Below are 115,343 nucleotides of genomic sequence, written 5' to 3' on the forward strand. Positions count from 1 at the left end.
TAAAACAAGAAAAATATTGTTAAATATATAAATAAAAAACAAAAAAAGTCGGAAGATTATTCTTCCGACCATTACTAGAATTTATGTTCGCTTTTTTCCTTTTCATATAAAGTGTAAACATTACGCTTGGGACACTTTGACAAAATCATTCGTTAGACAATATTCTGCCATGACTGAATATGGCGGTTGGGGTTTAAGACTCGGACTATTTGGAAAAGGTACAGCGTTTAACGTTTCTGGAGACAAAGGACTTCAACTAGAGTTCACGAACAATAAGAAATTGCTTATTGGCACAAATAAACCGGAACAGCTTATAGAGACATTGAGTAAAATAGGACAATTAAAACAATGATAAAAGGTCGCAAGTTGCTTGTAGGCATTATCAAAACAAAAAAATATTTAAATTATTTAAAATGTATTTTTTACACTTATTTTATTTAACTTGCACCTTACAAAAAAATAATACGTTTTGTTACAACAAGAAATCTTTAGCTAATTACACTAAATTCAACCAATGACATTTTTTAATTTTAAAAAAAACCTGCTGTATCTGGTCGTTTTAGTTTCCTTTTCGGGGAATACAAACGCACAGAAAACGATTCCTAAAAAATCAGGTTATTCCATTACACCCGTCAATATTCAGAATGTAAAATTAACAGATGCTTTTTGGTTGCCAATAATAAAAAAAGTACAAGAAAAAACCATCGAATACGCCATTCATAAATGTGAGGAAGAAGGGCGTCTGGACAATTTCTTGATTGCGGGCGGGAAGATGAAAGGAACCGTAAAAGGACAAATGCCTTTTGATGATACCGATGTGTACAAAATTATAGAAGGAGCCTCGAATACCTTAATCAGCGAACCCAACCCAAAGCTAGAAAAACTATTGGATTCGCTTATTGGAATCATCAAAATAGGTCAGGAAAAAGATGGGTATTTAACCACTTGGAGAACCATTAATCCAGCCAAACCGCCAGCACCATGGGTTCCTGTTATCGAGGGAAAGCGTTGGGAGTCCTTGCAAATCAGTCATGAGCTGTACAACTCCGGCCACATGATCGAAGCAGCAGTGGTGCATTATGAAGCCACTGGTAAGCGGAACTTCCTAGATATTGCCATCAAAAATGCCGATATGTTAGTGCGTACTTTTGGCGACAAGCCCAATCAAGTTCACGGCGTTCCCGGACATCAAATTGTAGAAACGGGCTTGGTAAATCTCTACCGAATTACGAACAATAAAGCCTACTTGGATTTGGCCAAATACTACCTTGACAACAGAGGAAACCCCAAAAACCATAAACTTTATGGTGCGTATTCGCAAGACGAAATTCCCGTTATTCAACAAAAAGAAGCCGTGGGTCATGCCGTGCGAGCCGTATATATGTACTCCGGAATGACCGATATTGCTGCAATATACAACGACAAAGCATACCTCGATGCCGTAAATAAAGTATGGACTAACGTTGTTACTAAAAAAATGTACCTCACAGGAGGCATTGGTTCACGACCTGACGGAGAAGCCTTTGGTGAGAACTATGAATTACCCAATCTTACCGCTTACAACGAAACGTGTGCTGCCATTGGCGATGTGTATTGGAATCACAGACTGCACAATTTAACTGGAAATTCTAATTATTTTGATGTCATTGAACGCTCTTTATACAACGGATTAATTTCTGGATTGTCATTAGACGGAAAACAATTTTTCTATCCCAATGCACTAGAATCAGATGGGGTTTTCAAATCCAACAGAGGTTCTTGCACTCGCCAATCTTGGTTTGATTGTTCGTGTTGCCCTACAAATTTGATTCGGTTTATTCCTTCCATTCCCGGATTGATTTATTCAACAAACAGAGACGTGCTGTATGTAAATTTATACGCTTCCAATACCGCAAAAATAACATTGGACAAAACCGATGTAGTACTTTCGCAACAAACTAATTATCCATGGGACGGCAAAGTGACTCTTACCGTTTTACCAAAAAAAGAAAGTGAATTTACCATCAAATTAAGAGTTCCGGGTTGGGCTAGAAATCAAGTGTTGCCAGGCGATTTATACCATTATAAAAGTGCCGCTTCCGCAAAAGTTACGCTGACTATAAACGGAAAACCTTTCGAATACAAAGAAAATAACGGATACATCACCATCAGCCGAAAATGGAAAAAAGGAGAAATCATAGAAATGAAACTCCCAATGGAAGTAAAAGAAGTAGTGACCAATACCAAAGTAGAAAGCAACAAAGGAAAAGTAGCGCTAGAATACGGGCCAATTGTGTACGCTATTGAAGAAATTGACAATGCAACCAACTTTGATAAAATCACTGTGGATGCCAATGACACTTTCAAAGTAACCAAAGAAGCAGCCCTTTTAGAAGGTGTAAATACCATTCAAACCAATAAATTAAAAGCCATTCCGTATTATTCTTGGTCAAATAGAGGTGTTGGAAAAATGAAGGTTTGGATTGATTATAAGGAGTAAAAAAGAGAATGACAGTAAGGAGAAACAGGTGTTTTTGAATAGCCTCCAGCTTTAGGAGGAGGAATAAAAATAAATATCAAATTGGCATTAGCCAAAAGGCATATAATTTTGGCTAAAGCCAATGAATACAATTGCAAATTTCAAACCCTCCAGCTAAAGCAGGAGGCAATTAAAAAAATGAAACCTTAAACAAATAGGACAATGAAACCAAATATAATAACCAAAATTACCCTTTGTGGGCTTTTACTAAATGGTATTTATACCCAGGCACAAAAAACAAATCTCGAAGTAAATACCACCAAAACCATTACCAAAATTCAGCCTACCATGTATGGCGTATTTTTTGAAGACATCAACTTTGCTGCCGATGGTGGTTTATATGCTGAAATGGTCAAAAACCGTTCATTCGAATTTGAAACACCGCTTATGGGTTGGACACAACCCAACAGCGACACGCATTCGTTCAACAAACAATCCGGTATTGCCACGACCATCAAAGTATTGGAAAACAAAACCAATCCAAATTTTTGCCGCGTGCTTATCAATGATGACAAAGGATTTGAAATGATAAATGAAGGATTCCGTGGTATGGGAATCAAGAAAGATGCCCAATACAATCTTTCGCTAAAAGCCGCCAACCCAAGTGGAAGCATCAAAAAAATCATCATTCAGTTTATTGATAAAAACAAAAAAGTGTTAGGCGAAACCAGCATTACACCTACGGCAAAAGAGTGGCAAAACTATACCGCCGATTTTACAGCAACACAAACCGAAGCAAAAGCACAATTAAAAATTACTTTTCAAGGAACCGGGACGATTGATTTGGATATGATTTCTTTGTTTCCAGAAGACACTTGGAACCATCGAAAAAACGGTTTACGCAAAGACATCGTGCAATTATTGTATGACATGAAACCCGGATTCTTGCGTTTTCCTGGAGGCTGTATCGTTGAGGGAAGAACCTTGGCACAACGCTACCAATGGAAAAAAACAGTGGGTGATGTGGACAAAAGAGAAACATTAATCAACCGTTGGAATACCGAATTTGCACACAAACCTGCTCCCGATTATTTCCAAACCTTTGGATTAGGGTTTTATGAATATTTTCAACTTTCCGAAGATATTGGGGCAGCTCCGCTTCCTATCTTGAGTTGCGCTATGGCCTGTCAGTTCAACACAGGTGAATTGGTTCCGTTGGCCGAATTAGACCCTTATGTACAAGATGCTTTGGATTTAATTGAATTTGCAAACGGTAGCATCACTACTCCTTGGGGCAAAGTTCGTGCTGATATGGGACACCCAAAACCCTTTAATTTAAAACATATTGGAGTTGGAAACGAACAATGGGGTCCACAATACATTGAAAGATTCAAGGTTTTTGAAAAAGCTATAAAAGATAAATACCCAAATATGATCATTGTATCTGGCGCAGGACCATTCCCTGATGGCGATTATTTTGATTACGGAATGCAAGAACTCAAAAAACTAAATGCCGAAATTGTGGACGAACATTATTATAAAAATCCAAAATGGTTTAGAGATAATGTAACGCGTTATGATAATTACGATCGTAAAGGTCCTAAAGTATTTGCTGGAGAATATGCTGCCCAAAGTGTGGCAATTGCCAGTCCAGACAACAAAAATAATTGGGAATGTGCGTTCTCTGAAGCTGCTTTTATGACGGGTCTGGAACGCAATGCCGAAGTAGTTTATCTTACCTCCTACGCTCCTTTGATGGCGCATGCCGAAGCTTGGCAATGGACACCCGATATGATATGGTTCAACAACCTCGAAGCCTACGGATCGGCCAATTATCAGGTGCAAAAATTATTTTCTACCAACAAAGGAACCGATTTATTAGCCATTACCAAAGACGGAAAACCCGTAATTGGGCAAAACGATTTGTTTGCATCGGCGGTTAAAGAAGGTACTACCAAAGAAGTAATTGTAAAAATAGTCAACACTTCATCAAAAACGCAAGCCATTACAGTTGATTTAAAAGGAAGCAAATTACAATCAAAAGGAACTGTTATTACACTAACAAGCCCTAATCTGGAAGATGAAAATTCGTTTGCTGCACCTAAAAAAATTAGCCCAATAGAAAGCGAGTATCTGTTAAAAAATAACGTTGCAGCATTGCAACTTCCAGCTTATTCCGTAACGGTTTTGAAGTTGAAAATGAAATAATCGCAATAGAATAAGTTTGTTGCTAACATTTACTTTTGGTTTCGCTACCAAACAACTGTTTTTATGCTATTTTAATAAAAATTTTAAGGCTAAATTAAATTAAGTGTTTTTTATACACTTATAAAATAAATATACTATATTTGTACTTATATTAAAACGATTTCGGGATGAAAAATTATGTTATAGGATTAGATTACGGAACAGATTCTGTTCGAGCAATGCTAATAGACACAGAAAATGGACAAGAAATAGCATCGAACGTATGCCAATACAAGCGTTGGGCAACCAAGGAATATTGCAACGCCTCTATAAACCAGTTTCGTCAGCACCCACTCGATCATATCGAAGGTTTAGAAAGTACCATAAAATATGTGGTTGAAAACAGTAAAGTTTCACCTTCGCAAATAAAAGGGATTTGTGTAGATACAACCGGATCCTCTCCAGTTCCTGTTGCTCAAGACGGAACACCATTGGCATTGACCAAGGGTTTTGAACACAATCCAAACGCAATGATGATCCTCTGGAAAGACCATACTGCTATCAATGAAGCGAACGAAATTAACGAGCTTTCAGCCAATTGGGGTGGCGAAAATTTCACCAAATACGTGGGTGGAATCTATTCCTCCGAATGGTTTTGGGCAAAAATTCTACACATTGCCAGACAAGACGAAGCCGTAAAAAATGCCGCTTACACTTGGATGGAACATTGCGATTTGATGACCTATTTATTAATTGATTCCAAAGATTTAAAAACATTCAAAAGAAGTCGTTGCGCAGCGGGACACAAAGCCATGTGGCACGAAGACTGGAATGGTTTGCCTCCTGAAGAATTCCTAGGACAATTGCATCCTTACTTAGCTGCTCTTCGTGGTCGCTTGTATGACGAAACCTATACATCCGATCTTGTTGCAGGTACGTTGAACCAAGAATGGGCAACCCGTCTAGGACTTACGACCGATACGATAATTGCAGTAGGAACTTTCGATGCGCATTCTGGTGCTGTAGGTGCCAAAATTGAAGAAAATACTTTGGTTCGCGTAATGGGAACCTCAACCTGTGATATTATTGTTGACTCCAAGGAATCTATTGGTCCCAAAACAGTTCGTGGCATTTGCGGACAAGTTGATGGCTCCGTAATCCCTGATTTTATTGGTCTAGAGGCAGGACAATCTGCTTTTGGCGATTTATTGGCTTGGTACAAAGAGTTACTTTTATGGCCAACCGATCATTTATTAGCCACTTCTACCCTTTTGACAGACGAACAAAAAGCAGCATTAAAAGCCGAAATCAGTGATAATTTAATCATTGAATTAACCGCCGAAGCCGAAAAAATTCCATTGTCCGAAAGCGTACCAATCGCTTTAGACTGGATCAACGGAAGACGAACTCCAGATGCCAATCAAGGAATAAAAAGTGCCATTTCGAATTTATCATTAGGGACAAAAGCGCCACATTTATTCAAGTCATTGGTGAACGCCATTTGTTTTGGATCCAAAAAAATAGTGGATCGCTTTGAAGAAGAAGGCGTAAAAATCAATAGCGTTATCGGAATTGGTGGTGTGGCTAGAAAATCGCCTTACATCATGCAAACCCTTGCCAATGTGCTTAATAAGCCTATCAAAATTGCCGCTTCAGACCAAACACCCGCATTGGGAGCAGCCATTTATGCTGCTGTTGCCGCAGGAATTTATCCTACGGTAATCGAAGCTAGTCAAAAAATGGGAAGCGATTTTGATGGTGAATATTTCCCGCAATTAGACAAAGTAGCGGCATACAACAAGTTGCTTTTGGCCTACGACCAGTTAAGCACATTTGCCGATCCGTCACTAAAAAAACAACAGGAACAGTATGTATAAGGATTTAAAACAAGAATGCTACGAAGCCAATATGCAATTAAATGCGCTGAATTTGGTGGTTTATACTTTTGGAAACGTAAGTGCGGTTGACCGAGTAAATGGTGTTTTTGCCATCAAACCAAGCGGCGTTCCTTACGAAGATTTAAAACCAGAGGATATTGTCATCGTTGATTTTGACAACAACACTATCGAAGGCAGTATGCGTCCCTCATCAGATACCAAAACGCATGCTTACTTGTATAAAAATTGGCCAAACATTGGCGGTGTTGCGCATACGCACGCCACGTATTCCGTAGCATGGGCGCAATCGCAAAGAGATATTCCTATTTTTGGAACCACACATGCCGATCATTTAACGGCTGATATTCCGTGTGCTGCGCCAATGGCAGACGCCCTTATCGAAGGCAATTACGAACACAATACTGGAATTCAAATCTTGGATTGTTTCAAAGAAAAAAACCTTTCCTACGAAGAAGTAGAAATGATTTTGATAGGCAATCACGGGCCATTTGCTTGGGGAAAGAATGCTGCCAAAGCGGTTTATAACAGTAAAGTACTCGAAGTCGTAGCCGAAATGGCGTACTTGACTTTGCAAATAAACCCAAATGCACCCCGATTAAAAGATTCTTTAATCAAAAAACATTACCAGCGCAAGCACGGTAAGGATTCGTATTATGGGCAGTAACGATTTTAGATTGCAGATTTTAGAATAAAGAAAATAGAGTTAAAAAAATAGAATAAATAGACGGTTTGAAACAAACTCAAAATCAGGACAAATTGAATGTAAGAAAAATAATCTCTTTGCTAACACTGCTTTTTGTTTGGCAATTTCAAGCACAAGAAACTAATAAATTAAAAATAAAATCAATTGATTATGGTGCAATTGGAATTTATACAAATTTAGATAAAAATGGTGCTAGAGGTTACTGTTCCAATATTGAGTTGGTATCAAATTATCAAAGAAGCCTGTATTCGGTTAACTATACTTTAGGTTTTGGAATCACGGAAAAAGACAATAAAATACACGATTTACAGGGTTTCATGTCGGTAGATGCATTGTATGGCAGGATAATTAAAGTTTCTAGAACAATCGTTTTTGAACCTTATTTAGGATTAGGTTACATCATTCAAAGCAATACAGCTGATGCAGGAGGTAAAAGTGCTATTGGATTTCCAATAAGAGCAAAATTCTTATTTCAAGCAAGTAAAAAATTTGCTATTGGTTTAAACCCAAATGCTACTGTAAATAATGTTCATACGATATATTCAGCAAATGTTATTTTAAGATTTGGATTTTTAAATTAAATCTAAATCTTAAAATAAAATCAAAAAAATAGTTTACAAGAAAAATAACTAATGAGTAAAAGTTTCTAAAACATTTCTTATGAGAAAATTACTTTTTTTATTCGCAACAATTACGTTATTAATCTCTTGCAACAAAGACGATGACAAATCTACAAATCCAATAGATCAACTCCCACCAGCCACACAAACGGGTGCAAATACTGCGGGCTGTTTAGTAGACGGAAAAGCTTTTTTGCCTAAAGGAACAGGTTTAGGAGGACCTGTTTTAAGTTGTTTTTATTATCAAAGCCAAACTGGTTATCGTTTTGGATTAAGCATTAACTATAAAACATTTGATTTCATAAAATCTATTCAATTTAGTACCAATACAATTCAATTAATAGAAAACAAAACGTATAATTTAACAGCAGAATCTAAAGACATAAACAATAATTATTATATTTCAAACTTTGGAGAATATTATATCCTGACAAATACAGGAGCAGGAGATGTAAACTATTCAACAACAAATGTAGCAACAGGAGAACTTAAAATTACAAAGCTAGATATGCAACGATTCATCATATCGGGTACATTTTGGTATGATGCTGTAAATGCCAATAATGAGAAAGTACAAGTTAGGGAAGGTAGATTCGATGTGCATTATTCAAATTAATAATTATCAAATCCTATAAAATGGAACAAAATATATTTCGTGTCAAGGTCGTATTAGTAAATGTAATCTGTTTATTAACAACTCTTTTCGTTTCTTCCCAAACCACTCTGCCACCCACTTGGATCGGACCAACTCCTGGCGAAATAACAATTGACGGTCAAAATGATCAAATAAACACAGAATTTGCAACAAAAATAAATCTTGCTTTCCAGTTGCTTGAAAAAAATAGAGTCCCTAATGGATTACTCAAAGATTATGCTTTTGAGTTTGCAGAACTTTCGGCATATAACGGTGTAGTTACAGACACAAATTATGTAACACCTGTAGCCCTAAAAACAATATATAATACATTAATGATGTCTAGGATTCATGCAAACGCAAGCCAATTTATTACTCCACAAGATTATGAACAGCGTTGGTTAAATAACAGAACAGCTACTGTTATTACTTTAAGTGGCTTACTTTTTAATTATTCTCAATTCAAGACAAATGCTACAACAACTGGGAAATTAGATATTGTAAATAACCAATATAAAGATAAATACACTAATGGAATTTGGCAGAATCCATATGACAGTAAATTAGCATTTGCTATAGCACCTAGTGTACGAACATATAAAGGATACAATTTTTCTGTAAGATTCCCACAAAATTTGTGGATTACAAATACAACTCAAACCATACAATCATTACAAATAGATACCGATGATGGATTAGGATTTAGAAATATAACCTTTGGGCAAAATATTGCTGTGGCTTACACCAATACAGGAATTAAACATTGGCTTTATAGAATGATTTTAAGTGATGGAAAAATATTAAATAGCCATTCTAAAATATTTGTTGAAGAAGGAGTGCTTACATCAGGGCAACCTACCGCCACTAATCCTGTTTATGGGAGGGTTGACATTACTGCAACAACAGCATTTGAAGGCAGTTATGGTTCTGCTAAAGTGGAAATTGATTATGCTTCAGCTGACCATAAAATAAGAAAACCACTAATAGTTGCAGAAGGTTTTGATCCAGGGGTTATGATTGCTCCTGAGGAAGAATACGGTTTTACTAGTATTAAAGATTTTAAAAAATACAATTTTGGAATCTAATAGTGTACAACTAAAATCCATACTTACAGATATAAACACCAAACAATATGATATCATTTATGTAGATTGGAACAATGGGGTAGATTACATTCAAAAAAATGCTTATGTCTTACAGGAAGTCATAAAATGGGTAAATGAGCAAAAAATAATTAGTGGCAGTATCACTCCCAATGTCGTTTGGGGACAGAGTATGGGAGGACTTATTGCTCGCTATGCCTTAAAAAATATGGAGGATTCAGGTATTCCACATCAGACTAATCTCTATATAAGTCATGATGCTCCACAACAAGGAGCAAACATCCCTATGGGGTATCAATATTTTAGCCGTCATGCTTTACATCAATATGTACAAGCGCCATTAGCTTTTTTGGGAGGAGAAATTATTTTGCCATTATTTACTGATGGAGTTACTCCACTAGATTATTTAATGTTACAAAATACACCCGCAGCTCGACAAATGCTTATTAATTATATAGACGTAGACTATTCTATAAACAATACAAAACACAACTCTTGGCAAACTGAGCTAAAAACAAAAGGGTATCCTAGTATTCGAAAAATTGCTATAAGTAATGGAAATCATTGTGCAATTCCACAAAACGCAACTGCGGGTTCACAATTACTATCTTTTGATGGAAACTATAGTACTGGTTGGTTAACAGATATGGTTCTAACTATTTTCCCGGGTGTAAATGAAACAATATTTAAAACATTAGCTGTTTTTACAAATGAACCTGAATTTTTAATAGGTATTCTTCCTGGAGGTAATAAATTAAAGTTAGATTTTAAGGTAAATTCTTTGCCAAATTCTAGTATTAATCAGTTGTATAAGGGGAAAATTACTTACACTAAAAAACTATTATGGGTACTTCCTATTAATGTTACTATTACTGATAAGAGCATAAATTCACCTTCGAATACCTTGCCTTTTGATTATTATCCTGGTGGGGCGTTTGATACTGGTATACGAAATTCAAGTTCTGCAACCGGAACAAATTTTTGGCAACAAGCATTAGTAAAGTATAAAATGAGTATAGCAACAGAGCCAACTTTCTCGTTTGTTCCTTCTACAAGTGCATTAGACATCAGTAAAGGAAATATAATTCTGATTGATGGAGATTATTTAATGAAATATAATTCACAAACACCTCCTGTTACACCAAAAGATAGTCCTTTTCAGAATTTCACTACTTCATTTCAAAATTCATTCGTTGTAGCACAAGATAATTATTCTAGCACAAATGAACATCATATATATCTAAATAATAAAAATGCAGATTGGTTAGCAAAAGAAATAGACAACATGCCCAATAACAATCAAATTTTTAACTGTTCTTATTTCTGTTCTGGGAATACCCCTATTTCGATAACAGGAAACACAAGCATAAACAACTCTATATCTGGATGTGGCAGTAGTATCTATTCCATCCCAAATGTTGTCGATATTTATCGTTGGACAGTTACCGAAAATTCAAATTATGTAACACTCACTGGCGACACAACAAATACAGCTACCTTAACGGCAGTTTCAGGCTTTAGCGGAAACAGCACTTTATCTCTAACTTATGGTTCTGAAATCTGTGGGTATGCAACAATCACAAAAAGAATTTGGATAGGACAACCTACATTCAATGTTCAAAAAGTTATTGACAGCTGTGGTGCTTATCGTTTCACAACACTGACAATTACAAACACAGACACTTCACATACGTATGATTATTCATTTTTTGATTTACCAACAGGAGTAACTTATAGTAGCACATCCTATAATACTTTTCTGTTCAAAATAGCAAACACTTATACCCAAAATTATTTTACTTATGGTGTCAAAGCTATTTTAGGTTGCTCAAGTAGTTCTTATCATAATTACACTACACTTGGAAGTTGCCCAACAACTACGAGTACGTTACGAACTGCCACAACTACAGATACCACCACCATATATGATGTCTATCCAAATCCTACAAGTGATATTTTGAATATTTCATTAATAGATGAAAGCAATGCTCCTGTAACAACTTCAAAAATTACAGCAACATTATATGATTTGAATGGCAAAGAAAAACAAAGTGCTACAGTCAATAACAATATTGCATCTCTAAATGTTAACCATCTCAAAAAAGGAATATATGTATTAAAAATAAATATTGATGGGCAAATAGAAACTCATCAGGTAATTATAGAATAGAAAAATAATAGAAGTAAACAATAAAACAAAAAACAATGATAGATATCTCTCAAAAAGAAATTTGGTTTGTAGTAGGAAGCCAAGAATTGTACGGCGAAGAAACACTGCGTAAAGTAGCCGAGCATTCGCAAATAATAGCCAAAGGGTTAGACGCTTCATCACACATTCCTGTAAAATTAGTATACAAAGATGTCGTAAAATCGCCTGCGCAAATTACCAATGTGTGTTTAGAAGCCAATTCTAATAAAAACTGTATTGGTATCATCGCTTGGATGCATACGTTCTCTCCAGCCAAAATGTGGATTGGTGGTTTGAGTATTCTAAAAAAACCGTTGTGTCACTTACATACGCAGTTCAATGCCGAAATTCCATGGGCTTCTATGGATATGGATTTTATGAATTTGAATCAATCGGCGCACGGAGATAGAGAGTTTGGTTTTATCATGTCTAGAATGCGCAAAAAACGCAAAGTAGTAGTAGGGCATTGGGAGGACGAACGCGTACAAAAAAAATTAGGCATTTGGTCCAGAGTTGTTTTAGGTTGGAATGAGTTTCAAAACCTAAAAGTAGCCCGATTTGGAGACAACATGCGTGAAGTTGCTGTAACCGAAGGAGATAAAGTCGAAGCCCAAATCCGTTTTGGTTTTTCGGTAAATGGTTTCGACTCTTCGGATATCACTAAAAAAATTGATGCCGTTTCAGTTGCCGATACGAATGCTTTGGTAAGCGTTTATGAAGCCTCGTACACATTGGCTCCAGCCTTACAAGAAGGAGGCGAAAAGAGAGCGTCATTGCTAGAAGCTGCCCGAATAGAATTGGGTTTAAGAGCATTCCTTGAAGAAGGTGGTTTTGGTGCTTTTACGGATACTTTTGAAAATTTAGGATCTCTAAAACAATTGCCAGGAATTGCTGTACAACGCCTTATGGCCGATGGATACGGTTTTGGTGGTGAAGGCGACTGGAAAACAGCGGCTTTAGTCCGTGCGATGAAAGTCATGAATGTAGGACTCGAGAACCAAGGCGGAACTTCTTTCATGGAAGATTACACCTATCATTTCACGCCTCAAAAATCATACGTTTTGGGCTCTCACATGCTGGAAATTTGTTCTTCTATTGCCGATGCAAAACCGTCTTGCGAAGTACATCCGTTAGGCATTGGTGGAAAAGAAGATCCTGTTCGTTTGGTTTTTAATGTCGCGGCAGGAAATGCCATCAACGCATCATTAGTGGATATGGGGAACCGTTTTAGACTCATTGTAAACGAAGTAGAAGCCGTAAAACCAATGGCTGATTTGCCTAAACTTCCTGTAGCCCGTGTGTTATGGGATTGCAAACCAGACCTAGATATTGCTGCAACAACTTGGATATTAGCGGGTGGCGCACACCACACTGTTTACAGCCAAGTCATTACTACTGAATATATGGAAGATTTTGCCGATATTGCAGGTATCGAATTACTTGTTATTGATGAAAAAACAACCCTTAGAGATTTTAAAGACAAAATCAATGCTAACGAAGCGTATTTTCATTTGTTCCAAAACGGTTTATAAAAGAGTGAAGAGTGCGTAGTGAAAATCGTAAACAGAGTTCAGCTTATATATTTTTGCAATAACTTTTGACTTTATGACTTTAACAATAACTAAAAAAATAACTAAATTATGAATGTAATAAAACGTTGTATTTATGGGATTTCCATTATGAGTTTGACCAGTATGAATGTGCAATGCAAAAGCGATAAAAAAACAGAAACACCTGCTACAACTCTGGAAGCCAAGGCTACCGATTCGGTTTCTATTGCAAAAACTCCTTATGGCAAAACGGCCAAAGGCGAACAAGTGGATCGTTTTACCTTGAAAAATCACCACGGAATGGAGGTCAACATCCTTACTTACGGCGGTATTATTGCTTCGCTAAAAGTGCCTAACAAAGCCGGTGTTTCGGAGGAAGTGGTTATTGGTTTCAATTCGTTGGAACAATACACGAAGGCAAATCCCTATTTTGGAGCCCTTATTGGACGGTATGGTAACCGAATTGCAAAGGGCAAATTTACATTAGACGGAAAAGAATATTCATTAGCAATCAACAATGCTCCCAATGCGCTGCATGGCGGACCAGAAGGTTTTCACAGAGTAATTTGGACTGCCGAGGAAGCCAAAGGTGGCAATGCTGCTTCCTTAAAATTGAAATATGTGAGCAAAGACATGGAAGAAGGTTATCCCGGAAACCTAACCGTTTTTGTGACCTACACGCTCAACAAGAACAATACTTTGGACGTGCAATATGAAGCTACAACCGACAAAAAAACGGTGGTAAACTTAACACAACATTCGTATTTTAACTTGTCAGCTGATTTTACAAAGCCAATTTTGGATCATGAAGTTACTATTGATGCCGACAAATTAATTCCTGTAGATGCCACTTTGATTCCTACAGGTCAATTAACGGATGTAACCAATACGCCTTTTGATTTTAGAAAAGCCAAAAAAGTAGGAACTGCCATCGAGGCCAATGATGATCAGTTAAAAAAAGGATTGGGTTACGACCACTGCTGGGTTTTGAACAACCAAGGCAAAGGAGACCGTTTTGCTGCCTCGGCGTATGATGCGGGAAGCGGACGTTTACTAGAAGTGTATACGGATCAACCCGGAATTCAATTTTACACTGGAAATTTCCTTGACGGAACACTCCCAATGCGAACTGGCGGAACGTATGCACACCGAACCGGTTTTTGTTTAGAAACACAACATTACCCCGATTCTCCCAATCAAAAAGCGTTTCCAACAACGGTTTTGAATCCTGGAGAAAACTATAAAACAAAAACTACATTTAAATTCTCTGTGAAATAATTAAAAAAAACAACTAACTATTATAGATTAGTTTTTCTACCCATAAATAAGATGATTGGTTATTGTTTGTAATTATGGAATTAGTTAGTAACCCCGAAAATTGTATTTTCGGGGTTTTTTTTGTTTAAAGGATTGATATAGTTTCTTTTTTATGTTACTGAAATTGTGTTTTCATTAGTATCGATACAAAATTTTGTTCCTTCTAAAAAATCAAGACCAAGAAGTCCGTTGTAATCAGAAAAAATTCCGTGAGCAATAAAATCATAAACTTGAATTTCAAATTTCTGTTTTTCAATTCCTAATGACGTGAAACTATCAATTTCAAAAACTTCGGTTTCTATAATTCCGTTAGCAGTTTCTATTTCGACCGATACTATCCTTTAAATCGTGACCAAGTAAATACAATGCGTTACTATCAATTGTTGTATTTGTTGCTCCTGTATCAAGAATCATTTTTAATTCATACTTTTTGTCAATCTCAATGTTTACCAATATTAATCCACTTTCGAGTTCTCTTTTAAATTTGTAAATCATTTTTTTGTGATTCGATTAAAAATTCCAGTAATTTTACGAGTTGGTCTAAATGTACCAGTATAAATCAATGTTATCTTGTCAAAATTTGATGTTTTATCTCGTCCAATATAACAAACTTCTTTTTTGTCTTTGCTATGGTACAATGGAATTCCTGATATTACATCAAGTTTACTTTCGTCCATATTTGGATTGCCAAGCAAAACCCACTCATCTGGATATAGACTCTTAATTTCAGATATGTTTATTAATTGTGTCATTTTAATTGGATTTAATAATACTCAAATTTACAATTTATTTTAATTTAATCGAATTCAAATTTTAGATATTATATGACTTGAATTCTCTGTATTACGGGTTATTTTTGCCAACAATTGAACCTGGCTCAGATTAAAGTTTATCAACAGACTACCAATTGAATTTTGTCAGGTAATAAATATAGGGTAAATTAGCGTTTAAACTAGAAACAAATCGAACAAGAACTTCGTTATTCAAGTGTTTTTATCTTGCATGCCTGTATATAATTTATTAAATGATGGACATAGAAAATATAATATCGGGAGTTATTAAACGTGGTCAATTAAGAAGAATACAAGTTGTTTTACACAAAAACTGGAACGTAGAAAACAGATTTATAAATCGAAATTGGAAGGAAGAAATAGACTATATAAAAAAAGGGAGAGGTGGATTATTACCAATTACTATTTCCGTTGCGTTTATTAATGAAGATTGTAATATCGAAACTACAAAAGACAACATCATAAAAACAAAACAAATCATTGAAAACACCCTGAAATTTCAGCTACTAAAACACAATTACAACTTATCAAAACCAAGATAATAATCCATAGTTTTAAAAGTAATTTAGTCTAAAATTATTCTTTGGGAAGTTTCAATTTCTAATCAAAAAAAAACTCGAAAGCACAAACTAACGAGGTTTTTAATCAGTTAAAATCTTTCTACAAATTAAATTTTCACGACAAATCCGTCATGTGGTTTTAGGGTCACTTTTAGTTTGGTGTTTTTTGAAACAGTAAGTTGTTGCCATCCTTTTTCGTTTTCGGAAATGAGGAATCCTTTGGAATTGGTTACAAATGACAAATCAATTTCGATTTCTTTGGGAGTGTTTTCGCCATTGATTCCTACGATGTGCCAAACGTTGTCTTTTTTTCGTGCCATAATAATATACTTTCCAGGATAACCGTCAATGAATTTAGAATCGTCCCAATTGGTTGGAATGTCTTTGAGATAATCGACAACGTATTGTGGCATTTTGGCCATTCCTTCGGGGATTTCGGCAATGTGTTGCACACCCGATAGGAATAAAACGGGTAAGGCAAGCTCAAAAGCTGGCGTGGTTTTACGAGTGATATTTGGGATTGAATCGAGTACCATTGGGGTAAAATCCATTGGGTCAAAAACATTTCGGGCAAAGGGTAACATCGCACAATGGGAAGGGGCTAAATCCGCAATGTCTTGAAAAAAGGTTATGTACTCGTATCCTTTTACGGCTTCGGTGGAAACTAAATTGGGATAGGTACGTTGCCAACCTCTTGGTAATGTAGCACCGTGGAAATTTACCATCAATTTATGAGTTGCGGCATCGACCAACATGTCGTGGTAATACCCAATCATGGATTGTCCGTCGCCACCAAAAAAATCAACTTTGACGCCTGCAATTCCCATTTCGGTGAGTTTTGAGAATTCCCTATCTCTATCGGCATGGGTTATCAATTTGCTCTTTGGATGGTACTCGGTACTGTTCCAAGAACCTGATGAATTGTACCAAACCAGTAGTTTTACGTTTTTCCCTTTGGCGTAAGCGGCCAAGTCTTTCATTTTATCATATCCAATTCGGGTGTCCCAATCGGCATCGACCAAGCAATACGGCCAATTCATATTGGCAGCATAATCGATGAATTTATGGGTAGTTTCATAGTTTACCGACTCATCTTTTAGCAAAACCCAACTCCAAGAGGACAGTCCGCTTTTTATAAAAGAAGTATCCATAGGAATTGCAGGCGTGGCAAGATCGGTTCCCAAGGTACTCTCGGTGATGGTTTTTAAGGAGCCTACAGTGATGATGCGCCATGGGGTGAACCAAGGCAAAGTAGATTCTGGATTCAAGGCACCGTTAGGAAAAACCTCTTCTTTTTGAGGAAAAGTAACTTGCATGGCTTTTGAAACGTCATTATAAACCAGTCGGCTGCCGCAATAATTCCTGGGTAATCCAACCTCCGAAACCAAAAGCCACGTGTCATTGGTATGGAACAAAGCGGGATAAACCCAGCCTTCGCCAATAGCGGGCTTCGTGTTTACGGGAACACCCATAGCGTAATGCTCTTCATAGGACGGGTTGGTTTCTTTCCATCCTGTTTTGGCTTTAGACATGGGTTGCAACCACGCTTTGGCGGAAGCATCAAAATTATAACTGGTTTTTTCTAGGATAATTTTCTTGATTTCGGGAGATGTTTCTGGAAAATGATACCGAAATCCTATGCCGTCATTCGAAATTTGAAAAATGATATTCATTGCTTTCCCTTGACTATTTTTTAGACTTACAGTATATTGATTGGCTTGGTAGCCAATGTTTTTGCGTTTGCCTTGTAGCATGGCATAATTGTCGGTTATTGGTTTTGCTTTTGAAACGGCAACTATTTTTAAATTAGTATAAAAATTGCCGTCTTCGCGAATGATTCCAAGTTCCGAAGCATTGACTACGAGTTTGTCGTTGTAAAATACTTTGTAATTTGGGCTCTTTTTGGCGTTCAAATAGAATGCAACTTTTATGGTTTTATCAGCGTTAACAAAGGAATAATTGGTGGGTTTTCCAGCAAATAAATGCAATGAAACGACCAATAAAAAGAGGTTACATAATTTTTTCATAGTTAAGTGTTTATTTTACACTTACAATAATACAAAAATAAAAGCAGATACATTAAGTTTACTACAAAATATAATATAACTGCAATCCAGCTTGATTTTTTGTTTAAAAAATAAAAAAGCAGCAGTAAACGATTGCCTACTGCTGCTTTGTATTGGAGAAAATAAAAAATTATTTTTTTATGAACTTCATCATTTTTATGGTAGTATCCTCTTGGATTACTTTGACAAAATACAAGCCTTGGGGCAAGTCGTTTATCAGGTACGAATACTCTTGGGTAGTAGCCGTAAAAGTTTTGACTAATTGTCCTGTGAGCGAATACACTTGAACTTTGCTCGCATTCAGGGATAATTTAAAATAAGTTGCGGCAGGATTTGGATACAATTTTAATTCTTGAATACCATCAAAAACGGTGGTGCCTAACGTGCTGGCTTGGTTGCCATAAATTCTAAAATCGCCAGCAGGAATGCTAATTACCGCATTCACATCTGTAATATCAAGAGGCGAATTATCCATTAAATTGTACCATTTTCCAGCATACGGAAAACCAGTTACCACGTTTTGAGTGGTTACATTAAAATTGGCCAAAATCAAAACGTCCTTCAGTTGTGTGGATGACAAATTGCTATTGGTTATTTTTATATTAGGATACAAATTGCTCACACTGGGCATGGTTACCGTTCCTAGAAAAACGGGCTCGGTGGTTTTAAGTACAATTATTTTGGCCCAATCTGTATAAATTTTGCCCCTACTCACATCCGTCAACCAGTTGTTTACCCATTGTGGTTGTGGCTTGGTGTCTAATTTACAATTGCCTGAAATGGTAGCAGAGTCGTCATTTACAGTGCCATTATTACAGGTGAATATGGATTTATCCCAACCCAATTCACCAAAATGCCAAATCATTTTAGGTCCAGGAACCAACAAGGACACTGCACCAATTGCTGACATTCTAGAGAGTGCCGTAGCCAATGTTTTGACATTATGAGCTGTATTTGTACTGTTGCCATATTGCAAATTTTTGTACATTAAACGCTCTTCGTCATGACTTTCGGCGTAGCCCATTAATCTGTTTTTGGTAAATCCTCTCGAAGCACTATTCATTCTCGAAATGTTGCTGGTATAGCCCATGGACAATTCATTGTACTGGCTGTTCATGATTCCCCACAACATAATTCCTTTGCTTGGTGTTTCGGTAATTTTATAATTTGCCCATTGTTGCTCTTCGGTGTCGCCACCTAAATGTTCAAAAATGGTATAATGTGTAGGATCTAAACTCCAAGAATAATCGGCATAGGATTTTAGTACCGCCACACGATCTGCTTGATAGGATCCGGTACAAGCCTCTTGTCCACCCGCAACTGTTGACGGGCAGTTTTGAGTAAATCCTTTGGTTAAATCCCAACGGAAACCATCAATTTTGAACTCTTCAACCCATTGTTTAATAACACGCTTTACATAGTTTTGAGTGCGAGGTTGCTGATGATTCAAATCTTCACCCACACTGTAACTGTGCATAGCAACGGTATTAAAATAGGGATTCTCTGTAGATGGTGAACCCCAACCATCTCCATCAGGATCATTCATCCACATTCTGACCATTGGATTTCGTCCAAAAGCATGGTTTAAAGCCACATCCAAAATGACGGCAATCCCATTTTGATGGCACAAATCAATGAACTCTTTTAACTTATCGGCGGTGCCGTAAAACTTATCTAAAGCCAAATGAAAAGAGGTATTATAGCCCCAACTTTCGTTGCCTTCGTATTCCATTATTGGCATTAACTGAATCGCATTGACTTTTAAATTTTTGAAATAATCAATTTTATCAATCAAACTCTGAAAATTTCTGTTGGCATCAAAATCTCTAATGAGTACTTCATATACAACCAGTTTTTCTTTTTCAGGTTTCACAAAATTAGTAGTTGCCGCGCTCCAAGCATACGGCGTTTGTCCCGTTTTTAAAACAGTTACTTCACGTTCTTGCCCGCTAGGATAAGCAGGTAAGTTAGGATAGGTTGCTGCAGGAATACCCGAATCATCATAAGGAGATAAGACCAAAGTAGAATAAGGATCGGCGGTTTTTACTAATGATGGCGTACCCGCAATTGGGGTGGCATCGACTACCCAGTATTGATAGGAATAGCTTGTTCCATCAACTAAACCGGTTAATTCTAACCAAAATTTAGTAGAATTAGGTGTTGCATCTTTCTTCATGGCATAGCTATCATTGGGTTGCCAATTGTTGAAACTTCCCGCCACGTAAACAAAATCTTTGAAAGGTGCGTCTAATACTAACGTTGCTTTGGTTGCATCCAAAGGATCATAATTGATTCCGTCTAGCAAGCCAGCAGGCATCGTCTCGATTAGTGTGGTTGGACTAACAACAACATTGAATTTTTTAGAAATTAGTGTTGTCCCTTGGGTAACTACTAACTCATAATTTTGATTGGTCGTGATGTTATTTTGAGTAAATGAATAACTGACCGTACTTGTATTTGTATTTATGGAAACGCCATTGGCTTTCAAATTATAACTGGCGGCTCCATTGGTATTTGTTGCTGTAATTGTTGTACTAGCTCCCGAAGCGAGTATTGTAGTACTGTTTTGTAATGGCGCTGTCAAAGTCACTTGAAAAATGCCCACCTCGGCAAATAAATCTTGTGATTTTTTATCGCCAGTACCGTTTTTGGCTTTAATCAAAAACCCAATTTTACCAATTCCTGTTGCATTGTAATACGTGGTTGGTGTAATGGTTTTGCTGTACGTATCAGTGGTGGCATCGTAGGTAAATTTACTCGCCTCATCCGAAACTGTCCAAGAACCATTAAGGGGAGTTCCCTTGGGCGTAGTATCATTAGTATCAAAAGCCCACGCCCATAAATAAAGGGAATGATCCGAAACACCCCAAGAAGATTCCGTTATGGAATTGCCATTTATGGTAATGGTTATTGCTGCAGTTTCCTCAAAAGTCGCTGGGGTTACACTATAGGTAACCTTTTGCAACAACTGTCCCGATGCTGAAATACAAAACAGGAATAGGAACAGGAATAAGTGTACGATTTTTTTCATGGTATTTGGATTTTAAATGAAAATGAAAAAAGGGCTATTAAAAAAATAGCCCTTTCAATAACGATTTATAAAAATCTAATTTGGATTTAATGTCACGGTATAAGTATAGTTTCTTGCTTTACTTACATCAATGGCAAGGTCGTATTTTTGTTTGGTTCCATCATTAGTCCCTGGAACAGTAATATCTCCTGCAGTACCTGTTACTTCGGTCAATACATTAGGTGTTGTACTACTCCCTAAAATAGAAACTAATGTAGTTGTGGCACCCGGTGGAACAGATGCAGGTGTACCTACCAAATCTCCAATCCAATCATTAGATTTGAATTTGAATTTTCTTCCTTTAAACAATTCGATTGTAATTTTCCAACTATTTTTGTTGCCTTCATCTGTCATAGGAACTGCATTTGCTGAACCCGGATTATTACGAACTCCTAATCCAAAAACACCAAAAGCTTTGATACTTTTTACTGAATATTTTAAAGCTCCAGTTGTCAAATCAGCTTTTACTTGATAGTCTCCGGCTTTGTCAATTACGATACTTGTTGTACCGCCTTGCACCAGAATACCTCCTGCACCACCATAAATTATTGGCGCAGCAAAACTACCACACGCATCTGGTTGATAGAATTTATAGCTACCTGCTTCAAGATACATATACCCTTCGTAATCATTGAATTTATCAAATCTTGAGGCTGCAATTTGAGGAGCAGCTGCTGGAGTGGCACCATCTTTTACAAAACCTAACAAAGGCAAATTAGTAGAATATCCTGTAACTGCAACAGTAATTGGGTTAGAGTATTGAATAAAAGCATTTCCTACCACTTTACCCACAGTAGATTTTACTCGAATATCAATGTTCATTACGCCACAATTGTAGGTTGGCAATTGGTTGATTAACGTATTGAACTCTTTTATAGTCAAGGTACAGGTTGTTTCAGGAGCTAATGCTAAACCAATACCTGTATACGTTACTGGATTAACATAATTAGGATCTTTATCATGATCCGAGATAATCACTTCGTATGTAGAAGCCGCAGCAACACCATTGTCAGCTCTGTCCCAAACCATATTGTTGTACACAAGTGCATCATTTGCCTGAAGCAATACCGTAGGAGGAGGAGTTGTTGAAGCATCTTTCAACTCAAAACCATTTGCGGTTGGTATTGGTTCTTTGTCATTGGTACAAGAACCTAATGCAATAAGCAAAAATGCAAAAACGGTTGTTTTTAATATATTTTTCATTGATAATAGTTAAATATTAATATCCTGTATTTTGAGTCAAATTGGGATTAGATTGAATCGCTTTTAAAGGAATTGGGAATAAGTTATACGATTCTGGTATAGCAGTTCCGTTTTTCACACCACCTTTCCAAGGCCATAAATACGATCCACCTGTAAATTTTTCAAAACGAATTAAATCCGTTCTACGATGTCCTTCAAAATTTAATTCTCTTGCTCTTTCGTCAAGAATATAATCTAACGTTAACTGCCCCAAAGTTATAGTAGCTGCGTGAGATCTAATTCTAATGGCATTTACATATTGTAATGCTTCGGCAGTAGTTCCTCCACCGCCTCTTAATACAGACTCGGCATACATTAAGTACACATCGGCTAATCTAAACAAAGGGAAATCGGTTCCTGAAAAATAAGTTGGGCTTGAGGTTCCTGCGAAATTTGAGTTTCTAAATTTGGTTGAAGGATATCCATCCGTCCACGTTTTGTAGTTTGTCATTTCAAAACTATGTCTTTTGGCAGGATCTACATCATTGGCGTTAGACCAGAACAAGTGTGCTCTATCATCAGAGGAAGCGTCTAATTGATCGGCACTGTTTCCAAATAAACCATACCAAGCTTTGGTTGCTCTATGTCCTCCCCAGCCGTCAGTTGCTCCATAATCGCTCAACTGCATCGATGCTGAATTCAAACTTCCAAGTACTAAATAGGTTGTGTTCCCGTAACTTTGGCTAATTAATGGATCTGCAATCAAGGCGTAAATAATTTCGTTTTTGGCAGCTGTTTTATCATTATCGGCACAAAACAAACTTTGGAAATTAGGTGCTAATGAATAGCCACCTTCGTCAATTACTTTTTTAGAATACTTCAAAGCATCGGCATAACGGGCTGTTCCTGTGTATACTTTGGCGTTCAAATACAATTTAGCCAATAACATTCTACCACAAGCTTTATTGGCTTGACCATACCCATTGGTAACTGGTAATTTGTCCTCAATATCTAGTAATTCTTTTTCAACAAAATCAAACAATTCTTGTCTAGTCGATTCTTTTTTAAGTACCGTACTTCCCAAATCAGCTTCGGTCAACAAAACTCCTTTTCCAAAACAATCAATCAAATAATAGTAGGCCAAAGCACGTAAAAAACGCATTTCGGAGATTACTTGATCTTTACCACTAATGTTATAGGTATTCATTTGCGCAATAACTTGATTGGCTTGAGGCACGGTGTAATACACACGATTGTACATGTAGCGCATGAACTTATTGTTCTCATCCCAGTTTGCAGTAGTAGTCAATTGGTCAAGACCATTATCACCCCAACGGTTTTTCATATCATCTGCAGAGAAATCTTGCAAGTTGATAATTCCTCTCAAGAATGGAGATTCTCCTGCATCATCGCCAGGCGTATCGGTGCTTGCAGGTCCAGAAGCACCTGACAAAGCAAAGGATCCGTATACTTTGGAAATTAATCCCGCAAGTCCTGGTTGCTCTACTAACAATTGAGCCAAACTCTTGTCTTGTCCTTTAGGCTCTGTATCTAGATCCCCAGTACAACTTATCGTTAGGAATAAAACTAGCATTATCCCTAATCCTATTTTATTAATTTTAAAATTTTTCATACTATTATTTTTATAAAAATTAAAAATCAAGACTTACTCCAAAAGTATACGTAATAGGTCTTGGATAAAAATTACCATCAATTGCATTGAAGCTCTCTGGGTCTTGACCAGAATAGTTGGTTATGATAAACGCATTATTAACAGATCCGCTTACTCGTAAAGAAGATTTATTAATAAATTTAGCAAATTTATACGATAATGAAATGTTGTCGCAACGCAAGAAAGTAGCGTCTTCTAACAAGTAATCACTAAATTGTTCGTTTCCAATAAAATTATCAAAAATAGGATTGGCAGTACCGTCATAAAAATTCAAAACATTGTTTAATGAATTTCCGTTTTGTGGTATTGCGCTTTGAATACTTCCGTTACTAGCTACTTTACGGTTATACACTTGTCCGCCTAATTGTCCTCTAAAGTTAGCTGCTAAATCCCAGTTTTTATAATTAATACTGGTATTGAAACCAAAAGTCCAGTTGGGACGCAATGATTTGTAATATTTATCAGCATTTGTAATAACGCCATCGCCATTAAAATCTGTGTAAGCACCTACTATAGGTTGTCCTTTGGCATCATAAATTTGTTGGAATACCCAAGCCGAATATGGTTGGTATCCTACTGGATTGTAGGCCAAATAAACACCTGTTCCTCCTACGGTACTTCCTGTATCAGGAGTTACTGTAAGCTCTTTCAAATTAGAAATTTTGCTGTAGTTGTAAGCTATATTACCCCCAAAGTTCAGGTTAAAATCATCGCTTGAAACGGCTTTTACGTTCAATGACAATTCAAGACCATCACCTTCCATAGAACCAACATTTTTTATAAATTCACTACCCCCTGTTCCTCCTGCTGCAAAGGGAACATTTGCTAACAAATCAGTTGTTTTTCTATGATATACATCAAATGCTCCAGATAAAATACTTCCTGTAAACAATTCAAAATCCAAACCTAAATTATAAGTAGTTGTTTTTTCCCAAGTCAAATCAGCATTGTACGGTAGCGGTGTGTAGGTAGTTATATTTGGCAAATATTGACTAGTGACATTTCCTGGTGTAAAAAGTGGTCTTGACGGAAAATAACGATTTGGGATGTTAGATTGTCCTGTTCTACCCCAACCCAATCTTAATTTTAAATCCTGGAAAAGTTTAGAATCTTTCAAGAAGGCTTCTTCTTTTATTTTCCAAGCTCCACCTACAGCAGGAAAGATTCCCCATCTGTTTTCAGGAGTAAACAAAGACGAAGCATCTGTTCTAAGAGTCGCTGTAAACAAATACTTTCCTAACAAATCAACATTGGTTCTACCAAAGAAGGCTTGCAAATTCAAAGGCGAATAATACCTGTTGTTTGGGTTATTAGCATTGATATTAGGCTCTCTAAGTCCAGTATCAATGTTGTTTCTAAATTGTTCTGAATACCCATCTGTTCTAAAATCTTGGTACGAATACCCCGCTTGCGCATCAAATTTAGTTACAAAACCAGTGTAGGTTTTAGAATAGGCTAAATAGGCATCCATTGTTTTGTTTGTAGACGTTTGATTCTCTAGGTAGCTCATTCCTGGATTGAACAAATAATTGCTCGTATGATCTGTACCTTGATTGAAAGTATAAGTCGCCAAAGCATTGTTTGCAAACGACTCTCTAATTCTAGATTGAGACGCATCTAAACCTAAATTCACTACCGCTCTTAAGTCACGTAAAAAAGGCAATTTATAATCAAATTCTACATTTCCTAAAAAACGAACGGCTCTTTCTGGTCTTTTTCTTTGTTCCAATAAAGCAAGTGGATTAGTAGAACCAACCATTAAATCTCTATTTCCGTTTAACAAAGTAGATTGGTAATACCCATCAAATTTATTATTGAATGAATCTCCGTAAACGGGTTTGGTTGGATCCATACTTAACGCACCACCTAAAGCACCATCTTCGTCAATTGTATTTTTGTTTGTATAGGTTCCTTTGGCATTGATATCAATTTTTAAATCGTCATGCAACAATTTAGGCGTCATTTTAAAAGAGTAACTCAAACGCTCGTAATCACTATTTCGAACCAAACCTTGTGTTTTATTATACCCAACAGAAGCTCTAAAAGGTATTTTTTTGTACAAATTAGCTCTTGCGCTAAAATTGTGATCCGTTGAGATAGACGTTCTCAAAATAACATCTTGCCAATCGGTATTGCTTAAAATTCTACCTTCAATTTCTGGTGTAGCTAGATTATCAACAGCATCAGTAGTTGGATCATCTATTCCAAGCTGATTGGTTTTTGTTGGGTGGTATTGTTGGATGAATTTTGTAAAATCCACACCATTCATAACATTTAATTTTTTACCCACTTGTCCTATAGAAACATTGGCCGAATAATTAAATTGTGGCGCTCCAGTTGTTCCTTTTTTGGTTGTAATCAAGATCACACCATTCGAAGCTCTTACCCCATAAATAGCTGTTGCAGACGCATCTTTCAAGATAGAAAAACTCTCTACATCATTAGGATTTATTAAGGTAAAAGGATTGCTAACTCCTGCTGGATTATTATCCCCTATAGGAACTCCATCAATAATAATTAAAGGATTGTTAGACGCATTCAACGACGCGCCACCACGAATTCTAATATTAGGAGAAGCATCCGGTTGACCACCACTATTAGTAATTCGAACCCCAGCGGCTTTTCCTGCTAGTAATTGATCCGTAGATACAATCGCTCCTTTATTAAAATCTTTGGCAGTTACCAGGGCAACTGACCCTGTTGCATCTTTTTTCTTTGCCGATCCGTATCCTACTTGAATAACAACTTCTTGCAATTGATTGGATTCCTCGGTAAGACTTACGGTAAGACTTTTTTGAGAATCATAACTAACTGATGCACTTTTGTAACCTATAAAAGAGAAAATAATTTTATCCCCTTTCTTAACATTAGGCAACTTATAGTTTCCATCAAAATCTGTCGAAACACCATTGCTGGTGCCTTGCACATTTACATTTACCCCTGGAATTGGCTGTTTTGTCACTGCATCAACAACAGTTCCGCTAACTACATTTTGAGCTAGCATGCTCATAGGCAGGAGTAGTAATAAAAATAACAACTTTTTATAAATTGTTTTCATACTTTTTGTTTAAATTAATTTGAGTTTGGTAGTACTGTAACTTGATTCTTTTACTTCGAATTTCAAAATTAAGTAAATATTAACAACATCAACATGACATATATCATAATGACTTACGAAAACGTGATAGTGTTGAAAACTTTGAAGTTTATTTATAATTTGTTAATGAAAAATGCAATAAATAAAAAATAATCCTATCTTTATTGAAGAATAACATTTTCACACCCCACGATCATGAAAAAGAAAGTTACCTTAAAACAAATTGCAAAAGAACTCGATGTATCCATTTCCACCGTTTCAAAATCACTCCGAAATAGCCTAGAAATTGGCGAAGAAACCAGACTAAAAGTGCAGGCTTTCGCCAAATTTTACAACTACAAACCTAATAATATTGCGCTGAGTTTAAAAAACCGAAAAACAAAAACCATTGGGATTATAATTCCGGAAATTGTACACTATTTTTTCTCAACCGTTATCAATGGCATCGAACAAATTGCCAACGAGAAAGGCTACAGTGTTATCATTTGTTTATCCAATGATTCCTTTGACAAAGAAGTTTTGAATATGGAAATGCTAGCCAATGGAAGCATCGACGGTTTTATCATGTCACTATCCAAAGAAACCCAATACAAAGCCGATTTTCATCATATTACCGAAGTAATTAATCAAGGAATGCCCGTAGTCATGTTTGACCGAATCACCAACGAAGTGCTGTGTGACAAAGTAATCATAGACGATAAAACGGCCGCCTACGAAGCCGTTCAAAGTTTAATTGACAAAGGCCGAAAAAAAATAGCACTCGTAACCACCGTAGATTATGTGAGCGTAGGAAAACTGCGTACTGACGGTTATATCAAAGCGCTTTTGGACAACGGAATTCCCTTTAATGAAAACCTAATCATCAAAATCGAAGATGTAGATACCTGCGAAATCACCATTGGCAAATTAATGGAAGACAAAGCCATTGATGCTGTTTTTGCAGTAAACGAACTTTTTGCCGTAACCATCATTAAAACAGCCCATAAAATAGGATTAAAAGTGCCTGATGATTTGGCTGTAATCGCCTTTACGGACGGAATTATTTCTAAATATTCCACACCAACCATTACAACTGTCAGTCAAAGCGGTTCTAAAATGGGAAAAAAAGCCGCCAAAATGCTAATCGATCGCTTGGAATCGGAGGAGGAAGATGGCGAAGAAAACTACAAAACCGAAGTCATTGAAACACATCTTATAGAGCGAGAATCAACAAATTAGCCCAAAAGGAAACAACTTATTAACAAAAAACGTTTTCGTTATTTTAAAAATTTCTAAAATTAAAACCTTTAGAAAAAAGAATTATATTTACACCAACTCAAAACTTTTTCTTTTACTTCGAAAAATAAGAAGCGTTTTGAAAAGTACACCAACCTATAAACCAATGCGTTTACTAGGTTTATTGTTTTTTGGATTCAATCCAAATAAATCTCATTCTCCAAAACACCTACTTATATACAATTCCATTAAAATTAGTTTCTGTACCAAAGCGTACGGCAGCCGATTTTAAAAAAAAGGCTCCAACTGTCTCCCAAATAAGCAGATTTAAAAATCTACTGCATTATTTACCAGACCGTTTCAGTATTTTTGTGAGTATAAAAAACAAAAAAATACCGCAGGCAAAGTAAAAATGCACGCGCTATTTTGAGAAATAAATAAATGGTTCGCCATTCATTTTTTGGGATAAACATCGTGTTTGTCTGTATTAATTTTTAAAAAGTATCAAAAATGGAAAAACCAAAATTGAGTTTTTGGCAAATTTGGAATTTAAGTTTTGGTTTCTTGGGAGTGCAAATAGGATACTCCTTGCAAAACGGAAACACGAGTAGAATTCTTGAAGCATTAGGAGCTGATGTGCATAGCATTGGTTATTTTTGGCTAGCAGCCCCAATGGCTGGATTAATTGTGCAACCCATAATTGGTTTATCAAGCGACAAAACTTGGACAAGACTTGGACGACGAATCCCTTTTATCTTTTTTGGTGCCATCGTTTCGGCAACGGCTATGTTCTTTATGCCCAATGCCGAATATTTTGCGTACTTATTACCCCCATTATTTTTTGGTGGATTGATGTTGTTATTAATGGACACCTCGTTCAATGTAACCATGCAACCTTTTAGAGCATTGGTTGGAGACATGGTCAATGACGAGCAACGTAATTTAGGGTACTCGCTACAAAGTGCTTTAATTAATTTTGGAGCCGTTTTTGGTTCTTTATTGCCCTGGATTTTAGCCAAAGCGGGTATTGCAAATGTACCCGAAGCTGGCGAAAAAGTAGCCGCATCGGTAATTTGGTCCTTCTATATTGGGGGTGCCATATTATTGATAACCGTTCTTTGGACTGTTTTTAAAACCAAAGAATACTCCCCAAAAGACCATACCGCATACAACAACATTGTACTAGATGCCGAAGTAAAAAAAGAAAAAACAAGTATTTTCAAGTTAATAGCAAATGCACCAACTATTTTTTGGCAGTTGGGAATTGTACAATTCTTTTCTTGGTTTGCTTTATTCTTGATGTGGGTATATACCACCAGAGCAATTGCGGATCAGGTTTGGGGCCCAGAAGCATTAGATGCAAAATCAATTGGTTTTAACGAAGCTGGAGATTGGACAGGCGTATTATTTGCTTTTTATAGCGCCGTTGCTGCTCTTTTTTCTTTGTTAATCCCAACTATAGCCAAGTCAATTGGTCGCAAAAAAACATATAGTTTCTCGCTACTATTAGGTGGTTTAGGACTTATCTCCATGTTTTTGATTCACGATAAAAACATGTTACTCCTTTCTATGATAGGTGTAGGTTTTGCTTGGGCAGCAATTTTGGCCATGCCATACGCTATGCTTTCTGGCTCATTACCCGCCGATAAAATGGGGGTTTATATGGGACTTTTTAACGCCACAATTACGTTGCCACAAATAGCCGCTGGGTTATTAGGAAGTACGTTAATTGCTTTTTTTGGAGGATTTCCAATGGCAATTATTGTCATTGCTGGAGTCTCCATGTTGCTCGCAGGTATAGGAGTTGTTTTCATAAAAGAAAAATCAACTAGTAAATAATTATTTTAAATTAAAAATGGAAAAGGTTAAAGCATTTATATTCGATTTAGACGGGGTAATAGTAGACACGGCAAAATATCATTTTTTAGCTTGGAAAAAAATTGCCAACAAATTGAATATTGATTTTACTCACGAACACAACGAGTTGCTCAAAGGAGTAAGCCGCGTTCGTTCACTAGATATTATACTAGAATTAGGCAACATCAATGCCTCGCAAGAAGATAAAGACAAATGGTTGGTTCAAAAAAACGAAGACTATTTATCCTATTTGGTCGATATGGATCAAAGTGAAATTCTGCCAGGAGTACTGCCTGTTTTAGACTATTTGAAACTAAAAAAACAACCCATTGCATTGGGTTCAGCCAGTAAAAACGCCAGGCCTATTCTAGCCAAAACAGGAATTCTAGATTATTTTGATGCCATTGTAGACGGCAATGACGTTTCGAATGCGAAACCCGATCCCGAAGTTTTCTTGATAGCGGCTCAATTATTACATACCGCACCGCAAGATGCTATTGTTTTTGAGGATTCAGTGGCAGGTGTTCAAGCGGCTAATATTGGGAATATGACCAGTATTGGTATTGGAGACACGGCCACTTTGAACGAAGCCCAATTTATATTTAAAGATTTTACACATATTGAAACTAGTTTTCTAGACCAATTAATCCAGAAGTAATCCCGAAATGAAAGCTGTAGCTCGCTACTGTTTGCATGAAAATAACCATTGAAAAATTAATAAAAAAAACAAATGAACCAAGATTATATACAACCAAACGATTGGTCCATCATTGAAGAAGGATTTGATGTAGATAGAGTTAAATCCTCCGAAAGCCTTTTCAGCATAGGAAATGGAGCGATGGGACAACGTGCTAATTTTGAAGAAAATTACTCTGGACATACCTTTCAAGGAAGCTATATCGCTGGAATTTATTATCCAGATAAAACCAAAGTGGGTTGGTGGAAAAATGGCTACCCAAAATATTTTGCCAAAGTCCTCAATGCTCCCAATTGGATTGGAATTGACATCGAGATTAATGGCGAAAACTTTGACCTTAATTCCTGTACCGAAGTGAGCAATTTCCGCAGAGAATTGAACATGAAGGAAGGATGGTACAACCGCTCCTTTACCGCTGTACTTAAAAATAAAACCGAAATTGCTGTTAACGTTCGTCGTTTTCTTTCGATAGAATTAGACGAAGTGGGCTACATCAATTACGAAATTACACCTTTAAACAAAGATGCCAAAATTGTCTACAAACCGTATGTAGACGCTGGTGTTACCAATGAAGATACCAACTGGGAAGAAAAATTCTGGGAACCGCTTGACGTAAAAAAATCAGGAAACGAGGGATTTGTAACCGCACAAACCTTCAAAACGCATTTCAAAGTAACTACTTTTATGCACAATAGCATCTTGACGAATGGCGAACTTACCCATATTTCGCCGTCGACTATTGATGCACTTTCGGATAAAATCCAGTTTTCCTATGATACTATTGTTGCCAAAGGAGAAAAATCGTCCATCCAAAAAATAGGTGGTTATACCGTTTCTTTAAACCACGAAAACACGGTAACTGCCGCCGAAAAAATAATTCAAGTGGCCTTACACAAAGGATACGACCAGTTGCTAGAAGAGCACATTGCTGCTTGGGCCAAAATTTGGGAAATGTCAGACATTACCATCACTGGCGATGTAAAGGCACAACAAGGCATTCGTTTTAATATTTTTCAATTAAACCAAACCTATCTTGGTAAAGATTCCCGTTTAAACATTGGACCAAAAGGATTTACTGGCGAAAAATATGGTGGATCAACCTACTGGGATACCGAGGCGTATTGCATTCCGTTTTATATGGCGACCAAAGACCAGCAAGTGGCTCGAAACTTATTAACCTACCGTTTCAACCAATTAGACAAAGCTATCGAAAATGCCAAGGACAATTTAGGTTTTAAAAACGGAGCAGCTTTGTACCCAATGGTAACAATGAATGGCGAAGAATGCCACAACGAATGGGAAATCACACACGAAGAAATTCATAGAAACGGCGCCATCGCTTTTGCCATCTTCAATTACTACCGCTTTACGGGAGATTACTCCTATATCCCTGAAAAAGGATTGGAAGTATTAATAGGAATTGCTCGTTTTTGGCATCAAAGAGCTTCTTTTTCTAAAGAAAAAGACCAGTATGTAATCCTAGGAGTTACTGGCCCTAACGAATACGAAAACAACATCAACAATAATTTCTACACGAATTATATTGCTAAATGGTGTATTGATTATGCCTACGAACAAATTCAAAAAGTATCTCTAGAATACCCATTGGATCACAAACGCATTATCGAAAAAGTGGCGCTATCTGAAACCGAATTGCACGAATGGAAATCCGTATCCCAAAACATGTACTTCCCTAAATCAGCTGAATTGGGTATTTACTTGCAACAAGATGGCTTCCTAGACAAAGACCTCGTTCCAGTAAAAGACCTCGATCGCTCCCAACGTCCTATTAATCAAAAATGGTCTTGGGATCGCGTGTTGCGCTCACCTTACATCAAGCAAGCCGATGTGCTGCAATGTTTCTACTTTTTTGAAAATCATTTTTCGAAAGAAGAACTAGAACGTAATTTTGACTTTTACGAATCCTTTACCGTGCATGAAAGTTCGCTTTCGCCATGCGTACACTCCATTCAAGCCGCCAAATTAGACAAAATGGATATGGCCTACACATTCTACTTGAGAACTTCCCGCTTGGATCTTGATGATTACAATAAAGAAGTCGAAGAGGGATGCCACATTACTTCAATGGCCGGAACTTGGATGAGCATTGTAGAAGGCTTTGGGGGTATGAGAGTCAAAAACGACAGCTTACACTTTTCCCCAAAAATACCAAAAGAATGGGAAGGCTATTCGTTTAAAATCAATTTTAGAAATCAAATTTTAAAAATTGCAGTCACTCATAACGAAACCCAATTTTCATTAGAAGGCGATAAAGAAATAACCGTTTTTGTAAATGAAAAACCCATCGAAGTGCAACCCAATCAAATGGTAACCGCTTAAAACCACAAACCCTTTCAAAACACTACTTTGAAAGGGTTTTAAAATTACATCAAAATGAAAAAAATAGCACTCTTACTCGTTTTAGTTTCCAACTGCCTTTTGGCTCAAATCCAAAGAGTCGAACCCCCATTTTGGTACGCAGGAATGCACAATCCTGAACTTCAAATTTTATTCTATGGGAAAAATATTGCCCAAAACGACGTTTCCGTTTCTCACAATATTCCTATTCTGGAGGTCAAAAGAACCGAAAACCCCAATTACCTCTTTGTCACCATTGACACCCAAAAAGCAACAGCACAAGAACTCCTTTTTACTTTTTCTAAAGATAAAAAAGTGGCTTTTACCCAAAAATATGCCTTAAAACAACGAAGACCCAATTCAGCTCAACGCAAAAGTTACGATGCCTCGGATATGATTTACCTCATCATGTCTGATCGTTTTGCTAACGGAAATCCCAAAAATGATAGCAACCCAACGGTCATCGAAAAAGCCAACCGCAGCAACCCAGGTGGCAGACATGGCGGCGATATTGCAGGAATGATTCAAAATTTAGATTACCTGAAAGAGTTGGGTGTAACCACATTATGGCCAACACCACTTTGCGAAGACAATGACAAAGCCTACTCCTACCACACTTACGGCCAATCCGATGTGTATAAAATAGATCCCCGTTTTGGAACCAATGAGGAATATGTACAACTATCCGCACAATTGCACCAGCGTGACATGAAACTTATCATGGATTATGTGACCAATCACTGGGGAATACAACACTGGATGATGAATGATTTACCAACCAAGGATTGGATCAATCAATTTGAAACGTACACTGGAACCACGCATAAAAGAACAACCGTACACGATATAAACGCTTCCAAAATTGATTACGAAACCTGTTTCAACGGTTGGTTTGTGCCCTCAATGCCTGATTTAAACCAAACCAATCCATTGGTTCTAAACTACCTGACTCAAAACGCCATTTGGTGGATTGAATACGCCAATGTAGATGGTTTTAGAGTAGATACGTATTCCTATTGCGACAAAGACGGCATTGCAAAATGGACAAAAGCAATAACAAACGAGTATCCTAATTTTAATATTGTTGGCGAAATTTGGATGCAAGACCAAGCACAAATGGCCTTTTGGCAAAAAAACAGTAAGATTGGAGCTATTCAAAACTTCAATTCGAATTTACCTAGCGTTATGGATTTTGTTTTGCTAACCGCTTTACAAAGTGTTTTTAACGAAAATGAAGCTACTTGGGACAAAGGCATGATGAAAATCTACGACAATTTAGCCAATGATTTTTTATATCCAAATCCAAACAGCTTACTCATTTTTGCCGAAAATCATGATACCGATCGTTTCAACGAAACCTACAAAAACGATTTCAAAAAATACCAAATGGCCATGACACTGGTAGCTACACTTCGTGGAATTCCGCAATTGTATTACGGCTCCGAGATAGGAATGGCGGGTAATAAGAGTAAAGGTGGCGACGCAGCTATACGCCAAGATTTTCCTGGTGGCTGGAAAGGCGATACCAACAATGCGTTTTTAAAATCAGGTAGAACACCAGAGCAAGCCCAGTATTTTGACTTCACAGCAAAACTTTTTCAATGGCGAAAAACCAATGAAGCCGTACATTTTGGAAAAACCACACACTATATTCCTGAAAATAATGTGTATGTCTATTTTCGATATACCGCTCAAAAAACGGTTATGGTGGTAGTCAACAACAGCGATAAAAACCAAACTGTAAAAACCAAACGATTTCAAGAAAACATTCAAAATTTCAATACAGGAACCGATGTCCTCACCGGAAAATCCGTCGATTTGAAAACCGATATGAATATTGATAGCAAATCGGTTTTACTATTAGAATTGAACTAAACGACTTTCCCAAACAACATGAAACAGTTATTCATCTATTTGCTAGCCACCGGTTTTGCTTTTGCACAAAACGCCAATCGCAACTACCTGAGCTATACAAAAACCAACAGCACATTAGAAATAAAAACGACTGATGGGTTGTATTTGCTAAAACCGTATTCCGAGAACACTATCGAAACCACGTTTATTCCAAACGGAGAACTATTCGATAAGGAGTCGCATGCCGTGGTTTTGATGCCTCAAAAAAACATTTCAAAAGTCACCGAAACCACAAAAACAATTGCGCTTTCGACCAAAGGAATCCGTGTTATAATTGATAAAAAACCATTTAAAATTTCGTATTCGTACAAAAACAAATTGCTCCTTTCTGAAAAAAATGGCTATTCCAAAAATGAAAATACCCAAACCATAGATTTCAATCTTGACCCAACCGAAACCTTGTATGGTGGTGGCTCGAGAGCGTTAGGAATGAATCGGCGTGGCAATAGATTGCAATTGTACAATCGGGCACAATTTGGGTATTCTAACCACGCTCCGCTGCTCAATTTTTGCATTCCACTAGTTTTATCTTCAAAAATGTATGCCGTTCATTTTGACAATCCCGCTACTGGCTATTTGGATTTAGACAGTCAAAAAAACAACACATTAGCCTATGAAACTAGTTCTGGACGAAAAACCTACCAAGTCATTGCAGCCGATTCTTGGACAGATTTGATTTCAAATTATACTGCTCTAACAGGCAAACAACCCTTGCCAGCACGATGGACATTAGGTAATTTCTCTAGTCGTTTTGGGTATCACAGCCAAGAAGAAGTCGAAAAAACCATCGAAAAATTCAAAAACGATTCCATTCCAGTTGACGCAATTATTATTGATTTATACTGGTTTGGCAAAACAATTCAAGGCACATTGGGCAATTTGGACTGGGACAAGGAACGTTTTCCAGACCCAACAAAAATGATCGCCCATTTGAATGCGAAAGACATCAAAACCGTACTCATAACCGAGCCTTTTGTTTTAACAACTTCGAGCAAATGGCAAGAAGCCGTAGCCCAAAAAGTCTTGGCAACGGATGCTAGCGGAAATCCTTTTACGTATGATTTCTATTTTGGCAACACCGGAATAATCGACGTATTCAAACCCGAAGGCAAACAATGGTTTTGGTCCATTTACAAAAATTTAATTAACCAGGGCGTTGGTGGTTTGTGGGGCGATCTAGGCGAGCCCGAAGCATTCCCATCACAAGGCATTACTGCCAAAGGAAAAGCCGATGACGTCCATAATATTTACGGACACAACTGGGCAAAACTAGTGGCAGAAGGCTACCAAAAAGAGTTTCCCAACACACGCCCTTTCATCTTGATGCGCTCTGGGTACTCGGGTTCGCAGCGTTTTGGTATGATTCCGTGGTCGGGTGATGTGAGCCGTTCTTGGGAAGGATTGCAATCGCAACCCGAAATTGCATTGCAAATGGGCATGCAAGGAATGGGATATATGCACTCGGATTTGGGTGGTTTTGCTGGCGATTATTTTGACAATGAATTGTACATTCGGTGGTTGCAATATGGCGTTTTCCAACCCATATTTCGTCCACATGCTGGCGAAGCTGTAGCATCAGAACCTGTTTATAAGGATATTGTCACCAAGGCAAAAGCCAAAAAAGAAATCGAATTGCGGTACCAAATGCTGCCATACAACTATACTTTGGCATTCGAAAACAATCAAAAAGGAACACCATTAATGCGTCCGCTGCTGTTTGAAGAACCGCAAAATCAAGCCTTACTAAATGTTTCCGAAACCTATTTTTGGGGAAATGACTTTTTGGTACATCCCATCACTTCGCCAGGAAGTACTGAAGCGGTTGTTTATTTTCCAAAAAACAACAATTGGTTCGACTTTTATACCGACGAAAAAAAGCAAGCAGGAACAACGGCAACTGTAGCGGTCGTTGCGGATCACATTCCCGTTTTTGTGCGTGGTGGCGCTTTCATTCCAAGGATTGCAACTATTCAAAACACATCAAAATATGCGTTGACAAATTTTGATTTGCATTTTTATTTTGATGAAAAAACACCCAAAAGCGAAGGACAATTGTACAATGACAACGGGACAACGCCTAATGCTTATGAAAAAGGAGCTTTTGAAATCCTCAAATTCAATCAAGTTGCAACTGAAAAAGACCTCACCATAAACGTGACGACAACAACAGGAAAAGCATTCCAATCTGCCGAAAAGAGGATGACTTTACTCGTTCATAATTTGAATGGAAAAGCCAAAAAAGTGCTCGTTGACGGAAAAAATGCTTCTTTCCAAACCAAAGAAAAAACAATCGAAATTACAGTGGTTTTGCAACAAGGAAAACCCAATACAATACACGTACAATTTTAATAAAAACGCCATGAAAAAAATTATTATTTATAGCTTGATTACATTTTCGCTAGTGCTATCCAGTTGTTCCTCAACCAAAAAAACAAGTATGAAAGAACCGCAAAAAACACCATTTGTTTGGGAAGGAGCTAATTTATATTTCTTGATGACGGATCGTTTTAACAATGGAGATCCAAGTACGGATGTAAACTTTGGTCGAGACAAAACTGCTGGAAAATTACGTGGTTTTGAAGGTGGCGACATCAAAGGAATCATTCAAAAAATAGACGATGGCTATTTTGAAAAATTAGGAATCAATGCCATTTGGCTGACCCCAATTGTGGAGCAAATTCACGACGGAGTTGATGAAGGAACTGGCTTAAGCTATGGCTTTCATGGCTATTGGGCAAGAGATTGGACGGCATTGGATCCTAATTTTGGAACCAAAAAAGACCTCGCAGAATTAGTTACCAAAGCCCACGCCAAAGGCATCCGAATTGTACTCGATGGCGTCATCAACCATACTGGGCCAGTAACGCCACTTGATACCGTTTGGCCAGAAAACTGGGTGCGCACCGGGCCACAATGCGATTACAAAAATTTTATGAATACAACCGCTTGTACCTTGGTTGCCAATCTTCCTGATGTAAAAACCGAAAGCACTATTGAAGTAACAATTCCACCTTTTTTGGCCGAAAAATGGAAATCAGAAGGGCGTTATGATACTGAAATGGCATCCTTAAATGCTTTTTTTACCCGCACTGGCTATCCAAGAACACCCAAGTATTACATCATCAAATGGTTGACGGATTACATCACTGAATTTGGAATTGATGGCTACCGAGCCGATACTGTAAAACATACCGAAGAAGATGTTTGGGCTGATTTTAAAACCCAATGTAATTATGCTTTTGAAACTTGGAAGAAAAACAATCCCGAAAAAGTACTCGATAACAATGCTTTTTACACCATCGCCGAAGTATATAATTACGGCATAAGCGGCGGACAACTTTTTGACTTTGGAGACAAAAAAGTAAATTATTATCAAAACGGATTCAACAACATGATTAATTTTGAATTCAAATGGGATGCTCAAAAAGACTATGAATTTTTGTTCTCCAAATATTCCTCAAAATTAAATAATGAGCTCAAAGGATACAGCGTCCTAAACTATTTGTCCTCTCACGACGACGGTGCTCCATTTGACCCCAAACGTGTCAAAAGTATTGAAAGCGGGACTAAATTATTGCTTTCGCCTGGACTTTCTCAAACCTATTATGGCGATGAATCGGGGCGTTCACTTGTCGTTCAAGGAACACAAGGCGATGCAACTTTACGTTCGTTTATGAATTGGGATTCCATCAAAACCAATCCCGAAACCCAAAAAATAGTAGCGCATTGGCAAAAATTAGGACAATTTAGACACAATCATCCGTGTATTGGTGCGGGAATTCACACTCAAATTACGGCACAACCCTACACCTTTAGCCGAACGTTTACCAAAGACGGTTTTATAGACAAAGTAATTGTTGGTTTGGATATGCCTATTGGCAAAAAAGAACTTGCGGTAGCTTCCATTTTCAGCAACGGAACTACGTTAAGAGAAACCTATTCTGGCAAAGAAGTAGTTGTTGCTAATGGCAAAGTAGTAGTTGATTCGCCATTTGCCTTTGTATTATTGGAATTAAAAAACTAGCAAATCGAACCGCTTAGTGAATCAATTGTTCGTTGATTGAAATTATAAAAACGCAAAACGTCTTTACAAATAAAGGCGTTTTTTTTATGTTTATATTTGCCAAAAAAAAGCACTATGCTCAAAATAGGTCACCGAGGAGCAAAGGGTTACGAACCCGAAAACACAATTGCGTCCTTTCAAAAAGCAATCGACATGCAGGTTGACGGCATCGAACTAGACGTGCATTTGAGTGCAGATGGTCACTTGATGGTGCTGCACGACGATACGATTGACCGAACTACAAACGGAAAAGGAGCTGTAAATACCCTATCTTTGCTGGAATTAAAAACTTTTAGAATTGCTGGAATTCACGAAATTCCAACTCTTACAGAAGTATTGGATTTGGTAAATCAAAACGTATTAGTCAATATTGAGCTAAAAAGTTATGAAACTGCCGAAAAAGTGATCACAACTATCGAACAATACATCTTGGATAAAAACGGGGATTACAGCCATTTTTTAGTTTCTAGTTTCGATTGGAACGCGTTGCAACAGATTCGGTTTTTGAATGCAAAAATTCCCATTGGAATCCTAACCGAAACCAATTTAGACCTTGCTTTTTCAGTTGCCAAATTTATGAAAGCCGAGGCAATTCATCCTTATTTTCATTTGTTAACCAAAGAAAATACGGCTCAAATTCAAGAAAAAGGAATTCAGGTTTTTCCATGGACAATCAATACACTTGAAGACATTCAAAAAATAAAATCATTCAACGTAAACGGAATCATCACGGATTTCCCAGATAGAATATGAATCAAAATTTTGACATTATAATCGTTGGTGGCGGTGCGGCGGGTTTTTTTACGGCCATAAATTGTGTGGAGAAAAACCCAAAACTAAAAGTAGCCATTCTAGAACGAGGTGCAGAGGTGCTGGGCAAAGTTCGCATTTCGGGTGGCGGGCGTTGCAATGTGACCCACGCCTGTTTTGAACCCAATGAATTAGTAAAATTTTATCCTCGTGGAGAAAAGGAATTGCGAGGTTCGTTTCATCAGTTTTGCTCTGGTGACACCATTGAGTGGTTTGAAAATCACGGCGTGGAACTCAAAATCGAAGCTGACGGACGTATGTTTCCCATCTCTAATTCCTCCCAAACGATTATTGATTGTTTTCTAGCGGCTACAAAAAAACTGGGAATTGCAGTATTGACAGGGCAAAGCGTACAATCTATTTTCAGGAAAGAGGCATTTTGGAAAATCGAAACCCAATCCGAAAACTACCTTACCGAAAAACTAATTCTCGCAACAGGAAGCAATCCCAAAATTTGGGACTTGCTACACACCTTTGGTCACGCCATAGTCCCGCCAGTTCCTTCCCTATTTACCTTCAATATCAAAGATGCCCGAATCAAAGAATTACCTGGAGTTGCAGCCCCAGTTAAGGTAAAAGTAAAAGACACAAAACTCGCATCAACGGGGCCATTATTAATCACACATTGGGGAATGAGCGGCCCTGCGATTTTGAAATTATCGGCTTGGGGAGCTCGGATTTTGCATGACAAAAACTATCAGTTTACCATTTATGTCAATTGGCTCAATGACAGTACTCCAGAAGATGCCGAAAAAATCCTGAAAGAAACCAAGCAAGATCATGCCAAAAAAATGGTTTCCAAAAACGCTCTTTTTGGATTAACAAACCGTTTGTGGGAGAGTTTGGTTTTGGCGTCCAGCATTACTCCCGAAACAAAATGGGCGGATTTGTCTAAAACGCAACTGCAAAATTTAGTGCAGCAATTAACCAATGGCACGTTTCAAGTCAATGGCAAAAGCACCTTCAAAGAAGAATTTGTAACCGCTGGCGGAATTGATTTAAAAGAAATCAACTTCAAAACCATGAAAAGTAAATTACATGAAAACCTTTATTTTGCTGGCGAAATAGTAAATATTGACGCCATCACAGGGGGCTTTAATTTCCAGAATGCCTGGACAAGTGGGTTTATTGTGGCGAATAGTATTTAAGGATTCAACCACCAAATACTCGCATTCAAAACCGCTGCAAAACTTACCCAAGCCAAATATGGCAGGAATAAATATCCTGAAATTTTATTAATTTTGGCAAACTGAACATAGGTTTCGTAAATCAGTAACCACAAAATGATTATTTCTAAACCAGCCAACATTGGGTTGTGCAATCCAAAGAAAAGATACGACCAAAGCGCATTCAAAGCCAACTGAATGGCGAAAAAAAGCAGCGCTTTTTTGACGATTTCTTTCTCATAATCAATCCTATTCCATACCAATCCTGCAGCAATTCCCATCAGGATATATAGCATACTCCAAACGGGTGCAAAAATCCAATTGGGCGGATTAAAACTCGGTTTTATAAGCGTTGGATACCAAGTTGTTATTGCGGATCTAGTAACCATTCCAGAAAAATATCCTATGACAAGACACGTGATTACGACGGTCAAAATTCGAGTGATTTTGTTCATTTTTATGTTTTTATAAAGTAAGCCAAATTTAGTCAAATCTTTCTATAGATTCCCCTCATAAATCAACAAACGAATACATAAGAAAGAAGTATCTTTGCAAAAAATGTTTCATTTATGGTTTCAGCAAACGATTTTATTCCGTTACCCTACACCCACACGATTGAAAGTGGCCATTTCCAGTGGAGTGCTCCCAGCAATATTGCATTAGTAAAATATTGGGGGAAAAAAGAAAATCACCCGAGCCTGAAAGGCGAACTGGCGAAGCAAATTCCAGCAAATCCATCGGTTAGTTTTACCTTGAATACTTGTAAAACGATTACCAAATTGGCTTTCGCCAAAAAAAAGAACGACACTAATTTTTCATTCGATTTGCTTTTTGAAGGAAAACCAAAAGAAGATTTCAAGCCAAAGATTCAAAAATTCCTGGAGCGAATTGCCCTTTATTTGCCCTTTATAAACGACTATCATTTTACAATTGATACCCAAAACACGTTTCCGCACAGTTCTGGAATTGCATCATCGGCATCTGGAATGGCGGCTTTGGCAATGAATTTAATGAGTCTAGAAAAAGCCTTAAATCCCGCAATGACCGAGGATTATTTTTATAGTAAAGCCTCGTTTTTGGCACGTTTAGGTTCCGGAAGCGCTTGCCGAAGCGTAAAAGGAAGCCTTGTTGTGTGGGGGAATCAAGCCAATATCAACGGAAGTTCGGATTTGTATGGCGTAGCCTATCCGCAGGCGATTCACGACAATTTCAAGAATTTTCAAGATACGATTTTGCTAGTTGACAAAGGCGAAAAACAAGTCTCGAGCACCCTTGGACACGACTTGATGCACGACCACCCTTTTGCCGAAAGGCGGTTTGCACAAGCACACGAAAATCTAGACCAACTCATTCCGATTTTCGAAAGTGGCAATCTCAACGAATTTATAAAAATTGTAGAGAGCGAAGCCTTGACGCTGCATGCTATGATGATGACCTCGATGCCGTATTTTATTTTGATGAAACCAAACACATTAGAAATCATAAATACCATTTGGAAATTTAGAAATGAGACTCAAATTCCTGTTTGTTTTACTCTTGATGCAGGTGCCAATGTACACGTTTTGTACCCCGAAAATGTCAAAGAAAAAGTCTTGCAATTTATTAAACACGAATTAGTTGGCTATTGCCAAAATGGTCAGTATCTTTGCGATGAAATAGGGAATGGGGCGGAAAGAATTTAATATATTTCTAAAAAGGCAAATATGAACATTCAACTAGAAAAATCAAAATTGATGAAATTGTTGGAAGAAACCAACGATGAGTCTATACTTGCATCCATCAAAAAAATATTCATCACCCAAAAAAAGGATTTTTGGGATGAATTGACTGAAGAACAAAAATTTGAAATTGAAGAAGGGGAAAGGCAAATAGAGAGAGGGGAATTCGTGCTCTATGAAGATTTGATGAAAAAATACAGATAATGAAAAGAGAAATCATCTTTTCAAAAAATGCTGAAAAAAGTTTAATTGATTTGTTGGAACATTTAGAATTAAAATGGTCTATAAAAGTTAGAGAAAAATTCATTTTAAAACTAGATAAGTTAATTCACTTAATTCAAAATGAACCTGAAATTTTTCCAAAATCTCAAATTAACAAAAACCAACACAGATGTGTTTTGTCAAAACAATCAACTATTTATTATCGATTTAATTCAAAAAAAATTAGAATATTGTCTCTTTTTGATACGCAACAAAACCCAATAAAAATTAACAAAATAAAATAAGTTCAAAACAACTATGAAAGGACCTTTATTTTACTCAAAAATATTACTTTTTGGAGAATACGGAATTATTCAAGATTCGAAAGGCTTGTCTATTCCTTATAATTTTTATAACGGCGCTTTAAAAAAAGAAGCCAATCCGTCTCCAGAAGCAATCGAATCTAATGGGCATTTGAAACGTTTTGTTGCCTATCTAGAAAAGTTGCAAAACGAACAACCGGATTTGGTTTCCTTTGATTTAGCAACCTTACAAGACGATGTTGCCACGGGAATGTTCTTTGACTCCAGCATTCCGCAAGGTTATGGCGTAGGGAGTAGCGGTGCTCTGGTAGCGGCTATTTACGACAAATATGCACATGACAAAATTACGGTTCTCGAGAATTTGACGCGTGAAAAACTATTGACTTTGAAAACGATTTTTTCGCAAATGGAGAGTTTTTTTCACGGCAAAAGTTCGGGATTAGATCCTTTGAACAGCTATTTGAGTATTCCTATCTTGATTAATTCAAAAGACAATATTGAAGCTACAGGAATTCCAACACAAAGTTTTGACGGCAAAGGAGCCGTGTTTTTGTTAGATTCAGGAATTGTTGGCGAAACGGCGCCTATGGTCAATATTTTTATGGAAAGCCTGAAAGACAAAGGGTTTCGAACCATGTTGAAAAATCAATTTGTAAAACATACCGATGCTTGTGTGGAGAATTTCCTTGGTGGCGATATGAAGGCCTTGTTTATGAATACCAAGAAATTATCGAAAGTAGTTTTGAGCAACTTCAAACCGATGATTCCCGAGCAATTTCATGGCATTTGGCAAAAAGGGATTGACACCAATGACTATTATTTGAAACTATGTGGCTCTGGTGGTGGCGGTTATATGCTGGGTTTTACCCAAGATTTAGAACGTGCAAAAGCCTCCTTAAAGGATTACAAATTAGAAGTCGTATATCAGTTTTAAAAAAAAATCCCACTTTAAACCATAAACGCAACTCATGTTTAGCAGAAAAAACAAACTTCTTGTAATGAAAATTGTCAGTTTGTTCTCTGTGGTTAGAGGCTATAATATTCCCATTATTATTTTGGCGCAATATCTTTCGGCGGTGTTTATTCTTGCTCCGGAGAAAAGAGCGTTGGCCATTTTACTCGATTTTAATTTATTTATACTCGTTTTTGCATCGGCATTGACGATTGCTTCGGGCTATATTATCAATAACTTTTATGACAGCCAGAAAGATTTAATCAACCGTCCTAACAAATCCATGTTGGATCGCTTGGTGAGTCAAAAAACAAAGTTGAGCGTTTATTTTACGCTAAATTTCGTAGTTGCTCTTATGGCTTTGTTCATTTCTTGGCGGGCTTTTTTATTCTTTTCGGTTTATATTTTCTTGATTTGGTTTTATTCTCATAAAATAAAAAAAATTCCAATTGTTGGGAATTTAACGTCGGCTTTGTTGGCGGTATTGCCGTTTTTTGCTATTTTGTTGTACTATTACAATTCGATTTCGTTTAATGAAATCGAAAATCACAAGGGGCATTTTGCGGTAATTTTTGCACATGCGACCTTCCTTTTTTTGTTGCTACTCATTCGCGAAATGATCAAAGATTTAGAAAACATTAAAGGTGATTTGGCTAATAATTACCAAACAATTCCCATCCTTTATGGCGAAATAGTTGCTAAAAAAAGCATCACAGTTTTGACTTTTCTCACCATTATTCCGGTCTATATTTTGATCGAAATATACGATGTGGGGTATATGGACATTTATTTTTATGGTTGCTTGATAGTGCTCATTTTCTTTGTACTTTATTTATGGCAATCCAACACGAAAGAACAATTCTTGTTGCTTCATAATGTGCTCAAATTTCTAATTGTTTCAGGCGTTTTTTGCATCGTACTCATTAATCCTAGTGTGTTGTGGCATGGCAAAAATATGCTGTTGAAAATTTAATTCCACCCTAGCCCTGACAGGAACGGCATCCTTGTGGGCGGGGGTTCCGCCTACAAGATACAGTGAATGGCAGGAAACAGCTCCAAAGACACGGCATAACAACCAACTTTACAGTTGATTACGGTTTTCTAATTCCCAAAAATCGTTTCTCAATGATATAAATAGTATCTTTGCACAAATTATAGAATATTATGAATAATAAGGAAGGCAATAACAGAGGGAATGGCGCTAGACCAACAAGTTCTAGACCAAGTTCGAATAAGCCAAAACCTGCGATGCAAAAAAGGGCACAAGGGCCAAAAAAAGTAAAAACAATCGTTAAAGTTGCTGACACCACTGATAAAGTGGAGAAAAAACCCAATCAAGCTCCCAAAAGACCTAAGGTAAAAGACGAAATTCGTTTGAATAAATACATCTCAAATTCTGGGGCTTGCTCAAGACGTGATGCCGATATTTACATTCAATCTGGTACAGTAAAAGTAAATGGAATCCCTGTTACAGAGATGGGGTATATGGTAAAACCCGGCGATGTTGTCAATTTTGACGGATCCGTTTTGACTCCAGAGAAAAAAGTATACATTTTATTAAACAAGCCTAAAAATTTCACTACTGCACTTGACGAAGGACAAGAATTTAGAAATGTATTGGAATTAGTAAAAGGTTCTACCACAGCAAAAATTGCTGCTGTGGGTAGAATGGACAAGAATACAACCGGTTTATTGTTGTTTACCAATGATACCGATATGATTCGAAAATTTACTTTACCAAGTCAAAAATCTTCTAAAATTTACCAAGTTTCGCTAGACAAAAACTTAAAATTTGAAGATTTAGAAAAAATAAACAAAGGTTTGGTTCTGGACGGACACCGCGTATTTGTTGAAGATGTTAGTTATATTGAAGGCGAATCAAAAAGCGAAATTGGTCTTAAACTTCGGTCTTCGAATGTAAAAGTGGTTCGCGCCATTTTTGAACATTTCAGTTATGATGTCTTGCGAATAGACCGCGTTTCATTTGCAGGATTGACCAAAAAGAATCTACCAAGAGGAAACTGGCGATTGCTTACTGACCAAGAAATTATCAATCTCAAAAACGTATAAGTCTTTTTAAAATTAGCTATATAAATCCCAATCCATTAGTATTTGAATTGGGATTTTTTTATAAAAAATACTATGACACCAGAAAAATTACAATCAATTGCCTTCAAATGGTTTGATGCCTTTAACAACCACAATCTGGACCAACTCTTGTCCTTGTATGATGACGATGCGGAACATTATAGCCCAAAACTAAAAATACAACAACCCCAAACACATGGCCTTATCACTGGAAAACAAGCGCTACGAGAATGGTGGCAAGAAGCATTCGAGCGTTTGCCAAGTTTAAATTACAAAGTCAAATCGCTTACCGCAAATGGGGATCGGGTTTTTATGGAATACATTCGGACAGTAGCAGATCAAGACGATATGCTCGTTGCCGAAGTACTCGTTGTGAAAGATGATAAAATTATCGCATCACGAGTGTATCACGGTTAGAAAAATTACATTTTGGTTCAAAAACAATCTATCAAATCCTATTTTGTACCTTCAAAATGGGATTTTTTATGCCAAAAAAACAAAACAAATTTCAGAAAACGAAAACGTTAAAGCTGACTTATTTAACCTAAAACGAAGTCCTAATTAGGGGCGACTAGATTATATACTATACTTTTAAAAGCTATTAAAAAATAATTCGAAAAAACGAAAAATGAAAAAGAATATCCTATTACTAATTCCCTTCCTACTTTTTTCAAGTGGGTCTTGGAGCCAAAATACAAAGGCAGAAATCAATAAAAAAGTATCCGATTTAGTGTCTAAAATGACTTTGGAAGAAAAAATTGGTCAAATGACTCAAATAACGATTACCAACTTTGAAATCAAAGGAAAACCGGGTGTTCTAGATACCGAAAAACTAAAAGAGGGTATTCAAAACTATCATGTTGGATCGATTTTGAACGTGCCAAATCCCGGTGCTGCAACGACCAAAAAATGGAATGAAGTCTTGACAAGCATTAGCAACGAAGCCAATAAAACCAGACTCAAAATCCCAGTTTTATATGGCATTGATGCCATTCACGGATCAAGTTATACGGCAGGTGCCACATTATTTCCACAACAAATAGGCATGGCAGCCACGTTCAATACCGAAATTGTAAAAAAAGGAGCCGAAATATCCGCTTACGAAACCAGAGCTTCCTCAATTCCTTGGGTTTTTTCTCCGGATTTAGATTTACCTAGAAACCCAGCTTGGTCTCGTACTTGGGAATCTTTTGGTGAAGATGTCTATTTATCGGCACAAATGGGAACGGCAATGGTTAATGGCTTTGAAGGCAATGACATAGGGTCAAAATACCACGTAGCTTCCTGCATGAAACATTTTATAGGATACGGAAGCACCACCACGGGCAAGGACAGAACTCCAAGTATTATTCCAGAACGCATTTTAAGACAATTTGATTTGACGATTTACCAAGCAGCCATCAAGGCGGGAGCCAAAAGTGTTATGGTGAGTTCAGGCGAAATAAATGGAACTCCTGTTCATGCCAGTAAATACTTGATTACCGATGTACTCAAAAAAGAACTGGGTTTTGAAGGCGTAGTTGTTACGGATTGGAAAGATATTATCTACTTATACACCCGTCATAAAGTGGCCGAAAACAATCGGGATGCCGTACGAATTTCGGTTATGGCAGGAATCGATATGAGCATGGTGCCAGAAGACTATACTTTTTACACGGATTTATTGGATTTAGTAAACAAAGGCGAAGTGCCTATGTCCCGTATTGACGATGCTGTTTCTAGAATTCTCAAAATGAAATTCGAACTTAACTTGTTTCAAAACACGGTTGCTAATGTAAAGGATTATCCTAAATTTGGCTCCCCAGAATTCATTGCTGTAGCCTACAATGCCGCTGCCGAATCGATTACGTTACTCAAGAACAATGCTGCTGTTTTGCCTTTACAAAAAAACGAAAAAATACTCGTAACAGGTCCAACAGCCAATAGCATGAAATACCTAAATGGAGGCTGGTCCTACAACTGGCAAGGAGAAAATTCCGATACCTATGCTGCCGATAAAATGACTATTCTTGAAGCATTGCAAAATAAAATTGGTGCCCAAAACGTACTCTATACTCCAGGTGCGGATTTAGCCAATTATGATGATGCCGCTATAGAAAAAGCAGTAGCATTAGCCAAAGACGCATCGAAAATCGTGTTGTGTTTGGGCGAAAAAAACTATACCGAAACGCCAGGCGACATTAGCAACTTATACATTACACCGTCACAAACGAAATTGGCTTTGGCACTTGCCAAACTCAACAAACCCATTATTCTAGTTTTGAACGAAGGAAGACCACGCTTAATTAGTGATTTTGAAGACCAAATGAATGCCGTAATTCAGTGCTATTTGCCAGGTAACGAAGGCGCAAGAGCATTGGCTGACATCTTGTATGGCGACGTAAATCCAAGTGGACGATTGCCGTATAATTATCCAAGATATCCCAATTCATTAGAAAAATACAACCGCAAATACACCGAGAGTCTGGGCGATGAGGAGCAAAATAACGATGCCAAATACGAAAAAAGTTATTCGCCACAATATGAATTTGGCTCTGGATTGTCCTATACTACTTTTGAGTATTCGGATTTAAAAATTGACAAACCAGCCATTACTAATACGGATACCGTTACGGTAACCATTACCCTAAAAAATACTGGAAAAGTAATAGGTAAGGAAGCTGTTTTACTCTACCTAACGGATGAAGTGGCAAGCATTACTCCTGAAGTAAAAGCATTAAAAGGGTTTCAAAAAATAGAACTCGCTCCCAACGAAAGCAAAACACTAACATTTACTTTAACTCAAAAAGACTTGCAATTTGTCAACAATGATTTGAAATGGATTTCTGAAAAAGGGAAATTTAAAGTTCAAATAGGAAACCAAGCGCAAGAATTTATGTTAAACTAAATTGCGTTTAAGATTTCAAAAAAAGCTGCTATCATTTTCAAAATGAAGAGCAGCTTTTTTGTTTTTATTATAAATACGAAGTGGCAAAAGACAATTCTTTAAATTCAAAATGTATTGTTTTAAATGACAATTATCGTGGCAGAACTAGATTTTTTAAGTCCTAATAAATTATTTTACTATTCTTCATTTGCGTATGGTAAAAAAGAAAAAGAGACTGTCTTTTTGGAACAGTCTCTTTCTTTTCAAGGTGCAACTACTGTAGCTTGTTTTAACTAGTTACACTTGCAGCAGTAAGCAGTAGCATTTTGAGCTACAATTTTTTTATTGCATTTCCGTTCTAGTATTATTTAATTTATTGCACTATAATTTTTTGACTTAAAGTAGTATCTCCCACTAATTTTACTATGTATATTCCGGGTTTAAATGTGTTTGAAAGAGCGCCTTCACCCCTTACTTTTTGCTCATACACCATTTTTCCTTGTATGTCGTACACCGTAATCAAGCTGGATTCTCCCTCTTTTAAACCAGTTAATTTTAGGCTTATTTTTCCGTTAGTGGTTGGATTACAATATGCCACCATAGTTACCTTTTCTTCTTCAATTTGAATGCTTTTTGCATTCGACAATCGAGAAGTTGCCGTTCCCGCTGCGACTGGAGATAATTGCCATTGTGCACTATAAAAACTATCTTGAGATCCTGAATATTGAGCAAATCCAGTTTGTGCTTCTACATTAACAATACTGGCAGATTGCCATTTATTTCTAATTCTAAACCAGGTACCATCAATGTATTCCGGTGTCCATTGCGCACTAGACCAACCAGCGGTTATACCGCCACATTGCACTGAACCAGTTTGGTTTTCTATGTGCATGAATTCGCCTGTACCAAGGTTTTTGAACTGCGTGTAGCGACCATCAACCATTACTTTTTCCCAACGGTAATTGTTGTTTGCTACTGTTGCTCCATAGCCTACATTGGCGCCAGCATCATAAAGGTAGGTTCCTTTCCATCTGTTTTTAATGGTGAAATAATATTGGTTTGTAACCACGATATACTGGTACGCATTCAAAGTCATTGTTGCGCCCGAAGTCAAGTTAATAGTTGCTCCTGTATACACCTCCTTGTAGGCTCCTGCCAATGCTGCGGGCACGACAAAAGTAGATGCCGATCCCCGTAAGTTAGTAAGAACTACAACTTTCTCGCTACCAGATGTCTTGGTAAAAGCACACACATTAGTATTAGAATAATTAGTCATTGTACCCCGTCTAATGGCTTCGCTGGTGTTTCTAAAATTTAGAATTTTGGTGAAATCATTTTTTGCGGTAGTATTGCTCCAATTGATTTTCACTGTTGTATACGGCCACGGAATTACTTGGTTGAAATCAGCTTCTTGACCACTGGTTAAAAACGGAACGCCACGCATATAGGCGGATACTAGAAAATTAGCAATTACACCGTCGTGTCCACCAAAAACATTCATAGCCGTTTCAGTAGTTTCCGAGTCATGGTTTGCGGTATACCGAACCATTTGTTGTGTGGCATTTGCCGATGTGTATTCCGTATTAGTAACCGTTTGAAGTTGCGCTACCGAACTTCCAGTGTGAACCGCTTTTATAGCATCTCCGTACCACTTAAATCCAAAATTCATGTCGAAACCAGAAGTGAAATTTTGGGCAAGAGTTCCCTCGGCAAAAAGTACTAATTTATGCGACGTAATGCCTCTTAAATTAGTGATGGCTTGCGACCAGAAAGCAGCTGGGGCACTATCGGCAAAGTCACAGCGATAGCCATCAATATTGGCGGCAAATATCCAATAGCGCATGGCATCAATCATCGCTGCTTTCATTGTTGTGCTATTGAAATTTAAGGCAGCAACATCCGAATACGTGCTTAATTGTTGAATCACACCATTGACTTGAACATAATAATCAGGATGTTGGGTAATCCAGGCATGATCCCAGGAAGTTTGATTGGCAACCCAATCCAAGATAACGGCCATTCCTCGGCTATGTGCGGCATCAACAAGGTTTCGTAAATCCGTTAGCGAACCGTATTCTGTTCCTACAGCTTTAAAATCTTTGATGCAGTATGGAGAATTAGAACTTTTAGAATCAGTGCCATACGGATAAATAGGCATTAGATATAAAACAGTAATACCAAGTGCTTTGATTCGATCTAAATCTGCAGTGACAGCAGCTAGATTTCCTGCGGCACTGTGCGGTCGAATGTGCACCTGATAAATACTGGCATCTCTAAGATCCGAAACTCCTGTGTAAGGTGTTCCGTATTGAGCCGGATCTTGAGCATAGACTGCAGTTCCTATAAACAACAAGAAAAACAGTGTTGCATGTACTAATTTTTTCATTTTTTTCATTTCATAATTGGGTTTAGTGGTTATTGTTTTTTGGGTTATTTAATAATGTTAATGCGGTTGAATTTGGGCACAAGAAAGCCTATCCCCAGTTTTAGAGGATAAAAAAATCAGAAAAGAATTGTAAATTAAGTAAGTCGAAAGTTTTAATGTCGTAAAGTCAAAAGAAGCAATATTGCCAATAATAGTTCAAAATCAATCTATTACTCCATTTTGTATAATTTTCAAAACACGTCATTATACGATGATTGTAAATTAAAATCCCCTTGACAAGCTGTTCACAGGGGATTTTTTTTTAGAAAAAAATTATTGTTTTACCACTTTCATCGTTTTGGTACCTGAAGCTGTGGTTACTTTGGCAAAATAAATACCGCTAGTTAATCCCGAGGCGTCAAGAGTCACTTTGCTGTTTTTGGGAGTAACGGTTTTAATTGTTCTTCCGGTGATATCAACAAGATGAATGCTTTCTATAGTCTCTTTGGAACTGCTAAAAGTCCAATTACTTTGCGCTGGGTTAGGATACACGTTGAATGATGATGCGTCAAAAGTGGCAAGACCTAGCGTATTAGTGATAACATAAGCAAATGTTGTTTTGTTAAAACTAATATTGAAGGTACCTGTTGAAGGAACAGTAATACCATCTGCATCGATTACAGCTGTACCAGAAGGAAAGTCAGTTCCACCCCAGTTGTAAGGCAAAGTCCAAGAGTGATCGCCACGAAATTTTAAAGCACCAGGAATTAAAGCCACATTATTGAGGGTATAATTGATTCCATCTGTAGTAGTCATATCGGTGTCAAAATCCCATTTACCAGGAGTTCCTCCTCCAAAGATGCTGATTACTTGAAATGTAAAACTGTAAGCAAGGGTTGTTTTGTTAAAAGTAATATTATAAAGACCAGCCGTTGGAATAGCAATGCCATTTGCCGCTACTACTGCCGTACCTGACGGAAAATCAGTTCCTCCCCAATCATAAGGTAAAACCCAAGCATGATCTCCTCTAAATTTTAATGCTCCAGGAATTAACGCTACGTTTTTTATGCTGTAGATAACGCCATCTGTGGTAGTCATGTCCGTATCAGTAGTCCATTTTCCTGGGGTGGCGTCTCCAAAGATACTCACCACCTGAAATGTTGCGGCCTGAAGATTGATTGCATAAGCCAAAGTCGAAGTGTCAAACGTAATATTGTAAGTCCCAGTTGTTGGGATTGTAATACCACTAGCCTGCACTACTGCTGTACCAGACGGAAAAGCAGTTCCTCCCCAGTCGTAAGGCAAATCCCAAGAATGGTTGCCACGAAATTTCAAAGCGCCAGGAATCAAAGCCACATTGGTAATTGTGTAAACAACTCCGTCAGTGGTGGTCATGTCGGTATCAGTAGTCCAAGATCCTGGGGTTGCGTCTCCAAAAATACTGACTACCAGAGCAGCTGTGTTTTGTTTTTGGATAGAAGAGAGCGGTTCTGTTTTTGCATTTGCAAAAGAAAATGTCAAAAGACACATAACGAATAATAGTACTTTTTTGTTCATGGTTTTTGTTTTTTAATAATTAGTAATAGCAAAATTGTTTGGATTGTAAACCCATTACAAAGTCTATGGCTTGTAATGGGTTTGTTTATTTTGAGATTAGATTTTTTTCAATCCTTTTATCTCCGCTGCAGTTGCTTCTTTGATGCTAATGGCAACACCACCACCGGGTTCGATGTATTGTTTGAGCACTGTTTTGGCAGTTACAACCACTTTAGAAATGGTATATTTTTGAGGATTTTGGTTCCAGCTAGCATCTTTGGCATCGGCATAAATGGTGGCGATGTATTTTTTGCCAGCAGGCAAATAATCAAAAACGATGGTTGCCGTTCTGGCATTTTCATCGGTGATTCCACCTACAAACCAAGCGTCTTTTCCTTTGGCTTTTCGAGCAATCGTAATATAATCGCCTGGCTCGGCTTCTAGTATATAACTGTTATCCCAATCTACTGCCACATCTTTGATGAACTGAAAAGCATCTGGAAAACGAGTGTAATTACTAGGGATATCGGCCGCCATTTGTAGCGGGCTGTACATCGTAACGTAATACGCCAATTGTTTGACCAATGTGGTATTCACCCGTTGGTTGCCACCTGTTTTGTAATACGTAAGATCGGTCTGAAAAATCCCAGGTGTAAAATCCATTGGCCCGCCCATTAATCGGGTAAAAGGCAAAATAGTAGTATGATCGGGATTCAAGCCGCCCATGGCTTCAAACTCGGTTCCTCGTGCCGATTCTTGCGCAATCCAGTTGGGATACGTACGATTTAGACCTGTTGGTCTTACGGCCTCGTGGCTGTCAATCATAATTTTGTAATCGGCGGCACGCTCGGCTACATGTATGTAATGGTTGACCATCCATTGTCCGTCATGATGCTCGCCACGCGGAATAATTTTGCCCACATATCCGGTTTTTACGGCGTCATATCCATTGGCGTTCATGAACTCAAAGGCTCTGTCCAAACGACGTTCGTAATTGGTAGCAGCACCAGATGTTTCGTGGTGCATGATGATTTTTATGCCTTTTGCAGCAGCGTACTCGTGAACGGCTTTGACATCAAAATCGGGGTAAGCGGTTGTGAAATCAAATACTTCTTCTTTCCAGTTGTTGATCCAATCTTCCCAACCTACATTCCACCCTTCGATAAGGAGGGCGTCAAAACCATTGGCGGCAGCAAAATCAATGTATTCTTTGGCGTGCTCGGTGGTGGCTCCATGTTTGCCATTGGGCGTAAGCTTGGAAAAATCTTGACCTAGTTTTACGTTATTTTCTTTTCCGTATGCCCAAGTACTTTTGCCAGCTACAAAATATTCCCACCAAATCCCGATGTATTTTACGGGTTTTATCCACGAAACATCTTTGTAACTGGTAGGTTCGTTGAGGTTTAAAATCAGTTTTGAAGCTAGTATTTCGGTAGCTTTGTCGCTCACAACAATTGTTCTCCAAGGTGTTTGGGCATCGGTTTGCATATAGCCTTTGTTGCCCACGGCATCTGGCGTGAGGTGGCTACTCATCTTGAAAGTGGTAGCATCAACCTGCAACGACATCGCGGGATAATTAACCAAAGCGGCTTCGTGAATGTTGATGTACAAGCCATCATCCGATTTCATCATCGATGGGGTTTGTACTGCCAACTCTTTGATAGGCCATTGCGAATTGATTTCGACAGTGGCTTTTTTCATCAAAGACGGAATCTCCGAAATTTTAGAAGTCGTATACGCATATTCATTGGTGTCGTAATCGCCTGGAATCCAAAATATTTTGTGATTTCCAGCCAATTGAAACTCGGTGTGCTCCTCTTTGATGATAAAATAGTTCAGCTGTTCTTGTTTTGGAAATTCATATCGGAAACCCAATCCATCATCAAACAAACGAAAGCGAATGCGGATGTAGCGGTTGTTGTTTTTGGCTTGTGCCAAAGTCACGACCAACTCATTGTACTTGTTGCGAATGGTTTTTTGTTCTCCCAAAACAGGATTCCAAGATTCATCTACGGATTTTTGTTCGGTATTTGTCACCGAAAAACCTTCCATAAACGAAGCACCATCTTTGATTTCTAGCCCTAAAGTACTGGGCTTGATGACCGGTTTTCCTTTATAAGTCAATTGATAGGACGGAACTCCATTGGCTTTTAATTCAAATTGTAACGAAAGATTTTTGTTTGGCGAGGCAATGGTTTGGGCTTTCGCCAAAAAGCAACTGCAACAAACCAGTAGCATGGCCATTAGATTCCTCCTGATTCGGGAGGAACCGATTTCATTTTGGGTTTTAAAATTCATGTTTTTTAGTTTTTTTAGCGAATTAAAATGCCAGAAAAGCGCAAAGAAATGGACACAACAAAGTTCCATAAGGGATGCGAAGACGCTATAGTTTAAAAACTACTTACTGTCTTTGCGCCTTTGTGACAAGGAATGCGAAATGGGTGCTAGAATCTAATTTTTGAGAACGAGATATTGAAATGGCAAAACCATAACCTCGGTTGTAAAGGATGTTGCTGCTCCAGTGAAACCATCTTTCCAAGCGATTTTTGCTAATGGAGCTGGAAGAATATATTTGGCACTTACAGGGGTAAGGTTCGAAAGGACAAACACTTTTTCAGTTTCGGTTTCCATGGTAAATGCGCTAATGGCATCGCTACTAAAACCTTTGTAGGTTCCAGTTTTTAGGGCGTTACTGGTGTTTCTAAAAGCGATTATTTTTTTGTATTCTGCTAGCATATTGGCGTCGGCCGTAGTCCAATCGATGGGCGTTTTGGTAAAATAATCGATTCTTTTTTTGTATCCAATTTCTTGTCCGTTGTAAATCATAGGAACTGATTTCATGTAAGCAGCAACCACAAACGCCGCTATAGAACCTTGTTTGCCGCCAAACAACTCAAGTGGTGTACCGTCCGAGAGGTTCACGTCATGATTGGTCGTGTAGCGTACAATGCGTTGCGAGTTGTCATAATTAATAGCATATTCAGCTGCATTGGCGTCTTGCAATGTAGTAGCCGATTTGTTTTCGCCAAAGACTTTTTTCAAACCACCATAAAATCCGAAACCAAACGTATAATCGAAACCAGCGGCAAAGTGGCTCACTTTTGACCCTTCGGCAAGCATTAATAGGTTTTGATTTTTGATTTTTCGCAAAGCGGTAATGGCTTGTGACCAAAAACTTTGCGGAACACCATCGGCATAATCGCATCTAAAACCGTCGATATTAGCGGTATATACCCAGTAGGACATGGCGTCAATCATGGCGTTTTTCATGTCTTGATTGTCAAAATTCAATTGAGCAACATCATTATAATTGGTTCCAGGAGGAATTATAATGTTCCCATTGGCATCTTTTTGATAGTATTCCGGGTGTGTGGTAATCCAAGCATTGTCCCAAGCGGTATGGTTAGCCACCCAATCCAGGATAACGGCCATGTTTTTTTTGTGCGCTTCTTCGACCAAAACTTGCAAATCAGCTAGAGTTCCAAATTCGGTACTTACCGCTTTGTAATCCTTAACAGAATAAGGAGAACCCAATCCACCCGCAGAGCGAACTTGACCCACAGGATAAATAGGCATTAAATAAATAACATTTACGCCCAGTTCTTGAATCGCTGTCAATCGATCTTGAACCCCTTTCAGGTTCCCGGCTTGGCTAAAAGCACGAATGTTGACTTGATAAATAATGGCATCTTCCTTTTTGGGCATTTTTTCAAAAGGGGTACCGTATTGTGTGTAGGCTGGATTGGTATTCGAATTATCATCCGATGCGCTACAGGAAACCAACGTCAGTGCGAAAAGGAGTAGGTAAACGATGTGTGTATGTACTTTCATTTGTTTTATTTTTTTGGACTAATTGTTCTTTGAAAAATGGTTACATCCCTCCGTCTTTTTCAATAAAGAGGGATGCTTTAAAAAAAATTAACTAACCATTTATGCTTAAAAACTAGTGTTGTAATTAGATTTTTTTAACGGTATAAATTGCAGTTGCAGGATATACTCCTGTAGTTGGGTCTTTCTCTTGAATAGAAAAAGTCACCTCATAGTTCCCCGCTTCGGCGACATCATAAGCACCTTGATTGTCAAGATACATGATGCCGTCATTGTTGTTTTTGGCACCATAATTTATAGTCCAAGCATCATTCAATCTAAATTTTAGAGCACCGGCTAGCAATGCGCCTTTGAATTTCCAAATTTTGAGTTGGTGATCGTAGGTCATAGCGGTACTGCTATTCCAGCCGCCAGCCGTTGCTGTTCCTATTATGCCCCAAGCATAGGGCGTTGCCGTCCATTTTGAGGTGTTTAAATTCACCATCATTTGATAGGTTCCCGCTTTTGCAACAGCAAAATCAATGTTGCTTCCGTCAACCAGATTGCCATTCGCATCGGCGCCATAAAACTGATTCCAATTGCGTTCGTTTGTGAATTTGAAACCCAACCCTTTTGAAGCAGGAAAAGTTACATATCCTTGGTAAATACCGCTATCAACTGCGTCCAAGGCTGCTGCGGTCGCGGCATCCCAATCTTGGTAACTACCTGGCATATAAATGGCACCAAATACCACTTTTTTGGCAAAAGGAGTCACGGCTAATTCGATAGCTTCGGAGGTGATTTTTCGGTCCAAAGTAGCCACAACACGCACTAGAATTTTGCCTTCCACGTCAGCGGTTAGGCCTAGTTTAATAGCCATTTTATTCAAATCTGTTCCTAAAAAAGATTTGCTTAACACGTCCTCACCAGCTTCAACAGCAATAGCATTTGCCCAAGTCACATCAGTAGCTGTATCAAATAAAAGAGTATAGGCAACAGGTGCATTTATAGGAAAAACTACCGCTGGCCATGAGATAGTAGTCACGGCTTGGCTTGCAGTTTCGGATTTAAGTACGACTTTGCTTGGAGAAGCTTCAATAGGAGCCGTAAAGTTTACTTCTTTCAAAGTAGTGAGTTCAGCATTGTTTTCGCAGGAAGATCCCACAAAAACGAACGCGCAAATTACGAGTAACTTGTTGATGTATTTTTTCATGATAGTGTGCTATTTAGTAACCTGGATTTTGTTTGAGTCCTTTGTTGGCATCAAGTGCGGCCGTTGGAATTGGGTATAATTTTCGGTACTCGGCGGAGCTTCCTCTAAATTGATTTGGCAACAAAAAAGTATCAAATCGGATCATGTCTTGTCGTCTATGCCCTTCCCAACTTAATTCAAATCCTCTTTCGTTATAAATATCCGTAAGGGTTGGGTTTGCGGCTAATATGCCGAGTCCAGCACGTTGTCTCACTTGGTCTATAAATGGTTTTGCCGCGGTTGCATTGCCCAATCGAACATTGCATTCGGCAATCATTAATAGCACATCGGCATAGCGGTAAATAGGAAAATCATTAGACGCACCACCACCGTCCATTGGGGTAACTGGATAAAATTTTACATCACGAACACCTGCTTGAGGTGCTGCACCAGGATTGTCTAATGAGGCTACATCTACCGTATAATTGACACCGCCTCCTTGATCGCCGTACAAGAATTGTTTTTTACGAATATCAGTAGCGTTGAATTTTTGGAAATAATCTTTGGGAACAATCGTACCATTCCATCCGCTGTATCCAAACAAGGTTTTTGCGTGTGGCCCATACAAACTACGCACCGAAAAGATGTTGCGAGAAACCACATTTGCTGTAGCAAAAATGGACAAAATAGTTTCGTCATCCGGAAGTACATCGCCAAAGAGTTCGTAATATTTATTTCCTAAAGGGCTAGAAGCATTAGCAGCACCTGAATGAAGCGAATATCCTCCTTGAGTCACTTTCTCGCAAGCGGCCAAGGCTTCTTGCCATTTTGGTGTACCAGTATACACACCAGCATTCAAATACACTTTGGCTAATAAAGTATAGCCTGCCCACTTGTTGAATCGTCCGTAGTAATTTCCGCCTTTGGTAACCGATAGTAACTCCACATTTTCTGTCAATTCTTTTACAACAAAAGCATATACCTCTTGACGTGTTGCTTGTGGAATTTTGTCTACCGTAATTTCATTGTCCGTATAAAAAGGAACGTTCCCAAAATCATCAATTAATAAATAATAGAAAAAAGCGCGCAATACCTTTGCTTCGGCAATTTTTGAAGGTTCGGCATTTGATTTTTCTAATTGATTTACGGCTAAATTGGCATTAAAAATAGATTTGTATAACCATTTCCAAGTGTTGTTAATGAAGGAATCCGTAGGCAACCATTCGTGTTTGTACAAACGGGCAAAATCCAATTCCCAGTCTCCTGTTGTTCTATGCGGAATCACTTGCTCATCCGAAGCAAAAGAGTTTAAGTCATACCAACCTCTATCAGCTCCAGCATATCCTACGCCATCCCAGTTGCCACCTACTTGAGCGTAAACGCTTGCTAATGCAACATCAGCTCCTTTTGCAGATCCATAAAAGTCATCTGCGGTGTATTTATCATACACATTTTCATCTATATTGGTACACCCAATAAGCATCAAGAAACTTACGCTTCCTAATACCAGTATATTTTTGATTTTCATGTTGGTTTACTATTTAAATTTTACATTTAGACTTATGGCAAAGCTTCTAGTGCGGGGATAAATTCCGTTATCGCCACCAGATCCATTGCCCCCACTCAAATTCAACTCAGGGTCAATTCCAGAATAAGGAGTAATCAATAGTAAATTATTTCCGGTTACAGCAAGTCGAACTGATTCGATGTATTTCACTTTTTCGAAATGAAAATTATAACCCACCGTTACATTTTCTAATCGAAGAAAAGAACCATCCTCAAGCCATAAATCAGATCCGTATTTAGACGTAAATAAACCTAAAGGAATGGCACTATCTAATACATTTGCTTTACCAATGTTTTCTAAATAACTCAAACTAGAGTGCAAACCATTGTAAATTTTATTACCACCTGAACCTCTCCAAAGCATTGAAATATCTAGGTTTTTATGTTGGAAAGTGGGGTTAAAAGCATACGTATAGGTTGGCAAAGCTGAACCTTTGATAAGGCGATCCGCACTAGTATTGCCTTGATCAATTACACCATCACCGTTGACATCTTGAACGGTTTCGGAATTGGCGTTGTCTTTGCCCGTATGGTGCAAAATATTGAAAGTCCCAATGGGTTGTCCGGCTATTAAATACGAACTTGGTCCCCACGAAACATTATTGGTGTTCAAAGGAACGCCATTGATACTGCCGCTTAAGTTTAAAACCTCATTGCGCAAGAAGGAAACATTTCCTGCCAAGGTTAGTGTTGTATTTTCGGATTTTATAAGGTCGTAACCCAAGGCAATTTCGAGTCCATCGTTACGAAGACTTCCCACATTTGCTTTGATACTATTGTACGGAAACGGTGGTTGCGGGACGGTATAATCAAATAATAAATTATCAGTAGTTGCGGTATAAGCGTCAACAGCACCGCGTAATCTTTTGTTAAAAAGAGCAAAATCAAGACCGATATTGGTTTGTTTTTTGGTTTCCCAACGCAAATCGGCATTGGCATTTTGAATCACATTAAAATTGGTAATTTGAGACCCTCCAAAATACGTTACGCCAGAACCACCCACTAACGAAATAGAGTTTTGCGGCCCTAAACCTTGCTGATTTCCTGTAACACCGTAACCACCACGTAGTTTTAACTCGTCAAAAATAGTTTGGTTTGCCATAAAAGGCTCTTGGTCTATTTGCCAAGCAACCGATGCAGATGGAAAATCACCCCATTTATTATTAGCTCCAAACACCGAAGAACCATCTCTTCGCAAACTCGCCGTAAACAAATAGCGGCTTAAAAAAGAGTAATTCACACGTCCTAGATACGAAACTAAAGTGCGATCATTTTTATAGGAACTAATATCACCCGGTTGCACTTTTGACAAATCGCCCAGTTGCATGGCATTGTAAGTAGCAATATCATTGATAAATCCTCGAGCTTGCGCATAATTACCTTGGTACAACTGGTTTTGCCATTCGTACAAAGCTAATGCGTTGATACTGTGGTTTCCAAATGTTTTTTTGTACGAAAGACTGATGTTCATCAACCGTTCGTTTTGCTTGTTATTGTTAATGTTTGCAAATCCTTTTTGGTCAATTGCAGCGGCATTAGTAGATTCGGCTGGAAGGTAAAATCCGTTGGTGCTGTTGGTTTTTCTCCAGCTCCCAAACCAGCCTGCCGTTACGCCTTTGAACAAGTCTAAATCCGCTTTAAGACTCCCGAATAAATTGTCATATTGCCCCTCGTTAGTAACAGTTTGTGCCGCAGCATAAGGATTCAAGTATTGAAAAACATTGGGATCCGTATAATACGTTCCATCGGTATTGTAAACGGGATCCGTAGGACGCATTACATAAGCATTTGTAATTAAATTTGAGGTAAAAGCCGCTCTACCAATGCTCCCAATACTATTTGTAGCATTGGTAACACCACTATTTAGATTGAAAGTCAATTTTAATTTATCGTCAATAGCCGATTGTGTAGCTTGAATGCGGCCAATGTATTTTTGATTGCTCGTATTGATCACAACACCATCTTGCAAAATGGCACTGATAGAAGCTCTATAACTAAATTTATCCGTGCCACCACCAAAGGATAAGGTGTGCGTTTGAGTAGCACCACCTTTGGTAAGAATACCGTACCAATCCGTATTGGAACCATGATTCGCAGAGGCTGGCACACCCACTAATTGCGCTTGTTGCCACCATTGATCAGCGTTGAGCATGTCTAATTTTTTAGGAATATAATCTACCGCCATAGAGGTCGAATATTCTACGGTTGTTTTTCCTGATTTGTTCTTTTTGGTACTTACAATGATAACTCCTGGTGCTCCTCTAGAACCATAAATTGCAGTTGCCGATGCATCCTTTAATACATCGATTGAGGCAATTTCGCTTGGAGGAATTTGGTTGAGTAAATCCATATTTCCTTGCACCCCATCAACCACTACAAGCGGATCATTTCCTCCAATTAATGACGAAATTCCACGTATTCTAATGCTTGGTGCAGCGCCAGGCTCACTACCCGTTTGCGTAATGTTGACCCCAGCCAATTTTCCCGAAATTAATTGCAACGGATTTACAACAGCACCTTGATTCATGTCCTTGGCAGCAATCGAGGAAACGGCACCTGTTACATCCTTTCTAGAGGCGGTTCCGTAACCCACAAGCACCACTTCCTTCAACTCGGTCGTGTCTGGAAACAACTGAATAACAGTGATGTTTTGATTGACAGAAATCTTTTTTGGTTTATAACCCACATACGAAACAACCAGATTGGCTTCGCTGTTTTCAACTGTTATTTCAAAATTTCCATCTAGATCCGTAATGACGCTTTTCTTGGTCGCTTCTTCCATAATAGTGGCGCCAAGAAGCGGCATAGCATTCTCGTCAGTTACTTTTCCTTTGATTGTTTTTTTTACAAAAAAGATCGTGTTTGTTTTTTCGACAAGCGGTTTTATCAAAATAACTTGCGTGTCTCTAATTTTATAATCCGTAGCCGTTCCTTTGAATATTTTATTCAAAACGAGATCAATAGTTTCGTTTTTTACATTGATAGAAATTACTCGGTCTAGGTCAATGTCATTGATTTTGTAAATGAATCGAAAATCGGTTTTTTGTTCAATCGTTTCTAGAACCGTTTCTACCGTAGTATTTTTTAATTCTAAATCAACTTTTGTTTTTTGGGCATACGTATTGGCTCTAATAGAGAAAATGGAGACCAAAAGGAGTAATGTCGTTAGTTTCAATTTTAGGTCATTTTGGAACAATGGAAATCGCATTCCACTGTTCTTTGGTTTTTTTTTCATAATTTTGTAAATAGATTGTATTTAATCAGTTAGGTTCAATCACTTATTCAATCGGAAATTGTTCGCAGCTTTTTCCGATTTTTTTTTATTCCGCAATAGTTAATGGGTCATTTTTATTCTTTTTTTAATGGTTATTTAATTAGTATTTGATCGTTTTTAAAGGTGTAATTGAGTCCGTGAATTTCGTTAAAGTAACTCAAGACTTTTTCTATAGGCACATCATCAAAACTGGCATAAAATTTCTCGTTGTCCAGTTTATTATTGTGATTGGTAATGGTCACGTTGTAGTGTCGCTCCAGTTTTTTGGAAATGTCTTTAAAGCTCATGTTTCTAAACGTTAATCGCCCTTCCATCCAGGAAGTATAGACGCTTGTCACCACGGCTTTGGTATCAATTACGCCACCAATTTTAGTAAAACTTCCTTTGAATCCGGGTTTCAAAACCGTGTTTTTGGCGGCATCAAATACTTCGTTTTTTTGATACAATCCCACGGAACCTTCTACTAAAACCACATCTGTAGATGGATCTTCGGGATAGCTTGAAACGTTAAAATGGGTTCCCAAAACACGGACATTCAAGTTATCCGCATTAACAATAAAGGGGTGTTTTTTATCCTTTGTAACGTCAAAAAAAGCTTCTCCATCCAGAAAAACTTGTCGGTTTTCGCCAGCTATAAACCGCACAGGATAGCGCAAAGTGGTTCCCGAGTTGAGGTGTACTCGAGTCCCATCAGACAATTGCAATTCAAATCGTTTTCCGTAAGGAATTTTGATAGTATTGTAAACCAATTTTTCTAGAGCCGTTTGAGTGTCGTATGTTATTTTATTTCCGTTGTGATTAGCGACAACATTCCCTTCGGAATCTGTGACTTTGGAGGTGTTTCCTGAAATAATTTGGACATCGCCATTGGCCAATTGCAACGTGATTTGATCACTACTGGCAATAATCGCCTTGTTGTTTTGATCCTTCAAACGGGTTTGATACATCCAGCCTACGCCTAACAAAATAGCAATGGAAGCCGCAATGGCTAGGTGTTTTCTATAAGGTATTTTTGGGGAGGTACTTGCCGTGTTCTCCATTTCTTTGCCATCCTTTAGTATTTTCGAAAACAATATATTGGCAGTTGCAGCATCCATTTGAGGCGTTTGAGTTACCAATGCTTGTATGTCCTCTACCGTAGGAAATGCCGTTGTGAGTTTATTTTCTCTATAATAAGCAATGACCGCATCGGTTTCGGATGGAGAGCATTGGTTTAAAATAAATTTATGAAGTACCTTTTGTATTTCTGAATTTTCATTCATTTCGAATTGTTTTTTTGATCCTGTTATATATAATACAGCTGAAAGGGCGTTAGGTATTACTCAAACGTTGTAATTTTTTTTGCTTTGGATAAAAAAAACACTCTAATTTGATTGATTTTAGAATTAAAAAATTGATTTACAGCACTTTAATTTTAAAATATTTTTTCAAAAAAAATCAAAAAAAAATCACCCATTGAAGAGTGATTCTTGTTTTATACTTTTTTGGTTTTAAAAAATGCCGTCGTGAATTTTAAAAAAAAGCCGTATCGATTCGAGTGCTTTACTCATTTGGCTCTTGACGGTATGGACTGAAATGCCTAATTCTTGGCTGATTTCTTCGTATGTTTTTCCCTCCTTGCGAGACATTTTAAAAATCTGCTTTCGTTTGGGTGGTAGTTGTTTTATGGCTTGTTTTTTTAATCTTTTGCAATCTTCTTCCCGAACGGAATAATCGCCTTGATTGTGTGATTTTTGACTTTTGTAAAATAGTTCTTCTTTTAGAATCACATCATTGGCAGCTTTGCTCAAAAAATTGAACGCCTGATTCCGGGCAATGGTGAACAAATAAGATTTAAATGATTGCTCTAAATTGAGGTTTTCGCGGTGCAACCAAACTTTCAAAAAAACGTCTTGCACATTTTCTTCGGCAAGTTCTTTTGATTTAAGAATGCTAATGCTATAGCCATAAATATCTTGGTAATAGGCGTCAAAAAGGGAACGAAAAGCGCTTTCGTTGTGGTTTTTGAGTTCCTTTACCAATAATTGTTCGCTATAGTTTTTGCTCTCTGACATTAATTTATGGACTCTTTATTTTTGACCGAATAGAATGAGAAATACTCAATTTTAGCTTCTTAATCGCCTGATGAATGGGCAAATATATAAAAATAGAATTCGTATTGCGTCAAAAAAATAAAGCTTTCCTCCTAGCAAAAGAGAAAAGCTTTAAAAAAGTAGCTTAATTTTTATATTTAATTTTTCAAATCTTTGATCACTTTAAAGGCCACATCTACTTCGTTTTCGCTCACCAAAATAGTAAACTCATTTGAAGTCGAAATCACCTCGTTGATGATAATTCCTTCCCAAGCCAAACGTTGAAAAATGAAGTAATAAATCCCAGGAACAACAATATTTTCTTTGGGTAATTTAACCGTTATGGAGGCTAAATTTTCTAGTTTTTGAATGAGTTTTTCGCCAGCAAAATTTTTATCAACCAAGTGATTGACACTGTTACTAACCACAATGTTGGTCTCGTTTACGCCGCGTGATGAGGTATAAAAAATATCCGAAAAAGAATTAATATCCGTAATTAAATCTGCTTGTTTGGTCAAAACAGTATCCGATGCTGCAAAGGTATAATCCGTCAATTCCGAACGTACGGTTATTTCGCCAATGTTTTTAATGACTTTGTTTATCTTATGATTGAGTTTAAAATCCAATTCCTCGGTAAGTCTTTTTAAAGACATTACCACCGCACCTTGTTTTACTTCTTTGCCAAATTCACTTTCTAGTTCCGTCATAATATTCCGAGATAGAGAAGTCAAATTGATAATGCCAAGTGATAAAGCGTTTAATAAAAAAGGCTTTGTTTTGATGTAATTCTCTACAATGGATGAAACTGTTTTCATAATAAATTAGGTGTTTTTACGTAGTTTATACTTAATTGACGCAACAAAAAGCGTTGCAAATATAATAAAAAAACAATTTGTTACAAATATAACATTAAAAAAATTTGTTAAAAATGATAAAAAGCATCTATAAGGTGCTCAATTACAAAAGATTTACCCTCTTTATGAATGGCAATGATGTCAAAACGGACGTCTAGGTCTAGGTTTTTAGAAATTACGTATTCGTCGACCGCTTTGACCAACAGCTGAATTTTCTTGGGTTTTACAAAATCTTGAGGCAAGCCAAAGTCTAATGAGGAACGTGTTTTGACCTCAACAATTGCCAATGTATTTTCTTTTTGAGCAATAATATCAATCTCCGCTTTGAGATAAGTCCAGTTGGTATCGAGAATGGTATAGCCGTCTTTTTGCAAATAGTCCACTGCCATTTGTTCGCCTATTTTACCCAATTCATTGTGTTCAGCCATAGTATTATTGTGTTGGGGTTGGAAGTTAAGTGGTATGTGGTAGACGGTTAAACCAGACAGGTTTTAAAAACCTGTTTAGTTTCTAAAACCCGTAACTTACTAACCCATAACGCATTATTCAAAAACTACCGTATTGCAGTCTTGATTCACGTCGAGTGTTACCGTGTTTCCCATAATCAACGCTCTATTGTCGTGAACATGACCTGCGGGAAAATTATACAAAACAGGAATAGCATATTTTTTGGTCACATCGTCTATAATTTCAAGAGCATTTTTTCCCCACGGAATGTCATTGTCTTTCATTTCGGTCATACCACCTACAATAATTCCTTTGATGCTTTCAAGACAACCATTGCGCTGCAAATTCAAGAGCATGCGGTCTATATGGTATAAATATTCGTCTAAATCTTCGATGAACAAAATCTTATTAGTGCAATCAATTGCGGATTTCGATCCCAATAAACTGTACAAAATAGATAAGTTACCACCTACTAATTCTCCTGTAGCTTTCCCAAATTTGTTCATAGGGAACGGATCTATTTCATAAGCTAGTGGCTCTCCAAACAAAGCAATTCGCAAGCTTTCAATAGATTCAGCTGCAGTTCTTGCAACGCTTATGGGCATAGTACCGTGTATGGATTTATAACCCATTGTGTTCAAATGGTTGTGTAATACCGTGACATCACTAAACCCAATAACCCATTTTGGATGTTGCTTGAATTGAGTAAAATCCAATAAATCAATCATGCGAACCGTTCCGTAGCCTCCACGAACACACCAAATTGCTTTGATATTGGGATTGTCCATTTGAGTCTGAAAATCGGCGGCACGTTGCACATCACTTCCTGCTAATTGATGATCATCCAGACCTATTGTACTCCCAATAACCACTTTCAAACCCCAGCTTTGCAACAAATCCAGTGTGGGTTTTAAGTTGTCATCAATGTTTTTTCGGGCGGTGGCAACAAGAGCAATAGTATCGCCTTTTTGTAAATAGGGTGGTGTAATCATTTTGGGTTGAGCTTGACTGTTAGTAACCTGAAAAACAAAAATAAGCACTACCAATGGGTACCAAACAAACTTGTTATTTATACCATAAATCAATTTGCGTGTCATGCCTTTTGTTTTTCGAATGAATCAAATAGAAATTTCTAGCTGATAGAAACAAAGATAAACAAATCAAAAAATATTTTATCGTTTCAAAATTAATTCGAGTATTTTTACAAAAGAGCTTTTAAACCAAATGCAATGAATAGCAAAAAAATATTCTTTTTCGTACTCCTTTTTATAACCCTGAAAATAGTGGCACAACAAAAAAAGTATGCCATTCATACCATTGCCTTTTACAATTTCGAAAACTGCTTTGATACCATAAACGATCCCCAAACCAATGATGACGAGTGGACTCCAAAGGGAGCGCAGCATTGGACTTCTCAAAAATACCATCAAAAACTAGCCCATTTAGCCCAAGTGCTTTCACAAATTGGCACACCCGAAAATCCAGATGCACCCACATTAATTGGCGGTGCCGAAATAGAAAACCAAACTGTTCTGGAAGATTTAATCAAGCAACCCCAACTTATCGACAAAGAATACGGCATCATACACTTCGATTCACCTGATAAACGAGGAATCGACGTGGCTTTATTGTACCGCAAAAAACAATTCCAGCCCACAACGTTCAGTAACATTCCCTTATATGTATACCGAAACGAAAGCAAAATAACCGCAAACACCAAACCAGAATCCGACGAAAAAGTAGATGATATTCCTCAAATTAGTTCCCAAAACCATCGTGTTTATACCCGAGACCAACTCTTGGTAACTGGCTTTCTCGACGGGGAAGAAATAAATATCATTGTCAATCACTGGCCGTCTCGTTCGGGTGGCGAAAAAAAATCAAGTCCCTATCGTGAAGCTGCCGGCGCATTGAACCGCAAAATTATAGACTCCCTACAACGCATCAATCCCAATGCAAAAATCATTACCATGGGAGATCTTAACGACGGCCCTTATAACAATAGCGTCAAGATAGCGCTTGGCGCAAAAGCCATAAAAACGGATGTCCCGCCTCTGGGAATATACAATCCCTTTGAAGAAATGGCCAAAAAAGGAATGGGAACCATCGCCAATCGAGATGCGTGGGATATTTTTGACCAAATTATGGTTTCACAAAGTTTCTTAAAAACCAATTTTAGCAGCTTTCAATACTGGAAATCGGGCATTTACAACAAAGATTTTTTGATTCAAAAAACAGGACAATACAAAGGCTATCCGCTACGCCACTCCCCAACAGATATTGGGTTCAGCGACCATTTTCCTGTTTATATTTATTTGATAAAAGAGCGCAACTAATTTAAAAACACTCAAAATACTAGTATTGTCAAAAAAGAGTAACTTTATATTCAAAAAAAACCATGTCAATAACAAAACCCTTCAATCTCACGAGATGGATCGACGAAAACCGTCATTTACTAAAACCTCCCGTGGGCAACAAAAATTTATACACAGAATCTGGCGATTATATCGTAATGATTGTTGCAGGCCCAAACGCCCGAAAAGACTACCATTACAACGAAACCGAAGAGTTATTTTACCAACTCGAAGGCAGTATCAAAGTCATCATTCAAGAGGACAGCATCCGCAAAGAAATGGAACTTCACGCTGGCGATATGTACCTGCATCCGGCCAAAATCCCGCATTCGCCCGTGCGTTCCCAAGGCTCCATAGGTCTCGTTATTGAGCGCAAACGCGCCGGAATGGGCTTTACAGATGGACTGCTTTGGCATTGTGACAACTGCAATCACAAACTCCACGAAGTCTACTTTGAATTGTACAACATCGAAAAAGATTTTTTACCTCATTTTAGACATTTTTACAATTCCAAAACCTTGCGAACCTGCACAAAATGTGGTACTATCATGGAAGCTGACCCTAGATTTACAGATCAAAAATAATAGTATTTTCAGTTTCATCAGGAGCTAATCCGGCTCTATGCTACAAGTCCTCGCCAAAAAAGGTGCGTTTCTATGCCCTAAAAAGAGCTTCCTTTGGTCACTTTTTTAGAACAAGAAACCCTACCTTTTTTGGCTCCGGGCTTTCCACTTCGATCCGGGCTACAGTTTACGGTAGCAACCAGCACTACAATTCAAGACGAACACCTTGTTCTGGAAACAAGAATACGACGCCCAAATCATTCAGTTCTTGGAGTTGTTTTTTGATTATTTGGCTATTTTTTGCAGGTGGTTTCATGTGAGTGACAATAATTTTAAAACCTTTCAAAGTAGTATTCCCAGTCAATTTGGCCAGCAAATGCAGTTCTTGCATCAAATAATGAGGCGTTAAATGTCCAAACAAAAACGAATCCGGTTGCTCATTAGGAAACGAAACTTCTATAAAAATGGCTCGTAAGGATTTCTGGGCTATCAAGGGCGCAATGGCATTCCATAACAAACCCAACTTATCGCTTTTCTCTACCACATCTGGTCCCGTATCGCCAAGATACAACACCGAATTTGTCCCATTTTGAACCAAAAAAGCCGTACTTTCAAACGGATTTACATGACTTAAAGCAAATGATTTTACCGTCATTGTGGTATTGGTAATTTTAGTTTGTTCACCCAAAGTAAGCGTTTGAAAATGATATTTTTTCAAAGGAAATCCAAGACCTTCATCACCAAAGTTCGCCCACGTTTGCCCATTAAAGTAATGGTTTTCCATCATTTCCATACATTTTTTGGTCGCATAAATGGTTTTTGAGGAATCGGCTGGCGAATTAATAATCAAACCCGACACATGATCCAAATGCGCATGCGAAATGCAATATCCTTTGATGTATTTTCGCAGCACTTCATTCGCCGAAACAGTAAAAATAGCATTGGCTACCGCTTTTTCGATACCCACATGTAGCGTTCCCGCATCCAAACAAATATAGTCTTTGGTTCCAATGGGAGCCACTAAATAAGCCGACAGATTGCTCTCGTCAGTACCGCCTTTTACCCCCAAAGGAACCACTTGAAAAGCTGCTTTTGGCTCTTGTTGCGCCACCATTGGAATCGAAACCAAAATCAAAATTATCCAAAATCGAGTCAAAAAAGTCATCATGAAAAGGGTTGTTTAAAATGAAATATTGTTCCCAAAATTACTGCCTTCTTTTGTAAATACAGTCTTTTTTTTGTAAAATCAATGCAAACGATTTTTGAAATTTAAACAAACAACCAATTGATTAACTAGTACTCACATTCAAAAATTCACTTTCCAAACTTCAACTCTTTGCACCAATTTTGTTTTATTTTTAGTCGCAAAACGAAGAGCGAGTTGCAAATTCTCTTACTTTTGGATTGTTTTTTTGATTTTGTAATCAAACCACAATCAAAATTCAACTTGAAGTAGTATATTTACGAAATAATACAACAATTTTAACTAAAAAAGTTACAATGACAACAATAGCAGATCAATTCGGAATGAAAGAAGCCTTGGCGCAATTGGGTGTAAAAGCAATAAACAACGGAACTTCAACAGGAATCAACTCCTTTTCATCGGGAGAAATTCTCGAGAGCCATTCGCCTGTAGACGGAAAATTAATTGCATCGGTACTAACGACAACACCAGCCGATTATGAGAATGTAATGCAAACCGCAACCGAAGCTTTTAAAACCTTCCGACTCCTACCCGCACCACAACGTGGAGAAATCGTGCGTCAGTTTGGGGATAAGTTGCGACAAAATAAAGAAGCACTTGGTAAATTAGTTTCCTACGAAATGGGAAAATCATTGCAAGAAGGCTATGGCGAAGTTCAGGAAATGATTGACATTTGTGATTTTGCAGTAGGATTGTCTCGTCAATTACATGGACTTACCATGCATTCCGAGCGTCCAGGTCACCGTATGTATGAGCAATACCATCCCATGGGAATTGTTGGAATCATTTCGGCATTTAATTTTCCAGTAGCCGTTTGGGCTTGGAATACCGCTTTGGCTTGGATTTGTGGCGATGTTTGCGTTTGGAAACCCTCCGAAAAAACACCACTTTGCGGTATTGCGTGTCAAAACATTATAGCCCAAGTAATTCAAGAAAACAACCTTCCAGAAGGAATCTCTTGTTTGATTAATGGCGATTATTCCATAGGTCAATTAATGACTGCCGACAAACGAATTCCTCTAGTTTCGGCAACCGGCTCCACTCGAATGGGAAAAATAGTAGCACAAGCTGTTGCCGCACGCCTAGGAAAATCACTATTAGAATTAGGAGGGAATAATGCTATCATTGTAACCCCAGATGCCGATATCAAAATGACCGTAATTGGTGCCGTTTTTGGCGCAGTAGGAACCGCAGGACAACGCTGTACGTCAACCCGCCGTTTGATTATTCACGAAAGTATTTATGATAAAGTAAAAGAGGCTATTGTTTCGGCTTACAAACAATTGCGCATAGGCAATCCCTTGGACGAGAACAACCACGTTGGGCCATTAATTGATATCCATGCTGTAGAAATGTATGCCACAGCATTGAATAAAGTCGTGGAGCAAGGCGGTAAAATTCTGGTAGAAGGTGGCGTACTTACTGGCGAAGGCTATGAAAGTGGGTGTTATGTAAAACCAGCCATTGCCGAGGCTGAAAACAGTTTTGAAATCGTGCAACACGAGACTTTTGCTCCCGTTTTGTATTTGATAAAATATTCTGGAACGGTAGAAAATGCCATTGATGTTCAAAACGGAGTGGCGCAAGGACTTTCATCAGCAATTATGACCAACAATTTGCGAGAAGCCGAACATTTTTTATCAGTAGTGGGTTCTGATTGTGGCATTGCCAATGTCAATATTGGAACTTCGGGTGCCGAAATTGGTGGTGCTTTTGGTGGCGAAAAAGAAACGGGTGGCGGACGTGAATCTGGTTCCGACGCTTGGAAAATTTATATGCGTCGTCAAACCAATACGATAAATTACACCACGAGTTTGCCATTGGCACAAGGAATCAAATTTGATTTGTAAAAGAAATTATTTTAAATAAAAAGGCGATTTGAAACTTCTCAAATCGCCTTTTTTATAGGATTAAATCTTTTTTTAAAGTGGACTACATATTAAACGAAGCACCTATATTAAACGTAAATTGGTTGTTCAAAAAATCAAACCCATTGGCATTCGTGTTATACTTTGCAATTGGGAAACCTGCTTCGGAATAAATTCCAAAACCATCCGTGAAGAAATAACGCACGCCAAGATGACCACCAAAGTTTTTAAGTCCTAAACTCAATCCAGGGTATACGTCTAGTTTCTCGTCGATTTTCAAGACATTGCCTAGGTTAGCATTGATTCGTACTTTGGCATCAAAGCGGTCTTTGAATGCTGGTTTTTCGCCTAGCACTTCCGAAACGCCTAACAAATACGAACCTACAAAACCATAGGATAAATTTTCGCCTAGACCAAAATCAGTCGAAGCTTGAATGCCAGTTCCGCCATTTTGAATATTGGCACCAACATTGAATTTGGCATCGCCTTTACCTTTAAAAGCTTGTGCATTTATAAAACCAAATGACAATAATAAAACGAGTGTAATACTTTTTTTCATAATTTTTAGGGTTACATTTTGATGCAAAAATAGCATAATAGATTCTAATTCCTACCTTTTTCGTCAAAATACAAATGGTTCAAAGGTTCGCTTTGCCAAAATTCCTTGGTGTCAACATCTAGAATGGTAAGTGGTCCCTTAAAAGCGGCTCCAGTATCTACATTCCATATTCCAGCTTTTTGCACTGGAATGGTCTCGTTGATTCTAGAAACGGGAGTGTGACCAATGTAGATTTCTTTGTACAAGGTAAATCGTTTTGGGTAGTACAAATCAGTAGTTTCCATCTTTGGGTCTAATGCTAATGCCGTTTCCCAGAGCGTTCGATCCCAATAAAAAAGCTTTGGAAAATATTCATACGCCACGCCATTCATATTGGTAAAACCGGCATGAATAAACAGCCTATTATCATCGTCTAAATGATAATTTTCTAATGATTGCAGGAATTCAATATGCTTTTTTTTGGTTTCGAGATCTACTTTGGCGTAAGCCGTAACAGTAGCTTCGCCTCCATGGTTGTACCATAGCAAATTGTCTTTGCTATCGTTGAGCCATTCCAGCAACAATTCATCATGGTTGCCTCGAATACATACAATAGTGTGCGTGGTTTTCATTTCAATGAGCAAATCAATGACTTGTGGCGACTGACTCCAACCATCTACATAATCGCCCAGAAAAATTAATTTATCGGCTGGAGTGACATGAGCTCTTTGCAAAATTTGATGCAGCGCACGCAAACCGCCGTGTATGTCGCCTATAACGAGTGTTCTCATTTATTTTCGTGGTATTTAATGCAAATTGATAAGCGTATAAATCGCAAAAAGTGTTAAAATTAATACGATAAAAAACATATTAATGAAAAACAAAACAACACTTTTGACAAAGGAAACCATTCTGGATTCGCCATAAAAGCGATGATGTGCTGGAAAAAAGTAATACAACATCCAGCAAATGCCTATGAACTTGATGACACTACTTATAATACCCAAAACTGTCGAATCGCCTATTGCATTAAAAAGGGCTCCAATCAAGAACAAAATCAAATAAATCAACAACAAAAACGAAAAATAATGCAAGGTAAAAATACCGTGATCAAAGTAATACCAGCGTTTTTTGTTATGAAAAGCCCATAGGAAAAAGGCAAAAATAGGCATGTAAATCAATAATACTTTTGGGAAATTATGCATAAAGGATTCTTTTCCTTTTTCAAAAATTTCTTCTTTGGTATTATGCTCTTTTACCAACAATACTTTTTTGAAAAACCAGTATTCTACATCGTTAATTTTGTCCTCGCCTTTGGCCACTTTTCGAACCGAATCCAATTCTTTGACGGTTCCAAAATCAGAAAAATTCATGAAATCTGGTGCGCCTTCAGGTTTAGCAGTTTTGGCTCTTTGAATGATTTTTTCTAGTGTGTCTTTGGTCGTTTTAGAAATCGTTTTGGAGGCTAATAACTGCTTGATTTCCAGTTGTTCTTTGGATAATTTTTCGGTTTTGTTTAGCGTTCCTTTTTTAGAATCAACAATTACTTTGTTGATAGAATCCCGAACATCTTTAGCAACATATTCCGTTGTTACGTAGTTGTTATTTTCTTTCTTTTCGTCTAAATTGATTATGGTATCGCCACTATTTGGGAATAAGGTAATCAACAAAAAAGTCACAAAACTAATAAAAATATAAAGCCTCACGGGGGCTAAATACGACAATCGTTTCCCTGAAAGGTACTCTTTGGTCAAGGAAGCCGGCTTGAAAATCAAGTTTTTTATGGTTCTCCAAAAAGCGTTTTCATAATGGGTTAAATCTTCAAAAAAATGAAGAAATAAGTGGTGAAATGTTTTGCGAGTATCCGTGTTTTCTTGCCCGCAATTGGGACAAAAATGGAGGTCTACGACAGTACCGCAATTCAAGCAAGTCTTGTCTTCTCTATAGTTTTTTTTGGACATAAAGGCTTGGGTTTCTTTATTGTTTTTTACAAATATCTAAATAATATTGGTATAAAAAAAAGAGGATTATTCGATTTTTCAACAGAATCTAAAAATAGTTTACAAACTCGGTTGGCAAAGCGGTAATGGGTTGCAGCATCACTTCTTTGTAATAGACTTCGCCTGCTTCGCTTTGCAATTGTATTTTCCCTTCTAGTAAAGGATTAAATTGGTTTCCGTCCCAAAAACGGGAGTTTTGTAAAACCATGACCACATGACCATTTACAATATGAAGACTTTTTCCTTCAAAACACACAAGTTCAATTGCTGTCCATTCGCCCATTGGGTTTTCGTAATTTTCTTTGCGCGTGCAATATCCGGTTCTTTCGGTATGGGTACCAAAGGATAGAAACGGTTGTTTTTCATTGGCAATAGCACTCATAACGCCTTCGGAATCGTATGCTTTAATATCGATAGCGGCATTGGCAATGTTCCAATAATCGCCAAAATGACCTTCCATAAGCTGAAATTCTTGCGACAACATCCAAGCACGCCAGTAATCTACACCTGCCGGTCCTTGAGAATGATACAATACACCTGCGTCTAAAAGTTTGGTCGTTCTAGGCTCCCATTTTTTGGTTCCCCATTTTACTTTTAGCTTCAAGCGGTAATTTCTATAACTATTTTTGGTAAAAACACAACCATAATATTCGCCCGAAACTTTCAAAACTGGCGTGTTATTTTCGTTTATAATTGTAAAAACACTCCCCTCTTTCTTGTTATATCCTATGGGTTCAATAGGTTTCCCGCTAGCGTCAACAGGGATCTTACCCGTGTACCCATCTTGGTGTTTGTAACTCAAATACATATCCCATTGCGAGAGATTGGAATCCAATAGCGAAATCCAGCCTTTGTTTTTAGTAGTTTGTGCTGTGCTAGTAACAGCCGAATATAAAAGGAATGCTGCAAGAAATGAGAATCGAAAGAATGTTTTCATATACTAATTTGATTTTTAATAAAAGTGTTTGCGCCAAAGTCTAATTCGTAAATGTATCTCAATTCGAGTTAATTAGATCGTTTCTAGCGGTATTATTTTTTACTGTTTTGGCGTCTATTTGTTACAATAAAAATCGAATTTACCTTTTAAACAAAATACAACAGACTAAAAATCCATAGCTCTGATTATGCAGACTGAAAATATGCCAAATTATAAAACTTAATTTTTTTACCACGAATTGTACACATTAGCACGAATAAATTTGTAAAAATTAGCAGAATTCGTGGAGGAATTTTTAAAACCTGAAAGAAAAATGTACGAGAAGCGCATCGTTTTAACTTTTATTGAGCCCAATAAATTGTAAAATCAATGTTTTATAATCCGTTCAATTAAATGATATTTCTATCTCGTTTTTGACAACGTATTAAAAACAGTTGCTACACAATACTTTTTTAGTATGTTTGTAACACGTCATTAATTCATTCCAGATGCTTCAAAATCAAACCATAATTCCAGATATAAAGGCAATTATTGCTACTGCCCAAGACAAAGCCATAAAGCCGTGGACAATGAGCGAACGCTAATGTATTGGACAATTGGCAAACGTATTTTTGAAGAAGAACAACAAGGAAAAGACCGCGCCGATTACGGAACCTACTTGATAAAATTCCTTGCAGAGCAATTGCAACCTGAATATGGTAGTGGGTTTTCATACCGTCAATTAAATTGGTATCGCCAGTTTTATCGCACTTTCCCAATTGTGTCCGCACTGCGGACACAATTGAATTGGACACAATATAAGTTGTTGCTTTCGCTTGATAATGACGACAAAAGAGAATTTTATATTGTCGAAAGTGTAAAAAATAATTGGACGTCAATACAATTTATACCTTCCAACCGAAAAACAATTATTGGAAGAAGTAAAAAAAGAATTGCAAAATTTTGAAGAAGATACGAATCAGAAATAGAAACATTCTCATTGTTTAAAGATTATAAATCATGGCAAAAGGCCCCGAAAAAAACACCAAAAACAAGGCTTTACACACCAAACTACTCAATAGAAAAAAGGCTAAATTACAAGAAGAAAAAAAAGAAAAAGCACTACGATTGAAAGCTTTGGTTTCCAAAATCAATCAGAAAAAAAAGGGCAACGAATTGGATGAAAATTAGCTATTTATACCAATCAATTGGTGCTAATAAGCAACCCGAAAGCGCATTCGCTTTTAAAAAGACTGCCACAGATTCACAGATTTCAATAGATTAAAAGGAATGAAATTGACACTGATTTTTGAATTTGTGAAATCAAACAGCATTATTTTGGTTTTAAAATCTGTGACCCGAGCGACAGGCGAATAGGCGAAGCAATCAGTGGTGTATTTTCTTTTTTTATTTACAATTTTTTTAAAAGCGAACGCTCTGGCAACCCGAGCAAAAGTGTAGTAAAAGCAATTTGCAGTAAACAAATTTAAAATCCAACTTATTGCACATCATATTTCATTTTTCGCAAAATTCGTAAGGCTTCTTTAAAAGATAAATATACGGAGGCAAAAGGTTTTAATAAAGGTTTGGCAGCTATCAGTTTTTGTTTGGCATCGTCAAAACCATTGAGGTAGCAAATCATAAAAGTCGAAGGCAAATTCTCTAAATCTTTGAATTCTCGTGGAGATAATCCCATTCCTTTCTCGAGTTTTTGCAACAAGAAACAATTGGAGTTGTAAATGTGAAAAAGCATTTTTTTGTTGAATTCAGGCGGTTGGAACAAAAAATTACGATCAATAGTATAATACCCATTATCCTGAAAACGAATGGTTTGCTGCTCCAGCGGATAGTAGCTGGTTTTGTCATTCAAGCCCAAAGGCACGTACTCGATTATGGTAAACGTATCATCATCAAATGTGATTTCGACCACATCTTGAGCCGAATAAAAAAGCTTGATTTGCTCATTGATTAACTCAATATCTACACGAGATAAATAGGTTTTGTCACGGGATTTCTTGATAATTCCAGCCCAACAAATCACAAATAGCTCCTTGAAAACTTTGTACTTTGGCGCCATGTCTTTATGCCGAAAATTCATAAAATCAAAGACTCCATCCAGTGTATAGGCAATGCTATTTCTAGAATTATTTTCGATTCCAATGACGGTTTCCGTGTTTTGATAATTCTTTTCGACCTCGCCTTCAATGGGAACCGTATTGCTGCCACGCCTTATAAAAACGCTGTTGGCCACAATGGTATAAATTCCTTTTTTGAAATAAGAAGTGTTGCTTTTGGGCTTTATCGTAACGAGGCCAATGACTTTATCTTTGGGCAAATTAGGAAAAGGAACATTCTCATATTGAATTCTGGGCGGGTTTTCAAGAAAAGCATTAACCAGATTCTGAATCCTACTGTCGTCAAAAAAATCGTCGCCCACAATGGTATTATTCTCATCCTCGACACCCACTACAATATAGGAATTGTTAGTAGGATTCGAGTTTGACAAGGCGCAAATGTGTTTTAAAAACTTGGCTTTTCCTTCGCGGGAATGCAAATTTAACTGACGCTTTTTGTCATAAAAACTACTCTCATCATTGTGAGCAAGCAGGTTTTTTATCAATAAGCGTTTGTTTATCATAGCATTAAAAAGTAAATAGCAAGTTGCCTAAAAAATATGAAAACGCAAAGTACAACTTTATTTTACGGCACTTCATTGCCCATGCTTTCGCTCCAAATGGCAAACCAATCTTCTTGGTCTAATTTCAGTTCAACGGCTTTCATCAAGGACTGCAGGCGAGCCACATTTACAGTTCCCGCAATAGGAACAATCTTGGCGGGATGTTTCAAAATCCAAGAAAGCAAAATCGTATCGGCTCCCAATTCATATTTAGCAACCAGCCTAGCCAAAACCACTTTTAAGCGATGCGTTTGTTCGTTATCGGCTCTAAAAACGCTTCCCAGCGGATTCCACGACATGGGTTTTATATGGTGCAATTGCATGTAATCCAGGCTTCCGTCCAGCATGGGTTGGTAATTAGTAGCCGAAAACGAAATTTGATTGTATCCAATATCCGTCTTTTGCCGAATCAATTCGCTTTGCGATGGTGTAAAATTAGAAAGTCCAAAATCGATAATTTTTCCTTCTGTTTTTAATTTCAAAACCGCCTCGGCAATTTCATCCGCCTGCATTAACGGACTTGGTCGGTGCAACAAAAGCACATCTAAATAAGACGTTTGAAGATTTTTCAAGGAATTTTCGACACTTGCAATAATGTACTCCTTGGAATATTCGTACTGTTTGAGGGGATAATTTCGGTTTTCGGTAACGAGTTGAATGCCACATTTTGAGATAAGTTCCATTTTTTCGCGGGCAATACCACTCTTGACAAAAGCTTTTCCAAACTGTGCCTCGGTGGTATAGCCCCCATAAATATCCGCATGGTCAAAAGTGGTTATTTTATTTTCTAGACAAATGTGAATTCGATTTTCCATTTCGGAAACAGAGAGGTTTTTGTCCCAAACTCCCCAATTCATCACGCCTGCAATTATTGGCGATACGGTTGTTTTATTCATGGTTTTTTTATAGTAAAAGATTGTTTTGAAAGACTATTTTTCAAAGTTCTTAAAAATAGGTAAATACTATCATAATTCGTCCTTAAAATAAAGGTATTCGTCGAAGTTTTAACCATTTTTTAACATCCTACTTCTAAAAAAAAATTCAATTTGCACCCTCAAAACAAAGACATTCAATTCAAGGGTTTTAAAAATAATAAAATGGAAGAAAATACAACGACTTTAGACATTAGAGCAATCAACGAAAAAATTGAAAGAGAAAGTGCCTTTATTGACTTACTCACCATGGAAATGAACAAGGTCATTGTGGGTCAAAAACACATGGTCGAACGGTTGTTGATTGGGCTTTTGGGACAAGGACATATCTTGCTAGAAGGAGTGCCAGGACTGGCCAAAACGTTAGCAATAAACACGCTATCACAAGCCATTCAAGGGTCATTTAGTAGGATTCAGTTTACGCCAGATTTATTACCTGCCGATGTGGTAGGAACCATGATTTACAATATTAAAGCCAATGAATTTTCGATAAAAAAAGGACCTGTTTTTGCCAATTTTGTCCTTGCAGATGAGATTAATCGTGCGCCTGCCAAAGTGCAATCGGCTTTGTTAGAGGCAATGCAGGAAAAGCAAGTAACCATTGGCGATACTACCTTTAAATTAGACCGTCCTTTCTTGGTTTTGGCTACTCAAAACCCAATTGAGCAAGAAGGAACCTATCAATTGCCAGAAGCGCAAGTCGATCGTTTTATGCTAAAAACGGTTATCGATTATCCTAAAATGGAAGACGAACGATTGGTAATTCGTCAAAATTTGAAAGGAAGTTACGACAAAGTAAATCCAGTTGTTTCGATAGACCAAATTTTGCGTGCGCAAGAAGCCGTTCGGGAAGTGTACATGGACGAAAAAATTGAAAAATATATACTCGATATTATTTTTGCCACTCGTTATCCAGAGAAATATAAATTAGCCGATTTGAAACCATTAATCAGCTTTGGTGCTTCGCCTCGTGGAAGTATCAATTTGGCGAATGCCGCCAAATGTTATGCCTTTATCAAGCGCCGCGGTTATGTCATTCCAGAGGATGTTCGTGCGGTAGTTCACGATGTATTGCGTCATAGAATTGGGATTACCTATGAAGCCGAAGCCGAAAACATCTCCTCGGTAGATATCATCAACAAAATCGTAAACGAAATCGAAGTACCGTAAAAAGATTTTAGATTTTAGATGGCTGACTTTAGATTTTTAGATCTGAAAGCAACAATCGGTAATCAACAATCAACAATCAAATGGATACAAAAGACCTACTCAAAAAAGTACGCAAAATAGAAATCAAAACCCGAAGATTGAGCGATCATATTTTCTCGGGCGAATACCATACCTCGTTCAAAGGACGTGGAATGACGTTTAGCGAAGTACGTCAATACCAATATGGTGATGATATTCGTGCCATAGATTGGAACGTTACCGCCCGCTACAATGAAGCCCACGTAAAGGTTTTTGAGGAAGAGCGCGAACTCACGATGATGCTCATGGTTGATATTTCAGGTTCGGAAAGTTTTGGGTCGCAAAGCCAATTCAAAAAAGATATTGTTACCGAAATTGCTGCAACAATGGCTTTCTCGGCCACTCAAAACAATGACAAAATAGGATTAATCCTTTTTTCGGATCAAATCGAATTGTACATTCCTCCCAAAAAAGGACGCTCACACGTGTTGCGAATTATACGAGAATTGATTGAATTTCAACCCAAAAGCCACCAAACAGATTTGGCACAAGCCTTAAAATTTTTGTCGGGAACGCAAAAGAAAAAAGCAATTGTATTTGTAATTTCTGATTTTATGGCTGCTGATTATGAGCAAACCTTAAAAATTGCTTCCAAAAAACACGACATTACCGGTATTCGAGTATATGATATTCGGGAAGAAAAAATGCCGAATTTAGGAATGGTTCCCATGGTCGATGCCGAAACTGGCGAGACAAAACTCATTAATACTGGTTCCAAATCAGTCCGAATGAATTACGAGAAATACTATCACGATAACGTGACTTATTTTAAAGAAACGTTTAGCAAATCAGGCTCTGGAGTGGTAAACACTAGAGTAGACGAAAGTTATGTAACTAAATTATTAGGCTATTTTAAATCGCGATAGGGATTTTAGATTGAAGATTACCGATTAGTGATTGCAGATTTAGTTGGAATAATAACTTTGATTTTGACAATAAAAAAGAGATACATGAATGAATAAAGCAGAGCTTGAAAACAGATTAATTGATTTTGCAGCAATGATTATAAATGAAGCAACTAATTTTGAAAAAAATTATGCAGGAAATCATTTAGCAGGTCAAATTATAAGATCTGGAACTTCACCAGCATTAAATTATGGAGAAGCACAAAGTGCAGAAAGTACCAAAGATTTTATTCATAAAATGGGGATTTGTCTTAAAGAATTAAGAGAAAGCCTTGTTTGTTTGAAGATTATTGAAAAAGCTAATTTAACATCTAATTTAATCAGTTTGTCACTTTCAAAAAAAGAAGCAAATGAGTTAATTTCCATTTTTGTTTCGAGTATTAAAACTGCGAAAGCAAATCAAAATAAATAGAATAAAAAAGTTTAAAACAATCTAAAGTCAACAGTTTCGCAAGCCATCTGAAATCACTAATCGCTAATCAGCAATCTAAAATAAATAGTTTTCAATACTAAACAATGAAAAAAATAATACTCTTATTTCTCCTCTTTTCCACTGCCATTTTTGCACAACAAAAAGTAGCAACCAGCATTGACACGACCAAAAATAAGATTGGAGCCGAGTTCAAACTGACCTTAAAAACCGAAGTTGAGGCCAAAACCAAAGTGGTTTTCCCTAAACTAAAAAACATAGGGGCACTAGAAGTAATTGCCTCCTACCCCATTGATACTGTTAAAAAAAATGATCGTATCGAATTAATCAAAAAATACGGATTGACCCAATTTGATTCCGGGAAATACACCATTCCGAGCATCAAAATTTTGATTGACAAAAAAGAATATTTATCGGATTCAATCCAAGTTGAAGTAGCGAATGTTCCTGTCGATACTTTGAAACAAAAAATGTACGACATCAAAGACATTGTAAAAACCGAGGATACTATAGGCGATTGGTGGAAATACCTTTTGGCTCTTGTACTCCTTTCTGGCATTGGTGCTTTGGTGTATTGGTACGTTAAAAAACAACAAAAGAAAAAAATTGAGGAGGAAATCTATAAAACGCCTATAGAAAAAGCCACCAGTTTATTGAATACTTTAGAGAAAAAAGAACTTTGGCAAAAAGGCGAAATAAAAGAATATTACAGTGAATTGACCAATATTGCTCGAAATTATATCGAGGAAGCTATTGACATTCCCGCCATGGAAAGCACCACATCCGAGTTGATATTGGGCTTAAAAGCCGCCTCTGTCAAAAAGAAAATGACGCTAACGCAGGAAACAATTTCGAATTTAGAGCGCGTTTTGAAACAAGCCGATTTAGTAAAATTTGCCAAATCAAAACCCCTAGACTTTGAAATAACCGAGGATAGAAACAAGATTCAAAAAGCAATTTTAACCTTGGATAATGCCATTCCTGTAGCAATTGTAGCCGAAGAAGATAGCATTTTGAACGAAGCCCAACGACAAAACCAACTTAAATTGCAATTGCAAAAAAAGAGAAAAGACCGCATTATAACTACTGCGGGAATTGTTTTTGGAGTCATAGTAGGATTGTTTGCCTTTTTTGTAGTGACCAAGGGATTTGATTATGTAAAAGATACTATTCTAGGACATCCTACCAAAGAGTTATTAGAAGGCGAATGGGTAAAAAGTGAATACGGAAATCCAGGCATTATCATAGAAACGCCCAAAGTACTTCAACGAATCGATTTGTCTAAATCGCTTCCCAAAGAAGGCATGGCTTTGATCAAAGAAATGCAATCTTTTGCTTACGGCAGTTTTCTGGATAATTTTTATTTAATGGTCTCCACCTACAGTTTTAAGGAGGGAACTACCATTGATTTGTCTAAATCGCTTGACGGATCTATAAAAATGATGGAGTTGCAAGGCGGTCAAAACATGATTGTCAAACAAGAAGATTTTGAGACCAAAGAAGGCTTGAAAGGCATTAAAGGATACGGCAGCTTTTCGAAAATTGATGCCATTACCCAAACAAGCACCAAGATATATTACGAAATCCTTTTGTTTAGTCAAAATGGTGGTTTGCAACAAATCATGCTACTTCACGAAGAAGGCGATTTGTATGCAAATGAAGTATCAGAACGAGTGTTGAACTCTGTCGAACTAAAACAAGTGAGTAACTAATGGAAAAAATAACGTTCTTAAACCCTGAATTTTTTTGGTTATTTCTTCTGATTCCAATAGCAATTGCCTGGTTATTTTGGAAAAAAAACCAACAATCGGCTACCTTAAAAATGAGTTCTTTGAAAGGATTTAAAGGTGCCGATACTGGAATTGCAAAACTAAAACCTTTTCTAAACGTGTTTAGAATCCTGGCTTTGTGCTCCTTAATTATAGCCATGGCAAGACCTAGAACCGTTGATGTAAGCAATAAAACCAAAACAACCAAAGGAATTGATATTGTTATGGCAGTCGACGTTTCTGGAAGTATGCTCGCCAAAGATTTGAAACCCAACAGAATGGAAGCGCTAAAAAGAGTCGCTGGCGATTTTGTAGAGCAACGACCCAATGACCGAATTGGACTTGTTGTCTACGCCTCCGAAGCCTATACCAAAACACCCGTTACTAGCGACAAAGCCATTGTTGAAGAAGCCATAAAAAGCATTAAATACGACACATTTTTGCAAGACGGAACCGGAATAGGAATGGGATTGGCCACCGCAGTCAACCGTTTAAAAAGTAGTAAAGCCAAAAGCAAAGTCATTATTTTGATGACTGATGGTGTCAATAACGCAGGTTTTATTGAGCCTGAAACCGCCGCCGACATCGCCAAACAATACGGTATAAAAGTATATACAATAGGAATTGGGACAAACGGAATGGCCGAATCTCCTTATGCACAAGCTCCTAATGACGAAATTCTTTTTCAAATGATGAAAGTAGAAATCGACGAAAAATTAATGCAAAATATTGCTCAAAAAACCGATGGTAAATATTTTAGAGCCACCAGCAACGATAAATTAGCCCAAATATACAGCGAAATTAACAAGCTAGAAACCACCGAAATCGAAGAGTTAAAATTCTATGATTATGACGAAATGTTTAGACCTTTTGTTTGGCTTGCCGGATTTTTGCTCTTGCTAGAAATAGGATTGCGCAACACCGTTTTTAGAAGCTTTATCTAGAAAAAAAAATATTATTTGCTTTTTGTTATTTAAAAAAATATGGAATTAGACGAAAAAAAATATTTATACCTCTTATTTATACTACCCATTTTGGTGGTGCTTTACCTCGTCAATTTATATTGGAAACGAAAAAAGCAACGCGAATTTGGAGATCTCGAAATGGTCAAAAAGTTAAGTCCTGAAAGCTCGACTTTTAAACCCGTTTTGAAATTAATCGTCCTGCTGTTAGCCATGACGGGATTGATTTTAGGATTAGTAAATCCAAAAATAGGCACCAAAATGGAAACCGTAAAACGAGAAGGAATTGATATTGTTTTTGCAATAGATGTCTCTAAAAGTATGCTTGCCGAGGATGTGGCGCCAAGTCGTTTAGAAAAAAGCAAACAACTTGTTTCAAAAATAATCAGTCAATTGGGTAGCGATCGCATAGGAATCGTAGCCTATGCAGGAAGTGCATTCCCCGTTTTGCCCATCACGAGCGATTATAGCGTGGCCAAAATGTTTTTGCAAAGCATGAATACCGAAATGGTTTCCTCACAAGGAACTTCACTCGATGACGCCATAAAATTGTCTGCGACTTATTTTGACGAAAAAAGCAAAACAAGTAAATTACTAATTATGATTTCGGATGGTGAGGATCACTCCGAAGGTGCCGAAGTCGCTGCCGAAGATGCCAACAAAATAGGAATGAAAATCATTACCATTGGGGTAGGAACCGAAAAAGGAGGCACAATCCCGTTCCGAAAAAACGGGATAATAGACAGTTTTCAGCGCGACAACAACAACCAAGTGGTCGTTACTAAATTGAACGAAGCCAGTTTGACCGCTATTGCAAAAGCAACTAAAGGCGGTTATGTAAATGGAAATAATACCAAAGAAGTTTTAGAATACATAAAAAACGCTTTAAATAACATTCAAAAAACCGAATTTGACGCCACCGAAATGGCCGATTTTCAATCTCAATTTCAATGGTTTTTAGGCATTGCTTTTGTGCTATTGTTCCTAGACGTTTTTCTATTGGAACTAAAAACAAGCTGGGTAAATAAACTGAATTTGTTTAACGAGAATAAATAAAACAGGAAGAATATCAGGAGTTTGCCTAAATTTTTACCTTTAAAAAACAAAATGAAAAACCTATTTTTATACTTACTATTGCTGCTTTCTTTTGTTGTAAACGCACAACAAAGAGACAAAGTGTTGCCAAAAGCAAATGCGCAATATGGCGAAAATAAATTTGTAGATGCCGAGGCAAATTATCGAATTTCACAATCAAAATTCCCCAATAGAACCGTAGCACCTTATAATTTAGGAAATGCCATCTACAAGCAAAACCAAGTCTCGGAAGCTAAATTTGCCTACATCGAAGCCTTGCGAAAAGTAAAATCAAAAACTCAAAAGTATAAAGTGTACCACAATTTAGGGAATGCTTTTATGAAAGAAAAAAACTATTCAGCTGCGGTAGAATCCTATAAAAATGCCTTACGCAACAATCCATCGGATGAGGAAACACGCTACAATTATGCTTTGGCCAAAAAAATGCTAAAAGAAAATCCGCCGAAGAATGATAAAAATAAGGATAAAAACAAAGACAAGAATAAAGATAAAAAGGACGACAAGAAGGACGGCGATAAAAACAAGAAAGACGATAAAAAAGACGGTGACAAGGACAAAAAAGACGATAAGAAGGACGGCGATAAAAACAAGAATCAGGGCAATCCTAACGATCAAGGGCAACCAAAACCAGCACCTGGAGGAATATCTAAACAACGGTTAGAAAACCTATTGGATGCGGTGAACAACGAGGAAAAGAAAGTTCAAGATAAAATAAATGCCAACAAAGTAAAAGGAAAACCAGTAAAAACCGAAAAAGATTGGTAATTCAATTCAATTTTCTACAAATGAAAAAGTGTATTATAGCATTCGTTTTAATCATCAGCAGCTCCCTTTGTGCTCAAGTTCAATTTGAGGCCAAAGTAAGCAAAACAACGCTAGGATTAAACGAACGACTTCGTATTGATTTTATAATGAATGTCGATGGCGACAATTTTAACCAACCCAATTTTGAAGGCTTTAGAATCATTGCAGGGCCAAGCCAGCAAGTGAGTCAATCGTGGGTAAATGGGCGCAGTTCGTTCGAGAAAATATATTCGTATTTTTTGCTTCCTAATCAAAAAGGGACGCTGGTTATCAAGCAAGCCACCATTGAATTTAATGGTCAAATTTATAAAACATCGCCCATAAGAGTTACCGTGACTGCTGCAACAGAGCAACCTCGTGACCCTAATGATCCTCAAATCAATGCCGATGATAATTTGTATCTCGTTGCCGATATTTCTAAAACAAATCCGTACATCAATGAACCCATTACGGTGGTTTATAAACTGTATTTTGCCAATATTGGGATTTCGAACTTTAGAGAATTAAACAAACCTACATACAATGACTTTTGGAGTCAAAGCATTGATATCAAGCAACCTGTTGTAGAAGAAGGGATGTTCAAGGGACAAAATTACCGTTATATTGTTTTGAAAAAAACAGTTTTGTACCCTCAAAAATCAGGTAAATTAACCCTAGAACCGCTCTCCCTAGATATTGATGTACAATTGCCGAGCAATCGTAGAGACATTTTTGGTAGAATGATGGTAACTGAAACCAGCAAAAAAGTTTCGGCTGGTGCCAAAACCATCCAAGTAAAAGCCTTACCCGAAGCAGGAAAACCGGAAGATTTTTCGGGAGCCGTTGGTAATTTTGATTTCAAAGTTACGCCAACCAAAACCAGCTTAAAAAACGGCGAAAGTCTGGATTTAGTAGTAAGTGTTCTGGGCAAAGGAAACCTCAAACTATTCACTTTACCCAAGCCAGAAGTGCCAAATGCACTTGAAATGTACGATCCCGTTCACAACGAGCAAGTCAATACACCGCTGACTGGAATGGCTGGAAAAATCTCGGATAGTTACACCATTATACCGCAGTTCAAGGGCAATTATCCTATAAAAGCAATGCGATTTTCGTATTTTGATTTGGGGTCTGGAACCTATAAAACCATTACGTCGCCTGAAATTATGATTGCCGTTCTCGACGGTCCAACCCCTACAGATGCGGTGGCGACAACGGGTTCAAACAAAAACAAAATCACCGCTACGGAACAGTTTAAATACATTAAGTTAAAAAACAATCCTATCGATTTGCAACAAGAAGATTTTTTTGAATCCAATTTGTTTTACGGATTGTTGTTTTTTCCTTTTTTGATGTTGCCTTTGATAGTGATTTTCAAAAAGAAAAAAGAAGCCATCGACGGCGATATTACTGGAAATAGAATCAAAAGAAACAACCGTTTAGCCAAGAAATATTTATCGGAAGCCAAGAAACAACTGCTCAACAAAGAGCTTTTTTATATCGCTCTCGAAAAAGCGATGCACAATTTCCTGAAAGCGAAACTGCACATCGAAACCTCCGAAATGAGTAAGGACAACATTCAAGAATTATTATTGTCTCGAAATGCCAACTCGGATACCGTTCAAGATTTTATTGCACTGACCGAAAACTGCGAAATTGCTCGCTACGCACCCGCATCGAGCACCGCCATTCAGCAGGATTTTGACAAAGCAGTTACGATTATTTCAGCATTAGAAAAACAAATTCAATAGCCGTTGCTACCATTGATACTTAAAACCAAATGAAAAATATAGTCTATCTATTTTTACTAATTACGTCCCTAATCTTTGCTCAAAATGGCTTTGAAACTGGAAACGATTTTTATAAAAAAGCACAATACGACAAAGCGATTGTTGCCTATGAAAAGGTGTTGCAAACGGACAAAAAACAATCTGTGGAGTTGTATTTTAATTTGGGCAATTGCTATTACAAACTCAATAAAGTCGCACCAGCAATTTACAATTACGAGAAAGCATTGGTACTAAATCCAAATGACAAAGAAACGCTAAACAACTTGAAATTTGCTCAAAAAAAGACCATCGATGAGATCAAAGTAATTCCTAAAGTAGGTTTTGGAAAACTGGTTCGTGATTTTACAGGAACCCACACTTACAACACTTGGGCGTGGATATCGGTTGGTTTTGCGCTGTTTTTCTTGGTATTTTTCTTGGGGTATTATTTTACACAAGCAGCTGTTTACAAGCGCATATTCTTTTTTGGAATGTTTGTTTTATTGTTTTTAATACTCATAAGTGTAACGGCAGCATTTTTTGAAAAAAGCCATTTCGATTTAGAAAAACCCGCCATTGTTTTTGCCGAAAGTACGGAGGTAAAAAGCGAACCTCAAAAAGCAAATCCCGCTATTTTTATCCTGCACGAAGGAACTAAAGTCTATGTATTGCAAAGTTTAGACAATTGGAAAAAAGTACAACTCACCGATGGCAGCGAGGGTTGGATAGAAAATAGTGCTATAAAAGAGGTGAAATAGTTAGAATTCTAAACAAGATTTTTGATTTTTATTAACCTTGTTTGTTTAAACAACTATCACAAATAATCCTTGCAAAAATCTTTTAGGAGACAATATTTTTTTATTTTGTAAACTGCTTGTTGATTATTCCACCATTCTCAATATCAATTTCAACTCTAAAACAATTCCAAGTATTGGCAAAAAATTGATTTCCATTTGTCGTGAATCCAACATAATTATCAACTCTATCTTCAACAATTATAGACGACAAAAACCATTCGATTTCAATATTCTGATTCAAGCAATATAAGTTTGATTTATGTCCGTTTTCGTATTTATAATAATTTTCTAAAACTAAAATTCTGCCATCATTTAGCACTTCAATTTGCGAAAAACTTGTCGAAATTGCTCTATGTTCTTTTCTATTTCTATTTTCATCAAAATGATAAATCAAATTGTTTTTTATATCGATTATCATAGTCCCTTTAGTAATATCGTTTTTAAAATAATATAACTCCATTTATTTTTTCATCGTATCATACCATTTTTCTATAGAAGGAAAAAGATAGCCTGCCACTTTTTGAATCGGATTGTAAAAAAGGGAATGATCCAGCGTTTCTTTTTTGGCGAGGTAATTATGATAATTTATTTTCTGGAAAAGAGTTAAAAAAACACTAATGATTAGTATCGCTTTTAGCACTCTAAAAAAACCGCCACCCAAGCTGTTTACCCATCCTAGATAAGCAAAATCAGCAATGCCAGTAAGGAATTTGCCCAATAGCTGAATACCGAGTACGACCAATACAAAAGTCAAAACAAACGCAACAATTTGAATCGAATTGGGGTTCCAATGCACAAATCCAGTCAAGATATTTCTAATTATCGAAGAGAATTTGATGGCGAAATAAATCCCCAATAACAACGAAAGTAACGAGGCTAGCTCTACAAAAAGTCCGTTTCTAATTCCTTTATACAACGCATAAACCAGAATGCCGCCCAAAACAATATCTAAAAAACTCATACTAAAAAGAAATAAAGAGAAATGAATAAAGAACAAAGATAAAAGATTATGTTGGTATCTTTGCAGTAACAATTTTTGGATTGCAGCTTTTTGGTTTTTAAATTAAAAAAACTGCAATCTGAAAGTCGCAATTTAAAATCAAAAATCAAAATGTCAAGAGATACGCAACTCAAGGAACGCTGGGAACAGCTTGTTACGATACTTTCGAATCAATTTTCGCAAGGCGAAGACCTCGATTTGGATGCCATAATTTATTTAATTGGCGTGCAAGAGCTGGGAAAAGTGCACAATGAATTCAAAAAAGACGAGAAACTCAACCTCATGCACATTGCTATTTGCAGGTTGCTGGAGCCTTACGGATTCTATGAATTTGATTTTTTTGATGAGGATGGCTGGCCGCATTATACCGTAAAAGAAGCGTTGCCACCACTAAAAGCAGGCGAACAATCGGTTTTAATGAAAGAAGCCATCGTTAGTTATTTTCTAGAAAAGGAACTTATTGATTGATATTTTTTAGGGTAAGGACAAGTCACGACTTGTCCCTCCCAACAAAATTTCTTATATTTGCAGACTCAATTATTGGATGAAAATGATAGATAAGATAAAAGAATATATTGGCGAAGCACAAGCTTTTTCGACTCAAAATACCGTTGAACTCGAAGCATTCCGAATTAAATTTCTAGGAAGCAAAGGACTGTTGAAAGACTTTTTTGCCGAATTTAAAAACGTGCCCAACGACCAGAAAAAGGAATTTGGACAAGTGATAAATTTGCTCAAATCCTCGGCCGAAGAAAAAGTAAAATCCATTCAAGAATCTTTAGAAAATAAAGAAGAAAGCAAAGGGTTTTATGGGGATTTGACTCGTTCCGCAGAGCCTATGATTATAGGATCTCGTCACCCTATTTCGCTAGTAAAAAATCAAATTATCGATATCTTTTCGAACATTGGTTTCAATGTTTCCGAAGGTCCAGAAATCGAGGACGATTGGCATAATTTTACCGCATTGAATTTACCAGAATACCATCCAGCACGCGACATGCAGGACACTTTTTTTATACAAACCAATCCCGATATTTTGTTGCGTACTCATACCTCATCCGTACAAGTGCGGTACATGGAAAACAACAAACCGCCCATTCGTACCATTTCGCCAGGAAGAGTTTTTCGTAACGAAGCGGTTTCGTCTCGCTCGCATTGTATTTTTCACCAAGTCGAAGGGTTGTATATAGATAAGGATGTTTCCTTTGCCGATTTGAAGCAAACACTGCTTTATTTTACCAAAGAAATGTTTGGAAAATCTAAAATTCGCTTGCGTCCCTCCTATTTTCCGTTTACAGAGCCAAGTGCCGAAGTGGATATTTATTGGGGTCTAAAAACCGAAACTGATTATCGAATTACCAAAGGAACAGGCTGGTTAGAAATCATGGGCTGCGGTATGGTAGATCCTAATGTTTTGAAAAACTGTGGCATCAACCCTGATGAATACAACGGTTTTGCGTTTGGAATGGGAATTGAACGCATTGCCATGTTGTTGTACCAAATAGGCGATATCCGAATGTTCTACGAAAATGACGTTCGTTTCTTGGAACAATTCAAATCCAGTATATAAAAAGTGCCCATTTTTGATTACTGATAAATCAGCAATCAAAAATGGGTATGCAGCAATCAAAAATCAAATGAAAAAAGACATCACCATCCCCGAAGTAGAAAATGTTTTCCTGGCCGCCGTTCAAGAATGGAGTGATGATTTCATGGAAAAAGTGTGGTACGTTTATTTGATTAACGACAGCGATTTTTTGATAGAAGGCGTTATGGTGGTTTCCAAAGCTTTTGGGACAATTGCTGGTGAAATGAAAAAAACGTCGCTTTTGCGTCACGCATTTGTTGAAGTTCCAGCCGTTTCGGTTGTAAAAATCGAAATGGTTGAAAAAAGTGTTTTAGCCCTTAATAATGAATTCATGCTGACCTACTTTATGGGCGGTACTTTGTACGATAAAAAATTCTTTTTCAAGGCCAACAGCATCAATGAAACAGCCGTTGAAGAAGTTCCTATTTTATTTGTTGACGGTGTTATTGTACGGTAACAAATCCATAAAAAATAATTTTTTTCCATAATTTGGAATATTTTTTAATTCCAGAGTTTTTTAAAATGCTGTAAAACAGGTTTTTAGTTTTTAGGCATACCAATTGATTTTAAGGTTTTTATTAAAATTTTAAAATCATGAAGAAAAAATTATTTTGCCTTTTGCTTGTGCTCTCCGGGATAAGCAAATTATTTGCCACCGGAGAACCCTCCACTTATTTTCAAATTTATGTTTCGCCTAATAATGATGCGGTAAAAAGAGACGTATGTCTTATTGTTACTGCCATTTATGACGATACTCAATTTGAAATCATAGACGACGGCGCTGATGGCGACACAGATGACAGCAAAACGGGAACGTTAAAAGCAGGTCAAAGTTACATCCTTTACATTAAGGACAATGGTATTAATGATGATGCTCGTTACGCATCAGGAGGTGTACTTAAATGGGACGGCGATTACTTTATTGTAAAATCAAACAAACTGGTTTATGCTTCTCAAAGCACCAATAGCGATTGGCAGCACGATTGGGTTCCTAGCGTAGACAAAAGTTCTATTGGACAAAAATTTATTGTTTATGCGCCAATGATTTCCTCCTCTAATCGGGATATTAACGTGTTTGCGTACCAAGATAACACGGTGGTTCAGTTTCATAAAATTTCTACTCAAGCTAAAACCAACACGGGATTCACGGATGTTAATGCCGAAAACCCAACCCTTATTTTCAGTAAAACACTCAACGTAGGTCAAGACGTTATTTACAGTGGTACAGAAGGAAGGAATGTTATGATTTCTGGCGAAACCTATGTGATTACGGCCAACAAACCAATTACGGTTCAGTATGGTGCTTTGTTTGGTAACGAACGAGACGGTGGTGGATATGTACCCACATCGAATGGAAGTTCTGCGGGTGCACTGCTGTATTTTGGGGTTCCCTATCAATCAGGAGGCGAGCAGGAAATACGGATCGTGAGTTGGGACGATGCCAATGCCGTACAACTAGACCGATATGTAAACGGAAGTTGGGTTGCTGTAAAAAGTTTTACTTTAAACAAATCAAAAGCAGGCGATTGGGTTGGAAAAAACGATGGAAATGTTTCGTACAATACTGTTTTTAGAATCAAATGCACTGCCGGAAAAAGAGTTTCTGTATTTGAAGGAAACTGGTTCGAAACTGGAGCACCTGGAACTTCGGATATGGCTACAATGGTTTCATCGGACAACGGGACATCGGCAGGGAAGAATTTTTTGACCTATATTCCACCCCCAGGAAACGAGACAAATGCTGTAAATCCGTTTACCAAATTAAGTTTTGGAGGTCAATTTTCGCATTTGTATTTGTTTTCAAAAAATGGCGCAACAGTTACCGTTAAAGATGCCAATACAGGTGGACAAAAATTCAACAAAACTTTTACTATTTTGGCCGATAGATATGCTGATTGCATTATTAGTTTAGCGGAATGGAAAGCCATTTATAACGGAACAGGTACCAATTCTGGTTCTGACAAACCCTACCTTTCCGTAACTAGTACCGCCGACATCTCGGTAATGAACAGTAATTTTAACGACAACTGGATGTGTTATTCTGGAAGTTCTCTCGGGCATTCTTTTTCGCAAACTAGTGCTATAAACGATGATACTTTAATCCCTGAAGAAAAAGCAACCGTGGTCTCAACAATTACCACTACTACCGAAGTGACTAGTCCAAACCTAGAAGTAATCGTTCAAGATGGTTTAAAAGTAGTGCAATCAAAAATAACAGAATCCAGTACGAATGCGATTACTGCGGGCACAATTGTAGTATCAAACGACAAAACCAAAGTGGTCTACAACAACCTTGCTACGCTAAAACCAAACTCGGAGTACAAAGTAGAAACTACCGTTATGGCAACCGTTGGTGCAAACAATGGCGAGATTCTCAACCAAACCTTGAATGCCACCGTAGAAACGGTAATTACTGGGATTGTAAATGGTGAAATTCAACAATCAACAATTGCAAATTCAGTTTCGGTGAATACCAAAAACACTTCGAATCTTATTTTTTCACATTTTGAAGATACCGTTTTTAATCTAAATCCAACTAACTCTTGGACAATAAGCTGGGTAGATATCAATTCCGATGGTTGGGACGATTTGTTTGTAACCGATATGGGTTTAACAGTTCCAAACACCATTTTTATGAATAACAAAAATGGAGGCTTTACGGCAGGTCAAGTTTTAACCGAGTCAGGCATTTCGATGAGCAATACTTGGGCCGATGTTGATAATGATGGAGATCCTGATTTATTGGTGCTTAACAATACCCGAACTCCCAATCATTTTTATAGAAACGACAACGGAACACTGGTTCTAGATGCCACAAAATCCTTTGCCAAAGACGTTTCGTATTACCACGGAGGTGCTTTTGCTGATTTTGATAATGATAATAAAGTCGATGTATTTATGTGCAATTACTTCCCTACGCGCTACAACGAACTGCATAAAAATAGTGCTGCTGGTACTTTTACAAAAGTAGTTGCGGATGTAATTCCGTTAGAAGCCAATTCTTCTCTAGGCCCCACTTGGGCTGATTATGACAAAGATGGTTTTATGGATTTATTTGTACCCAATGGAGAAGGCAAAAACAATTCGCTGTTTCATAATGACGGAAACGGATCGTTTTCTAAAGCCACGAACGTAATCAATTCCGAAGGAGGAAAATCAGTAGGAAGCTGTTGGGGTGATATTGACAACGATGGCGATTTGGATTTATTTGTAACCAATTCGAATAGTACTGTTAACTTTTTATATAAAAATTTAAGCAATGGTACTTTCGAAAAAATCACAAATTCAATAGTCAATCAAGGCGGAAGTTCCCATGGATGTAGTTTTGCTGATATTGATAATGATGGCGATTTAGATTTGTTTGTGACCAATGATAAAATTAGAAAATTCCTGTATATCAATGATGGCAAAGGAAACTTTACAGAGAACAGAGCCGAAATGATTACGTATAATTTTGGATTGTCCTTTGGGCACTCGTGGAGTGATTTTGATCACGACGGCGATTTAGATCTTGCAGTTGCCACACATTCGAACCAAAAAAATCATATTTTCACCAATAACGGAAATATAAACAAGTGGTTGGAAGTAAATCTAAAAGCAACCGTAAGTAATGGTTCTGCTATTGGTGCCCAAATCACGGCAAAAACGACTACTGGATTGCAATTTCGAGAAGTAAATAGCCAAAGTGGTTTTGGAGGTCAAAGTAGTTTTACACAGCATTTTGGTTTGGGTAACGCCACAACTATCGCCTCATTAGAAATTAAATGGCCTAGCGGAATAACCCAAGTATTAACCAATGTGGCGGTAAACCAAATCCTTACCATTACTGAACCACAACAAACTAAAGTTACTGGATTGGTTTATTTTGACACCAATAACGACGGTCAAAAACAAGCAAGCGAACCCATTATTTCAAGAGCTGCAGTAAAAATTGCGCCTACTAAAACCAAAGTGTATACAGACAATAAAGGCGTTTTTACTTGCTATACATCGGAAAGTAGTCTTCAATTCGACCTTTTACCCGAAAATGGTTTGCTGGCCTCTAGTAAATCAATTCCTTTGGTTTTGGCAAATTACAAAGTTTCCGATACCTTAAAAATTGCGGCAATTCCAGCTTGCAATGGAGCTGATTTAAAATTAAGTATGGGAGGAACAGCCATTAGAAAAGGATATACTAATGGACAATTTAATATCATAGCAACTAATACGAGTAGAACTGTAGCAAAGAATTTTACAATAAATTTTGTGGTTCCAGCGGTTATAACCATCGCAAATCCTTCTTTACCGTTTACACAACAACAAACCTTTCTAGAAAACGGAATTACCTACGCTAAATATTCTTGGGTTATTCCTAGCTTGAACTCGTTTGAGAGTACTCAAATTTTCTTCACGCATGGCAATGATGCAACGGTACAAATAGGTAATTCATTTGCTTTCAAAGGCGAAATACTTACACCAACTCCAGATTGTAATACAAAAGACAATGCCGTAACCCAAACGTATCTGGTTTATGGTGCCATTGATCCCAATGACATTTTAGTATCGCCAAAAGGATATGGTGAAGAAGGCTATATCCTGCTGGAACAAGTTCTCAATTATACGGTACGATTCGAGAATGTGGGCAATTTTCCAGCGCAACGAGTCGTGATCGTAGACGAGTTACCACAGGAATTAGAAGCCACAACTTTTAAATTAACGGCAACAAGTCATCAAAATGTAAAAACTGAAATTGAGGGGCAAAAAATAAAATTCATTTGGGACGACTTGTTTTTACCCTCTTCTATTGAAAATACCCAAGAAGGTCAAGGATATGTTACGTTTGCGGTAACTCCCAAAAAGGGGATAGATTCCGAAACTAAAATTAAAAACAAAGCGACAATACAATTTGATTCCTACATGCCATTGGCAACAAATAGTGTTTTAAATACAATACAATCTAAAGAAAAAGAGATTGATTTAGTGGTAGTTACCATGTATCCAAATCCAGTAAATGATGTTGTTTTTGTTAGTTTAAAACACGAAATGGGAAGTGATTTCACAAAGAAATTGATTGCAAAAGCAGCCATTCTTACCCTCCAAGGAATTCCAGTTTTGGAGCAGCACTTTGCTAATGAAGAAGAAATTAGAATTGATTTGCCGATCCAGTTAAGTGGTATTTATATCCTAAAAATAACCGACACGGAAAACAAAAGTTACATTCAAAAAATGATTGTGAAAGAGCGTTATTAATTCTCTAAAAAAAGCTAAAAAACCCCTGATTAAAAATTTTAGTCAGGGGTTTTTACTTGAATAACTAATATTAAAATCGCAATTGAATCAAATTTAATAGTATTAAAAATAAGTTCCTTTAAGTTACACTTTATAAAATAAAGTTTTTTTTAGATAAATACACAAAACAAAAAATCCTTAAAACGTTGATTTTAATGGTTTTAAAATTTAATAAAGTGCGGATAATAGGACTCGAAACTACACGCCAACATATACAATTTGATACTTTTTACAAATCATTAAAAACATTGCAAAAATCACTAATAGACATAGTAAAATCAATGCTTAAATCCATTTTAAACATTAAATAATAATTGAATGAGATAGCATAAAATTGAATGAAATCTAACAAATGTTTGGCAAATGTTTGGCAACTTTCTAAAATTGATTTACTTTTGACTATTCATAAGTTATTTATTCAAAATGGCATCAGTTCAATTTAGATTAAGAAGTAAGGCAAACAAAAATGTTTCTATTAAAATATACCTTTCAACTGGTAGAGGCAAAATGATAGAAGTTAGTACAGGTTTTACTATAAACCCAAAAGACTGGAGCGAAAAAACCAACCGCCCAAAACAAACCAATCCCGAAAATAAGATACTTCACGCAAACCTCAACAAGTTAGAAACTTTTGTATTTGATGGTTTAAATAATGATTTGGCAAACAATGTTTTAATTGATTCTAATTGGCTAGAAACCAAAATAAAGGATTGCTTTAATAGAGTTGTTAGAACCGATGCAGGTTTGTTAATAAATCACATAAACTACATTATTGATAATGCAAACACTCGAAAAGTAAAAACCAACGGAGGTTTTAAAATTGGATTAAGTGCTAGTACAATAAAAAATTACACTTTATTCAAAAACATTATTTCGGAATATCAAAAAACCATCAAAAAGCAAATCCAAATTATAGAGATTACAAAACCATTTGTTGAAAAATTTACAAACTGGCTCGTTAACACTAAAAAATATTCTACAAATTATGCTGGTAAACAATTAGAGATTTTGAAAACCGTTTGCATTGATGCAGAAAAAAACGAAATCCAAGTTACACCTTATTCAAAAACAATTCAGCATTTTAGAGAAAGCGAAAAAGACCGATATATACAAACATTATCTTTTGAGGAACTGGAACAAATTAAAAATGTAGATTTTACCAATACGGAACAACTCAAAGAATTTAAAAAATCAAATCCCGAACTAACTAAAAATATTTCAATAACAACAGAAACACTTAACAACGCTAGAAACTGGATTTTGTTAGGTTGTGAAATTGGACAACGTGGAGGCGATTTATTAGAAATTACAGCCGAAAATATCAGATACAAAGGCAAAAGTATTTATTTGGACATCCTACAACAGAAAACAAGTAAAAGTGTTACAATTGGTATTATTGCACCACACGTTGTAGATATTGTAGAAAATAGTTTGCCTAAAAAATTACAGCATCAAAAACTAAACGATTACATAAAAGTGGTTTGTAAACTGGCTGGAATTGATACCATTGTAAAAGGAACAAAACTAAATACAGAAACCAACCGTAAAGAGTTGGGAATGTTTCCAAAATATGATTTAATGGCTTCACATTGTTTTAGGCGTTCATTTGCAACAAACTATTATAAAAAGATACCAACACCTATTTTGATTAATATAACAGGACATTCTAAAGAAAGTCTATTTTTGACTTACATAAATAAACGTGAGGACAAAGATGCAAATGCGGATTTATTTATGCAATTTTATGAGGAACTAAACAAAGACAAAATACCTCAACTAAAAATTATAAAAAACGGAACAAATGACTAACGAGAATTTTATTTTACCAATATTACCGCCAAAGCAAGAAATTGAAACAATAGCAATATTAAAACAACTTTCGCAGTCGCACCGTTATTTAGCCGAACTAAAGGGAACATCAAAAACAATCCCGAACGAAAGTATTTTAATCAATACTTTGACTTTACAGGAAGCGAAAGATAGTAGCGAAATAGAAAATATTATCACTACTCACGATGAATTATACAAAGAAAATATCTTTATTGATAGTAAAAATCCAGCTTCAAAAGAAGTTTTTAATTATGCCCAAGGTTTAAAATTAGGTTTCGAAATTGTTAGAAATGAGCAACTTTTATTAAATAAACACATTCTTACCATTCAAAAAGAATTATTAGAAAATAACGCTGGTTTTAGAACGCAAGGCGGTACAAAATTAGTAAACTCACAAGGGCAAACGGTTTACACTCCGCCACAAAACGCAACCGAAGTTTTGGACTTAATGAGTAACCTCGAAAAGTTCATAAATGATAATGAGTTTTCAAATCTGGATCCTCTTATAAAAATGGCTATCATTCATTACCAATTTGAAAGCATACACTCATTTTATGATGGTAATGGTAGAACTGGACGGATAATAAATATTTTGTATTTGGTATTACAAGGATTATTAGATATTCCAATTTTATATTTAAGCCGTTACATTACGCAAAACAAAGCAGAATATTACCAAGTTTTGCAAGATGTTAGAACCAAAAACGATTGGGAACATTTGATTTTGTATTTTCTTAAAAGTGTTGAGGTTACAGCAATAGAAACTATTGATTTAATTACAAATATTAATAATTTGATGCAGGATTACAAAACCGAAATTCAAACCAAACTACCTAAAATATACAGTCAAGATTTAATAAACAATCTATTTAGAAATCCTTACACCAAGATTGAATTTTTAGAAAAAGAATTGAAAGTAACTAGGCAAACTGCATCGACTTATTTAGATAAAATTGCAGAATTAGGATTTTTAGAAAAAACCAAAGTTGGCAAATCAAACTATTATATAAATACTCGATTAATCAAAGTATTAATGAATGAATAACGTGTTAAAAAAACTTCCAAAAAGTAACACAACTCAAAAGACGTGTTAAAAAAACTCTATATTTTTAACACGTTATGAATGACGTGTTAAAAATATAGAGTTTTTGGAATAGAATTTGATTTGTTGAATATCTAATTTAGAAAATATGAATACACGGATTTTTTTGAATAGTATAAATAATATTGATTATAATTCATTCAAAAATGAATTTATAAAACAAAATTTATCCGAAAGAGATAAACAAGATTTATTAGTTTTGATTTTTGAAAATAGCTACAATCACAAAAATTTTTCATTTTATAAAAGAGTATTTGATTTACTAATTGATAGTCGATTGAACTTAAATTTTATTGCTAACGTTTTTTATAAAACACCTTTTTTGTTCATTGTTACAAAATTTGCTCCCTACATTGAAATATTCGAATATTTTATTGATAAAGGAGCAAAAATTAATTTCTATCATAAAAAAAGAGGAAGACTTTGTAGGCTATTATGATTTTAAAACCTGTTTAGACAACATAGAAGAAATAATTGAAGATACTGTTTTAGACGATTTAGAAGGTTACTATTACAATGTAAAAAGCAATTACAGCACTATTCATAATAACAAAGTATGCGGTGATAAAGAGGATTACGAACAATTGATTGCACAATCTTCACTTTTATTCAATTTGAGAAAAATTACAATTTTGAGAAATCATATTATTGCAACAGGCGGAAAAAGATATAGTGAATTAAATAAATAACAATTGTTTTCGGCAAAATTTTGGCAAAATTAAAAACAAAAAACCCTTAAAACATTGATTTTAAGGGTTTTTTTTAATTTAATAAAGTGCGGATAATAGGACTCGAACCTACACGCCTTGCGGCACCAGATCCTAAGTCTGGCATGTCTACCAATTTCACCATATCCGCTAAAATTGTGAGTGCAAATATAAACATATCTTCCAACTTTCAAAGGTTTTTTTTCAAAAAATATTGATTCTCTTTTTGTACTTTTGAAAGTAGAAAAAAAGCATCCTATGGAAAACATAAAAACATACATTCAAGAACACAAAGACCGCTTTATAAACGAATTAATCGAATTGCTCAAAATCCCATCCGTAAGTGCAGACACCGCTTACGCTCAAGATGTTATAGCCACCTCCGAGGCCGTAAAAACAAGTTTAAAAAAAGCAGGCTGTGACCATGTCGAAATATGTGACACCCCCGGCTATCCTATTGTCTATGCCGAAAAAATAATAGACCCTGCCTTACCCACCGTATTAGTTTACGGACATTACGATGTGCAACCCCCAAATCCCATCGAATTATGGACGTCTCCCCCATTTGAGCCTGTTATCAAGAAAACCGAAATACATCCCGAAGGCGCCATTTTTGCCCGTGGATCTTGTGATGACAAAGGGCAAATGTACATGCACATCAAAGCATTAGAATACATGGTACAATCGAACACTTTGCCCTGCAATGTCAAATTTATGATTGAAGGCGAAGAAGAAGTGGGCTCCAAAAGCCTTTCGTGGTTTGTAACACGCAACCAAGAAAAATTATCTTGTGATGTAATTTTAATTTCGGATACGGGCATGATTTCGAATCAACAGCCTTCCATTACAACTGGATTGCGTGGGTTGAGTTACGTAGAAGTAGAAGTTACAGGTCCCAATCGGGATTTACATTCTGGATTGTATGGTGGTGCTGTTGCAAATCCTATCAACGTTTTGACCAAGATGATTGCCTCGCTTCATGACGAAAACAATCACATTACGATTCCTAGTTTTTATGACAATGTAACCGAATTATCTCTCGAGGAAAGAGCTGAAATGGCCAAAGCACCTTTTAGTTTAGAAGCCTACAAAAAAGCATTAGACCTCAACGACATTTATGGCGAAAAAGGCTATACAACTAACGAAAGAAACTCCATTCGCCCAACGCTGGACGTCAACGGAATTTGGGGTGGTTATACTGGTGAAGGTGCCAAAACAGTAATTCCTAGCCAGGCTTTTGCCAAAATTTCGATGCGACTAGTCCCTAATCAAGACTGGGAAGCCATCACAACATTGTTTACACAACATTTCATTAGTATTGCGCCAGCAGGAGTGAAAGTAAAAGTTAAACCCCATCACGGCGGACAAGGCTATGTAACCCCAATTGACAGCATTGGCTACAAAGCGGCAAATAAAGCCTACACCGAAACCTTTGGAGTTCCTGCCATTCCAGTACGATCAGGAGGCAGTATTCCTATTGTAGCCTTATTCGAAAAAGAACTCAAAAGCAAAACTATCCTAATGGGATTTGGTTTAGATAGCGATGCTATTCATTCCCCAAACGAACATTTTGGGATTTTTAATTACTTGAAAGGCATTGAAACGATACCGTTGTTTTATAAGTATTTTGTAGAATTATCAAAATAACCTATACTGACACAAAGATTATTTTGTCATGAATTCATAAGTTTTACATCCATTAGTGATTTTAAGTCTTTTTAATGTGTGAAATTTGTGGCTCTTTTTACTATTCAAACCATGCGGTTCCCTTTTGCAAATCTCGGTTTCCTATCATGGCGAAAGCTTATTTTCGCTGGGCTGTTGCTTGTATTCATTGGATGTAAAACCAACCAAATCAAGAACAAAAAACGAGAAGGATTTTGGGTTGAATTGTACGAGCAAGACTCCGCCAAATACAAATCAAAAGGTTATTATCAGGCAAGTGATCCCAAAAAAACATGGAGGTATTATTTAAACGGTAAATTAATCAAGAAAGAAAAATACAAATTAGGCATTTGCTACACGACTTTTTATTTCAAAAATGGAAAAATAGAGTCGCAAGGACAAACCAATTTAACAGAAACAGCTACCGAAACACATTGGTTTTATAACGGAAACTGGCGGTACTACAATGAAAAAGGAAAACTAACCTGCATTCGAAATTACAATAATGGGGAATTAATCTCGGAAACAATAGAACCCTAAAAAAGCCACTTTTTGCAAAGTGGCTTTACACTAAAAAAATCTAAAAAAACAATCAACTAAAAACTTTATCTGGGTTGTAGCCCAAATAAGGCATGGCTTGCTCCTTGAAAACAACGCCATAATCTTCTAACTCTTTCAGAATGGGCAAATACACTTCTTTCCGGATAGGCAGTTGCACACCTGGCGTGGTAATTTTACCATTCAATATCAATAATGTGGCCATAGCAACGGGTAAACCAACGGTTTTGGCCATGGCAGTATACGTTTGATCGTTGCCAATGCAAACCATTTTCGAATCAATTTGCTCTTTTTTGCCATTATTTTCGTATCCAAATTTGTGGTACATCACAATCATATCTTTGTCATCTGCTTGCAAAGTCCAACTATCGGTTAGGATTTTTTCTAATATTTGAGCCGGAGTAGCGTTTTTCAACCCAACTTTTTTGTCATTATTAAACAAATCAAGTTCCAAAAGCTTGTCCCACATGGTGTCGTCTTGATCTATTTTTAAAATCAATCGCATCTTAATTTCAACTGAATCCGTGGGATGATACGGCAAAAAAGAATTGACAAATTGGCGGTAACTCATGTTTTCCGAATCCTCCATAACGTAACTATCATCCGTCATGCCCAGTTGTACAAACATATTCCAAGCTTTAGAAAAACCCAACCTACGAATGGTTCCTCGGTACAAAGTGAGCACGTTATCGAGACCATAAACAGAGCGGTATTTTAAGGAATCACGATTCGAATAGGCTTCAAATTTGCCAAAACCTTCTACTTCTAGAAACTCGGTTCTGCGAAATAAACTCCCGTACGGAATGTACTTATAAGCGCCTTCCTGAATGAATTTTGCTGCTCCACCTTGACCCGCAAGTACGACGTTTCTGGGTGCCCAAGTAAATTTATAATTCCAAAGATTCGTATCCGATTCGGGTGCTACAAGTCCGCCACAAAAGGATTCGAACAAAAGCATTTTTCCGCCCTTCTCGGTAATTTCATCAATTACCTTCATCGCACTCATATGGTCAATGCCTGGGTCAAGACCAATTTCATTCATAAAAATTAGATTACTTGCTTTGGCTTGCGCATCGAGTTCTTGCATCGCATCGCTAACGTAGGAAGCGGTAACCAAATGTTTATGATACAAAATGCAATCTCTGGCGACTTCAATATGCAAATGTGCCGGCAACATCGAGATGACAATCGTGGCTTTTTGGACAGCACTTTTTCGTTGATTTTCATCAAAAATATCCAAAGCTATGGGCGTGGCATTGGGATGATTATTGGTTTTTTTTTGCGCCAAAGACAACGATAAATCCGCAATAATAAGATGCAAATTTTCCACCTCCGATTTCTCCAGAAGATACTGTATCAACGAAGAAGCAGATCGTCCTGCTCCAATAATTAAAATCGTTCTCATTTTTTATAAAATATAACACAAACATACAATAATGTTGTATTTATAACAAACGATTGCTCTCTAAAAATAAATTTCTTTTTGTGTTGCTTTACATTTGCTAAAAAAGTCAAAAGTATCTCCCAAAAACCTTTTGCATTCTAGACATAACCTATACTTTTACAAAGCAAAAAAAATGAATAAAAATGAATAAAAAAAGTATAATTACCGGAATCGTTTTAGGGATGTTGGCTATAATTTTGGGTGCTTTTGGTGCTCATGCCCTAAAAAAAGTACTGTCGCTCGAACAATTAGTTACTTTTGAAACCGGGGTACGCTATCAAATGTACCATGCGCTATTTTTATTGTTTTTTTCGACGCAAAACGACCTTACTGAAAAAGCTAAAAAAACAATCTATTATTTGATACTTTTTGGTGTGATTTTGTTTTCAGGATCCATTTATTTACTGGCTACAAATGATTTGACTTCATTTGATTTTAGAGTAATTGGTTTTGTAACACCTATTGGCGGACTCCTATTAATACTGGGCTGGGGCGTTTTTTTATATCAGTTTTTAAATAAAAAAACGTTAAAATAGCCTATCGTAATTCTTTCTAAAAAAATAGTTCTACTTTTGCAGTCTATAAAAACAACATAGACAACTACAACTTTATGGAGAACTACGCCCTCTTTACGAAATCGATTGCGCTAACTGAATTAGGAATAAAAAATGCCACTATTCACTATCAATTATCCGCAGCCGAGTTACATGAAAAAACACTTCAATCTGGACAAGGAATCGAAAATTCAACAGGAGCATTAGCAATTAACACGGGTAAATTTACGGGTCGTTCTCCACAAGATCGATTTATTGTAAAAGATACCATTACACAAGACAAAGTATGGTGGGGCAATGTAAATATTCCTTTTGAACCCAGCGATTTTGACGCGCTTTACGACAAAGTAACTGCTTACTTATCGAATAAGGAAATTTTTGTTCGTGATAGTTCCGTTTGTGCCGATGCAAAGTACAGACTCAATGTGCGTGTGGTGACCGAAACCGCATGGGCAAACTTGTTTTGTTACAATATGTTTTTACGTCCAACGGCGTTAGAACTAGCCGATTTTACCCCAGAATGGACGGTGATTTGTGCTCCCGATTTTCAAGCAATTCCAGAACGTGACAAAACGAGAGACAGCAATTTTGCCATTTTGAATTTCACCAGAAAAATTGCTCTCATTGGCGGTACAGGCTATACAGGTGAGATGAAAAAAGGAATTTTTTCGGCTTTGAATTTTATATTGCCCGTTTTCAAGAACACCTTACCCATGCATTGCAGTGCCAATGTGGGCGAAGATGGCGATACGGCACTCTTTTTTGGTTTATCAGGAACGGGGAAAACGACCTTATCCGCAGATCCAAACAGGAAATTAATAGGCGATGATGAACACGGCTGGACAAAGGAAAATACGGTGTTTAATTTTGAAGGTGGCTGCTACGCCAAAGTGGTCAACCTCACCGAGGCTCAAGAACCAGACATTTTTGGAGCCATAAAAAAAGGAGCTATTCTAGAAAATATGGTTTTCAAAAAAGGCACAAACGAAGTCGATTATACCGATATTTCGATAACACCAAACACCCGAGTAAGCTACCCCATAGACCACATCAAGAACATACAACCCAATTCTATTGGTGAAAATCCCAAAAACATATTCTTTTTAACGGCCGATTCTTTTGGGATCTTGCCTCCAATTGCTAAACTTACGCCAGGGCAAGCGGCCTATCATTTCATATCCGGTTATACCGCAAAAATTGCAGGAACCGAAGCCGGAATTACCGAGCCACAGCCTAATTTCTCTGCTTGTTTTGGTGCGCCATTCATGCCATTGCACCCAACAAAATATGCCGAAATGTTGAGCAAAAAAATGAAAGAAACCAACGTAACCGTCTGGCTCATCAACACCGGATGGACAGGCGGCCCTTACGGTACAGGAAGCCGAATGAAACTAAAATACACCCGTGCCATGATTACTGCTGCACTCAACGGAGAATTAAACGAGGTAGCATTTATAGCACACCCCGTTTTTGGGATTGCCCAACCGCAATCCTGTCCCAATGTTCCTACCGAAATATTAAATCCTAGAAATACCTGGGAAAACCCAGTGTTATATGACGAAAAAGCAATCGAATTGGCACAAAAGTTCACCACCAATTTTGCTAAATTTCAAGAATTTGCAAATGCCGAAATTTTGGCTGGTGCTCCAAAAGCATAGGTTGGTATTAATTCAAAAAAGGGAAAAAGCTGTTCGTTAAGAGCAGCTTTTTTTATGTGAAGAAGGTAACAAAAAAAGCAAACAAATACTAATCAAGTATTTATACCAATAGGCAATTTTTGGCGTTAAATTTGTAATCATCAATCAAAAATAAATCAATCATGTTAAAATCATTTTTCATCCTCTGTTCTGGAGCCGACAAAAACCTCCTCGAAAATTGCTCCGAAGGCGAACAAACCAAATTTGTAGGCATTGGAGCCACCGTTTTTTTTACAGCCGTAATGGCTTTTATCGCTAGTGGATACGCCCTTTTTACCGTTTTTGACGACCCAATTCCAGCGGTGTTATTTGGCTTGGTATGGAGTTTACTCATCTTTAATCTCGATCGGTTTATTGTTTCTACCATCCGGAAAAGAGACTCTTTTTGGAGCGAATTGGGTCAAGCCATGCCCCGAATTATCTTGGCAATAATTATTGCTATCGTAATTTCGAAACCATTGGAGATTAAAATTTTCCAAAAAGAAATCAATACCGTTTTGTTGAAAGAAAAAAATGCAATGGCTTTGAATAACAAAAAAGAAGTTACTACGTATTTTAAAGGCGATTTAGACAAAAACAAAACCGAAATTGCAAGTCTAAAAGCTGAAATCGTTAAGAAAGAAAAAGAAGTCAACACCTATTACCAAACCTATATCGCCGAGGCCGAAGGTACTGCTGGCACAAAAAGACTAGGAAAAGGCCCCGTTTTTAAAGAGAAAATTGCCAAACATGATTTGGCCAAAAAAGAACTCGATACGCTACAAAAAAACAATCTGGCGAAAATTGCAGATAAAGAGAAAAATGCTAAAACATTACAAACTGATTTAGACAAAAAAATAACCCAAACGCAACCCATAATTGATGGTTTTGATGGCTTAATGGCACGAATCAATGCCTTGAATAAACTCCCTTGGTTGCCTTCCTTTTTTATCATGCTCTTATTTTTGGCCATTGAAACCTCGCCTATAATTGCCAAATTGCTCGCTCCAAAAGGCGAATACGATTACAAATTAGAAGACCTAGAAACAGCACTCAAAGCAACCATAGAACAAGACAAATACCAACGCACTTTGCTAGTAAAAACAAGTGCCACAATGCACGACAAAGTATATAGCGACATCGCCGAGGACAAAAAACTATACGATTTGCAACGCAAAAACGCAACCGATTTACTAGCCTTACAATCCAACACGTTTGTTGAGAAACAAAAAGCAACACATTAACCGAAAGGTGTAAAATAAAAAAATCTTACGATCAAAAGAGGAATATTCTTTTGATTATAAGACTGAATTTGCTAACGAAAATATTTTAAGTTCTCCATTTAATTACAGCAAATTACTAATCGTTTTCTTTGATTTGTTCTATTAGCTCTAACCTTTTTACGATGCTGTCCGTTTTTAGAATTGTTCCTGGGGATAAAACTGCGTTTGCACCAATTCTTGAATTATCACCAACTAAAGATCCAAATTTATCGATTTTGGTGTCTATAATTTCGTTATTTATTGTTACAAAAATGTTTTTAATTTTTCTTTCATTGTAATGATTTGCACAAATAGAGCCTGCTTCAAAGTTTACACTTTTTCCAATAATTGAATTTCCGATATAATTAAAATGTGCAATTGCTGAATTATTCAAAATTATCGATTGTTTAATTTCGGAACCTGCCCCTATGTTTACATTAGACCCTATGAAAATAGGCCCTCTTAAATAAGCGTTTGCTCCAATAAAACAATTTTCTGAAATTATAATTTTCCCCTTTAAAATAACTCCTTGCTCAATGATTGCAGTTTTATGAACCATAGCACCATCAATTATATTATAGTCATTCGAAATAGGGTCGATTGCGTTTTTAAGTTTTTCTTCTAAATTAATAATGATGTCCCAAGGTTGATCGATTTGGTATCTCAACCAATTTGGAGGTTCATTTATAAAATCATTAAGATTTATCATTTTTTATACAATTTATTTGATATTACCTGAAAACAACAACTTATCACTCACTCTTCCATCTTTGGATTAACCTACATCAAACTCAAAATTTCTTTCTTGAACGCATCGTATTCGCCTTGCAGGATTAATCCGTTGTCGAGTAGTTTTTTATAGTTTTGAAGCTTTGCAAAAAGTTCATCTTGCGATAATGTGTTGGTTTTATGCTGCTCTATTTCGGGAGTGATTTCTTGTATTGGCTCCGCAAAAATGGGAATAGCAGGCATAATTTCGGCAAAGTTGGTCACTTCTTCGGTTTCCATTTCTTCAATGATTTCTTCATTTACGGAGGCAGTAACGGGAATTTCTTCTGGAATTGGGATGTTTGGAGTGGTTCCATTTTTTAAAACATCCAATTGTTCTTTGGCATACGTAAATATTTTTCTGGCCTGAATTTTTGGAATATAATCAATAGAAACCTGAATATCCGTTTTGGTCGAAAATGAAAATTCAGATCCTAGAATGTTTTCTTTGACAAAAGTTCCCACGATTTCATCCCAAGTAAAATCGATAAAATCCATCGAAAGTCCCAGATTTTTGGGTTTGCAAATGATAATTCTTTTATTGGTCAAAACAATACTGTCTGGAAAAACCGTTATGGCTGGTTTTTTTTGTACCGCTATGTAGCCTATTTCTTCATTTTTCATCAATAAATCATTGAGTTTTGAAGTGATTTTCTCGATAGCTTTTGGGTCTTGTTCTTCGTTTAAAAACTTTTTAAATTGTTCTTTCATCGTATTTTAATTTAAAAAAAGCGTTTTGTTTTGGCTTTTTATATCCGTTGTTCCTTTTAGCAAAAGTAATGCCTAATTTCATTATTTAATAAAAAATCGAAATACTTTTACTGCTTTCCTTTTTTGAAAATAAAAGGAATGGAATTGCACCTATGATTCTCTAAAACATTTAAAATAAAGATTCTATTTTGTGAATTTTTTTGTTAATTTAGTAGTACCCAAATCCTAATTCTCATGACAAGTTTAAAAATTTTCCTAATAGAAGACGATGCTTTTTTTGGTGAAACTTTAAAATACCATTTGAAGTTAAACCCTGATTTTGATGTACATCTTTTTCAAACAGGAAAAGAATGCCTCTCTAATTTATACCAAAAACCAGATATTATTTGTCTCGATTTTGGTCTTCCTGACATCACTGGCGATTTGCTTTTGAAAAAAATCAAAGAGACGAACAACTCCATTCCCATCATCATTATTAGCGGACAAGAAGAAATTGAAATTGCCGTAGATTTTTTGAAATCAGGTGCCAAAGATTATATTGTAAAAAACAGCCACACCAAAGATTTGTTGTGGAATTCGATTCTAAAAATCAAAGAAAATCTATCTTTGGTAAACGAGGTCGAGGAACTAAAAGAAAAATTAGAACAAAAATTCAGTTTTGAAAAAACAATTATTGGGCAAAGTGATGCCATAAAAAGTGTGTTTAATAAAATCAATAAGTCCATCAATACCAATATCAATGTCTCGATAACGGGAGAAACAGGAACAGGAAAAGAGGTTGTAGCCAAAGCCATTCATTACAATTCCGATCGAAAAAACAAACCCTTTGTGGCTGTAAATATGGCTGCAATCCCCAAGGATTTGATAGAAAGCGAATTTTTTGGTCATGAAAAAGGGGCTTTTACGGGTGCTAACAATAAGAATATTGGCAAATTTGAACAAGCGGATGGTGGTACCATTTTTTTGGACGAAATTGCTGAACTCGATTTAAACCTACAAAGCAAGCTGTTGCGGGTTTTGCAAGAGCGGGAAGTCGTACGCTTGGGCGGAACCACTAAAATAAAATTTAACGCCCGATTGATTATTGCCACGCACAAAGATTTATCGCAAGAGGTAAAAAAAGGAAATTTCAGAGAGGATTTATACTATAGAATTATTGGTTTGCCTATAGAACTCCCGCCACTCCGAGCAAGGGGAAATGACACCTTATTGCTGGGGAAATATTTTATGGATTTGTTTGTCAAAGAGAACAAAATGAAAACCATATCGCTGTCTAAAGAAGCCAAAGACAAGTTGTTGAAGTATGCGTTCCCTGGGAACATTAGAGAATTAAAAGCCGTAATTGACCTTGCGTGTGTAATGTGTGATGCAAACGAAATTGCAGCTGATGATTTGACTTTTAACAGCATTAACGAGACTGATTTTTTCCTTTCGGAAGAAAAAACACTCAAAGAATACACCTCGGAAATTATTTTACATTATTTGAAAAAAAATGGTAACGACGTGCTTAAAACGGCCAAAAAATTAGATATTGGTAAGTCAACTATTTACAATTTGATTCAAACTATTGATATTAAAAATTAAGTTACGCCATCAAAAAATAAGGGTATTGCTCCCTCCCAATTAAAAATCGAACATGAAAGTAGCTACTATTTTATACCAAGAAAATTCATTTGTCAGAGAAATCAATCCCGAAAAATTAGATTTTCAAGCCGTTGAATTGGTTCTTGGGTTTGGTTCGAGATCGTTACTTGCCACAACAGAAATTTTTGATGCCATTCAGGAAAAATTCCCAAATGCACAAATCGCACTCTGCTCCTCATCTGGCGAAATTTACGACCAAGAAGTACTCGACAATACGATATCCTTGACAGCAATTGCATTTGCTACAACAACGATTCAAACCACAGCTGTTACAATTGATGATTATGAAAATAGCTTTGAAGCTGGAAAAGCGTTGATTAAAAACCTGCCGCAAGAGAATTTAAAACTAGCATTTGTACTTTCTGACGGCGGAAAAGTGAACGGTAGCGAGCTTGTAAAGGGAATGAATATTACAAAAAAGGAGTCTGTTTTAATCACAGGCGGTTTGGCTGGAGATGGTGCTCGTTTTGAAAAAACAGTAGTTGGACTCAATAAATTACCGCAAGTAGGCGCCATTATTGCCATAGGATTTTATGGCGAAAAACTTGTTTTGTCTCACGGTTCATTGGGCGGCTGGGAAAGTTTTGGGCTAGAACGAACGGTCACCCAAGCCCAAAATAACGTTCTTTATCAAATAGATTCCAAAAACGCACTCGATTTATACAAAACGTATTTGGGGAAATACGCTGCTGAACTTCCAGGATCGGCCTTGCTTTTTCCGTTATCGATAAAACTTTCGGATAGTCAAGAGCCTATAGTGCGAACCATTTTGTCGATAGACGAAGAAAATCAATCCATGACCTTTGCAGGCGATATTCCTGTGGGAAGCAAAGTTAGGTTTATGAAAGCAAATTTTGACCGCTTGATTGATGCCGCCAGTGATGCCGCTTCGACCTGCTTACACATGCAGGCGAGCAATCCCAAACTGGCGTTGTTGATAAGTTGTGTGGGGCGAAAATTGATTCTTGGTAATCGAATTGATGAGGAAGTAGAGGCGGTTGCCACCATTTTTGGCTCACAAACAATGCTTTCTGGGTTTTATTCGTATGGTGAAATTTCGCCTTTAAAACCACTTACCAATTGTGAGCTACACAACCAAACCATGACCATAACGTGTTTAAATGAAATAGACTAATGACTACTTTTCATAAACTTTTAGAAAAACAAATAAAAAAACATTTGGATAAAGAGCAACTCGAAAGCCCCGCTTTTAAAGCTTTTATTCATGCTGTAAATGATTCCTATTTATCCTTTGAAAGGGATAATGACTTAATGGATCATTCGTTTAAAGAAAGCGAAAAAGAGTATCAAGAACTGAATGCAAATCTCAAAAAAGAACAAGCCTTAAAGCAACAATCCATATCTAATTTATACGATAGTTTAGAGATTTTGGACGATCATTACACAGAAATCAATCCAGATGACGATGTTGATGATTTACTCTTTATTTCAAAATATTTAAACAAACAAATTGAAAAAAGAAAAATTTCCGAAACGAATCTTTCCCAAACGGTTAAACTATTAAAAACCTTACTCAACAACCTACAATCTGGTGTTTTGGTTGAAGATGAGCATCAAAAAATATTGTTTTCCAATCAACTTTTTTGGGATCAAAAAAAGAAAATCATTACACCCAAAGCTATTGAAGGCGTTGACTTCTCGGAACTATTTGTAGAGAGTAAATTTTTATACAAAGACCCGGAAATTTTTGTCTCCCGAATCAAGGATCTTTTGCAACATAAAAAACTCGTGATCGGTGATTTGATTGAAACCATTGACAATCGATTTTTGGAACGTGACTATATCCCGATTTATATCAACAAAGAATACAAAGGACAATTGTGGAAATACACGGATGTAACGGAGCGCATTCAGAGTCAAATTTTACTCGAACAAAGTGAGGAACGCAGTAGAATTGTTATGAATGCTTCGCTAAATGCGATTGTAACAGTTGATGATAAAGCCCAAATTACGTTTTGGAATCAGCAAGCAACTGCTGTTTTTGGTTGGGAAAGAGAAGAAGTTTTAGGCAAAGTATTTACTGATTTTATGGTTCCTTCTCGCAATAAAGCACTTTGGGATGGCTCCATACGCCAATATTTAGAGGAAGGTTACAATGCGTTTTTGAACCAACAAGTAGAACTTTTTGGCGTTCATAAATCTGGGGATGAATTCCTAGCAGAAATTACCATTACGCCTATTACTCAAAACGGAGAAACCTTTTTTTGTGCCTTTTTGCAAGACATTTCTAAAAGAAAAGAAGCCGAAAACAAATTGTATGAAACCGTTGCGTTATTAAAAACGCTATTAGCCAACTTGCACTCCGGTATTTTGGTTGAAGACGAAAATCGAAAAATATTATTTACCAATCAGCATTTTTGCGACATGCGCCATTTAAAAACTGCACCTGAAGAATTAATAGGAATGGATTGCACCACGTTTATTGGGAATTCAAAATTATTATTTCTCAATCCATCCGTTTTTGTAAATCGTGTGAATGAGATATTGGAACAAAAGAAAATAGTCATTGCTGAACTAATAGAAACCACGGATAATCAGTTTTATGAACGAGACTATATTCCTGTAATCATTCATAATGAATACAAAGGACATCTCTGGAAATACACCGATGTTACCCACCGAATCAAAACGCAAAATTTACTGGAACAAAGTGAAGAACGCAGTCGTTTTATCATGAATGCCTCACTCAATGCCATTATAACTATTGATATAAAAGGCAAAATAACCTTTTGGAACCAGCAAGCAGAATTCATTTTTGGTTGGAAATCCGATGCTGTTTTAGGAAAATCGTTAACCGAAACCATTGTCCCCAACCAGCATAAAAAAGGGCATGATAACGGCATGAAACACTATATAAAAACAGGTGAAGGCCCCGTTTTGAATAAGCAAATTGAGCTTACGGCCATGAACATAAAAGGAGAAGAATTTCCAGTAGAAATTTCGATAATTCCGTTAAAACAAAATGGAGAATTGTTTTTCTGTTCTTTTATACAAGACATTTCCGAAAGAAAAAAAGCAGAAAATAGCCTAAAAATCCAAGAAGAAAAATACCGAAATATTATTGCCAATATGAACATGGGCATAATCGAAGTAGATACGAATGAAGTTATTCAGTTTGCTAATCAGAGTTTTTCGGTAATGACAGGCTATGAAATCAATGAACTCATGGGGAAAAATCCATCCGAAATTTTTGTTTTTGGAGAAAATCAAGACCTTATGGCCTCAAAGAACGTATTGCGCCAACAAGGCGTGTCCGATGTGTACCAAATTCCCATAAAAAACAAAAGAGGAGAACTCAAATGGTGGGCCATAAGTGGCGCACCCAATTATGATGACAAAGGAAAATTAGTAGGATCCATAGGAATTCATCTGGACATAACCGAACAAAAACAACTAGAAATTGAACTGGAAGCCGAGAAAATAAAAGCCGAAGAGGCCTCAAAAGCCAAAGAAGCTTTTTTGTCCACAATGAGCCACGAAATCCGGACGCCACTCAATGCAATAATTGGCTTTTTGAGAGAATTAGGCAAACAAGAATTAACCGAACTTCAAAAAAAATACATTGATAATAGCGCCATTGCCTCCAAACATTTGCTGGCTATTCTAAACAATGTATTGGATATTTCAAAAATTGAAGCTGGCGAAATGGAACTCGAAAAAGAAGATTTTATTTTTGAAGATTCCGTTCAAAACGTCATTAAAGTACTCAAACCAAAAGCCAAACAAAAAGGAATTAGACTCACTGCACTGTTCTCGGAGAAATTAAATCCCGTGTTCAAAGGAGATGCTTTACGAATGGAACAAATCCTTTTTAACCTAATAGGGAACGCTTTGAAATTTACACCCAATGGCAAAATCGAAGTGTTTTGTGAGTTACTAACGGATAACAGCACCTTTCAAGAAATGCATATTTCGATTGCCGATACGGGCATTGGAATGGACAAAAGCTACTCCGAAACCTTATTTAAAAAATTCTCCCAAGAGGACAAAGCCGTAACACGAAGATTTGGCGGCACTGGTTTAGGAATGGCAATTACCAAAGAACTCGTACAACTTATGGGCGGTACCATAACCGTGGAAAGTGAGAAAAACAAGGGAACAACCATACACATTTATTTAAGTTTACTAAAAGGAAATTTAGAAAATGTAAAAAAACCAAATCCAGAAATCAACATTAATATCGAAGGGATTTCTATATTATTAGTGGAGGATAATAAAATGAACCGCATGGTCGTGCAAAACTCCATGCAGTACTTTAATTGCAAAGTTACCGAAGCCAAAAATGGTGTTGAAGCACT

91 protein-coding genes and 1 tRNA gene (1 of these 92 running past the window's edge) are annotated in these 115,343 nt (G+C 37.0%); 59 read left to right on the forward strand and 33 right to left on the reverse strand.

Annotated features, from left to right (window positions below; all coding sequences use genetic code 11):
- The first annotated feature begins 136 nt into the window (after nt 1–136).
- The 11 genes from FNW21_RS08850 (at nt 137) to FNW21_RS08900 (ending at nt 14,619) form a co-directional block, all read left to right on the forward strand.
- Nucleotides 137–352 carry a hypothetical protein gene (locus FNW21_RS08850; protein WP_144256382.1) on the forward strand — a complete coding sequence of 72 codons (216 nt, stop codon included), beginning with the start codon at nt 137–139 and terminating at the stop codon, nt 350–352.
- A gap of 162 nt (nt 353–514) precedes the next feature.
- Complete coding sequence (locus FNW21_RS08855; RefSeq protein ID WP_144256383.1) at nt 515–2,479, forward strand: glycoside hydrolase family 127 protein; 1,965 nt, start codon at nt 515–517, stop codon at nt 2,477–2,479.
- Between the two features lie 201 nt (nt 2,480–2,680).
- Nucleotides 2,681–4,666, forward strand: a complete 1,986-nt coding sequence (locus tag FNW21_RS08860; protein ID WP_144256384.1) for an alpha-L-arabinofuranosidase C-terminal domain-containing protein — start codon at nt 2,681–2,683, stop codon at nt 4,664–4,666.
- Between the two features lie 167 nt (nt 4,667–4,833).
- A complete protein-coding gene (locus tag FNW21_RS08865; protein ID WP_144256385.1) occupies nt 4,834–6,522 on the forward strand; it encodes a ribulokinase in 1,689 nt (562 codons plus the stop codon).
- On the forward strand, nt 6,515–7,207 hold the full coding sequence (locus FNW21_RS08870) for an L-ribulose-5-phosphate 4-epimerase (RefSeq protein ID WP_144256386.1): 693 nt from the start codon (nt 6,515–6,517) through the stop codon (nt 7,205–7,207). Before FNW21_RS08865 ends, FNW21_RS08870 begins: the two co-directional genes overlap by 8 nt.
- Nucleotides 7,208–7,272: 65 nt before the next feature.
- Complete coding sequence (locus FNW21_RS08875) at nt 7,273–7,827, forward strand: hypothetical protein (protein WP_144256387.1); 555 nt, start codon at nt 7,273–7,275, stop codon at nt 7,825–7,827.
- 79 nt (nt 7,828–7,906) lie between these two features.
- Nucleotides 7,907–8,482 carry a hypothetical protein gene (locus tag FNW21_RS08880; protein WP_144256388.1) on the forward strand — a complete coding sequence of 192 codons (576 nt, stop codon included), beginning with the start codon at nt 7,907–7,909 and terminating at the stop codon, nt 8,480–8,482.
- Nucleotides 8,483–8,502: 20 nt separating this feature from the next.
- The gene (locus FNW21_RS08885; RefSeq protein ID WP_144256389.1) at nt 8,503–9,585 is read left to right on the forward strand and encodes a hypothetical protein; all 1,083 of its coding nucleotides are present in this window, start codon (nt 8,503–8,505) and stop codon (nt 9,583–9,585) included.
- The gene (locus FNW21_RS08890; RefSeq protein WP_144256390.1) at nt 9,518–11,773 is read left to right on the forward strand and encodes a T9SS type A sorting domain-containing protein; all 2,256 of its coding nucleotides are present in this window, start codon (nt 9,518–9,520) and stop codon (nt 11,771–11,773) included. The genes FNW21_RS08885 and FNW21_RS08890 overlap by 68 nt, the downstream gene beginning before the upstream one ends.
- Nucleotides 11,774–11,808: 35 nt before the next feature.
- A complete protein-coding gene (gene araA / locus FNW21_RS08895) occupies nt 11,809–13,323 on the forward strand; it encodes an L-arabinose isomerase (protein WP_144256391.1) in 1,515 nt (504 codons plus the stop codon).
- Between the two features lie 108 nt (nt 13,324–13,431).
- Nucleotides 13,432–14,619: an aldose epimerase family protein gene (locus tag FNW21_RS08900; RefSeq protein WP_144256392.1), complete on the forward strand. Its 1,188-nt coding sequence runs from the start codon at nt 13,432–13,434 to the stop codon at nt 14,617–14,619.
- A gap of 348 nt (nt 14,620–14,967) precedes the next feature.
- On the opposite strand, the gene FNW21_RS08905 is transcribed toward FNW21_RS08900, so the two are convergent.
- Complete coding sequence (locus FNW21_RS08905; protein ID WP_144256393.1) at nt 14,968–15,153, reverse strand: pepsin/retropepsin-like aspartic protease family protein; 186 nt, start codon at nt 15,151–15,153, stop codon at nt 14,968–14,970.
- Entirely contained in the window at nt 15,150–15,410 is a 261-nt protein-coding gene (locus FNW21_RS08910; RefSeq protein ID WP_144256394.1) for a hypothetical protein, read from the reverse strand. The genes FNW21_RS08905 and FNW21_RS08910 overlap by 4 nt, the downstream gene beginning before the upstream one ends.
- Nucleotides 15,411–15,682: 272 nt before the next feature.
- Between FNW21_RS08910 and FNW21_RS08915 the strand changes: the two genes are divergently transcribed.
- Nucleotides 15,683–15,991, forward strand: coding sequence for a hypothetical protein (locus tag FNW21_RS08915; RefSeq protein ID WP_144256395.1), 309 nt, complete (start codon nt 15,683–15,685; stop codon nt 15,989–15,991).
- A gap of 125 nt (nt 15,992–16,116) precedes the next feature.
- On the opposite strand, the gene FNW21_RS08920 is transcribed toward FNW21_RS08915, so the two are convergent.
- The 5 genes from FNW21_RS08920 to FNW21_RS08940 form a co-directional block, all read right to left on the reverse strand.
- Nucleotides 16,117–18,036 carry a glycoside hydrolase family 97 protein gene (locus FNW21_RS08920; RefSeq protein WP_144256396.1) on the reverse strand — a complete coding sequence of 640 codons (1,920 nt, stop codon included), beginning with the start codon at nt 18,034–18,036 and terminating at the stop codon, nt 16,117–16,119.
- 169 nt (nt 18,037–18,205) lie between these two features.
- The gene (locus FNW21_RS08925; protein ID WP_144256397.1) at nt 18,206–21,106 is read right to left on the reverse strand and encodes an alpha-amylase family glycosyl hydrolase; all 2,901 of its coding nucleotides are present in this window, start codon (nt 21,104–21,106) and stop codon (nt 18,206–18,208) included.
- A 75-nt stretch (nt 21,107–21,181) separates the two neighbouring features.
- Complete coding sequence (locus tag FNW21_RS08930; protein ID WP_144256398.1) at nt 21,182–22,348, reverse strand: hypothetical protein; 1,167 nt, start codon at nt 22,346–22,348, stop codon at nt 21,182–21,184.
- Between the two features lie 16 nt (nt 22,349–22,364).
- Nucleotides 22,365–23,960 (reverse strand): RagB/SusD family nutrient uptake outer membrane protein, encoded by a 1,596-nt coding sequence (locus tag FNW21_RS08935; protein ID WP_144256399.1) that lies wholly within the window; start codon nt 23,958–23,960, stop codon nt 22,365–22,367.
- Between the two features lie 19 nt (nt 23,961–23,979).
- Nucleotides 23,980–27,057 carry a SusC/RagA family TonB-linked outer membrane protein gene (locus tag FNW21_RS08940; protein WP_144256400.1) on the reverse strand — a complete coding sequence of 1,026 codons (3,078 nt, stop codon included), beginning with the start codon at nt 27,055–27,057 and terminating at the stop codon, nt 23,980–23,982.
- A gap of 234 nt (nt 27,058–27,291) precedes the next feature.
- On the opposite strand from FNW21_RS08940, the gene FNW21_RS08945 reads away from it, so the two are divergent.
- From FNW21_RS08945 to FNW21_RS08985, 9 genes are all read left to right on the forward strand, one after another.
- A complete protein-coding gene (locus FNW21_RS08945; protein WP_144256401.1) occupies nt 27,292–28,314 on the forward strand; it encodes a LacI family DNA-binding transcriptional regulator in 1,023 nt (340 codons plus the stop codon).
- A gap of 507 nt (nt 28,315–28,821) precedes the next feature.
- Nucleotides 28,822–30,150, forward strand: coding sequence for an MFS transporter (locus tag FNW21_RS08950; protein ID WP_144256402.1), 1,329 nt, complete (start codon nt 28,822–28,824; stop codon nt 30,148–30,150).
- Between the two features lie 16 nt (nt 30,151–30,166).
- Complete coding sequence (gene pgmB / locus FNW21_RS08955; protein ID WP_144256403.1) at nt 30,167–30,826, forward strand: beta-phosphoglucomutase; 660 nt, start codon at nt 30,167–30,169, stop codon at nt 30,824–30,826.
- A gap of 72 nt (nt 30,827–30,898) precedes the next feature.
- On the forward strand, nt 30,899–33,205 hold the full coding sequence (locus FNW21_RS08960; RefSeq protein ID WP_144256404.1) for a glycoside hydrolase family 65 protein: 2,307 nt from the start codon (nt 30,899–30,901) through the stop codon (nt 33,203–33,205).
- Nucleotides 33,206–33,259: 54 nt separating this feature from the next.
- Nucleotides 33,260–35,098 carry a glycoside hydrolase family 13 protein gene (locus tag FNW21_RS08965; RefSeq protein ID WP_144256405.1) on the forward strand — a complete coding sequence of 613 codons (1,839 nt, stop codon included), beginning with the start codon at nt 33,260–33,262 and terminating at the stop codon, nt 35,096–35,098.
- A gap of 18 nt (nt 35,099–35,116) precedes the next feature.
- Nucleotides 35,117–37,486 (forward strand): glycoside hydrolase family 31 protein, encoded by a 2,370-nt coding sequence (locus FNW21_RS08970; protein ID WP_144256406.1) that lies wholly within the window; start codon nt 35,117–35,119, stop codon nt 37,484–37,486.
- A 10-nt stretch (nt 37,487–37,496) separates the two neighbouring features.
- Nucleotides 37,497–39,161, forward strand: a complete 1,665-nt coding sequence (locus tag FNW21_RS08975) for an alpha-amylase family glycosyl hydrolase (RefSeq protein WP_144256407.1) — start codon at nt 37,497–37,499, stop codon at nt 39,159–39,161.
- 114 nt (nt 39,162–39,275) lie between these two features.
- Nucleotides 39,276–39,953 carry a glycerophosphodiester phosphodiesterase gene (locus tag FNW21_RS08980; RefSeq protein ID WP_144256408.1) on the forward strand — a complete coding sequence of 226 codons (678 nt, stop codon included), beginning with the start codon at nt 39,276–39,278 and terminating at the stop codon, nt 39,951–39,953.
- Nucleotides 39,950–41,158, forward strand: a complete 1,209-nt coding sequence (locus FNW21_RS08985; RefSeq protein WP_144256409.1) for a BaiN/RdsA family NAD(P)/FAD-dependent oxidoreductase — start codon at nt 39,950–39,952, stop codon at nt 41,156–41,158. Before FNW21_RS08980 ends, FNW21_RS08985 begins: the two co-directional genes overlap by 4 nt.
- Here FNW21_RS08985 and FNW21_RS08990 read toward each other — a convergent pair.
- Complete coding sequence (locus FNW21_RS08990) at nt 41,155–41,631, reverse strand: TspO/MBR family protein (RefSeq protein ID WP_144256410.1); 477 nt, start codon at nt 41,629–41,631, stop codon at nt 41,155–41,157. The two genes, FNW21_RS08985 and FNW21_RS08990, sit on opposite strands and share 4 nt — an antisense overlap.
- Nucleotides 41,632–41,745: 114 nt before the next feature.
- On the opposite strand from FNW21_RS08990, the gene FNW21_RS08995 reads away from it, so the two are divergent.
- From FNW21_RS08995 to FNW21_RS16315, 9 genes are all read left to right on the forward strand, one after another.
- Nucleotides 41,746–42,858, forward strand: a complete 1,113-nt coding sequence (locus FNW21_RS08995; RefSeq protein ID WP_144256411.1) for a diphosphomevalonate/mevalonate 3,5-bisphosphate decarboxylase family protein — start codon at nt 41,746–41,748, stop codon at nt 42,856–42,858.
- A 21-nt stretch (nt 42,859–42,879) separates the two neighbouring features.
- On the forward strand, nt 42,880–43,098 hold the full coding sequence (locus FNW21_RS09000; RefSeq protein ID WP_144256412.1) for a hypothetical protein: 219 nt from the start codon (nt 42,880–42,882) through the stop codon (nt 43,096–43,098).
- On the forward strand, nt 43,098–43,400 hold the full coding sequence (locus FNW21_RS09005; protein ID WP_144256413.1) for a type II toxin-antitoxin system RelE/ParE family toxin: 303 nt from the start codon (nt 43,098–43,100) through the stop codon (nt 43,398–43,400). Before FNW21_RS09000 ends, FNW21_RS09005 begins: the two co-directional genes overlap by 1 nt.
- Nucleotides 43,401–43,413: 13 nt before the next feature.
- Nucleotides 43,414–44,352, forward strand: a complete 939-nt coding sequence (locus tag FNW21_RS09010) for a mevalonate kinase family protein (RefSeq protein ID WP_144256414.1) — start codon at nt 43,414–43,416, stop codon at nt 44,350–44,352.
- Nucleotides 44,353–44,386: 34 nt separating this feature from the next.
- Nucleotides 44,387–45,343: a geranylgeranylglycerol-phosphate geranylgeranyltransferase gene (locus FNW21_RS09015; protein ID WP_144256415.1), complete on the forward strand. Its 957-nt coding sequence runs from the start codon at nt 44,387–44,389 to the stop codon at nt 45,341–45,343.
- Between the two features lie 191 nt (nt 45,344–45,534).
- Nucleotides 45,535–46,440, forward strand: a complete 906-nt coding sequence (locus FNW21_RS09020) for a pseudouridine synthase (protein ID WP_144256416.1) — start codon at nt 45,535–45,537, stop codon at nt 46,438–46,440.
- 72 nt (nt 46,441–46,512) lie between these two features.
- Nucleotides 46,513–46,875 carry a nuclear transport factor 2 family protein gene (locus FNW21_RS09025; protein WP_144256417.1) on the forward strand — a complete coding sequence of 121 codons (363 nt, stop codon included), beginning with the start codon at nt 46,513–46,515 and terminating at the stop codon, nt 46,873–46,875.
- Between the two features lie 211 nt (nt 46,876–47,086).
- The gene (locus FNW21_RS09030; RefSeq protein ID WP_144256418.1) at nt 47,087–49,345 is read left to right on the forward strand and encodes a glycoside hydrolase family 3 N-terminal domain-containing protein; all 2,259 of its coding nucleotides are present in this window, start codon (nt 47,087–47,089) and stop codon (nt 49,343–49,345) included.
- Between the two features lie 135 nt (nt 49,346–49,480).
- Nucleotides 49,481–49,621: a hypothetical protein gene (locus FNW21_RS16315; protein WP_185963909.1), complete on the forward strand. Its 141-nt coding sequence runs from the start codon at nt 49,481–49,483 to the stop codon at nt 49,619–49,621.
- 76 nt (nt 49,622–49,697) lie between these two features.
- Here FNW21_RS16315 and FNW21_RS09035 read toward each other — a convergent pair whose 3' ends face one another.
- The 12 genes from FNW21_RS09035 to FNW21_RS09090 form a co-directional block, all read right to left on the reverse strand.
- Nucleotides 49,698–51,710: an alpha-amylase family glycosyl hydrolase gene (locus tag FNW21_RS09035; RefSeq protein ID WP_185963910.1), complete on the reverse strand. Its 2,013-nt coding sequence runs from the start codon at nt 51,708–51,710 to the stop codon at nt 49,698–49,700.
- A 312-nt stretch (nt 51,711–52,022) separates the two neighbouring features.
- A complete protein-coding gene (locus tag FNW21_RS09040) occupies nt 52,023–53,246 on the reverse strand; it encodes a T9SS type A sorting domain-containing protein (protein WP_144256420.1) in 1,224 nt (407 codons plus the stop codon).
- Nucleotides 53,247–53,342: 96 nt separating this feature from the next.
- Nucleotides 53,343–55,469: a glycoside hydrolase family 97 protein gene (locus tag FNW21_RS09045; protein WP_235889616.1), complete on the reverse strand. Its 2,127-nt coding sequence runs from the start codon at nt 55,467–55,469 to the stop codon at nt 53,343–53,345.
- 207 nt (nt 55,470–55,676) lie between these two features.
- The gene (locus FNW21_RS09050) at nt 55,677–57,056 is read right to left on the reverse strand and encodes an alpha-amylase family glycosyl hydrolase (RefSeq protein ID WP_144256422.1); all 1,380 of its coding nucleotides are present in this window, start codon (nt 57,054–57,056) and stop codon (nt 55,677–55,679) included.
- A 124-nt stretch (nt 57,057–57,180) separates the two neighbouring features.
- Nucleotides 57,181–58,245, reverse strand: coding sequence for a SusE domain-containing protein (locus FNW21_RS09055; protein ID WP_144256423.1), 1,065 nt, complete (start codon nt 58,243–58,245; stop codon nt 57,181–57,183).
- Nucleotides 58,246–58,258: 13 nt separating this feature from the next.
- Nucleotides 58,259–59,752: a RagB/SusD family nutrient uptake outer membrane protein gene (locus tag FNW21_RS09060; protein ID WP_144256424.1), complete on the reverse strand. Its 1,494-nt coding sequence runs from the start codon at nt 59,750–59,752 to the stop codon at nt 58,259–58,261.
- A gap of 9 nt (nt 59,753–59,761) precedes the next feature.
- On the reverse strand, nt 59,762–63,025 hold the full coding sequence (locus FNW21_RS09065) for a TonB-dependent receptor (RefSeq protein ID WP_144256425.1): 3,264 nt from the start codon (nt 63,023–63,025) through the stop codon (nt 59,762–59,764).
- 131 nt (nt 63,026–63,156) lie between these two features.
- Entirely contained in the window at nt 63,157–64,326 is a 1,170-nt protein-coding gene (locus FNW21_RS09070) for a FecR family protein (RefSeq protein ID WP_144256426.1), read from the reverse strand.
- Between the two features lie 228 nt (nt 64,327–64,554).
- On the reverse strand, nt 64,555–65,118 hold the full coding sequence (locus FNW21_RS09075; RefSeq protein WP_144256427.1) for an RNA polymerase sigma factor: 564 nt from the start codon (nt 65,116–65,118) through the stop codon (nt 64,555–64,557).
- A gap of 176 nt (nt 65,119–65,294) precedes the next feature.
- On the reverse strand, nt 65,295–65,951 hold the full coding sequence (locus tag FNW21_RS09080) for an aspartate kinase (RefSeq protein ID WP_144256428.1): 657 nt from the start codon (nt 65,949–65,951) through the stop codon (nt 65,295–65,297).
- A 107-nt stretch (nt 65,952–66,058) separates the two neighbouring features.
- The gene (locus FNW21_RS09085) at nt 66,059–66,418 is read right to left on the reverse strand and encodes a YraN family protein (protein ID WP_144256429.1); all 360 of its coding nucleotides are present in this window, start codon (nt 66,416–66,418) and stop codon (nt 66,059–66,061) included.
- A gap of 114 nt (nt 66,419–66,532) precedes the next feature.
- A complete protein-coding gene (locus FNW21_RS09090; protein ID WP_144256430.1) occupies nt 66,533–67,534 on the reverse strand; it encodes a S66 peptidase family protein in 1,002 nt (333 codons plus the stop codon).
- A gap of 132 nt (nt 67,535–67,666) precedes the next feature.
- Between FNW21_RS09090 and FNW21_RS09095 the strand changes: the two genes are divergently transcribed.
- Both FNW21_RS09095 and FNW21_RS09100 read left to right on the forward strand, forming a co-directional pair.
- Nucleotides 67,667–68,773: an endonuclease/exonuclease/phosphatase family protein gene (locus FNW21_RS09095; protein WP_144256431.1), complete on the forward strand. Its 1,107-nt coding sequence runs from the start codon at nt 67,667–67,669 to the stop codon at nt 68,771–68,773.
- 62 nt (nt 68,774–68,835) lie between these two features.
- Nucleotides 68,836–69,375, forward strand: a complete 540-nt coding sequence (locus tag FNW21_RS09100; protein WP_144256432.1) for a 3-hydroxyanthranilate 3,4-dioxygenase — start codon at nt 68,836–68,838, stop codon at nt 69,373–69,375.
- A gap of 184 nt (nt 69,376–69,559) precedes the next feature.
- Here FNW21_RS09100 and FNW21_RS09105 read toward each other — a convergent pair whose 3' ends face one another.
- The gene (locus tag FNW21_RS09105) at nt 69,560–70,522 is read right to left on the reverse strand and encodes an MBL fold metallo-hydrolase (RefSeq protein WP_235889612.1); all 963 of its coding nucleotides are present in this window, start codon (nt 70,520–70,522) and stop codon (nt 69,560–69,562) included.
- Between the two features lie 332 nt (nt 70,523–70,854).
- On the opposite strand from FNW21_RS09105, the gene amaB reads away from it, so the two are divergent.
- Entirely contained in the window at nt 70,855–72,408 is a 1,554-nt protein-coding gene (gene amaB, locus FNW21_RS09110) for an L-piperidine-6-carboxylate dehydrogenase (RefSeq protein ID WP_144256433.1), read from the forward strand.
- 82 nt (nt 72,409–72,490) lie between these two features.
- Here the strand turns inward: amaB and FNW21_RS09115 are convergent, their stop codons facing one another.
- The 4 genes from FNW21_RS09115 to FNW21_RS09130 form a co-directional block, all read right to left on the reverse strand.
- Nucleotides 72,491–72,985 carry a DUF6646 family protein gene (locus tag FNW21_RS09115; protein WP_144256434.1) on the reverse strand — a complete coding sequence of 165 codons (495 nt, stop codon included), beginning with the start codon at nt 72,983–72,985 and terminating at the stop codon, nt 72,491–72,493.
- 44 nt (nt 72,986–73,029) lie between these two features.
- Entirely contained in the window at nt 73,030–73,755 is a 726-nt protein-coding gene (locus FNW21_RS09120; protein WP_144256435.1) for a metallophosphoesterase family protein, read from the reverse strand.
- A gap of 15 nt (nt 73,756–73,770) precedes the next feature.
- On the reverse strand, nt 73,771–74,925 hold the full coding sequence (locus FNW21_RS09125) for a DUF3667 domain-containing protein (RefSeq protein ID WP_144256436.1): 1,155 nt from the start codon (nt 74,923–74,925) through the stop codon (nt 73,771–73,773).
- A gap of 88 nt (nt 74,926–75,013) precedes the next feature.
- Entirely contained in the window at nt 75,014–75,901 is an 888-nt protein-coding gene (locus FNW21_RS09130) for a 3-keto-disaccharide hydrolase (protein ID WP_144256437.1), read from the reverse strand.
- Between the two features lie 583 nt (nt 75,902–76,484).
- Here FNW21_RS09130 and FNW21_RS16435 point away from each other — a divergent pair.
- Together FNW21_RS16435 and FNW21_RS16325 are read left to right on the forward strand one after the other, a co-directional pair.
- Nucleotides 76,485–76,847 carry a DUF1016 N-terminal domain-containing protein gene (locus FNW21_RS16435; RefSeq protein WP_235889613.1) on the forward strand — a complete coding sequence of 121 codons (363 nt, stop codon included), beginning with the start codon at nt 76,485–76,487 and terminating at the stop codon, nt 76,845–76,847.
- Between the two features lie 53 nt (nt 76,848–76,900).
- Complete coding sequence (locus FNW21_RS16325; RefSeq protein WP_185963911.1) at nt 76,901–77,071, forward strand: hypothetical protein; 171 nt, start codon at nt 76,901–76,903, stop codon at nt 77,069–77,071.
- Between the two features lie 307 nt (nt 77,072–77,378).
- Here FNW21_RS16325 and FNW21_RS09145 read toward each other — a convergent pair whose 3' ends face one another.
- Nucleotides 77,379–78,518: an ATP-binding protein gene (locus tag FNW21_RS09145; RefSeq protein WP_144256438.1), complete on the reverse strand. Its 1,140-nt coding sequence runs from the start codon at nt 78,516–78,518 to the stop codon at nt 77,379–77,381.
- A gap of 62 nt (nt 78,519–78,580) precedes the next feature.
- Nucleotides 78,581–79,453, reverse strand: coding sequence for an aldo/keto reductase (locus tag FNW21_RS09150; protein WP_144256439.1), 873 nt, complete (start codon nt 79,451–79,453; stop codon nt 78,581–78,583).
- A gap of 201 nt (nt 79,454–79,654) precedes the next feature.
- On the opposite strand from FNW21_RS09150, the gene FNW21_RS09155 reads away from it, so the two are divergent.
- From FNW21_RS09155 to FNW21_RS09195, 9 genes are all read left to right on the forward strand, one after another.
- The gene (locus FNW21_RS09155) at nt 79,655–80,659 is read left to right on the forward strand and encodes an AAA family ATPase (protein WP_144256440.1); all 1,005 of its coding nucleotides are present in this window, start codon (nt 79,655–79,657) and stop codon (nt 80,657–80,659) included.
- An 80-nt stretch (nt 80,660–80,739) separates the two neighbouring features.
- The gene (locus tag FNW21_RS09160; protein WP_144256441.1) at nt 80,740–81,603 is read left to right on the forward strand and encodes a DUF58 domain-containing protein; all 864 of its coding nucleotides are present in this window, start codon (nt 80,740–80,742) and stop codon (nt 81,601–81,603) included.
- 88 nt (nt 81,604–81,691) lie between these two features.
- Entirely contained in the window at nt 81,692–82,054 is a 363-nt protein-coding gene (locus FNW21_RS09165) for a four helix bundle protein (protein ID WP_144256442.1), read from the forward strand.
- A 104-nt stretch (nt 82,055–82,158) separates the two neighbouring features.
- Nucleotides 82,159–83,784 (forward strand): protein BatD, encoded by a 1,626-nt coding sequence (locus FNW21_RS09170; protein WP_144256443.1) that lies wholly within the window; start codon nt 82,159–82,161, stop codon nt 83,782–83,784.
- Nucleotides 83,784–84,785, forward strand: a complete 1,002-nt coding sequence (locus FNW21_RS09175; protein WP_144256444.1) for a vWA domain-containing protein — start codon at nt 83,784–83,786, stop codon at nt 84,783–84,785. Before FNW21_RS09170 ends, FNW21_RS09175 begins: the two co-directional genes overlap by 1 nt.
- A gap of 39 nt (nt 84,786–84,824) precedes the next feature.
- Nucleotides 84,825–85,859 (forward strand): VWA domain-containing protein, encoded by a 1,035-nt coding sequence (locus tag FNW21_RS09180; protein ID WP_144256445.1) that lies wholly within the window; start codon nt 84,825–84,827, stop codon nt 85,857–85,859.
- Nucleotides 85,860–85,910: 51 nt separating this feature from the next.
- Nucleotides 85,911–86,663 (forward strand): tetratricopeptide repeat protein, encoded by a 753-nt coding sequence (locus tag FNW21_RS09185; protein ID WP_144256446.1) that lies wholly within the window; start codon nt 85,911–85,913, stop codon nt 86,661–86,663.
- 20 nt (nt 86,664–86,683) lie between these two features.
- Complete coding sequence (locus FNW21_RS09190) at nt 86,684–88,432, forward strand: BatD family protein (protein WP_144256447.1); 1,749 nt, start codon at nt 86,684–86,686, stop codon at nt 88,430–88,432.
- 29 nt (nt 88,433–88,461) lie between these two features.
- Entirely contained in the window at nt 88,462–89,208 is a 747-nt protein-coding gene (locus tag FNW21_RS09195; RefSeq protein WP_144256448.1) for a tetratricopeptide repeat protein, read from the forward strand.
- A gap of 100 nt (nt 89,209–89,308) precedes the next feature.
- Here the strand turns inward: FNW21_RS09195 and FNW21_RS09200 are convergent, their stop codons facing one another.
- Both FNW21_RS09200 and FNW21_RS09205 read right to left on the reverse strand, forming a co-directional pair.
- The gene (locus FNW21_RS09200) at nt 89,309–89,707 is read right to left on the reverse strand and encodes a hypothetical protein (RefSeq protein WP_144256449.1); all 399 of its coding nucleotides are present in this window, start codon (nt 89,705–89,707) and stop codon (nt 89,309–89,311) included.
- Nucleotides 89,708–90,208 carry a CvpA family protein gene (locus FNW21_RS09205; RefSeq protein WP_144256450.1) on the reverse strand — a complete coding sequence of 167 codons (501 nt, stop codon included), beginning with the start codon at nt 90,206–90,208 and terminating at the stop codon, nt 89,708–89,710.
- 150 nt (nt 90,209–90,358) lie between these two features.
- Here FNW21_RS09205 and FNW21_RS09210 point away from each other — a divergent pair, with 150 nt between their 5' ends.
- From FNW21_RS09210 to FNW21_RS09240, 7 genes are all read left to right on the forward strand, one after another.
- The gene (locus FNW21_RS09210) at nt 90,359–90,715 is read left to right on the forward strand and encodes a hypothetical protein (RefSeq protein WP_144256451.1); all 357 of its coding nucleotides are present in this window, start codon (nt 90,359–90,361) and stop codon (nt 90,713–90,715) included.
- An 82-nt stretch (nt 90,716–90,797) separates the two neighbouring features.
- Nucleotides 90,798–91,817, forward strand: a complete 1,020-nt coding sequence (locus FNW21_RS09215; protein WP_144256452.1) for a phenylalanine--tRNA ligase subunit alpha — start codon at nt 90,798–90,800, stop codon at nt 91,815–91,817.
- Nucleotides 91,818–91,884: 67 nt separating this feature from the next.
- Nucleotides 91,885–92,292, forward strand: coding sequence for a hypothetical protein (locus FNW21_RS09220; RefSeq protein ID WP_144256453.1), 408 nt, complete (start codon nt 91,885–91,887; stop codon nt 92,290–92,292).
- A gap of 137 nt (nt 92,293–92,429) precedes the next feature.
- Nucleotides 92,430–97,064: an FG-GAP-like repeat-containing protein gene (locus FNW21_RS09225; RefSeq protein WP_144256454.1), complete on the forward strand. Its 4,635-nt coding sequence runs from the start codon at nt 92,430–92,432 to the stop codon at nt 97,062–97,064.
- A gap of 462 nt (nt 97,065–97,526) precedes the next feature.
- Nucleotides 97,527–98,912: a phage integrase SAM-like domain-containing protein gene (locus tag FNW21_RS09230; protein WP_144256455.1), complete on the forward strand. Its 1,386-nt coding sequence runs from the start codon at nt 97,527–97,529 to the stop codon at nt 98,910–98,912.
- The gene (locus FNW21_RS09235) at nt 98,905–99,978 is read left to right on the forward strand and encodes a Fic family protein (RefSeq protein ID WP_144256456.1); all 1,074 of its coding nucleotides are present in this window, start codon (nt 98,905–98,907) and stop codon (nt 99,976–99,978) included. Before FNW21_RS09230 ends, FNW21_RS09235 begins: the two co-directional genes overlap by 8 nt.
- Nucleotides 99,979–100,376: 398 nt before the next feature.
- Nucleotides 100,377–100,724 carry a hypothetical protein gene (locus FNW21_RS09240; protein ID WP_144256457.1) on the forward strand — a complete coding sequence of 116 codons (348 nt, stop codon included), beginning with the start codon at nt 100,377–100,379 and terminating at the stop codon, nt 100,722–100,724.
- A gap of 87 nt (nt 100,725–100,811) precedes the next feature.
- On the opposite strand, the gene FNW21_RS09245 is transcribed toward FNW21_RS09240, so the two are convergent.
- A tRNA-Leu gene (locus tag FNW21_RS09245) sits at nt 100,812–100,893 on the reverse strand.
- 107 nt (nt 100,894–101,000) lie between these two features.
- Between FNW21_RS09245 and FNW21_RS09250 the strand changes: the two genes are divergently transcribed.
- Both FNW21_RS09250 and FNW21_RS09255 read left to right on the forward strand, forming a co-directional pair.
- Entirely contained in the window at nt 101,001–102,389 is a 1,389-nt protein-coding gene (locus tag FNW21_RS09250; protein WP_144256458.1) for a dipeptidase, read from the forward strand.
- An 87-nt stretch (nt 102,390–102,476) separates the two neighbouring features.
- Nucleotides 102,477–102,947, forward strand: coding sequence for a toxin-antitoxin system YwqK family antitoxin (locus tag FNW21_RS09255; protein WP_235889614.1), 471 nt, complete (start codon nt 102,477–102,479; stop codon nt 102,945–102,947).
- Between the two features lie 52 nt (nt 102,948–102,999).
- Here FNW21_RS09255 and FNW21_RS09260 read toward each other — a convergent pair whose 3' ends face one another.
- On the reverse strand, nt 103,000–104,370 hold the full coding sequence (locus tag FNW21_RS09260; RefSeq protein ID WP_144256459.1) for a saccharopine dehydrogenase family protein: 1,371 nt from the start codon (nt 104,368–104,370) through the stop codon (nt 103,000–103,002).
- A gap of 182 nt (nt 104,371–104,552) precedes the next feature.
- Here FNW21_RS09260 and FNW21_RS09265 point away from each other — a divergent pair, with 182 nt between their 5' ends.
- The 3 genes from FNW21_RS09265 to FNW21_RS09275 all read left to right on the forward strand — a co-directional run bounded on the left by FNW21_RS09265 (nt 104,553) and on the right by FNW21_RS09275 (nt 107,883).
- Nucleotides 104,553–104,945, forward strand: coding sequence for a DUF423 domain-containing protein (locus FNW21_RS09265; RefSeq protein WP_144256460.1), 393 nt, complete (start codon nt 104,553–104,555; stop codon nt 104,943–104,945).
- A 74-nt stretch (nt 104,946–105,019) separates the two neighbouring features.
- A complete protein-coding gene (gene pckA, locus FNW21_RS09270; RefSeq protein WP_144256461.1) occupies nt 105,020–106,621 on the forward strand; it encodes a phosphoenolpyruvate carboxykinase (ATP) in 1,602 nt (533 codons plus the stop codon).
- Between the two features lie 161 nt (nt 106,622–106,782).
- Nucleotides 106,783–107,883 (forward strand): DUF4407 domain-containing protein, encoded by a 1,101-nt coding sequence (locus FNW21_RS09275; RefSeq protein ID WP_144256462.1) that lies wholly within the window; start codon nt 106,783–106,785, stop codon nt 107,881–107,883.
- A 115-nt stretch (nt 107,884–107,998) separates the two neighbouring features.
- Here the strand turns inward: FNW21_RS09275 and FNW21_RS09280 are convergent, their stop codons facing one another.
- On the reverse strand, nt 107,999–108,610 hold the full coding sequence (locus FNW21_RS09280) for a DapH/DapD/GlmU-related protein (RefSeq protein WP_144256463.1): 612 nt from the start codon (nt 108,608–108,610) through the stop codon (nt 107,999–108,001).
- Nucleotides 108,611–108,681: 71 nt separating this feature from the next.
- Nucleotides 108,682–109,380 carry a PH domain-containing protein gene (locus FNW21_RS09285; protein WP_144256464.1) on the reverse strand — a complete coding sequence of 233 codons (699 nt, stop codon included), beginning with the start codon at nt 109,378–109,380 and terminating at the stop codon, nt 108,682–108,684.
- A gap of 234 nt (nt 109,381–109,614) precedes the next feature.
- On the opposite strand from FNW21_RS09285, the gene FNW21_RS09290 reads away from it, so the two are divergent.
- The 3 genes in view from FNW21_RS09290 to FNW21_RS09300 are tightly spaced (at most 52 nt apart) and all read left to right on the forward strand, a layout consistent with a single transcriptional unit that may run on beyond the window.
- Complete coding sequence (locus FNW21_RS09290; protein ID WP_144256465.1) at nt 109,615–110,964, forward strand: sigma-54-dependent transcriptional regulator; 1,350 nt, start codon at nt 109,615–109,617, stop codon at nt 110,962–110,964.
- A 52-nt stretch (nt 110,965–111,016) separates the two neighbouring features.
- Complete coding sequence (locus FNW21_RS09295; RefSeq protein WP_144256466.1) at nt 111,017–112,159, forward strand: FIST signal transduction protein; 1,143 nt, start codon at nt 111,017–111,019, stop codon at nt 112,157–112,159.
- Nucleotides 112,159–115,343, forward strand: partial view of a PAS domain-containing hybrid sensor histidine kinase/response regulator gene (locus FNW21_RS09300; protein ID WP_144256467.1) — the 5' portion only. The gene runs 601 nt beyond the window's last position; the window shows 3,185 of its 3,786 coding nt (coding positions 1–3,185); its start codon is at nt 112,159–112,161; the stop codon falls past the right edge of the window. The genes FNW21_RS09295 and FNW21_RS09300 overlap by 1 nt, the downstream gene beginning before the upstream one ends.

The organism is Flavobacterium restrictum (genome assembly GCF_007097245.1).
Classification (GTDB): domain Bacteria; phylum Bacteroidota; class Bacteroidia; order Flavobacteriales; family Flavobacteriaceae; genus Flavobacterium; species Flavobacterium restrictum.

What these genes read in the sequence shown, in the direction of transcription:
- FNW21_RS08855 (WP_144256383.1), top strand. Translation starts at nt 515, where the DNA reads ATGACATTTTTTAATTTTAAAAAAAACCTGCTGTATCTGGTCGTTTTA.
- FNW21_RS08860 (WP_144256384.1), top strand. Translation starts at nt 2,681, where the DNA reads ATGAAACCAAATATAATAACCAAAATTACCCTTTGTGGGCTTTTACTA.
- FNW21_RS08865 (WP_144256385.1), top strand. Translation starts at nt 4,834, where the DNA reads ATGAAAAATTATGTTATAGGATTAGATTACGGAACAGATTCTGTTCGA.
- FNW21_RS08870 (WP_144256386.1), top strand. Translation starts at nt 6,515, where the DNA reads ATGTATAAGGATTTAAAACAAGAATGCTACGAAGCCAATATGCAATTA.
- FNW21_RS08880 (WP_144256388.1), top strand. Translation starts at nt 7,907, where the DNA reads ATGAGAAAATTACTTTTTTTATTCGCAACAATTACGTTATTAATCTCT.
- FNW21_RS08885 (WP_144256389.1), top strand. Translation starts at nt 8,503, where the DNA reads ATGGAACAAAATATATTTCGTGTCAAGGTCGTATTAGTAAATGTAATC.
- araA (WP_144256391.1), top strand. Translation starts at nt 11,809, where the DNA reads ATGATAGATATCTCTCAAAAAGAAATTTGGTTTGTAGTAGGAAGCCAA.
- FNW21_RS08900 (WP_144256392.1), top strand. Translation starts at nt 13,432, where the DNA reads ATGAATGTAATAAAACGTTGTATTTATGGGATTTCCATTATGAGTTTG.
- FNW21_RS08905 (WP_144256393.1), bottom strand. Translation starts at nt 15,153, where the DNA reads ATGATTTACAAATTTAAAAGAGAACTCGAAAGTGGATTAATATTGGTA.
- FNW21_RS08910 (WP_144256394.1), bottom strand. Translation starts at nt 15,410, where the DNA reads ATGACACAATTAATAAACATATCTGAAATTAAGAGTCTATATCCAGAT.
- FNW21_RS08915 (WP_144256395.1), top strand. Translation starts at nt 15,683, where the DNA reads ATGATGGACATAGAAAATATAATATCGGGAGTTATTAAACGTGGTCAA.
- FNW21_RS08920 (WP_144256396.1), bottom strand. Translation starts at nt 18,036, where the DNA reads ATGAAAAAATTATGTAACCTCTTTTTATTGGTCGTTTCATTGCATTTA.
- FNW21_RS08925 (WP_144256397.1), bottom strand. Translation starts at nt 21,106, where the DNA reads ATGAAAAAAATCGTACACTTATTCCTGTTCCTATTCCTGTTTTGTATT.
- FNW21_RS08930 (WP_144256398.1), bottom strand. Translation starts at nt 22,348, where the DNA reads ATGAAAAATATATTAAAAACAACCGTTTTTGCATTTTTGCTTATTGCA.
- FNW21_RS08935 (WP_144256399.1), bottom strand. Translation starts at nt 23,960, where the DNA reads ATGAAAAATTTTAAAATTAATAAAATAGGATTAGGGATAATGCTAGTT.
- FNW21_RS08940 (WP_144256400.1), bottom strand. Translation starts at nt 27,057, where the DNA reads ATGAAAACAATTTATAAAAAGTTGTTATTTTTATTACTACTCCTGCCT.
- FNW21_RS08945 (WP_144256401.1), top strand. Translation starts at nt 27,292, where the DNA reads ATGAAAAAGAAAGTTACCTTAAAACAAATTGCAAAAGAACTCGATGTA.
- FNW21_RS08950 (WP_144256402.1), top strand. Translation starts at nt 28,822, where the DNA reads ATGGAAAAACCAAAATTGAGTTTTTGGCAAATTTGGAATTTAAGTTTT.
- pgmB (WP_144256403.1), top strand. Translation starts at nt 30,167, where the DNA reads ATGGAAAAGGTTAAAGCATTTATATTCGATTTAGACGGGGTAATAGTA.
- FNW21_RS08960 (WP_144256404.1), top strand. Translation starts at nt 30,899, where the DNA reads ATGAACCAAGATTATATACAACCAAACGATTGGTCCATCATTGAAGAA.
- FNW21_RS08965 (WP_144256405.1), top strand. Translation starts at nt 33,260, where the DNA reads ATGAAAAAAATAGCACTCTTACTCGTTTTAGTTTCCAACTGCCTTTTG.
- FNW21_RS08970 (WP_144256406.1), top strand. Translation starts at nt 35,117, where the DNA reads ATGAAACAGTTATTCATCTATTTGCTAGCCACCGGTTTTGCTTTTGCA.
- FNW21_RS08975 (WP_144256407.1), top strand. Translation starts at nt 37,497, where the DNA reads ATGAAAAAAATTATTATTTATAGCTTGATTACATTTTCGCTAGTGCTA.
- FNW21_RS08980 (WP_144256408.1), top strand. Translation starts at nt 39,276, where the DNA reads ATGCTCAAAATAGGTCACCGAGGAGCAAAGGGTTACGAACCCGAAAAC.
- FNW21_RS08985 (WP_144256409.1), top strand. Translation starts at nt 39,950, where the DNA reads ATGAATCAAAATTTTGACATTATAATCGTTGGTGGCGGTGCGGCGGGT.
- FNW21_RS08990 (WP_144256410.1), bottom strand. Translation starts at nt 41,631, where the DNA reads ATGAACAAAATCACTCGAATTTTGACCGTCGTAATCACGTGTCTTGTC.
- FNW21_RS08995 (WP_144256411.1), top strand. Translation starts at nt 41,746, where the DNA reads ATGGTTTCAGCAAACGATTTTATTCCGTTACCCTACACCCACACGATT.
- FNW21_RS09000 (WP_144256412.1), top strand. Translation starts at nt 42,880, where the DNA reads ATGAACATTCAACTAGAAAAATCAAAATTGATGAAATTGTTGGAAGAA.
- FNW21_RS09005 (WP_144256413.1), top strand. Translation starts at nt 43,098, where the DNA reads ATGAAAAGAGAAATCATCTTTTCAAAAAATGCTGAAAAAAGTTTAATT.
- FNW21_RS09010 (WP_144256414.1), top strand. Translation starts at nt 43,414, where the DNA reads ATGAAAGGACCTTTATTTTACTCAAAAATATTACTTTTTGGAGAATAC.
- FNW21_RS09015 (WP_144256415.1), top strand. Translation starts at nt 44,387, where the DNA reads ATGTTTAGCAGAAAAAACAAACTTCTTGTAATGAAAATTGTCAGTTTG.
- FNW21_RS09020 (WP_144256416.1), top strand. Translation starts at nt 45,535, where the DNA reads ATGAATAATAAGGAAGGCAATAACAGAGGGAATGGCGCTAGACCAACA.
- FNW21_RS09025 (WP_144256417.1), top strand. Translation starts at nt 46,513, where the DNA reads ATGACACCAGAAAAATTACAATCAATTGCCTTCAAATGGTTTGATGCC.
- FNW21_RS09030 (WP_144256418.1), top strand. Translation starts at nt 47,087, where the DNA reads ATGAAAAAGAATATCCTATTACTAATTCCCTTCCTACTTTTTTCAAGT.
- FNW21_RS09035 (WP_185963910.1), bottom strand. Translation starts at nt 51,710, where the DNA reads ATGAAAAAATTAGTACATGCAACACTGTTTTTCTTGTTGTTTATAGGA.
- FNW21_RS09040 (WP_144256420.1), bottom strand. Translation starts at nt 53,246, where the DNA reads ATGAACAAAAAAGTACTATTATTCGTTATGTGTCTTTTGACATTTTCT.
- FNW21_RS09045 (WP_235889616.1), bottom strand. Translation starts at nt 55,469, where the DNA reads ATGGCCATGCTACTGGTTTGTTGCAGTTGCTTTTTGGCGAAAGCCCAA.
- FNW21_RS09050 (WP_144256422.1), bottom strand. Translation starts at nt 57,056, where the DNA reads ATGAAAGTACATACACACATCGTTTACCTACTCCTTTTCGCACTGACG.
- FNW21_RS09055 (WP_144256423.1), bottom strand. Translation starts at nt 58,245, where the DNA reads ATGAAAAAATACATCAACAAGTTACTCGTAATTTGCGCGTTCGTTTTT.
- FNW21_RS09060 (WP_144256424.1), bottom strand. Translation starts at nt 59,752, where the DNA reads ATGAAAATCAAAAATATACTGGTATTAGGAAGCGTAAGTTTCTTGATG.
- FNW21_RS09065 (WP_144256425.1), bottom strand. Translation starts at nt 63,025, where the DNA reads ATGAAAAAAAAACCAAAGAACAGTGGAATGCGATTTCCATTGTTCCAA.
- FNW21_RS09070 (WP_144256426.1), bottom strand. Translation starts at nt 64,326, where the DNA reads ATGAATGAAAATTCAGAAATACAAAAGGTACTTCATAAATTTATTTTA.
- FNW21_RS09075 (WP_144256427.1), bottom strand. Translation starts at nt 65,118, where the DNA reads ATGTCAGAGAGCAAAAACTATAGCGAACAATTATTGGTAAAGGAACTC.
- FNW21_RS09080 (WP_144256428.1), bottom strand. Translation starts at nt 65,951, where the DNA reads ATGAAAACAGTTTCATCCATTGTAGAGAATTACATCAAAACAAAGCCT.
- FNW21_RS09085 (WP_144256429.1), bottom strand. Translation starts at nt 66,418, where the DNA reads ATGGCTGAACACAATGAATTGGGTAAAATAGGCGAACAAATGGCAGTG.
- FNW21_RS09090 (WP_144256430.1), bottom strand. Translation starts at nt 67,534, where the DNA reads ATGACACGCAAATTGATTTATGGTATAAATAACAAGTTTGTTTGGTAC.
- FNW21_RS09095 (WP_144256431.1), top strand. Translation starts at nt 67,667, where the DNA reads ATGAATAGCAAAAAAATATTCTTTTTCGTACTCCTTTTTATAACCCTG.
- FNW21_RS09100 (WP_144256432.1), top strand. Translation starts at nt 68,836, where the DNA reads ATGTCAATAACAAAACCCTTCAATCTCACGAGATGGATCGACGAAAAC.
- FNW21_RS09105 (WP_235889612.1), bottom strand. Translation starts at nt 70,522, where the DNA reads ATGATGACTTTTTTGACTCGATTTTGGATAATTTTGATTTTGGTTTCG.
- amaB (WP_144256433.1), top strand. Translation starts at nt 70,855, where the DNA reads ATGACAACAATAGCAGATCAATTCGGAATGAAAGAAGCCTTGGCGCAA.
- FNW21_RS09115 (WP_144256434.1), bottom strand. Translation starts at nt 72,985, where the DNA reads ATGAAAAAAAGTATTACACTCGTTTTATTATTGTCATTTGGTTTTATA.
- FNW21_RS09120 (WP_144256435.1), bottom strand. Translation starts at nt 73,755, where the DNA reads ATGAGAACACTCGTTATAGGCGACATACACGGCGGTTTGCGTGCGCTG.
- FNW21_RS09125 (WP_144256436.1), bottom strand. Translation starts at nt 74,925, where the DNA reads ATGTCCAAAAAAAACTATAGAGAAGACAAGACTTGCTTGAATTGCGGT.
- FNW21_RS09130 (WP_144256437.1), bottom strand. Translation starts at nt 75,901, where the DNA reads ATGAAAACATTCTTTCGATTCTCATTTCTTGCAGCATTCCTTTTATAT.
- FNW21_RS16435 (WP_235889613.1), top strand. Translation starts at nt 76,485, where the DNA reads ATGTATTGGACAATTGGCAAACGTATTTTTGAAGAAGAACAACAAGGA.
- FNW21_RS16325 (WP_185963911.1), top strand. Translation starts at nt 76,901, where the DNA reads ATGGCAAAAGGCCCCGAAAAAAACACCAAAAACAAGGCTTTACACACC.
- FNW21_RS09145 (WP_144256438.1), bottom strand. Translation starts at nt 78,518, where the DNA reads ATGATAAACAAACGCTTATTGATAAAAAACCTGCTTGCTCACAATGAT.
- FNW21_RS09150 (WP_144256439.1), bottom strand. Translation starts at nt 79,453, where the DNA reads ATGAATAAAACAACCGTATCGCCAATAATTGCAGGCGTGATGAATTGG.
- FNW21_RS09155 (WP_144256440.1), top strand. Translation starts at nt 79,655, where the DNA reads ATGGAAGAAAATACAACGACTTTAGACATTAGAGCAATCAACGAAAAA.
- FNW21_RS09160 (WP_144256441.1), top strand. Translation starts at nt 80,740, where the DNA reads ATGGATACAAAAGACCTACTCAAAAAAGTACGCAAAATAGAAATCAAA.
- FNW21_RS09165 (WP_144256442.1), top strand. Translation starts at nt 81,692, where the DNA reads ATGAATAAAGCAGAGCTTGAAAACAGATTAATTGATTTTGCAGCAATG.
- FNW21_RS09170 (WP_144256443.1), top strand. Translation starts at nt 82,159, where the DNA reads ATGAAAAAAATAATACTCTTATTTCTCCTCTTTTCCACTGCCATTTTT.
- FNW21_RS09175 (WP_144256444.1), top strand. Translation starts at nt 83,784, where the DNA reads ATGGAAAAAATAACGTTCTTAAACCCTGAATTTTTTTGGTTATTTCTT.
- FNW21_RS09180 (WP_144256445.1), top strand. Translation starts at nt 84,825, where the DNA reads ATGGAATTAGACGAAAAAAAATATTTATACCTCTTATTTATACTACCC.
- FNW21_RS09185 (WP_144256446.1), top strand. Translation starts at nt 85,911, where the DNA reads ATGAAAAACCTATTTTTATACTTACTATTGCTGCTTTCTTTTGTTGTA.
- FNW21_RS09190 (WP_144256447.1), top strand. Translation starts at nt 86,684, where the DNA reads ATGAAAAAGTGTATTATAGCATTCGTTTTAATCATCAGCAGCTCCCTT.
- FNW21_RS09195 (WP_144256448.1), top strand. Translation starts at nt 88,462, where the DNA reads ATGAAAAATATAGTCTATCTATTTTTACTAATTACGTCCCTAATCTTT.
- FNW21_RS09200 (WP_144256449.1), bottom strand. Translation starts at nt 89,707, where the DNA reads ATGGAGTTATATTATTTTAAAAACGATATTACTAAAGGGACTATGATA.
- FNW21_RS09205 (WP_144256450.1), bottom strand. Translation starts at nt 90,208, where the DNA reads ATGAGTTTTTTAGATATTGTTTTGGGCGGCATTCTGGTTTATGCGTTG.
- FNW21_RS09210 (WP_144256451.1), top strand. Translation starts at nt 90,359, where the DNA reads ATGTCAAGAGATACGCAACTCAAGGAACGCTGGGAACAGCTTGTTACG.
- FNW21_RS09215 (WP_144256452.1), top strand. Translation starts at nt 90,798, where the DNA reads ATGATAGATAAGATAAAAGAATATATTGGCGAAGCACAAGCTTTTTCG.
- FNW21_RS09220 (WP_144256453.1), top strand. Translation starts at nt 91,885, where the DNA reads ATGAAAAAAGACATCACCATCCCCGAAGTAGAAAATGTTTTCCTGGCC.
- FNW21_RS09225 (WP_144256454.1), top strand. Translation starts at nt 92,430, where the DNA reads ATGAAGAAAAAATTATTTTGCCTTTTGCTTGTGCTCTCCGGGATAAGC.
- FNW21_RS09230 (WP_144256455.1), top strand. Translation starts at nt 97,527, where the DNA reads ATGGCATCAGTTCAATTTAGATTAAGAAGTAAGGCAAACAAAAATGTT.
- FNW21_RS09235 (WP_144256456.1), top strand. Translation starts at nt 98,905, where the DNA reads ATGACTAACGAGAATTTTATTTTACCAATATTACCGCCAAAGCAAGAA.
- FNW21_RS09250 (WP_144256458.1), top strand. Translation starts at nt 101,001, where the DNA reads ATGGAAAACATAAAAACATACATTCAAGAACACAAAGACCGCTTTATA.
- FNW21_RS09260 (WP_144256459.1), bottom strand. Translation starts at nt 104,370, where the DNA reads ATGAGAACGATTTTAATTATTGGAGCAGGACGATCTGCTTCTTCGTTG.
- FNW21_RS09265 (WP_144256460.1), top strand. Translation starts at nt 104,553, where the DNA reads ATGAATAAAAAAAGTATAATTACCGGAATCGTTTTAGGGATGTTGGCT.
- pckA (WP_144256461.1), top strand. Translation starts at nt 105,020, where the DNA reads ATGGAGAACTACGCCCTCTTTACGAAATCGATTGCGCTAACTGAATTA.
- FNW21_RS09275 (WP_144256462.1), top strand. Translation starts at nt 106,783, where the DNA reads ATGTTAAAATCATTTTTCATCCTCTGTTCTGGAGCCGACAAAAACCTC.
- FNW21_RS09280 (WP_144256463.1), bottom strand. Translation starts at nt 108,610, where the DNA reads ATGATAAATCTTAATGATTTTATAAATGAACCTCCAAATTGGTTGAGA.
- FNW21_RS09285 (WP_144256464.1), bottom strand. Translation starts at nt 109,380, where the DNA reads ATGAAAGAACAATTTAAAAAGTTTTTAAACGAAGAACAAGACCCAAAA.
- FNW21_RS09290 (WP_144256465.1), top strand. Translation starts at nt 109,615, where the DNA reads ATGACAAGTTTAAAAATTTTCCTAATAGAAGACGATGCTTTTTTTGGT.
- FNW21_RS09295 (WP_144256466.1), top strand. Translation starts at nt 111,017, where the DNA reads ATGAAAGTAGCTACTATTTTATACCAAGAAAATTCATTTGTCAGAGAA.